Here is a 115,343-nt window from a genome sequence, read left to right on the forward strand (position 1 = left end):
GATAGCCAAAGATGTGAGTTAAAGAAGTATTAAACTCACGAGATCGTAAAACATGTGAGTTAAAGGAAGAGTAAACTCACGAGATAGCCAAAGATGTGAGTTAAAGGAGAAATAAACTCACAAGATAGCCAAAGATGTGAGTTAAAGAAGTAGTAAACCCACGAGATAGCCAAAGATGTGAGTTAAAGAAGTAGTAAACCCACGAGATCGTAAAACATGTGAGTTAAAGAGGCAGTAAACTCACGAGATAGCCAAAGATGTGAGTTAAAGGAGAAATAAACTCACAAGATAGCCAAAGATGTGAGTTAAAGAAGTAGTAAACCCACGAGATAGCCAAAGATGTGAGTTAAAGAAGTAGTAAACCCACGAGATCGTAAAACATGTGAGTTAAAGAGGCAGTAAACTCACGAGATAGCCAAAGATGTGAGTTAAAGGAGAAATAAACTCACAAGATAGCCAAAGATGTGAGTTAAAGAAGTAGTAAACCCACGAGATCGTAAAACATGTGAGTTAAAGGAGAAATAAATTCACAAGATAGCCAAAGATGTGAGTTAAAGGAAGAGTAAACTCACATCTCCGGACATCCCCCAAAAAATATCCTACTCCAACACGGTGTCGAGCTTGGCTAGTTCGATTGTTGTATGTATGAGGAGGTTAATGCCTTTTTCGATTTGGTCTGCTGTGACGGATTCTTTTGGTGAATGGCTAATACCTTCTTTACATGGTATAAAGATCATACTTGTTGGACATATGGGTGCGATGATCATAGCATCATGTCCTGCGCCACTGTACATATAGTTATACGTATACCCTAATTGCTGACAGTTGTCTTCGTTGATTTTTGCAATTTTATGATTGAAACTGCGTGGTGCATCTTGACCTAAATCTTCCAATTCATAATGTGCATTGCGATGATCTGTTATGCGTTCAATGTATGATGTGATTTCATCAACGACTTGTTCTCGTACGGCTTCATTCTTACCTCTAATGTCTATTAAAAGTGTGACTTCTCCTGGTATGGCATTCATTGTATTTGGATATACATCTGCATAACCGACTGTTGTCACAATTCCTTTATCATGATAAGCACGTCCAATTTCTTCGATTTTTAAGATGATTTCTGCGGATGTTGTCAGTGCATCTATTCTCATTGGCATAGGTGTTGAACCTGAATGACTCGTCACGCCTTGAATTTTTAATTTAAAACGATGCGGACCTGCTACATCTGTCACGATGCCGATATCTTTATGTTTCTTCTCTAAAATTGGACCTTGTTCGATGTGTAATTCTAAAAATGCTTTAATATTGTTTCTTTCAAATAATGCTGCTTTACCATGCATGTCTTGAGCAAGTGGTGCGACAATATCATAAAGTACATTCCCGTCGTTATCTTTAATATATTTCATATCTTCTTTCGTCATATTGCCTGTGAGATATTTACTACCTAATGTCGCTTCATTAAATCTTGTAGATTCTTCACAAGCAAAAGCAATGATAATAATGGGATGATCCGTTTCTATTTGATATTTATTTAAATATTCCACAACTTCCAACGCACCAACAACACCAAGTAGTCCGTCATATTGCCCGCCGTCTTTAACCGTATCTATATGAGAACCTAATACGACTGGTTTAAGGTCTGGATTTTTACCTTCTCGACGCGCAATAACATTTCCGAAGAAATCAAAGTAGACATCTAGACCAGCTTTTTGGCAAAGCATTGAGAATTTAAGTGCTGCTACACGTTCTGAATGTGTAAAAGCAATTCGGTTAATACCACCATTTTCAGGATTACGCGCAAATTGATTAAACGTTTCTAGATTTTCCATGACATTTTGAATGTTCATCATTTATCCCCCTTGAACTAAGTTTGATGATTGTTTTAAAAATTGTACGGCTTGTTTATACAGTGAAATGCTCGTTGGTGTTACGTCACGATCAAAATCATGTTGCTCTAAATCGAGTGTCTCTAATTGACTATGCTCAATTTGGCGGTAAATATTTTCACTTTCACTATACGGAACATCTGGGTCACCTTTGCAATGTACAATGAAAGTCGGTGGAAATTGCTTTAATTCTTTAGGTGAAATATTATATGCACTTGCTGTTGATGATTGAATACCTAAATAAGATAACCATTTCGCTTGGCCGCGTACATATAAATAAATCGGATATCTCGTTTGTAATGAGCCAAAAGTTAATGGATTAGGTTGTATAAGTTGATTTAATAGCGCTGGTGTAATTTGAGTTGATAAAGCTTGGTATTGTGCGTTCGGTCTTAAAAATGCAGGAACATGAACACGTGAATAGCCATAAAAATCAAGAATGCCTGCAACTTCACGATAACGTGCAACCATTAAACTTAAGAATCCACCCGCTGAACGACCAAACGTATAGATTGGTAATGCCTCATATAAAGCACTGATTTCATCATATTGAGCTAATGCATCTGAGATAATCGTATCAATTGGGCTTTCCGGTGCCAATCGATAAGAAACGAGTACAAGATGATAGGACTCTGTCAAAATCTCTATATATGCTTGTGGTAAGTCATCACGTTGACCAAAAATTAACCCGCCACCATGAAAGTATATGATAACCCCTTGAGGATCTTCATTTTTAGATTCGATGACGGTATTGGGTAATTGAAAACCATCATTTGTTATACACATTGAATGATTTTGAGTCAAAACAACTCAGCCTCCTAGAAGATATATTTTCCTAATCATAGTATCTCAAATTAAATTTAGGTCGTATTTGTATAAAACATATAAAAGTTAAGCGAATTATTGTATGTTTTGTGAATGATAACAAAAATGTAACCGCTTATAATAGTAAGTGACATGAAAAGGAGATGAATTATATGGACATCCGTTCTTCTTTCGAAGCGCTAGATAAACAGTTTACTTCATTTGGAGGTTTGACAGGTGGTGGTATTACACGTTTACTTTATTCTAAAGAATGGTCAAACGCTGTTCGCGCATTAAAAGAAACATTAGATAAAGAAGGATTTGAAGCACAATTCGATGACATTGGTAACTTAAGAGGTCGTATAGAAGGTAGTAAATACCCAGAAGAAACGATTATGTCTGGTTCTCATATTGATACAGTTGTTGAAGGTGGCCATTTAGATGGTCAATTCGGTGTATTAGCAGCACTTGTAGCGATGCAATCATTGAAAGCAGAATACGGACAACCATTACGTTCTTTAGAAATTTTAGCTTTAGCAGAAGAAGAAGGCAGTCGCTTCCCATTTGCATTCTGGGGTAGTAAGAACTTCTTCAACTTAGCAGATAAAGACGATGTAGATACAATTGCTGATGCTGAAGGTATTCAATTTAAAGATGCAATGCGTGAAGTAGGATTTGATTATCGTACAGATGACAATGACTACAGTCGCATTAAAGCATTTATCGAAGTTCATATTGAACAAGGAAAAGTGTTAGAAACAGAACAAAAATCAATTGGTGTCGTTAACGGTATCGTTGGACAAAAACGTTATACAGTTAATTTAAAAGGTGAAGCAAACCATGCAGGTACGACACCAATGGGCTTAAGAAGAGATGCTGTCATCGCATTTAGTAAAATCGCGACACAATTGACAGAACGTGCAAGAGAATTAGGAGATCCATTAGTATTAACATTTGGTCGCGTAGACCCAGTACCAAATACCGTAAATGTTGTGCCAGGTGAAGTGACATTCTCAATCGATTGTCGTCACATTGACCAAGATGCATTAAATCAATTCGCTGAAGAAATTGATGCATGTATTAAACGCGTATCTGAAGAAGAAGGCGTTGAACATGACATTGATTTATGGATGGATGAAGCACCAACATTAATGAATGAAGATTTAGTTAAGACAATCGAACGTGCTGCTGAAACAGTCGTTGGCAAATCAGATTGGAAATTGATGTCTTCAGGTGCAGGTCACGATTCACAAATCTTCGCACATTATGTACCAACTTCTATGTTGTTTGTGCCATCTATAAATGGTGTGAGTCACAACGTTGAAGAAGAGACAAATGTTGAAGATTTAGTAAAAGGTATCGAAGTATTGAAACAAGTCTTATATGAACTTGCTTATAAAGAATAAATAAATTTTAAAAAATAGAGATAGAGAAAAGGAGTATTGATCATGGGTTACATTAATCATAATCAAGGTTATAGAGAAGGACTATTAGAAACACGTTCAGTTATTAAGAAAGACAACTATGCAGTTATTACACCAGACGGCTTAGTAAACAACGTTGTACCAGGTTTCGAAGATTGCGACGTTACAATTTTAGGTTCACCAAGACTAGGTGCTCGCTTTGTAGACTACTTAGTAACATTAAAAAATCAAGGCGGAAACAGACAAGGCTTTGGTGGAGACGGCGTTCAAACATTTATTTACGTTGAATACGGTAAAATCAACGCATACGCAGATGACAAAAAATATGAATTAACAGCTGGTGGATACTTATACGTACCAAGTCACCAAGTTATGACTTTTGAAAACAGCAATCAAAACAATGATAGCCGCGTATTCTTATATAAAAAACGTTACCAACCTTTAGAAGGATTCACACCAGAAGTTGTAACTGGAAATGTGAATGACATGGTTCAAGAACCTTATGAAGGTATGGAAGAAGTTACAATTCTTGATTTATTACCTAAAGAATTAGCATATGACATGAACATTCATATCTTGTCATTTAAACCAGGTGCTTCACACGGATATATTGAAACACACGTTCAAGAACACGGTGCTTATGTATTAAGTGGTCGCGGTATGTACAACTTAGATAACGAATGGCAACCAGTTGATAAAGGTGATTACATCTTTATGGGCGCTTATGCACCACAAGCAACTTACGCTGTAGGCTTAGACGAACCATTCGCTTATATTTACTCTAAAGATGCAAATAGAGATATCGAAATTTAAGGAAGGTTGTTAAGAATGGCAGAAGAAGGATTAGTATACGTAGAACGTGGAAAGTTGCGCCAGTTATTTAAAGACAAACTGACAAATGCAGGTTTATCTGAACAACATGCTGATAAGACAGCAGATTTGATGATATTTGCAGATGAGCGTGGCATTCATTCACACGGTTCTGTGCGTACACAATATTACGCAGAACGTACTGCAAAAAAAGGATACAATTTGAATCCAGAATTAACATTCACAAAGACAGGTCCATCATCAGGTACTTACTTTGGAGATAATGCAGTTGGGCACTATGTTGCTTATGAAGCAATGGAAGAAGCGATTAAATTAGCTAAAGAAAGTGGTATCGGCATGGTCGGTATTAAAGAAATGGGCCACAGTGGTGCGATTGGTTACTTTGCTGAACAAGCGGCAAAAGAAGGCATGGTCGCTTTAACAGTATGTCAATCAGACCCAATGGTTGTACCATTTGGTGGTACAGAACCATACTTTGGTACAAACCCAATTGCTTTTGCAGCACCACGTAAAAATGGTGAACCGATATTATTTGATATGGCAACAACCGTGCAAGCTTGGGGAAAAATCTTAGATGCACGTTCTAAAAACAAATCCATTCCAGACACTTGGGCAGTAGACAAACAAGGTGAGCCAACGACAGATCCATTTGAAGTCGCTGCGCTATTACCAGTCGCGGGTCCTAAAGGTTATGGATTGATGATGATGGTAGATATTCTAGCAGGTAGCTTGTTAGGTTTACCATTTGGAAAACATGTTACATCAATGTATGAAGATTTAAGTCAGTATCGTAGATTAGGACAATTTCATATCGTCATTAATCCAGCATATTTTGGTGATGAAGAACAATTTTTAACACACGTATCTGAAATGGTTGATGAACTTCATGATATTAAACCGGCTAAAGGCTTTGATCAAGTTTATTACCCAGGTGAAATTCAAGAGGACGTTAAAAAACGCTACAAAGAAAGTGGCATACCGATTGCCGAAAGTATTTATGAGTATTTAATATCTGATGACATTTATTAAATAGCTGAGAAGAAGTGAAAGAGACAATTGAATGTTATAAATGACGACTGTCGACATTTAATATCGTACGTCTTGAGTACCTTCTTTTTTTACGGCTAAAATCATGATTTTATGTATATAAATTACACTATTCGAGTAATAAGGAGGTTAAGATATGCGTGTTTCAAAGAAAGAATTATTTGATTTAATGAAGAATAAATTAGCTAAAGCGGGCTTAAACGAAGGTGCTGCAGAAGATGTAGCAGACGTATTAACATTTGCGGATCATAGAGGTATTCATTCACATGGTGCAGTACGAGTAGAGTACTATGCTGAGCGAATTGCTAAAGGTGGCATAACAGCCAATCCGAATTATCAATTCGAACAAACGGGTTCATCAACAGCTGTATTTGAAGGAGATAATGGTCCTGGTCATCAAGCGGCTAAACAAGCGATGGAAAAAGCAATCGAGATGGCTAAAGAAAATGGCGTTGCCGTTGTTGGTGTTAAGCACATTTCACATAGTGGTGCATTAGGTTACTTTGTAGAGATGGCAGCTAAAGAGAATATGGTCGGTTTAAGTATGTGCCAATCAGATCCAATGGTTGTGCCATTCGGTGGTACTGAACCATATTTCGGAACAAATCCAATTGCATTTAGTGCACCATCAAACGATGATCGCATCATTACATTTGATATGGCAACGACCGTTCAAGCATGGGGTAAAGTGCTAGATGCAAGAGCGAAAAATCAATCAATCCCAGATACATGGGCAGTTGATGCGAATGGTGAACCAACGACAAATGCTAGAGATGTTCATGCACTTGTACCAGTTGCAGGACCTAAAGGATATGGCCTTATGATGATGGTTGATATTCTATCAGGTAGTTTACTAGGCGTACCACATGGTGTACATGTTTCATCTATGTACAAAGATTTAACGAAAGGCCGTGACTTAGGCCAATTACATGTCGTGATTAATCCGGCATTCTTCACAGACTTAGACCAATTTAAATCAAATATTTCAACAATGCTTGATGAATTAAAAGCACAACCAGCAGCACAAGGATATGGAGAAATTTTCTATCCTGGTGAACGTGGCCGATTACGTAGTGAAAAATACGACGAAGAAGGCATTGAAATTGTTGATGAGATATACAACTACTTAGTTTCAGACGATGTGCACTTTGATCGTTATCACGGAAAAAATAGATTTGCAGAATAATAACGGAGGAATAGTATGTTACACACAATTATTAAAGAAAACACTTACCAAGATTCGATTGTATTAATGTTATTATCGAATAAATTATCTGCTATTGATGGTATTAACCAAGTATCCATTATGATGGGAACACCTGCCAATAAAGATATTTTTAAATCTTCAGGATTAGGTACGGATGAATTAGAAGTAGCGAAACCAAACGATATTATCATCGTTGTAGATACAGAAAATGAAGAAAAAGTTGAAGAAGTAAACCAAGAAGTTGAAGCGGAATTGAAAGGGAAAGGTGAAAGTGAAGACCAATCTCAAAAACAAAACGAAGCTTCAAATTGGAACCGTGCATTAGAATTAGCAAACAATCCTAACTTAGCATTGATTTCAATTCCTGGGCAATATGCAGCAATGGAAGCTGAAACAGCATTGAAAAATAACTTAAATGTATTTATGTTCAGCGACAACGTAGCAAAAGAAGACGAAGTACGTTTGAAAAAAATGGCACATGACAAAGGTTTACTCGTGATGGGTCCTGACTGTGGTACAGGTATTATTCATAGTTTACCACTTGCATTTACAAACACTGTAAATGAAGGTGACATCGGTGTTGTTGGCGCTTCAGGTACAGGTATTCAAGAAGTAACAACAATCATTGACCGTGAAGGAAAAGGTGTTACAAATGCTATCGGTACAGGTGGCCGTGACTTATCTACTGAAGTAGGTGCGATTACGATGTTAGACAGTATTAAAGCACTTAATGCGGATCCTAAAGTGAAAGTCATTACAGTTATTTCTAAGCCACCAGCTAAAGAAGTAGAAGAAAAAGTATTGAATTTATTACGTAATATCGAAAAACCAATCGTAACGTTATTCTTAGGTTCTAAACCTGAATATACAGAATCAAACATTTACCACGCTTATACATTAGAAGAAGCGGCACGTGTATCTGTTCAACTTTCAAATGGTGAAACACCTCAATTTAGCACAGCAATTCAATCAGATATTAACATCAAATTTGCTGATAACCAAGATGGCGTTAAAGGTTATTACTCTGGCGGTACGTTAGCTTCTGAAGCAGCAATGTTATTAAAAGATACTTTAGGCGACAATTCAGATGTAGAAACACCAGAAGGCTTTTCATATAAAGGTGGTCACCACGAAATTATCGACTTAGGTGATGATATTTATACACAAGGTAGACCTCATCCTATGATTGATCCATCTAAACGTATCGAAATGTTAGAACAATCTGCAGACGATCCATCAACAGCTATTATTATGTTAGATAACGTGATCGGATACGGAAGTCATGATGACATGGCAAATGAACTTGCGCCAACGATTCAAAAAGTGTTAGACAAAGCACAATCAGAAGGTCGCAGTTTAGCAGTTCTTGCTACAGTTGTAGGTACTGAGCATGACCATCAAGGTTACGACAAACAAGTTAATATCTTAAAAGAAGCTGGCGCAATCGTATGTGAAACAAACAATCAAATGGTGACGACAGCACTTCATTTACTTGGTAAAGATGTTGAACAACCACAATTAGAAACAAAATCATTCGAAGCAGAATCTGTTGATTTAACAGTTGATGAAAAAGTCTTGAACTTAATTAATATGAAACCAAGTGTGATTAATATCGGATTGAAGAGTTTCACAGAAGCTATCCAAGCTAATGACGCACAAGTTGTTCAGTTTAACTGGCAACCAATCGCAGGTGGCGACGAGAAATTAATGAAAGTACTTCAATTCTTAAACAATTACGAAGGAGAGACAGTATAAAATGGCTTATAAAACAATAGACGAAGCTAACCAAGCAGTCATTGATAAGATGATCGCAGCAGCACCATTTTTAGTAGATGTGGTGCCTGCTAAATCTAAAATTCCAGAACTTAAAGAACATGTATTATTACATGCTGGACCACCAATCAAATATGAAAACATGACAGATCCTATGCAAGGTTCATGTGTCGGTGCGATTTTATTTGAAGGATGGGCTGAGAACGAAGAAGCGGCACGTAAGTTGTTAGAAGAAGGACAAATTACGTTCATTCCTTGTCATCACGTTAACGCGGTTGGACCAATGGGTGGTATTACATCAGCTAACATGCCAGTACTTGTTGTTGAAAATAGAGAATCAGGTAATGAAGCATACTGTCAAATGAACGAAGGTATCGGTGCTGTATTACGTTTCGGTGCTTACAATGAAACAGTTGTAAACCGTCTACACTGGATGAAAGATGTATTAGGTCCAGTATTAAGTAAAGCACTTCAAAAAATGGATGATGGCTTAAACGTTAACGTATTAATCGCTAAAGCAATTGCAATGGGTGATGAATTCCACCAACGTAACATTGCAGCATCATTAGCATTCTTAAAAGAAGTGACACCTATCATTGCGTCATTAGAAGATGTAGAACCTGAGAAACGTACAGAAGTATTACAATTCTTAGCTGATACAGATCAATTCTTCTTAAATATCGCGATGGCTACAGGTAAAGCGATGATGGACGCTGCTCGTCAAATCGAACACGGTACAGTCGTAACAGCAATGTGTCGTAACGGTGAGAACTTCGGTGTACGTATTGCAGGTATGGGTGACGAATGGTTTACAGCACCTGTTAACACACCTCAAGGTTTATATTTCACTGGTTACTCAGCAGATGATGCGAATACAGATATCGGTGACTCAGCGATTACTGAAACAATCGGTGTTGGTGGTATGGCAATGATCGCAGCACCAGCTGTTACAAGATTTGTTGGTACTGGTGGATTTGATGATGCATTACAAATTAGTAATGAAATGACTGAAATTTGTATTGGTGAGAACCCTAACTTTGCGATTCCAACATGGAACTTTAAGGGCGCTTGTTTAGGTATCGATGCACGTAAAGTTGTTGAAACAGGCATTACACCTGTTATCAATACAGGTATTGCGCATAAGATTGCTGGTTACGGACAAATTGGTGCAGGTACAGTACATCCACCAATCGAATGTTTCGAAAAAGCGATCACAGCGTATGCTGAAAAGTTAGGATTTAACGCGTGATTCTTCAAGCAACTGCAATAGGACAGGATGCTAAGAAACATTTAGAGCAACATAAACAATTTTATGTGCATAGCGTATTTAATAAAGGTTTCAATATCGTCAATAAATCGAATGACCTTATCTTTATTGGTACAGATGAAAATGGAACATTTCCTTTTGGTATATTAGTCGATTCACAAACAAAGCAAAGTTTATTTAACGAAATCGAATTAAATCAACAAATTGTAGTGGGTCCTACTGCTATTCAAATAAGTAAGACATGCCAACTTGTTTGGCATGTTCCAACTTTAAAGGCATCTGACTTTTCGGAACAGACTGATATACAAAAGCTTAAAGAAAATATCGCATCTTATGACTTTCAGATGTATGAGCAAGGCGATTTTAACAAAGAGAAGATGCAACACATATTAAACGCATTAGAATTTGGAAATGATGAACAAATTGAGGAACAATACCGATATCTGATTGGTAGAGGACAAGGTTTAACACCGTCCGGAGATGATATGCTGACAGGTATTTTATTTATTCATTTTATCCATCCTTTTATTAACAATAATCATTTAGAACAATTAAACATATTACTGCAATCATCTCTAACCACACTTGTAGGCGAAAAATTTTTAAAATGTGCTCTGCAAGGTCAATTTAGTTCAAAAATTTCTAACCTACAACATGATCCATCAATCGCGCGTCTAGACCAACTTTTAAAAGTAGGTTCTTCATCTGGAAGAGACACGTTATATGGCATGTATGTAGCATTAACATTAAGGAGTGAGACGTATGGGTAAGCGAGTTGTACTTGCACTAGGTGGTAATGCGATATTACAACCTAATCAAGAAGCGTCATACGATAATCAATATAATAACGTGATGTCTGCTACACGTAAAATGGCAGAATTGAAGAAACAAGGACATAACATTGTGATTACACATGGTAACGGGCCACAAGTTGGTAATATTATCGCTCAAAACGAAGCGGCGAAAGATATTGTGAACCCACTTCCAATTAACGCATGTAGTGCTGAATCTCAAGGATTTATCGGCTATATGATGGAAGAAGCTATTAAAAATCATTTAAACGATTTAGGTATTAGCAGTGATGTATTAACATTATTAACAATGGTAGAAGTAGACAAAGATGACCAAGCATTTAATAATCCAACTAAACCAATTGGTGTATTCTTCAGTGAAGAAGAAGCTAAAAGATTAGAAAAAGAACATGGCTTTGTCATGGTAGAAGATGCTGGTAGAGGATACCGTCGTGTTGTACCTTCTCCAGAACCACTTGTTATTCATGGCGTGAACCAAATTAAGAAATTAATAAATCAAGCGATTGTGATCTCTTCAGGTGGCGGTGGTATACCTGTTTACCGTGATGAACACGGTGATATTAAAGGTGTAGAAGCTGTTATCGATAAAGATCGTTCTGGTTTAAAATTAGCGCAACAAGTTGAAGCAGATACATTTATGATGTTAACAGACGTACCAAATGTTTGCGTGAACTTCGGTAAAGAAAACGAAGAAAAACTTAAAACAATTTCAGTTGAAGAAGCGAAACAATACGTAGCAAAAGATCAATTTCCAGCAGGAAGTATGTTACCTAAGATAGAAGCGGCTATTCAATTTGCAGAATCAGGTAAAGAAGCTATTATTTGTTCGTTAGATGATGCAATCGATGCATTAGAAGGAAAAGCAGGTACAAGAATTTTATTAGATCCTTCAGTAAAACCAGTTTCTTGTTAATATGAAGGATTTGATTGAGTATTAAAGAAGGGTGTTAGAAATTCTAACGCTCAAGAATGAAAAACAAGATCGTTAGCCGACATACTAAACTTTATAAACCGAAGAAAAACCCATTCCCCTATGGCTAACGATCAAGTCGCTCAACATAGCAGCATTGCACTCAATCATATCTCTGATATACTATTAAAAAAGTCTGGGACAAAGTGTTGTTCCAGACTCTCATATTATATACACTTCAATATGAATGAACTATACTAATGTTGCGTTGATGGTTTTATAAGAAAAAATTTTAGAAATAAGGTGGTATAAGATGATTGAACCCTATAATACACATAGAATTCAAAAAAATTGGGGCATCATAATTGCGATTGTATTTATCGCATCTACACTACGTGCACCATTAACATCAGTAGGTCCAGTAGTTGATGAAATTAAAGATGTTATGCAAATTAATAACAGTCTTGCTGGTTTTTTAACAACAATACCACTCATTATATTTGCAGTCGTTTCGCCATTAGTATCTAAAGTAACTAAACGTTTGACGATGTCTAATACAATAGTACTATCAACGATATTAGTAATTATTGCTTTGTACATACGTGTTGCAGGTGGTTTTAATTTATTTATTATTGGTACAGTTCTACTAGGTATTGCGATCGCATTTGGTAATGTTGTATTACCGAGTTATGTGAAATGGTATTTTCCATTACAAATTGGATTAGCAACAGGTATTTATAGTGGGACAATGAACTTTACTGCAGGATTAGGTGGAGGACTAAGTTTCCCAATGTCTCAATCTCCATTAGGATTTAGACTGTCCCTTGCTTTTTGGATCGTACTAGGAATTATTGCATTAATTTTATGGATTCCAAAAGCAAGTAAAGGCGCTAAACTAGAACGTCAAGATAAACTATCAGAAGCACAGAATCAACATACAAAATTGAACATTACGAAGTCTAAATTAGCATGGTTAGTAGCTTTAACGATGGGATTCCAATCAATGGTATTCTATACAGTTGTTGCTTGGGTGCCTTCTATATTAGTAGATAGAGGTCTAGACCCATCAACTGCAGGTTATTTACTCATGCTTAACCAATTTTCACAAGTGCCAATGACATTTACATTCCCGATTATTGCGTCTAAATTAAAAGACCAACGTATATTAGTTGTGATTATAACAATACTATTCTTAGTTGGATTTGGCTTATTCTTTACGCAATCATTAGTATTACTCGTAATCGGTATTATTATTGCAGGTTTAGGTATGGGTGCATGCTTTAGCTTATGTATGACATTCTTCTCTATACGTGCACGTACAAGTGACGGAAGTATCGCATTATCAGGATTCGGGCAATCTATTGGGTATTTAATAGCTGCCATTGGACCATTCTTTATTGGATATTTACACGATGCGACAGACAGTTGGATATCAGGTATCATCGCCTTAATCGTTATGTCTATTCTGTTCTTTATAGTAGGCTATCCAGCATCTAAAAATAGAGTCGTAGAAGATGAAACGATATAAAAATCACAAAAAAGTCTGAGACAAAGTTACTGTCTCAGACTTTTTTGGATTGTAGCTAACTTATCATTCAAGAAATGCTAGATTTCATTTTGTTCATAATAGTCTAATAATGTCTTAATGGAGTCTGCTACATTAAGGTGTTGCTGGCTGTCGTGTGATACTAAATATGTTGCGAAGATTGATAAGAATGTTAGGATGTTTTGTTTTTGAACGCCGTAACCCATAATACCAATTCTCCATATTTGTCCTTGTAAGTCGCCGAATGATCCAGCAATTTCTACGCCGTAGTTTTGTAATAAGCCATTTCTAAATGTATTATCATCGATGCCTTCTGGAATTTTAACGCAAATGACCATTTTCATCTCATTAGATTCATCACCGTAAATTTCTAATCCAAGTGCTTTTAAAGCTGTTTTTAAAGCTTCTTGGTGATAGCTATGTCTTTTGGCACGTGCTTCAATGCCTTCTGATAGTGCTAATTTTAATCCGGTATATAATGCATAAACAGATGTTGTAGATTCTGTGTGATGATTGAGGCGTTTAGGGCTCCAGTAGTCTTGTAACTGTGTTAAATCTAAATAGTTACTGCTAATGAAATGTTCTTTTTCGGTAGATTCATTAGAGCGAATCCCTAATTCTACACGTTTGCGTTTATTAATTTCTTCGCTGAAACGCTCGTTAAACGTAATCGGTGTAATACCTGAAGGAATAGATAGACATTTTTGAGCGCCACCAACGACTGCGTCTAGTTCCCATTCATCTACAGGAATAACCATACCTTGATAAGTTGCGACAGCATCTACTACTGAAAAGATGCCTCTTTCTTTACAAGCACGTCCTAATTGATCGATAGGTTGCAATCTTCCTGTTGATGTTTCACCATGTACAATCGCAAGAACTTTAGGTTTATATTCATCTAAAGCTTCAATAATTTCTGCTTGATCAAACACTTCGCCCATCGGTTTATGTATATTGTGGACGATTCCTCCTGCACGTGTTACGAGTTCAGTAAATAAATAACCAAATCGACCAATTACAGGTACGAGTACTTCATCACCAGGTTTTACGATATTTGATATAACGGCTTCTAAGCCAGCACGGCTAGTTCCATCAATTGGAAAAGCCCATTTATTTTTTGTTAAGAATGACTGACGAATTAATGACATTGTTTCATTCATGATATTAACAAATTCAAAATCGAATTGACCGAGTATAGAATTCGACATTGCTTGAGAAACACGTGGATCTACACTTACAGGTCCAGGTGTCATAATTAATCGTTTGTTCACTTTTAAAGTATCCACATTGCTAACCTCTTTTTCTATAAATTTAGTCATTATACATTATATCTTAGATTTTCATACAATTATTCGTCAAAAATGATGATTATTTTATTACTTTTTGTCAGAATATTACAAAAAATATGTGTAAAATAAGAGGCTGAAACAATATAGAATGTCTCAGCCTTTTTGACGTTATAGATTATATTATTGGTTATTGTTAATGTATGAATCTGGGTTGACTGAATATTCGTTACCAACGCCGCCTTTCATACGTTGGAAATGTAAATGAGGTGCAGTTGAGTTACCTGTACTACCAGACTCACCAATTTGTTGACCTGCAGTTACTGAATCACCTTTTTGAACATTTAATTTGTTCATGTGCATATACCATTGGTAATAATCACTATTTTTTTCTTTGATTGTTACTTGGTTACCACCACCGTAATTGCTCCAACCGCTTTGGATAACAGTTCCATCAGTTAGTGAATACACTGGTGTATTTTCTTTCATAGCATAATCGACACCATAGTGAGCACCGCCACCGTGATATTGACCATATTCTTGTAATTTAGTGTTCTTAGTTAACCAGTTTGAAGAAGCTTGTGCTTTACCTTCTGACTTTTGAGAGCTTGCACTTTCATTGTTATTTGCTTGAGTTGTTGTTGCTTCGTTGTCATTTAATTGTGCATCTTGTGATGTTGTATTATTTTGACTTTGGTTATAAGTTACATTGTTGTCTGAAGCTTGTGTATTTGAACTTGCATTAGTGTTATTAGTATTTTGTTTAGATGATACATCTGTTGAATCTACTTTATTATTTTGAATAGATGTCTTATTTGTTGATTTAGCGTTAGAATTAGAATTTTCTACGTTGTAACCATGTTTTTGAATTGAATCGTGTGATTGACTTGGTGCATAACTTTGTCCACCTTTAACGAAATAATAATAGTGGTATGTACCGTTAGCATCGATTTCGTAGGATTTATATTCATGGTTATCAAACATGGCCTGATTCCATTTACCGTCTAATGTATGATGATAATTCCCGTTATTATCAATAGTATAGTATGAACCATTTGCGTAACCTGTTGTACCTTGAATAGTTGATTGTGTTGCAACGTTTTGTTCTGCAGCATTTGCCTCATGATGAGCAACACCCATTGTAAGTAACCCTATAGTTGCGATAGAGCTTGTTAATAATTTCTTCATTATGTCTGAACCTTCCCTTTCCTAAATGTCTGACATTAAATTATCATGACTTTTGATAAAAGAAAACAGTTGTAATTGTTTTGTTTGTTTAAGTTAATAACGTGTAATATTTGGATAATAGTATTACAGTTTTCGGAAAATTCATTTATAAGGAAGTCACTTTGTCCATGTTCTGATTGCTTCCATACTTTAAACTTTACCAAAAACATATTATTTATAAAACGATGTATTTTATGATGAATAATATATCTAATTTCGTGATATCACAGTTCATGAAACGCAATTGAATGTCTTGCTTATGATGTCATGATCAAAGAAATGTGATTAAACAAAACGACAAACAATGGTATGATTTAAAGAATACGAATAGAAGCATAAACTTTAGAAAAATATAGAAAGAAAGGCTATTCAATATGTTTATAACAGCATTAAAAAGAACCCCAATTGCAATGAGTGGATTAGCGCTAGGGGTTATGGCGTTAAGTAATTTATTTTACCATTTAAGTTTAATGACTTTAGGATTATGCAGTTTGATTATTTCCTGTGCAATAATTTTAATGTTCTGTACAAAATGGATTGTTTATCCACACATGTTCCTACAAGAGCTTAAAAATATCCATACATTTGCGATATCACCAACATTTCCTATGACTTTGATGATATTTGCATTCATTATAAAACAGAAATTTACCATACAGTCTCAGTTGTTAAACGTGCTATGGTATGTAGCCATTTTATTACATATAAGCTTAATCACTATTTTTGTAAGTCGCTATGCATTTAGAAATTTTAAATCATGGCCAAACACAAGTTGGTTTGTGATGTTTGTCGGAACTGGGGTTATAAGTGAAACGTCAACAGCATTTAATGAAACACTCGGACATGTATCAACAATCTTTGGGACGATATGCCTAGTGTTGATTTTAGCGTATGTATTAATCAGCAAGTCGTGGCAAACATATAACCAAGAACAGTTTCCAATGGTGATTATTATGAGTGCACCAGCAGCACTTTGTTTAAATGGTTATATATTAAATAATACAAATTATTCAAATGTATATATCATCATCTTATTAGTACTTTCGCAAGTGTTGTTTATATTTACTTTAATATTCTTACCGAAAATACTACAAAGAGGCTTCAAAGTATCCTTTTCAGCAATGACGTTCCCATGGGTAACAACAGCCGCATCAATTTATAATGTCACTCAGCATAGTCATGCAAGTAGTAGCACCATCACATTCGGAACAATACTTTCTGTAATTGAAATCACATTGGCAGCAATTATCGTATGCTACGTGTTATATCAATATGTCGTATTCCTAACAACAAAAAACGTAGAGTATAGTTAGGATGTAGAAATATGGACCGATAAAAAAGATTATCGGTCCATATTTGGCATTTCTGTACCGATAAAAAAATATATCGGTCCATATTTAGCGTTACTGTACCGATAAAAATAAATATCGGTCCATATTTCGTGTTTCTGGACCGATAAAAAATAATACCGGTCCATATTTGGCGTTTCTGTATCGATAATTCGCTCGTAAAACAGTATATACATGGTTAAAAAGTTTATGTTTGACTATATAGTAACTATACACCTTACCATTATTTGAGTAAGGAGGATTTATCATGAAATTTAATAAATGGTTCTCGTTAATATTGGTTTCTAGTGCGTTATTTTTGATTGTTATAGATATGACTGTTTTATATACTGCTTTACCTACGATAACGTATGAGTTGGAAGCGAGTGCTTTTCAAAAATTATGGATTGTAAATGCGTATCCGCTAGTTGTTGCAGGGCTCTTACCTGGTTTAGGTACGTTGGGTGATAAAGTAGGACATAAGAATATGTTTTTATCTGGTTTAGTAATCTTTACTTTAGCATCAGTTGTGGCAGCTTTTTCTCCAACATCTGGCACTTTAATTATGGCTAGAGTTATATTGGCTATTGGTGCAGCAACAATGATGCCATCAACACTTGCTATTATTAAACAAGTCTTTGATGACAAAAAAGATAGAGCACTTGCGCTAGGTATTTGGTCTTCTATTGCATCAGCAGGTGCTGGTTTAGGACCTTTAATAGGTGGTTTATTATTAACTAAATTTTGGTGGGGTTCAGTATTTCTAATTAATGTTCCTATTACGATACTTGTTATTATCGTTGCTTTTATACAAATTCCTAATATTAAAGGAAACAAAGATAAAAAATGGGATATCACAAGTTCAATTCTCATTATGATAGGACTTATAGGGACTGTCTACGCTATTAAAGAAGTCACAAAAGAAAATCCTTCAATTGTACTGATTATACTGACATTAGTGATTGGATTATGGTCGTTGAAACTATTCATTAGTCGACAAAAACGTCTATTAAATCCTTTAATTAGTTTAGATATATTTAAAAATAAATACTTTTTATCAGGTGTGATAGCTGCATTTACATCAGCATCCATATTAATTGGCTTTGAAATGATTTTATCTCAAAGATTACAGTTAATTTTAAATCTAACACCTTTAAAAGCAGGGTTAGTCTTAATGTCGATGGCAGCAGCTGCTTTTATAGGAGCAATTGTACAAGGAAGTATCTTAACACGATTTGATAGCATCAAAATACTTATTTACAATTTAATCATTTCATTAATCGGAATTGTAGGATTCACAGCATTTCTACACAATGATTTATGGATTCAAATACTGTTCCTTAGCATTGCAGGATTAGGGTTAGGCGGTGCAATGACTGTAGCATCAAATGCAATCATGACAAACGTTGATGACGATAAAGCAGGTATGGCAGCTTCAGTAGAAGAAGTGTCATATGAACTCGGAGGTTCAATAGGTATAGCTGCACTTGGTGGCGTATTTTCATTTACTTATACTTATTTAATGGAACGCTCAATGTCGATAGCAGAAATACCAGCGAAAGCAAAAGGCAGTTTTGAAGAAACGATGATCGTAGCAGAAAATTCAAATGGACTATTAAAAAGTAAATTACTAGAATTAGGTACAAATGCATTTGATCATGCATATTTATTAATCCTAATCATAACAATCACAATCATCGCTGCAATTATCCTATTATTGTGGAGAATATTAGCACAAATAGGTAAGAAAATAACATAAAAAAAGACTACTTATTTCTCGGAAAATAGAGGGATAAGTAGTCTTTTTTAGGTGTTGAAGGGGATTTGCGTACAGAGGTAATATAGTTTATTTATTGCTTAAAAAAGACAATAAAAAATAGTCGCTTGTGCTACAACACAAACGACTAAATTCAATAAGCCATGGTGAAATATAGCATAGACTATACGCCTTAATTTTTACACTCAGTGACCCTTCCAAAGTTGCTAAGTGTTTTTTAATACTTAAATAATACCATGAGTGTATTTTGTTATCAAGAATAAAAGAGGGAACTCGTTGTGATTTGGCCTAACTCACTCCAACATCTCTTGTACAACAGCTACCATGTCATCATGTATGACGATATTTGCTGTAGCATCATAAGGTGTTTCGTCTTTGTTTATAATGACGAGGTTTTGCCCTTCGAAGTTTGAGATGAGTCCTGCTGCGGGTTGCACGAGTAAGGATGACCCGAGTACGACGAGTGTGTCTGCTTCTCTTATTTTGTTTAATGCATTGAATATTGTTTCTTGATCTAGCATTTCACCGTATAATACGATGTCTGGTCTAATGGTATGACCACATGATTTGCAATGGTGTAAATGGTTATCGATAACATAAGATTTAGTATATGTTTTTTGGCATTTTGTACAATAAAATCGATTTAAAGTGCCGTGCAATTCATCTGTATTTAGACTGCCGGCATTACTATGAAGACCATCGATATTCTGTGTGATGACACCGAGTGAACGATGGTCTTTTTCGAGTTGGGCTATCCATTGATGTACGATATTAGGTTGTTTATCTGTGAAAAGTAAATATTGAAAGCAAAAGTCCATAAATCCTTTTGGGTCACTTTGTAAATAATCAGTACTTAATAAATATTCTGGGGAATAGCCATTCTCTGAGATTTGATCATATAATCCACCGAGTGAACGGAAGTCGGGTATACCACTAGCAACCGAAATACCTGCTCCCGTAAAAAATGTAATATTTTGAGATGAATCAATGATGTTTTTAAGTTGTTGAATTTGTATATTCACGTTAATCACTCCGGTTATAATGAATTACTTTTCTAAGTATTTAGGGAAGAATTCTGTATATAAATCAATAAATTTAAGATACGCATCTTTGGATACATGTTCATCTACTTGATGCGCTTGGTCTACTGTACCAGGTCCATACATTATAAATGAGAAGTTCTCATCTTTAGAAACTAATAAATCAGATGCATCTGTAACACCTGGTGATGCTTCAGTTGGAAGCGTTGTGTCTAAATGTTTTTCGCCCATTTTCACAGCTAACTCGATTAATGAATTTTGTCCAGTAGTGTAAACGGGTGGTCTAGACATATACGTATCAATTTCAATATCTGTTTGATCGGTTTCTATCTGTTTTAAAATTTCATTGAAATATGAAATGAATTGATCATTATCATGTTCAGGAATCGTACGAATATTGAATTCCGACTCTGCATGTTCAGGAATTGAGTTAACTTGGTTACCGCCATTGAAGATAGTCGCATTCATGATTGGTTCGCCAAGTAGTTTATTTGTTTGATTGAATTTAGTAAAGCCTTCATCTGCTTTATAAATAAATTTTACAAGCGGTAAAATGGCATTAAAACCAAGATGTGGCATTGAGCTATGAGATGCTTTTCCTCGAGAAGTGATGCGAATATCCATTGAACCTTTATGTGCATAAATAATTCTATCTTGGGAAGGCTCAGCGATAACGAGTGCTTCAACATCATCCATATATCCTTTATCGTGGAATGCTTTAGCACCTTCACCAGCAATTTCTTCACCAGCCGTTGCTAACAGACGAATTCTACCATGCTGTAATAAACCTTGATCATGTATGTCTATCATGCTGATAACAAGCGCAGCTAATCCAGACTTCATATCAGCAGAGCCACGGCCAAATAATTTCCCATCTACTTCAGTCAGTTTAAACGGATCATATGTCCATTTACTTTCATCACCAGCAGAAACGACATCCATATGCCCAGAAACACCTAAAATTGGACCATCTTCACCCATTTCAGCAACCAGATTTGCACGCGTTTCACTAATTTTAATGATTTCGGACTCGATGTTATGGTCTGCTAATAGTTTCTGTAAGTACTCACATACTTCAATTTCATTATCATTAACAGAGTGAATACTTACTATATCTCCTAAAATGTCTACTTTCTCTTGAACAGTAAATATACTCATAACCAAAACTCCATTTCTATATAGTTTTTATCTCAATTACTATTATATAGCTGAAATCTTGTACTTTGAAATTAAACACATTGGGGAGTTGGAGATATGATGGGTGAGAGTCATGGCTTAATGTTTGAATAAAGCCGATAGGTCGAGATGTAGGTTAAAGGATTAATAAACTCACATCTTTCCCAAATTTAACTTTCCATTCAAACCAAAGTATTATATTACTATCAGCATCATATTACTTCCGATACCATTCTTTCGCATTTTGATAAAATATTTTATTAGCTGCGGCTTCGTCAAAAGTATCTTGAACGAATTGAATATCTTTAGAAGTAAAGCGTTTCGGTGCACGTGTTGATGGTAAGTCTGTACCAAACATAAGTGCATCTGGATTTGCTTGATAAATTTCTTTTAATGCATCTTGTACATTCAAGTCAATTCTACTGAAACCAGTTGCTTTCACGTGAACGCCTTTGTCTACTAATTTTAAAAGGTTTGGAAGACCTTCCTTAGACAGACCGAGGTGATCAATGGATATAGCCGGTAAAGATAATATGGTTTCTTCAATGTCTGGTAAATTCTTAGAATCAATATACAATTCACTGTGCCATCCTACTAAGTCATGTACACGCTTCGCAAAATCACTCAAATGTGCTAAGTCCTCTGAACCACCACGTTTAACATTAAATCTTAAAGCACGAACGCCTTCATCATTTAAAGAAATTATTTCTTCATCTGAAACACTATAAGGCAATTGGGTCACGCCACAGAATTCGGGACCTAAGTCACTAAGTGCTTTAAGTAAATATTGTTGATCGAACCCTTGAAAAGAACCAGAGACAATTGCGCCACCTGCAATATTCATATCTTGTGTTTCTTCTTGATAATCCTCAGTTAGATAACTTGGTGGCATATAGCCGTTATTCTCTTTTACTTCATAATTAAAATCAATAATATGAAAATGAGCATCAAAAATCTTCATCAAAAATTCCCCCTTTTAAAATCACTATACTATATCAGAAAAAAGTTAAATAATATCAATTCATTATGATAGGTCATTTGGAAAGGTTATAGAAATATACATTAATTGTTATTTTTAAAATTTAAATTTATCAAAAGGATTAATATATCAATAAAAGATAAATAAAAATTAGTTTGGCAAAACTAGTAATAATAACGTTTAAAAAATATTTTAAATTTTTTTAAAAATAACTACCATTAGTTAGGTATAAATAGTATAATATGTAAACTTGAGTGAATAATAATTAACAACAGAATATTTTTTAAAAGTGAAGGGAAAAGAAAGATGAAAAAAATAAAACGGGATCTTAAATTTTCTATTAGAAAGTTCAAGGTAGGTATTGGTTCAGTTGCAATCGGGGCAATATTTTTAATCTCTAGCAATGGAGAAGTAGAAGCAGCTAAACTTACAAACGAAAGCCAAATGACAATTAAAGGAACAGAGCAACAAGAAAGTAGCCAAGAAGAAGCAACGAGAACAAAACAGGGAAATGAACAGACACCACAAGATACAGAACAAGCAGAAACAAAAGAAGTATCAGAAATACAAAAACAAGAAGCACCAAAAGAACAAGAACAACAAGAGGCACCTAATGAAGAAATTGAAGTGTCAGAACCAAAGGGAACTGAATCAAACAAAACAGTTACAGATACTAAACAGGTAAATGAACAACAAAATTCATCTCAAGTTAGTAATAAACAAGAGGTACAAGAAACTAAACAAAAGCAACCAGAAACTAAACAAAAGCAACCAGAAACAACGGTAAGTAAAGAACAAGAGGTTTCTGAAGCAACACAACCAGAAAAGTCAGAAACAAACACTCAAGTAAGCAAGACAACTCAACCTGAAGTGAAAGAAACTAAGACTAATAAAAAGGTTGCAAGTGTTAAGGCGAATACGCAAAGTATGAGAGTTGCTAGTACATCTGCTGCAATAACAATGGATTCAAGTAAATCAATAGTAACAAAAAATAATTTCACAGATTATTTCAAGTTAAACGGGGATGCAACATACGATAAAAATACTGGGAAAGTAACTTTAACTACAGATGAAAGAAGTAAAAAAGGTAGTTTTTCTTTAAATAGTAAAATTGATATGTCCCAAAGCTTTACTTTAAAAGGGAAAGTAAATTTAGGTAACAAGAATGCGACACAAGGTGGCGCAGATGGAATCGGTATCGTTTTTCATCCAAATTCAATTAACGATATTGGTTCATATGGTGGCGGACTTGGTATCGGCGGATTATCTAAAGCATTTGGATTTAAGTTAGATACTTGGTACAACGAATCGGGAGAAGCAACATTTATTAAAGACCCTGCAGTATTTGGTAAAAATCGTACAAATACAATGGGTGCATTTGTTTATACGAATGGAAACAACGCAGCAGTTACAGATGAAAGCACAATAAAATTTGTTAGTGGCCCAACTCAAAATAAATTGAGTGACATATTAGTTGACTATAATGGTACAACTAAAGAAATGAAAATTACGTATACAGATACTACGGGAACTTATGTTTTCACGAAAAATATGACAGAATATATCGATCCTAATCAAAGTTATACTTTAGCCTTATCAGGGTCAACGGGATACTATACAAACAGACAAGAATTTCAAATCGAAGAATTTATTTATGTAGCAAGAGGTATAGCTAATGTTAAATATGTAGACCGTGATACAGGAAAAGATATATTACCTGTGAAAGAATACGAAGGCGATATAAAAGGGAAGGTAACGTTAGATAATAAAAAATCTGAACTATATAATCAGGGGTATGATTTTGTTAGCGTTGATGCATCGGATAAAAATAATTTTAATCAACAAACAGATGAAGTAACTTATACAACAAATGGCCAAAATGTTGTTTATTATTTTGTTAAAGCAAATGGTCAACTCATTTCTAAGTATATAGACGAGAATGGAACTGAAATCAAAAAACCAACAACAACAAATGGGAAAGTTGGCAATAACTTTGAAGACCAATATCCTCGAGTGATTGGTGATTACGATTTAGTAGAAGTACAAGGTAATTCAAATGGCCAGCTTACGAGAGACCCACAAACAGTAACGTATGTTTATAAAATCGGATCAGGTCAAGTCAATGTGAAATACGTAGATGAAAGTGGCAATGAAATACAACAATCTACAACATTAAACGGCAAACTTGGAGAAAGCTATACTTCAACATATCCAGAACGAATTGGCATGTACAAGTTTAAAGAAGTAAATGGTAGTGAGACAGGTATTTATAGTAGAGATCAGAAAACAATCATTTATGTATATGAGGATTTCACTTCAGAATCATTAAGTATGAGTGAATCATTAAGCACAAGTGAGTCATTGAGCACAAGCGAGTCATTAAGTACGAGTGAATCATTAAGTGAAAGTGAGTCGTTAAGTACGAGCGAATCATTAAGTACGAGTGAGTCATTAAGCACGAGTGAATCGTTAAGTACAAGTGAATCTCTAAGTACGAGCGAATCATTAAGTACGAGTGAATCATTAAGTACGAGTGAATCATTAAGTGAAAGTGAGTCATTGAGCACAAGCGAGTCATTGAGCACAAGCGAGTCATTAAGTACAAGCGAGTCATTAAGTACAAGTGAGTCATTAAGTACAAGTGAGTCATTGAGTACGAGTGAATCACTAAGCACCAGCGAATCATTAAGCACCAGCGAATCATTAAGTACGAGCGAATCATTAAGCACGAGTGAGTCATTAAGCGAAAGTGAATCATTAAGTGAAAGTGAATCATTAAGTGAAAGTGAGTCTCTAAGTACGAGTGAGTCATTGAGTCCGAGTGAGTCATTAAGTGAAAGTGAATCGTTAAGTACGAGCGAATCATTAAGTACAAGTGAGTCATTAAGTACAAGTGAGTCATTAAGCACAAGTGAATCGTTGAGCACGAGCGAGTCATTGAGCACAAGCGAGTCATTGAGCACAAGTGAGTCATTAAGTACAAGTGAGTCATTAAGTACAAGTGAATCATTAAGCGAAAGTGAGTCTCTAAGTACAAGCGAATCATTAAGTGCAAGTGAGTCGTTAAGCACGAGTGAATCATTAAGTACAAGCGAGTCTCTAAGCACGAGTGAATCATTGAGTATGAGTGAATCGTTGAGTGCAAGTGAGTCGTTAAGTACGAGTGAGTCATTAAGTACGAGTGAGTCATTAAGCGAAAGTGAATCGTTAAGTACCAGCGAATCATTAAGTGAAAGTGAATCATTAAGTGAAAGTGAGTCATTAAGCACAAGCGAGTCATTGAGCACAAGCGAATCATTGAGCACAAGCGAGTCATTGAGCACAAGTGAGTCTCTAAGTACCAGCGAATCATTAAGTGAAAGTGAGTTATTAAGCACGAGTGAATCATTAAGTACAAGCGAGTCGCTAAGCACGAGTGAATCATTGAGTACGAGTGAATCACTAAGCACCAGCGAATCCATAAGTACGAGCGAATCATTGAGCACGAGTGAGTCATTAAGTGAAAGTGAGTCGTTAAGTACGAGTGAATCATTAAGTGAAAGTGAGTCTCTAAGTACGAGTGAGTCATTAAGTACGAGTGAATCATTAAGCACGAGCGAATCATTGAGCACGAGTGAGTCATTAAGTGAAAGTGAGTCGTTAAGTACGAGCGAATCATTGAGTACGAGTGAGTCATTAAGTACGAGTGAATCATTAAGCACCAGCGAATCATTAAGCACGAGCGAATCATTGAGCACGAGTGAGTCATTGAGCACAAGTGAGTCGCTAAGTACGAGTGAATCATTAAGCACAAGCGAGTCATTGAGCACAAGCGAATCATTGAGCACGAGTGAGTCATTGAGCACAAGTGAGTCGCTAAGTACGAGTGAATCATTAAGCACAAGCGAGTCAACAAGTGACAGCACATCAGAAAGCACAAGTGAATTAACAAGCGAAAGTAGTTCAGAAAGCACAAGTGAATCAACGAGCGATAGTACTTCAGAGAGTACAAGTGAATCAACAAGTGACAGCACATCAGAAAGCATAAGTAACTCATTAATTGAAAGTGACGCTATGATTTCAGATGAGCCGACAAATACAGTTGATACAAATATGAACAATATAGTTCAAGATGATAATTATGAAATAAATACATTAAATAATAATATTGAAGAGGTTATAGATTCTAGTGAAATCATGGATCATAATGATGATCAATCTTCTGATGATGAAAAGTTACCTGATACAGGTGAAAGTAAGCAAAATTCTGGTTTAATGAGTGGTTTGCTTGCAGCTTTCGGTGGTGCTTTGTTACTTAGAAGTCGCCGTAAAAATAACCATAATAATCAGTAATTTTAAATTACAGGCTAAGAGATTTCTCTCTTAGCTTGTTTTATTTAATATAAATACTATATAATAATTTAAAAAGAGAATTGGGAAATGTTGGTTATTTTGTGTATTTTATAATAATGCTAATTTGTAAAGAAGGGACTTTTTATGACAATATATAATATTAATTATAGTATTGGTTGGGCGAGCAGTGGTATCGAATATGCCCAATTTTATAGAGCTAAGATGCTTCGTGACCAAAAGGAAAGTTTGAAATTTGTGTTTTTAGATTTATTAACACATGAGAATATTCAAACTTTAACAAGTCACATGGGATATTATGACGATGAGATTATTTGGTTATACCAATATTTTACGGATATTAAAATTGCACCTACTTCTTATACAGTGGAAGATTTAATTGATACGCTTGATATGAAAATAACGCGTCGAGAAGAACAGAAAAAAACGATTAAATTATTTAGTGAAGTGAATCAAACGTATGTTGTTTGTTATTTGAAGGAACAAGGCAAGCCATATGTGGATAGAGCTGAGTTTGTTTCTCGTGGAAAATTAATTAGAAAAGACTTCTATACTTATACAAGAACATTCTCGGAATATTATGCGCCACATGAGAATAGAGCGAAAGTTTATATGAGACAATTTTATAATGAAGATGGTTCTATTGCTTATAATGAGTATTTAAATAATAACGGTCATTTATACATGTTTAAGGATCAAATTTTATATTCTAAACAAGAATTTGTTGCTTATTTTATGAAATGCTTGCATTTAACATCAAAGGATATTGTGATTGTTGACCGATCCAAAGGTATGGGACAACCTGTTATTCAAAATAAAGGCGATTCTAAGTTAGGCGTGGTCATTCATGCAGAACATTATAGTGAAAATTCAACAACTGATGATTATATTCTATGGAATAATTATTATGAATATGTATTTTCTCATGTAAATGAAGTGGATTTTTATATTGCAGCTACAGATCGACAAAAAGCAGTTCTGAGTCATCAATTTAATCAATATTATGGAAATCTACCAAAGATATATACAGTGCCTGTTGGTAGTATTCATGATGTGATTAAGCCAGATAATAGAAAACCTTATTCAGTTATAACAGCATCAAGATTAGCCAGTGAAAAACATATAGATTGGTTAGTGAAAGCTGTCGTCAAAGCAAAACAATCTATTCCTGATTTGATATTTGATATATACGGAGAAGGCGCTGAAAGAAACATGCTTCAAAAATTAATCGAAGAAAATGAAGCGAATCACTATATCAAGCTTTTAGGACATGTGAAGTTACAAGATGTATATGCTAATTATGAATTGTTTTTCGCAGGTTCAACAAGTGAAGGTTTCGGGTTAACGTTGATGGAAGCTATTGGCTCTGGTTTAGGTATGATAGGATTTGATGTCGATTATGGAAACACAACATTTATTGGTCATAATGAAAATGGATATTTAATTCCTATCGATAAAAGTTACCAATCAGAACAAGAAATCGTCGACAATTTAGCCGAAGCGGTTATTCAATTTTTCAAAAATGATACTTCATCATTTCATGAGAAATCTTATGAACGTGCTGAACATTTCAAGACTGACAATATTAAACAAAAGTGGTTTCACTTAATTGAAGAGGTGCTACATGATTAATCTATTTGAATCTTTCGATATAAGAACACAACGACTTTATAAAACATTTGAGAACGCAAAGATGAATGTACAAACCATTGTAATTGAAGAAGATGGATTCTTACCTTCAAATGTCATAACACCTTATCAATTTTTCGCTAATAATGATAATCATGCTTCAAAACCTTTATTCTTTAACCAAGTGCCATTGCCAAGATTTTGGGAAATTGAAGGTAATAATAATTCAGCAGAAATTAAAAATATGGGCGAAGTAAAAGGTAGAATTATATATAAGAAGAACTACGGTCTTAGAATAGTTGAGCGAATTGAATGGTTGAACAAACAAGGTAGAACTCAAGTCATTGACTATTATAATAATAAAGGTTTAAAGTATGCGCAATTAATGGTTGATGATAATCAAAGACGTATTATTAAACGATGGTTCAACGATCGAAATGAAGAAATTATAAGTGAGAATTTCGTAACGAATGATATTATGTTGAAATGGAACGATAAAGAATATATCTTTCAATCAAAAGTTCAGTTTGTCATATTCTATTTAAAGATGAGCGAAATGCCTTTAGAAAGCTTTTTAATCAATTCTTTATCTATACCTTTCGCAGTCCTTCATGACTTAAAAGTAGAAGGACACGACTATTTGTATTGGCAAGAACAAATGAAAGATGATTTACCGGGAAATATGAAGCTTATGTTAGCTGATAAGACGAGAGGTAGTAAAATTTTAATACCAAATAATGAGGAATATGATAAAGTACGTGAACTTGTAGAATCTGAACATCAAAGTAGAATTGCGAAAGCAGGTTATGTATACGAGTTTAAAAATAATCATAAAGAAGCGCGCAATGTTCTTACATTAACGAACTCTGATCAGATTCCACATATTGAAGATATCGTTAAAGCTCATCCGCAATATCAATTTCATATTGTTGCTATTACTGAGATGTCTCAAAAGTTACTACAACTTAATAAATATCATAATGTCACGCTACATCCTGTAGCAACTAAAGAGAAAATTCATACTTTATATGAAACATGCGACATTTATTTAGATATTAACAAAGGTAATGAAATTCTGGATGCTATTAAAGTAGCATTTGAGCACCAGTTATTGATTTTAGGATATAAAGAGACAGTGCATAATGCGGATTATATTGCTAAAGAAAATCAATTCTCGTTAGAACATAAAGATCAATTAATCCATGCACTAAAAGAGATAGAAGCGGAACCTACATTAGCTGATGTTAAACGAGAAAGTCAATTGAAGCATGCAAGTTCAATACAAGCACAAGCATTCGAAGCGCTGTTTCAGTAATATACGCCTATAAAGCATACTCCTTTACTATGACCTTATCTGATTTCTTGTTATGATAAGCATGATATAAAGAATATTAAGATAAGAGGTGTTTCAAATGATGTTTATTGCTGCATTCATTCCTGTATTCATTGTTGGCTTTATTATTCTTGCTATTATGGAAGAGAAAAAGAAGAAAAAATAAATTTTCGACTTTTTATATAAATTGAATTTATCTGTACCTACCAATAATTGATGTTGGTAGGTATTTTTATTTTTAAAAATAATTTTTTTGAAAATTGTAAATTGACTCTATAAATAGACAATGGTAAGATATTTCTTATTAATCCAATCGGAATAATAAATTATTGGAGGGGACAAAGATGAAAAGAATGAAATTAGGATATTTTTTAACAGGTTTTGGACATCATGTTGCGAGTAGTAGACATCCTGAGTCTATTAAAAAGGGTGGTATGAATTTAGAGAAGACGATTGAACAGGCGAAGATCTTGGAAAAGGCTAAGTTTGATTTCTTGTTTGTATCAGACAGTTTGTATGTAGATAAGAAGACACATCCTGATATGTTTTCATTTTTCGAACCTTTATCACTTATGTCTATTGTGGCTAGAGAAACGAAGAATTTGGGGCTTATTGTTACGGGTTCAACGACATATTCTGAACCATTCAATCTAGCAAGGATCTTTGCTTCTTTAGATCATTATAGTAATGGTAGAGCTGGTTGGAACATTGTAACTTCTGGTATTAATGCGACTGCATCAAATTTTAACGGAACAAATAATGTGGATCATGATTTAAGGTATGAGCAAGCGGATGAATTTGTAGAAGTTTCTAAACAGTTATGGCATTCATGGGAAGATGTGAATCCTGAAAAGTTACATGATGAAGGTAGATTATTGCCTGATTATCAACCTAAGACGATTGATTATAAAGGACGATTTTACAGTGTGAAAGGGCCGTTAAATATTGAACAACCGCCTCAAGGTCACCCTTTACTTGTGCAAGCAGGTTCTTCTAAGAAAGGTATTGATTTTGCGGCTAAGTATGCAGAAGTTGTGTTTACCGCTCAAAATGATGTGGATGCAGCAGTTCGCTTTGCTGAAAATTTAAAAAGTAAAGTTAAAGAAAAAAGAGGCGATCACCAAGACGTTGTGATTATGCCAGGAATATTTCCGTTTATTGGTGAAACGAGAGAAGCGGCAGAAAAAAATTATAACGAATTACAAGATTTGATTCCTAAAGAAATGGGATTAGAATTATTATCTTCTTATTTAGGGGATACAGATTTAAATGGATATGAATTAAATACACCGTTTGAGGATATTGAAATCGATCAAGGAAACAATATTCAAAGTCGTGTTGATTTGATTAAAGAAACAGCTAAGAAACATCATTCTACACTTGAAGATGTTATGAAACATGTAGCTGGTGCAAGAGGTCATCATATTATCGTTGGGACGCCTGAAGATGTTGCAGATAGAATGGAAGAATGGTTTACGAAAGGTGCTGCAGATGGCTTTAATATTATGGCACCACTCAATCCTACACAATTCCAATTATTTGTAGATGAAGTGGTTCCAATATTACAAGATAGAGGGTTAGTGCAAGAAGATTATAGAGAAGGAACATTAAGAGAAAAAATTGGATTAAGCTATGCTAAGCAACATAATTAAGAACGATTAAAACAGTTAAAGCTGTTATTCTTCTGAAGAGGTGGTCATCAATATGTATGTAGCTTTTACACTTGTTTCATGTGCATTCTTTATCGGTATTGTCGCTTGGTATTCTTACTATAAGACAAAGAATACATTAAATAGTTCTGGTGGATTTTTCTTAGGTGGAAGAGGGTTAACCGGCGGATTTATCGCAGGTGCTTTAATTCTTACTAATTTATCTGCCGAGCAGTTAATAGGATTAAACGGACAAGGTTATAAGAATAACTTATCAAGTATGGGATGGGAAGTAACAGCTGGATTTTCAGTTATTATATTAGCAACCATTCTATTACCCAAATATTTAGGAGGTGCTTTTACGACGCTTCCTGAATTTATAAATTCGCGTTTCGACCATCAAACGAGACTATTAATTGTCGTGTTATTTATGGTGGGTTATGGCTTTATTACTATTCCTTCAGTACTGTATTCAGGCTCATTAGCTGTGATACAAATTTTTGATATACCAAATATGTTTGGCATTACATATGAACAATCAATTTGGATTATCGTTTGGGTTATCGGTATTATCGGAATGCTGTATGCAGTTCTTGGTGGATTAAAAGCAATTGCAATATCAGATACATTAAACGGTATTGGATTACTGATTGTTGGGTTACTTGTACCGATACTTGGATTTATTGCACTTGGTGATGGCAGTATGTTAGCTGGCATGAAGACAATCGCTACAGAACATCCAGAAAAGCTTAATTCAATTGGTTCACAACAAGATGACGTGCCCTTTGGTTCGATTTTTACAGGTATGATTTTTGCTAATTTATTCTACTGGGGTACGAATCAATATGTAATTCAAAGGACACTCGGTGCGAAAAGTTTAGCAGAAGGTCAAAAAGGTGCGTTATTTACAGGATTTCTTAAGATTCTTGTACCATTCTTAATGATGATACCAGGCGTTATCGCATATCATTTATACGGTTCAGGATTAAAGAATATGGATTTAGCTTATCCAACTTTAACTAAAGATGTCTTTCCGACATTTTTAAATGGTTTCTTTCTAGCTGTACTATTAGGTGCCGTATTCTCGAGCTTTAATGCGTTGCTCAATAGTGCATCAACATTGTTTGTATACGATATTTACAAAGTACTCATCAATAAAGAAGCGACTGATAGACAAATGATCAGAGTGAGTCAATGGTTTGGCGTAATCTTGGCGCTTATCACATTCTTTATTTCACCAATGTTAATGAATGCACCACAAGGATTATGGACAATCATTCGTCAGTTTACAGGATTTTTCAATATACCTATCATCGCAATTGTACTGGTAGGGATATTTTCTAAAAGAATTCCAGCTATCGGACCTAAAATTGTGATCATATCACATGTCATTGTTTATTATTTACTTATTTGGGGCTTGCCAATGTTTTTCCATTATGAGATGACGATAAACTTTATTTACATACAAGGATTATTGTTTGTCATTGAAGTCCTTTTAATGATTGTTATTGGAGCAATTAAGCCGTTAAGTACACCTTATCAATTCAAACCAAATCCTAAAGTGGATATGACACCATGGAAATACACCATTCCAGTGACAGTAGTCTTATTTGGGTCAATGATATTCACATTCATATTATTCTCGCCAATAGGATTAGCCTCACAGGAGAATACCGTTTCACCGTTGTTCTGGCCAATGGTCATAGCGCTTGTTATAGTAGTAGGCGTTCTGTATTACGTCAGTCTAAAACAATGGTCACATAAATACGAATCAACCCTAAAGCAACAATACAATAAACAACTTAAAGAAGAATTAAATATAGAACAACAAGGAAATGTTATTACGAATAGCTTAGAACATTCGATAAAATGATGAGAGATATTGTGGTAATAAACAGAATAAGGCTGGGACATTACATTATATCCTAGCCTTATTTTTATACCATTTTTTCCATTGGTAGTATTGATACATGATATTAATCTTAGACTTCAATTTATGATCGTGTCTTAAAAAAGCAGAGCTTCTCCAAAAGTGTTTCCAACCTTTCTTTGACCAATTATCAAATGTTAGAAACTGACCTCTTGTTCGCAGTGCTTTTGGTTTATTGAGATAGAATACATTTTTAATTAAGCCGACACCAATTAATGGTCGATAATTATTCTTTGCGCTATATGGCTCCAAAGGAATGTTGATTAAAGCATGTTTGAACATCTTAGTCCAAGTCTTCGGATTTTCTTTTCGATAGATACGCATCGCTTCCTGTAAATCATTAGGCAATTGATAGTTCAGAACACGCCCATCCAAGCGTTTAACTTTTACATAAAAATACATTTTAGACACAGATGAAAATTACCTCCGAGCGAAAATTAATACCATAATTATACAATAGAAATATATAGAAGGTCTAACGAGAATGTAAGATGAGAAGGGCGGAATGTCGGAGCCCTGAACATTGCAAGTGGAGTGCGACTAGCAATATTCAGGACCTTGTATTTATCAAGACTGGCTAAACAAGATAAATAGAGGCGTTGTATTTATCAAGACTGGCTAAATAAGATAAATAGGCGCCTTGTATTTATCAAGACTAGTGAAACAAGATAAATAGGCGCTTCGTATATTGCAAGACACCCCAATCTAGCAACATAGAACTCCCGTATGTTGCAAGACACCCTAATCTAGCAACATAGAACGCTCGTATATTGCAAGACTGCCGAAAGAAGATAATGGCATCATATGTTAAAATAACAGTAATTAAAATGAATGCTACTAATGTTGAATAATGATAAACAGAATACCTCTATTGACACCAATCGTACCTATTGTTAGCAATTATGCGATTTAAAGAGCGTTAGGTGTTATGAGGTGCATTATGTATAATAAAAGAAATAGATTTAAGGAGGGATTTTATGAGTAGGCAAAGAGTTTCAGCATCTCAAGTAGCCAAATTAGCAAATGTATCTCAATCAACAGTATCGAGAGTATTTACACCTGGTGCAAGTGTGTCTGAAAAAGCACGAAAAAAAGTTATGGCCGTTGCGAATGAATTGAATTATAAGCCGAATGCATTAGCGAGAGGGCTTATTATGAATAAGACAAATCTAGTAGGTATTGCGATGAAAGCAGTGCAGAATCCTTTCTACCATGAAACACTCGCAATATTTACGAAAAAATTAAAAGAAATTGGCTATTCTGTGCTATTTGTAAATTCAGAGAATGAAGAAATACAGCAAGAAGAAATCAATCAATTTTTAGAATATAATGTCGAAGCGATTATAGTGACAGATGCGATTTTGTCTTCTGGTTTAGTTGATAAATTATCTAAAGCACAAATTCCAGTCATCTTATTTAATAGGAGAGATGAATCTTCAGATAGTTATTCAGTAACGTGTGATAATATCAATGCTGCGACGAATATTGCAGATTATTTCTATCAAAGAGGACACAAACATAATGTGTTTATTTCAGGATTATTGAACACTTCTACAAACCAAGAGCGATTAACTGGATTTAAACGTTATTTTGACGAGAAGAATATGGAAATAGATGTTATTCATGGTGACTATACATACGAAAAAGCTTATCATCTTACTTATGAATTTTTGAAATCAGGGAAAAAGATAGATGCATTATTTGGTGCAAATGACGTTACAGCACTAGGTGCCTTAGATGCAATTAAAGCGTATGGTTTATCTGTTCCAGAAGACGTTGAAGTTATAGGGTTTGATGATATTAAGATGGCTTCTTGGCCAAACAATAATCTCTCAACTTGGTCGCAACCTATTGAGGAAATGGTTGATGGTGTCATAAATATTTTAACAGATCCAAATAGCGTGGTTGAGCGAGATCAGTATATTCAAGGAAATTTGGTTAAACGAAAAACAACTGTACATACTTGACAAATGTAAGCGTTTAACATAACCTTGTTATAACACAAATTGCATACGTATTCATACTTTTGAAATGTTCAAAAGTATTCTTTTATATTACATTTTGAATACGTATGCAAAAATATAGGAGGTAATTGCAAATGAAGTTTATCAAAGAAGGTATGGCTGAAGAAATCGTAAAAGAAAGTGACGAAAAGACGAAACAAATTGTTGCAAATACTTTAAAAGACATCGAAGAACAAGGCGATAAAGCGGTAAGAGATTTATCGATTAAGTTTGATAAATGGGATCCTGAACAATTTAAATTATCTCAAGCACAAATTAAAGAAATTGTAGATTCTATTCCTGAAGAAGTTAAACATGATATTGCATTTGCTCAAGATAATATTAAGAAATTCGCAGAAGCACAAAGAGACTCTATGAAAGATATTCATGTAGAAGTTATGCCAGGTGTATTTTTAGGACATAAAAATATACCTGTAGAAAGTGTGGGATGTTACATACCTGGTGGTCGATATCCAATGATTGCATCGGCACATATGAGTATTTTAACAGCTAAAGTTGCAGGTGTAGAGCGTGTTATTGCTTGTACACCACCTATTAATGGAGAGATTCCAAAGACTACTGTCTATGCTATGCATAAAGCAGGAGCTGATGAAATATATATATTAGGTGGCATTCAAGCTATGGGAAGCATGGCAATTGGTACAGAAACGATTCAATCAGTTGATATGATTGTGGGTCCAGGTAATGCATTTGTTGCTGAAACAAAACGCCAAGTCTTTGGTCGCGTAGGTATAGATTTATTAGCTGGCCCGACTGAAACTCTAGTCATTGCAGATGAAACAAGTGAGCCAGAAATGATTGCAACAGATATTTTAGGGCAAGGTGAACACGGTCCAACTTCACCAGGTGCTATTATTTCTACTTCTGAAGAAATTGCGAAAGAAGCGATGAAAGAAATTGAAAGACAATTAGAAACTTTACCTACAGCAGATGTTGCCAGAGAATCTTGGAATAATTATGGCCAAGTGATTGTTGTTGAAGGTGATGAAGAAGCAGTTAAAGAAGCTAATAAATTAGCATTCGAACACGTTGAAATATTAACGAAAGATCCTAGTTACTATTTAGAACATATGAAAAATTATGGTGCATTATTCTTAGGTCCTGAAACAAATGTTGCCTATGGTGACAAAGTCATTGGTACAAACCATACATTACCAACGAAACAAGCGGCTAAATATACAGGTGGTCTATGGGTAGGTAAATTCTTAAAAACTGTGACATACCAACATATAGATGATCCTGAACAAAGTGCAATGATTGGTGAGTATGCAGCAAGACTTTGTCAGTTAGAGAACTTTGCCGGCCATGCAGAACAAGCATTATTACGTGTTAGAAAATATGGTAATCAATAGTCAACAGTGAATGCTTAATTAAGGAGGCTTTACAATGTTAGGGATAATAGGACTTATCGGGGGACTCGTATTACTTACTGTATTAGTAATGCGAGGCATGAATTTATTAATTGTTGCACCAATATCAGCATTGTTTGTTGCTTTATTAAATGGCGTACCCGTCTTTTCACAATTTGCCGAAAAAGGACAAACTGACTTTATAACCGGATATATGGAGGGCTTTTCAGGATTTATAACTTCGTGGTATTTGATGTTCTTAACAGGTGCCATATTCGGTAAAGTCATGGAAGATAGTGGTGCAGCAGAAAGTGTATCACATTGGATTATTAGTAAAATAGGTATGAAACGAGCCGTACTCGCAATCGTCCTTGCATGTGGCGTCCTAACATATGGTGGTGTCAGTCTATTTGTTGTAGCATTTGCAGTATATCCAATGGCTGTTAGTTTATTTAAAGAATCTAATTATCCAAGAAGGTTTATTCCAGCCGCTTTAGCATTAGGATCTACAACATTTACAATGACTTCAGCCGGATCTCCTGAAATACAGAATTGGATTCCTATTCCTTACTTGCATACGAGTCCTTATGCAGCATGGGAAGTAAGTCTCATAACAGCACTCTTTATGTTAATAGCTGGATATCTGTGGCTCATGCATATGATTAAAAAAGCAAAACGAAATGGTGAGATATTTATTGAAAGAGAGAATGATGAATTTGAAAAAAGAAAACATTTACCGAATCCATTTTTAAGTATGATTCCATTATTCGTTGTGTTAATCGTGTCTTTTCTACTACATAACGTATTAGAACAATCAGCGCTTATTATTTCATTATCCAGCGGAATTATAGCAACATGGTTATTAAATCGTAGTTATTTCAGAGATTTTTGGAAAGCAGTAGGAAAGGGAACAGAAGGTGCGTTAATTGCACTTGGTAATACATCAGCAGTGGTAGGTTTTGGGAGTGTTGCTAAGATTACACCAGCCTTTAATGATGCGATTGAATATGTGACACATTTAAACGGATCGCCACTTATTACAGGCGCAGTTGCAGTAATGGTTATTGCAGGATTAACAGGTTCATCTTCAGGTGGACAAACAATCGCGTTGCCAATACTCGCGCCACACTATATAGATATGGGTGTAGATACAGAAGCATTGCATAGAACAGTAGCATTATCATCAGGGACATTAGACTCCTTACCACACGGTGGTTATGCCGTTACTACAATTAGATCTATAGCAGGAGAAACACACAAAGACGCATATCCAGCATTCGGCGCAATGACCGTACTCGTCCCAATCGCAGCCGTTATTATAGCCATTATATTATTCACGTTAGGTATGTAGCATAATGTATATAGAAAATAGACAAAATATACCAAATTATGATATTATGTAAATGAAAAAGGACAACGTGCTGGAACACGTTGCCCGATGAGCCCGTTCGAAAGACGGTGACTGAATTTAAAAAGATTAAATAAATCATCTCTAACTAGTCAAAAGTTGTGAGAGATGGTTTATTTTTTTTGGTTCAATTTAACGATTGCAATCACTAAACCCAACAGTAGTACGATAAAACTACCGAAACTAAACATTAAGTTTAGCGTGTCGCTAATCGGGACCATTACAGCCTTCTCCTTTCTAAAGATTTTGTTGATACTTTCATAAGCATCACCTCACTTTATACTAAGATTGGCCACCATCTATCCAACTTGCTCTGTTATATTATACCAAATTGCCAGAATTTGTTATATATATTTGCAGCTTGAATAGACAAAATATTCCAAGTTATGCTATTATGTAAATGAAAAAGGACAACGTGCGCCAACACGTTGTCCAATGAGCCCGTTCGAAAGACGGTGACAATTAATTTGAGATAAAATAAACCTTCTCTACTAATTGAAAGTTGTGAGAGATGGTTTATTTTTTTTGGTTCAATTTAACAATCGCGATCACTAAACCCAATAGTAGTACGATAAAACTACCGAAACTAAACATTAAGTTTAGTGCGTCGCTAATCGGGACCACTATAGCCTTCTCCTTTCTAAAGATTTAGTTGATACTTTCATAAGCATCACCTCACTTTATACTAAGATTGGCCACCATCTATCCAACTTGCTCTGTTATATTATGGGTTATTGTATAATTTAATTATACAATGTCGACGTGCGCTAACACGTTGGCCAGTGAGCAGGTTCGAGAGATGGTGACTGAATTTTTTAGATTACCTAAAAGTAACCATTCCGGAACTCGGTCAGAAGTTTGATTATTGCTAATTAATATTAAACCAATGATTGATATGACAACCATTAGAATTTCGAAATCAGTCATTCTACTACTTTCAAGGAGCAAAAACCAACATCATAGGCATCACCTTTGAAATAGAGATTAGCTACCATCTTTCGAACTTGCTTGTATTAATATAAAGATAACATCAATCATTCCGTAAACTTGATTAATAGTTGGGAATGGTTATTTTTTTGTAATCATTTAATGCTCATAGCACAAATTAAAGAGTATTTAATATAATTTAGTTAAAGTACAAGAAGCGGGTGATTAACGATGAAAGTGATTCATACTAATGACATCAATAAACAAGTACTCATCGATTTGTTTATTGATAACTGGGGAGATGATGAAATGGTTGTCTCTTCAGGAACATATCAATTATCAGAATTACCAGGATTTGTTGCGTACGATGAAGCGGAAATAATTGGTGTGATTACATATATAATAAGAAATGATCAAATAGAAATTATTTCATTGGATAGTTTTAGGGAGAATGTAGGAATAGGAAGTCAATTGTTGAAAAAGTTAGAAGAAATATCTGAGGAAAAGGATATAACAAACATTTCAGTCATAACAACAAATGATAACTTAAATGCTTTGAAGTTCTATCAAAAAAGAGGATATAACATCACAAAAGTTATTCCAAATGCAGTAGAAAAAGCAAGAAAACAAAAGCCATCCATTCCACTATTTGCAGAAAACGGAATTCCAATTCGAGATGAAATAGTGTTGGAGAAATATTTGTAGAGAATTGAAAAGTCTAGAACCATGATGTCCTAGACTCTTCCCTACGCCTCTATGATATATCTATATATTTCGTCTTTTACAGGTGATTCCATAGATAATGTCATTGTGACGATATTTTGTTGTTTAGCGTTTGGCATGATTGTTTGTTCTGCTGAATCTTTAATGTAGTGGGCTTTTCCCAGGTAATAAAATTCTTTTCCGTCTGCCACGTCTTCTTTCTTTACAAAGATATACATGTCTATATTATTTTCTTGATGTGCTAAGATTTTTTGGACTTCTTTTGATTCTAATGTACGATTACTTCTTGTAAACCATTTGAGTTCGTCGGGACTTAGGAATTCATCTTCGTACTTTGTATTATCACTGATATCATCTTGTTTATGATATGTAATGAAAATTGGTAAAGTATTATTTCCGAATTTATAGCCGTTTATTGTTCCGGACTCATCAGATTTCCAGTTTAGTAATTTAACGAAGTCTTTTCTTGTATATTTGTTATATAGTAGTAAGCCGTTTTGGTTACCGTGATGTACCATGTTATTGTATTTAGCTAATTCAATAATGTCATCAACGTATGTTTTGAATACTGTTTTTTCTAGTGCTGATGAAAATGTATCGGTCACTCTAACCTCATCATCGATTATGTTGATAATAGGGCTACCATACGTTTTGTTTATTGTAACGCTAAAGAAACGATGGTCTAAAATTTTCAAGGTTGTCTGAATGTCATCGTTTGTAACGTTTGAATCAATTTGTTGTGCGATTGGTAGTAGCTCATGTATTTTATGAGGTCTTCTAATAATAGCTTCTAAAATTGTATAATCAACGTTTTTTAAGCCTGGTGCGATTTCTCGAGACAAGAACGTTAAGTTGAGACTTTCATTTTTAGTTAATGTGTCTTCAGTTTTCTTGAATCTGACTAGGAATTCATGATAGTTATTATAAGTACTGTCACTAGAATATATCACGCTAGGATCTATAGAATTCTGTCTAATGAAATCCATTAATAATGGCGTTCGACCAATTCTTTGTTCAACTTCATTAAAAGCCTGTTTAATGTGAGCTGCTGAACTCAAGTTGACTTGTTTTAGTGAATCATATATTTGTTTCTTAGCTACTTCTTCAAAGTTGATAGTAGAAACACCTGTTAATGCAGTATTATCCGCTATAAATCTTCTGTAATTATCTTTATTTTGTGATTGATCACCAGATAATGCGACTGGAATGAGGTAGTTTTTCTTATAGTTACCTATAAAATCAATAACCGTTAAATATTCTTTGTTTTCTGCTTTTCTTAAGCCTCTACCAAGCTGTTGAATAAAGATAATACTTGATTCTGTCTCCCTTAACATGACAATCTGATTTACAGGTGCGATATCAATACCTTCGTTAAATAAGTTAACGGTAATAATGTAATTGATTTCTCCTGATTTTAGTTGTTCGATTGCTTCTTGTCGTTTATCCATGTTGTCTTCACCAGTCAATGCAAGTGAAGGTATGTTAAGAGCAGTTAATTTATTAGCGAGCTCCCATGCTTCATCTTTTCTACTAACGAAAATAAGTCCTTTAAGTGTGTCACCAGAGTATCCATAGTATTGAGTCTTTTCTAGAATATGTTTAACTCTTTCATCAGAAGTTAAATCTGCTAAACTACTGTAATCGTCTGTAGATTGACCATTAAGCACATAGTCTGTGACACCGAAATAATGGAAGGGACAGAGTATTTCACTTTCTAGCGCTTTTTGTAATCTAATTTCATAAGCGATGTTGTAATCGAACATTTCAAATATATTTAAATTATCGGTTCTTTCAGGTGTTGCGGTCATACCAAGTACAAAATCAGGTGTAAAGTAATTGAATACCTTTTGATATGATGAGGCAGCAGAGCGATGCGCCTCATCGTAAACGATATAATCAAAGTACTTTTCATCAAACTGCATAAAAACATCTTCTTTAGATAATGTTTGAATCGTTGCAAATAAATATTTAGCGTTAGTATTCTTTTGTTTCCCTGTTAATAAGCCAAAATCCTTATCTTGTGCGAATGGCAGTACTTTTTTAAATTCTTGAATAGCTCTTTTTAAAATACCTTCATTATGAACGATAAATAGAAATTGATTAGGATTGTAACTTCTCACATCTAATGCAGAGAGAATTGTTTTTCCTGTACCAGTAGCTGAAATGATCAGTGCTTTATCTTTATGCTCTTTTCTGAGTTCAGCTAATGAATGTAATGCTTCTTTTTGCATAATGTTAGGTTCGATTCTAACTGCTGCATCAATATTTTTTTGGATTTCATTTTGTTGCTCGGTAATGCGTTGTGCTTCTTTTAAATTACGGGCATCATATGTTTTCTCATAATCTTGAATCCATTCATCAGAAAGAGGGGTACTATTATGCCATAGTTCATCAAATTGTGCTTTAATATTATAAACGAGGTCGCCATTCTTTTGAGTAGAAAGTAAGATATTATGTTCGTAGTTAACTTTTAAAGCGTTAGAAGTTAAATTAGAACTTCCGACAATCATGGACGAATAATGTTCATGGTCAAATACATAACCTTTAGCGTGAAATCCATTAACACCAGTTAATTTTACATCTACATTTTTAAGCTTTAATAATTCTTTATACATTTTAGGCGTATTGAACCCCAAATAATTCGAAGTAATAATTTTACCTCGAACACCTTTTTTGTCTAAATCATATAGATGCGATTTTAAACTTGCTAATCCACCTTCTGTGATAAAAGCGACTGAAATCGTGAATGTCTTACATTTATGCAGTTCATTAATAATAGTAGAAAGTACATTTTCTTCATTATTATTAACTAATAATTTCGGCATGAAATTACCTTTATGTGAAATTGTACGATCTATAAACCCTTTGTGTAGCGACTGATTAAAGTCTTCTAATAAATTGTTCATATTTATACCTCATCTACAATGATTTTGACAGCAGGTATATCGGCCGGTGCCCATTCTAAAGTTTCAAGATCTTTAACATCAAGCCATTGAATACTTTTATGTTCAGTAAGTGTAGGCATTCTTTCTTTCAATTTACATTTATATGTATGAAGGTTAACTATTCCAAAGTCATATTCATAAGAAGTAGAAGTAACTTTATCACCAACTTCAAGATCACATAACATTTCTTCACTGATCTCTCGTTTCAAAGCTTCTATTTCAGATTCACCTTTTTCTATTTTACCGCCAGGGAATTCCCACATAAGAGGTAAACTCATATTTTCATTTCTTTGTGCACAAAGTACCTTATCATCATTAAAGATAATTGCACCTACAACTTCGATTTGTTTTTTCAAAATATTACCTCCAAAAATTATGATATTTGTCTATATTTTATCAAAAATTGTTCTCAAGGTTAATAAAATGTAAAATTACGATCCATAAAAATTCAACTTTAGATAATTTCCAGTGATTTATTATATGAAAACTAGGAATATGATATATTCTTAATAATTAATGACATTTGTAATGTTTACTAAAGGCGGTTATGTTTTGAAGAAGCAAAGATTAAAGTTGAGTACGCTTGTGATTATTGTGGTTTGTATTGTGGTGCTATTTTCTTTATTAATTACGTGTTTATTAATCAGTAATACGATTAAGGATACGATTCATAGAACGACGAAGGAGAAGGCGGAGGTTATTGGTAAGACGATTGCGGGTTCTGAGGTTGTTCAGAAGTCTTTGGCTGAGGATAGTGATGATCGTAAGATTCAAGAATATACGTCTAAGATTCAAAAAACAACGGACATGAGTTTTATTGTTGTCATGGATATGAATGGCATTAGAAAGTCTCACCCGAATGAGAAATTGATTGGTAAGCATTTTAAAGGTGGCGATGAGGGGGACGTCTTACATGGTAAACCTGGTACGTCTATTGCAAGAGGTACGCTTGGTTTAACGATGCGTGCTTTTACGCCTATATATGCTGATGGTAAACAAGTGGGTGCGGTATCGGTTGGTGTGCCTATGCAGACGGTATATGAAGCTTTGGCAGATGGTAATAAGAAAATTATGATTGGTTCTGTGATTGGTTTAATTGTCGGTGCTATTGGCGCGTATTTATTATCGATTTATATTAAGCGTATTTTGTTAGGACTTGAACCTTCTCATATCGCGAAAATTCTAGGTGAACGTAATACAATGTTACAGTCTGTTCATGAAGGGATTGTGGCAGTTGATAAAGAAGGTAAAATTAATCTGGTCAATAAGTCTGCAATGGATATTTTTAAGAAGGCAGGTCTTAAAGGTGATCCTATAGGTATGCAAATAAATGATTATATGGCTTCGACACAATTGCCGAAGATTGTTGAGCTTGGAATGCCTGAACTTGATAAAGAGCAAGATATTAATGGTGTGAAGATATTGGTGAATAGAGTGCCATTGATTGTGAATAATGACATTGTAGGTGCGATATCAACGTTTAGGGATAAGACAGAAGTGCACAAATTATCAGAGCAGTTGGTTGGTGTTCGAACGTATGCAGATACGTTAAGAGCTCAATCGCATGAATTTAGTAATAGATTGCATGTAATTTCTGGTATGTTGCAGATGGAACATTACGACGATTTAAAACAGTATATACGCGAAATTGTTGAACTTGGTAGTCAAGAAAGTGGAGATATCACATCGAAGGTTAAAGATGCTGCACTAGCTGGTTTCTTAATTGGTAAACTTAGTTTGGCACGTGAACAACAAATCAAGCTTTCTATCGTGAATCATACTACGATACCAGAACCGAAAGATTCATATATTACGCATGAAGTGATTACCATTATCGGTAATTTAATTGATAATAGTATAGACTCATTAGTATCATCATCACTTAAAAAGAAAACAATTGATGTCCACTTGAACTATAAACAGGATCAATTAATGATAGATGTGATAGATTCGGGTGTAGGGCTTAATCATGAACTAGATGCACATATATTTGAAAAAGGCTTTTCTTCTAAAGGAGAGAATAGAGGATATGGTTTGCACCTTGTTCAACAAAGTGTTGAAAAGCTTGATGGTCAAATATCAATAGATGCCCATGAAGCAGGAAATGTACAGTTCTCAGTTGTTATAAACTATCCGAAAAAGGACGAAGATAAATGTTAAATATACTTATAGTTGAAGATGACCCAATGGTTGCGCAAATCAATCGTCAATTTATAGAAAAAATAGATCCTGAAGCGTTAGTTGATTTTGCACAGAATGTAACAGAAGCAATGGAAGTCATTCAGTCAAAGACAATCGATTTATTATTGTTAGATATATACATGCCAGAAGAAAATGGCTTAACTTTTTTGAAATATGTAAGAGAGCAAGGTTATCAAGTAGATGCGATACTGATAACAGCTGCTACAGATGCTGAAGATATTCAGACAGCCTTCAGATATGGCGCGGTAGATTATTTAATTAAACCATTTGAATTTGAAAGATTTAAGAAGTCTTTACTTAAATACAAGCAAGGACAGACTTTCTTTAAAGGTAATCATCAAATTAAACAAGCAGATATTGATGCAGAGTTCTTGAATAAACAAGTTGTTACAGATGATTCAGAACTGAAATTGCCAAAAGGTGTCACAAAAGAAACGTTACAAAGCATCATTGAGAAGATGAATGACTTTGAAGATCATGCATTTTCAACAGATGATATTTCTAAAGCAGTTAATATTTCAAGAGTATCTGTAAGAAAGTATTTAAAATTCTTAACAGATATTGAAGTTTTAGAAGAGTCATTAACATATGGTATCGGCCGACCGATCTACTTCTACAAGTTAAATAAAGACAACTTAAAATATTTACAAGGCTATATGTCATGATGATGTCTAAATGAAAAACCAAACGATACGTTTCGTTTGGTTTTTTTAATTACAAAAAGATAATTAAAATTTCATAAGCTATAATTTTTGGTTGCGTTTTCATAAAATGAGTTTATATCAATTAAGGGGGATAAAAATGAATACGAAGACCAATTTGGAAGCGGTTACCGAGAATGAGTTACCTATCCAAAATAATATAAAAAGCTTATGGGAAAAATTGATGAAAGCTAAAGTTGGTGTATTGCCATTACCGTTATACATTGTCTTAGCTGCAATTATATTAACAGCATCTATATATAATACGTTACCAGCAGATATGATTGGTGGATTTGCTGTCATTATGATTTTAGGAATATTGCTCGGTGATTTAGGGCAGAGAATTCCTATATTAAAAGAAATAGGTGGACCAGCTATATTAGCATTGCTCGTACCTTCTATTTTAGTATTTTTAAATGTGATTAATACATCTTCAATGGAAGCTGTTACGACTTTGATGAAGACGTCTAATTTCTTGTATTTCTATATTTCTTGTTTAGTAGTCGGTAGTATTTTAGGCATGAATAGGAAAGTATTAATTCAAGGTTTCACACGCATGTTTGTACCTTTAATAGTGGGTACAGTCTTAGCTGTCGTAGCAGGTATGTTAGTTGGATTATTGTTTGGATATGATTTACAACATACTTTCTTCTATATCGTTGTACCAATTATCGGTGGCGGTATTGGTGAAGGGATACTTCCATTATCTATAGCATATTCATCTATTTTAGGTGGCTCAGCAGAATCATTCGTATCTCAAATGATTCCAGCAGCTGTTATTGGGAATATCTTCGCAGTTGTCAGTGCAGGGCTTATGATGCGTTTAGGTGAAAAGAAAAAACATCTTTCAGGAAATGGGAAGTTAGTAAAATCTGAAGATGGTAATGAAGTTCCTGAAGAAAAAGAGAAAGTCATTGATTTCTCACTAATGGGTGCAGGGTTACTCATTGCTTGTACATTCTTTATTGTTGGTACGCTTGGTCAGAAATTCATTGGTGTCCCAGGACCGGTTATTATGATTTTATTTGCGACACTAATTAAGTGTCTTAAAGTGATGCCACACAAAATGGAAGACGGTGCGCATAATTTATACAAATTTATTTCAACAAGTTTAACTTGGCCGTTAATGGTCGGTCTCGGTATGCTTTATATTCCATTAGAAGATGTTGTGAAGATTGTGACACCAGCATACGTTATCGTATGTGCGTCAGTTGTATTTGTCATGATATTATCTGGATATTTCGTAGGAAAATTAATGAAGATGTATCCCGTTGATGCAGCAATCGTAACAGGTTGTCATAGTGGCTTAGGTGGTACAGGAGATGTTGCGATATTATCAGCATCTAAACGTATGGCTTTAATGCCGTTTGCACAAGTTGCTACTAGAATCGGTGGTGTATCTACCGTAATCTTAGCATCACTATTATTAAAATTATTAAGCTAAATATAAATAAATAAGGAGTAAATAAAAATGACTGAAAGTAATGAATACGGAGAATCTATAAATTTACATCAAGAACGCGCAGGTAAAATTGAAATCACGAGCAAAGTAGATGTGACTTCAGAAGAAGATTTAAGTGTTGTCTATACACCAGGTGTTTCTGCAGTATGTAGAGCAATTGCTGAAGATGAAACAAAAGTAAATACTTTAACTGCTAGAGGTAACATGATTGCAGTTATTACAGACGGAACAGCCGTACTTGGTTTAGGTGATATCGGTCCGAAAGCAGCCATTCCTGTTATGGAAGGTAAGAGTATTCTCTTTAAAAAACTTGCGAATGTTGATGCTTTTCCAATTTCATTAGACACGAAAGATACTGAAGAAATCATATCAATCATTAAAGCGTTACAACCTAATTTTTCAGGTATCAATTTAGAAGATATTTCAGCACCTCGTTGCTTTGAAATAGAAAAGCGTTTAATAGAAGAATTAGATATTCCTGTATTTCATGACGATCAACACGGAACAGCGATTGTCGTTCTTGCAGCACTGATCAATGCACTTAAAGTTGTAGATAAAGCAGAAAAAGATGCAAAAATCATTATAAATGGCGCAGGTTCAGCAGGCATTGCGATTGCGAAATTATTGCTAGAAGCGGGTTATCAAAATATTACGCTCGTTAGTCTAGAGGGTGTCTTAAATAAATCAGAAGAATGGTTGAATGATGCACAAAGAGAAATTGCTGAATATACAAATCTTGATCATATCCAAGGTACTTTAGAAGATGTCATTAAGGATGCAGATGTATTTATCGGCGTATCAGGTCCAAAAGCATTATCAAAAGAACATGTACAATCAATGAATAACGATCCAATTATCTTTGCATTAGCAAATCCAACACCAGAAATTTATCCAGAAGAAGCGTATGAAGCTGGTGCAGCAATCGTTGGAACAGGTCGTTCAGACTATCCAAATCAAATTAATAATCTGTTAGCATTCCCTGGTATATTTAGAGGCGTATTAGATGCCAAGACACAACATATCACAACTGAAATGAAAATAGCAGCAGCAAAAGCCATAGCAGCAACAATTCATAAAGATGAACTCAATGCGAATTATGTCATACCAAATTCATTAGAAAAAAGAGTCGTCGATCAAGTAGCAACATCAGTCCAACAATGCGTAGAAAATAAAACAGAGGTGTTGGTGTAAGGTATATTTAGAAATAGTTCAAAAAGAATAGAGAAATCTATTCTTTTTTTATTTAGGTTACTATAGAAAGTCATTTTGATATGAATTACAATACATTTATAAACTTTTTTATGAAAATTACAGTTCGGAGGAAGGAATTTGAAACAGATATTTTCGGGAATGATATTAGTTTTACTACTTTTAATCGTTGGTGTATTTGGTTTCATCGCATATCAATTTATTGCTGGTGATAATCGTATTGAATTTTCTAGTAATCAACAAACAGCTGATAAAGAACCGAGTAGTGAAGAAAGTGAGGATAAAGAATCGAGTGATGATTCTGAGGAACCAGAAGGCGATCCTCCAAGTATTGACGTCCAAACGACTCAATTTAGCCAAGGCTTTATGAATTCTGATGTAAGAAGCGGATTCTATGGTGTAGGTATTGGATTGTCACGAGATGCCATTGAAAAGAAATTCGGGAAGTCAGATGGACGTATAGAAGCTGGACAATCTCATGCTGAAAAATATGGCAATGTAGCCGTAAGATATAATAGTAAAGATAAAGCAGAACATATATACGTAGCGCCGACAAATGTAACAGTAGAAGCATTTAAATCCGTTCACGGAACACCGACTATAGAAAATAGCGATGGGTTAGTTTATGATGATAATCCAAACAATTCCTTCTCAATATTAATAACGACAAAGAATGGTAAAGTAACAGCCATTGAAAATGCCAATCAAATACAAAGATAATATAATGCCAGCTATGATGATGTAGCTGGTATTTTTATATGTAATAGGAAATACCTATAAAATACCTCTAAATGAATATATTACACCTTTGTGGTAAAATTTATATTTAAAGGGGGATGGTTTTATGAGTAGAGTAAAGTTTTTGAAAGATTATAGAGATAGTCATCTAGACCAGTTCAAGGCAATTAGTGAATATTTATTTTATCATCCAGAGTTAAAGTTTAAAGAATTTCAATCTGCAGAATATCTTATGAAACAATGTGAAGTGTTGGGTTTTAAAGTTGAAGGTAATGTAGCAGAAATTGAGACTGCTTTTGTTGCTTCATACGGGGCAGGTAAGCCAGTCATTGCAATTTTAGGAGAATATGATGCGCTACCAGGTTTATATCAGACACCAAACTCAGCTTCGAAAAATGACGAAGGGAATAAGGTTGGTCATGGATGTGGTCATAACTTGTTAGGTACAGGTTCACTTATGGCGGCAGCTATGGTTAAAGCTTATATGGAAGAACATCAACTAGAAGGTACAGTAAGATACTATGGTTGTCCGGGTGAAGAAATTGGTTCTGGTAAGACATTCATGGTTAGAGATGGTGCTTTTGATGATGTTGATTTTGCATTATGTTGGCATCCGTCACCTTCTAACAGTGTGATGAATTTGTCATCACTTGCCAATTACTTAGTGAATTTTCATTATAAAGGTATTTCATCACATGCTGCTAATAGCCCTCATCTTGGTAGAAGTGCTTTAGATGCTGTTGAGTTAATGAATGTTGGTGCCAATTATTTGAGAGAGCATGTTACAGAAGATGTGAGATATCATTATGCATTACATGACGTAGGTAGTTCATCGCCAAGTGTTGTACAAGACTCAGCAACAGTACAATATTTGATTCGTGCCAAGACAATTGATACAGTTCATGATGTCTATGATCGTATTAAGAAAATTGCACAAGGTGCTGCTTTAATGACTGAAACTGAAGTAGAAATCGACTTTGTTAAAGGGTGCTCAAATTATATTCCGAATACACAATTAGGCTTTCAATTACATCACTCATTAGATGAAATTTATGAGTATCAAGCAAGTCGTGATGATGAACAATTTGCAAAAGAAATTTTTAATTCATTAACAGACAATGAACAAAAAAATAAATTAACAAGTTTAGTAGGGTTTGGATTTTTAGATGATGAAGAGGCTTTAGAAGGTAAATATATATACGATAAAGTCAGTCCTTATAAAGAGACAGATCACATATTATCAGGCTCTACCGATGTATCTGATGTAAGTTGGGTAGTACCAACTGGCCAAGTGTCATGTGCAACCTCAGCTATCGGAACACCATTACATACATGGCAAATGACAAGCCAAGGATTATCAAACTTAGCAGTACAAGGCACAAGTAACGCTGCTATGACAATGGCACATACAGCAATAGAACTATTAGATAATCCAAATTTAAGGTCACAAGTAGAACAAGAATTTAAACAATTCCGTAGTAAAAATGAATATAAAAATCCAATACCAAAAGGCGTATTACCTAGGTAATAATTGGAGAATAAATATGGTGTGAGTTGAAGGGTGAAAAGAGGTAAGAGATGGCCTAAGTTATAGCTTATCCTCATACAAACTCAATATTCAATTGATTTCTCCATCCTACATACGACAAAAAAGCATGGCCAATCCACTATGGTCATGCTTTTTGAATACAATCGCATCAATTTAATTTTAATAATACTAGTCTTCTTTATAGTAAACATAATACGATTCATCTATAAATGATTGAATAAGTTTTTCTTCATAATCATCAGCAAAATGCTCACAGTCATCATCATGATATATATATTTACCACTTACAAATTCAAAATAATGACCAACCTCATGACAAAGAATTCTAATAATGTTCAGAACTGCATCAAATTCAGTTAAGTTTTCTTTTAAACTCTCATATTCTTCCGTGCTTACAACAATTAAAGGATAGTTGAATATAGAATTAGGATATTTAAAATATCCTCGTGCCATTCCACCTTCTAGAGAGTTATTTGTTACAACAATTTTCGTTTTTAAGGGAAACTCATAATGATTTAATAAAAACTTTCTGACCATCTTAAATGCTCTTTTCAATTCATAGGGTATATGATCATTAAATTGTAGAGTTATACCTTTTTTGTATGATGATAAATTTCTGTGAAATAGCATTATATATTGATGAGTGAGTCTTTCATTAATATAGTACATTTTTGTTTTATAATCATTAAAGTTATTATGATACTCTATGAAAGTTATTTTCTCATTATCTAAAATGAAGAATTTAGCTATTTGTAAATTCAAATCATATAAAATGTCCAAAAATGCATTATCATAATCACTCAATTGTATATTATATCGTTGTTTAGTTTGTAAAATATCTTCAATTTCATATAAAGAAACATAAATTACGCGATCATGAAAATCGACTTGGATATCATTTAAATCGCCATATGTATAAATTGGATGGTCATGAACGATTACTTTCACTTGTTGAGATAATTTATGGTATTGATTAAACCATTTTTCATATTGTTTGAGTTCATTACTAATTGTATGATGCTTAGTTTTTAGTGAAAATTTTAAACTTATCATTTATTATCACTTTCTTTTCTTATTTGAGCCTCTAGTTTTCTTTCCGTCTTTATGTTTTTTACTTGGAGTATGTGCTCCAGGTTTTTTAGCGCGTTGGTCTTTTCTTCTATTAAAGTTAGATTTCTGTCTACCCTTATACTTTAATTCTCTTCCTTGCTTTTTCTTACCCATAGCATAAGCTTTAGAATGAAATAAATTTTCTCCACTTATAAATTTAGTTTTTGAAACCATGCTTCCCGAAGAATCTAGTGAATCTATGCTTCCTATAATTGATATTAGCATAATTAAAGCGAACATAGACTTTGAAAATTTTATTAACATACCTTTCATATTAACAACCTCCAAATATATAGATAACATTATTATCTATATATACCATAAAATATAAATATAAAAATGTAGTTTACTTTGATTTTTGTAAGAAAATTTTTAATTACATAAACAGATTTTTAAGAAAATGTTGATCTTAATTTCTCCATCCTACATACGACAAAAAAGCATGGCCGATTCATGATGGCCATGCTTTTTCGATATTCTATCGTTATTTACTTTGATAGTGTTTCACGATTTCGTACAATACATTAATTCCATTAAATATATCATTTTCTACGACATCAAATTTTGGATGGTGGTGGTTATAATCATGGTTGCTTCCGATATTCATATAGATTGCATCTTTGTTACGGCTCATCACTCTGTCTATAAAATAAGTAGCATCTTCGCTTCCACTAGGTGTGGATTCTTCTTGAATAATATTTAATTCTGGCAATTTATCTTTTAATAATTGATAAACTGTTTGTTCCATATCTTCAGATGGCTTAATACTAATAGCTTCGCCGACTTTTGTCATTGTAATTGTGACACCAAACATTGCTTCAACGCCTGTCTTAATTTCTTCTACACGTTTCATCATAAATTGATTCACGTCGTTATTTTCTCCTCTTACTTCCATTTGAAGAAATGCTTCATCTGCAATAACATTTCTGCCACTACCTGCTTGAAGTGTACCAACATTTACACGAGATGCACCTTTTTCATGACGTTCGATTGCATATACTTGTTGAACGAATGTTGCTGCAGCGAGTAGGGCATTGCGACCGTCTTGAGGTTGCGCTCCTGCATGACTTGAAACACCGTTTATTTGAACATCTAATTTAGTAGAAGCTAAGAATCCTTTTACGGATGTGATGATTTTATTGGATTTAGCATTTAATCCGATATGTGCGCCAACAAAGTAGTCTACATCATCTACGACACCTTGTTCTACCATAGATCTAGCACCTCTAACACCTTCTTCTGCAGGTTGAAAAATGAGTTTAATTTTTCCTTTTAGTTCAGCTTCATGTTCTTTTAAAAGTTCTGCAAGACCAATACCGATTGTTGTATGAACATCATGTCCACATGCATGCATAAAGCCTTTGTTTGTAGAAAGAAATCCATTGGCTTGAGGATAATGATCGCTATCCTCATTCTCTGTAATTGGTAAAGCGTCCATATCAAACCTTAGTGCAAAAGTTGGGCCAGGAACTTGAGTATCTAATGTTGCAACGATTCCTGTATATCCATCTCTGAAATGTGGCAGTTCTTCGTCGAGTTGATCTAATTTTTCAATATGTGAATTAAATTCAACTTCAGTAGGATACCCCATTAAATAATCTTTATTCATCACTTCTTGACCACTTTGAATGTCATATCCAAAAGAATCTAGGTAGTTCTTAACGATATTTGCAGTTCGAATTTCTAAAAATCCTACTTCAGGAAAAGCATGTAAATTACGTCTAAGATTGATTAACTTTTGTTTAAAATCTTCGTCAAAATTCATGAATGTCACTCCTTACAAATGTCTTGTTACACCAGGACCTAAAGGTAATCCTGTTAAATAGAAAATCGTTAATAAAATAATCCAAGTAATAATAAATGCAACCGTATAAGGTATCATTAATGAAATAAGCGTACCTATACCAGCCTTTTTATCGTACTTATTTAAGAAAGCTATAATGACGACAAAATATGGATTCAAAGGTGTAACAATATTAAATGATGAATCAGCTACACGATAAGCTGCTTGAGTAAAACCTGGATGAATACCAAGTTGCATAAACATCGGTACAAACACGGGTGCTTCTAACGCCCACTTAGCTGAACCTGATGTGATTAATAAGTTGAGACTTGCTGTGAATATAATGTATAACAAGATGAGCGGCAATCCTGTTAAATGAATACTTTTCAAGAAATCAGCACCATTTACAGCAATCCAAGTAGCCATATTAGACCATTGGAAGAAACTGATAAATTGTGATGCAGCAAATATGAGTACAATGTATCCTGACATGTCATTAACAGCTTGCGTCATAAATTTTCCTACATCGTGTGTGCTTTTAATCTTTTGGTCAACAATACCAAATGTTGTGCCGACAACAAGGAAGAAACCAAGTATGACGGGTACAATTCCTGCTAAAAATGGAGATTCAAGTATGTCGCCTTTTTCACCTAATAAAGGACTGTTTGGTATTAATAAACCAACAACAAATATAAGTATATAAATTGCAGCTGCAATTAAAGCGTAAATGAAAGCTTTTTTGGCAGTAGGTGAGTCTTCATGTTCATCTAAATCTTCAATATGACCTTTATATTCACCTAAACGAGGTTCTATAATTTTAGTCGTCACTTGAGCACCTACAAAGGTTAACAACACTGTAGAAATAATATTAAAATACCAGTTTGCTACTGGAGATACGACCATATCAGGATCAATAATCTTTGCAGATTCAGTACTGATACCAGCAAGTAATGCATCTGTACCTACAACTAATAAGTTAGCCGTAAATCCTGCACCAGCTGCAGCGAACCCTGCAGCTAAACCAGCTACCGGATGTCTCCCTAATTTATAGAATACCATAGCTGCTAATGGAGGAATTAAAATCGTTGCAGCATCAGAAGCAATATTACCCATAATCCCAATAAACACAACTGCATATGTAATTAAAGCTGGTGGCGCATTGACAATGGTTTTTTGAATAATGTATTCTAAAAAGCCAACTTTTTCTGCCAAGCCAACACCAATCATCATGGATATAACGAGACCTAAAGGTGCAAATCCAGTGAAGTTCGTGATAAGGTTAGTGAAAATGTATTCAATACCTTCATTTGAAAATAAATTTTTAACATCGAGTGCTTTATCCGCACCAGGAGGTTTAACCGTTGCATCAAACAAACTAAAAATAAACGATAATACCATAACGAAAATAGCTAAGTATAAAAATATAAAAAATGGATGTGGCAATTTGTTACCGATTGTTTCAATTCCGTCTAAAAACTTATTAGACTTTTGCTCTTTTGTTGTCATATTACATCACCCCTTCAGGTGATTATATCATTTCAAAGAATAAAAGTTCCAAATATTTAGACAATTTAACAAAAAATTTTTGATAGCTTAAACAATCGTCATACTAGGGAGGACATGTTATGGATATAGAGGAATATGCATGGAATGAACATGAAAGAGAGCTTAAGAAAGCTCATAAAGTCGAAATACCTTCTAAATATAAAGTGAAAATTCAAGATGATATTGAGAAACGAATAACTTTAGAGACATTATTAGAAGAACTGACACAGAAAGAACTTGTCGAGTGGGCGATTACAAATGCGAAGAGGTTTATTGATGATATAGATATAGGCAATGACGAAGACAAACATACAATTATTTCAGAAACTGAGCACAAATTACAACTTAGAAAAGAAGGGCAAATGAGTGTTTATGAACTCAGACAAGCTGGATTTTTAGCGAATAAATTATCACAAAGATCAATAACAGAACAAAGTAAATTTGCAGCACGTGTATACGCGCAAGCAATCGCAACAGGACATGCAATTGTATCATCAGATTATGCTATTAAAGTGATGAATATAATATCTAACAATGATTTAAAGTTAGTGACTGAGGAAAGAAATAAACAAATCCATATAGCGAAAGATATCATGGCAAATAGATAACAAAAAGGACTAGAAAATTTTCTAGTCCTTTTTGTGTTATTAATATATCATTTCCTACTCTTGATTAATAAATACATAAAGAATGGTGAACCGATGAGTGCGGTAAAGATTCCGGCTGGGATTTCTTTTGGTAAGAAGAGTGTTCTACCGATTAAATCACTTAATAATAGTATGATGGCGCCGATTATGGCACTATAAAATATTCGATTTCTAAATTGATGTGCACCGAGTTTAAGTGCGATGTGTGGTGCGATTAATCCGACAAATTGTATACCGCCTACATAACTCATGGATATCCCAATTAGGATACTCATTGATATTAATGCAATGATAGATATGTGTTGATAAGGATTGCCTAATGCTAATGATAAATTTCTACCTAAGTAATGAATATCAAATGAACGTGCATAATATGTCAGGATGACCATGACGATAAATAAGATGCTTCCTACAATCATGACTTGTTGGTATTCTGCTTGATGAACGGAACCTGTAATCCAAATTTGAGCTTGAGCACTTCGTTTATTTGAAGTTAATATTAGGAACATCACAATTGCTTGGCAAAGTATGTTAAAGCTTATACCAATAAGTATGAGACGATCTCGTTTGTAACTTTTTCGCATTGCTAAAAAATATAATAATGCCGTAACAATTATCGCACCAAGCATTGAAAAGATAGGCTGATAAGCTATTGGTAATAATAAAGCTTCGGTACTTGTTGTTAAGACAATGAGAAATACTAATGAACCAACATTAGCACCTTGTGATATACCAATAACATCAGGTGATGCTAATGGATTTTTCGTAATAAATTGCAAGACACAACCTGCAATGCCAAGTGCTGCACCCGTTACAATTGCTAATAAGACTCTCGGTAGTCTTAAAGTATTAATGACTAAGTTTGTATAAGGATCACCAAGTTTAAATAGGCCACTTAATACATTTTGAGGTGCGATAAAGCTATCACCTAGCATGAGTGTGAGTAAAGTCGTTAACATGAGCATGATAATAAGTATGATAAATTTCTTCATTCTGTTAACTCCTTACGATTAAGAATTAAATAAATGAATATTGGTGCACCAATAAGTGCAGTTGTAATACCGACTGGCAGTTCTCTCGGCATTAATAAATATCTGCTTAAAATATCGCTTAATAACAGAAGACAACCACCTAGAACACCTGATAAAGGTATGACAATAAAATGGTTATGAGACTTACATAACAATTTCGCAACATGAGGTGTAATCAGTCCAATAAAGGCAATTGGACCAGCTAATGCAACGGCTGATCCACTTAACAGGACAACAGCAATCATCGTGAATACTTTAATGGATAAGATTTTAGCACCGAGTCCTTTTAATGCATCATCACTTAGCATATAAAGATTAAGCGGCTTGGCCATATAAATAGATATGATTAAACCAACGATAATAAATGGCCATATGTACATTAAAATAGTGATATGTTTATTCGCTACTGAACCATTTAACCAATATATTAATTCTTCTATAGCTGATTCGTTATAGATCAGTAGACCTTGAGTGATGGCCATACAAAAAGCACTAACACTTGCTCCGAATAAAGTTAATTCCATTGCATTGAATGGCTTAAATGGTAATGTTGTGGCTAATATAATTAAAGTTGCAATGATGATGGTACCGATAAAAGCCATAATGGTTTGTTGAAATGCACCGTTCATACCAAATCCAACAGTCGCAATTACAACCATTAAACTAGCACCACTATTAACACCCATAATGCCAGGGCTTGCGAAAGGGTTTCGTGTAATGGTTTGGATCATTACACCACTAATGCCCATTAAAACACCGACAACCCCGCCCAAAATTGCGCGAGGTAGTCTTAATTGTGTCAGTACACGTTGATCTTTAATTGTTTCTCCATGGATATAATGTTGCCATATATCTGAAAAGGTAAAATGTTTATAGCCAAGCATCATACTTAATATGAATAGCACGACAAACATACCTGAAAATAGGAGAAATAACCAAAGATATTTATTTTTCATTCAATTTTTCCTTTAAATCATCAATCATCATATTGGCAGATAATACACCACCTGAAGTGTTCCAAACAGCATCATCTACTTTATAAACATGACCTTTTTTAGATGCATTTAATGCTTTAAATGCTGGATCGTTTACCCATTCTTTTTCTAATGCTGAAACTTTCTTATCATCTTCTTGGAAAGTAAAGTAGAAGATGTAATCTCCGTCCATCGCATCAATACGTTCTTTTGTAACACCTTTTTCTGCGAAGTCGCTTTTATCTTGACCTTTAGGACGTTTAATACCAAGTTCATCTAAGATAACACCTGAGAATGTATCTTTATGATAAATTCTTACATCACCTGGCATAAAGCGAACCATTGATACTTCTGAGTTTGCTTTATCTCCAATTTCTTCTTTAGCTTTTTTAACGTGATTATCGTAATTCTTTAAGACTTCATTCCCTTTATCTTCTTTATTTACAGCTTTCGCGTATAATTTAAAGTTGTTTTTCCAGTCGCCACGTAGTTCTTTAGAGAATACAGTAGGTGCGATTTCAGAAAGTTTCTTGTATTGTGCTTCTTGTCTGAATTTATTACCGATAATTAAATCTGGTTTAAGTTTCGCGATTTTTTCTAAGTTGATTTCACTTTCTCCACCAACAGGCTCAATGTCTTTATATTTCTTCTCTAAATGTTTATACCACGGATTACCAGAGTATGAATTAGCAGCACCAACAGGTTTAACGCCCATTGAAACAAGTGCTTCTGTACCTTCATTTGTTAATACAACAACACGTTTAGGATTGTTAGGTACTTTAGTCGTTCCCATGGCATGTTTCACTTCATGTGTATCTTTGTTTGAAGATGCTTCTTGTTTATTACCACAAGCTGCTAGCATTACAACAAGTACTACTATAACTGATAAAAGCTTTCTCATTTCTTTAACCTCTTTCTCAAGTTGAATTATGATAATGATTTTCATTTTCAATTATAAAATACTACCTTTTTTTGTCAATATGTTTTTGGAATATACTTTTAGTTTAAATAAAATATATTTAAATATATTGAATAAGCGGCAGTTCATGAGATAAAAATTGTAAATGGCTAATGTCATATCCGTAACTTCCAGCATATTTGAACACTACCCAGTCACCAGTTTGTATGCTTTCAATATCATAGGGGAGACCAAATACATCATTCGGTGTACATAGTTTTCCAGCTAATACGACCGTATCATTAGTGATGGACTTTATTCTGTTAGATGTTGAATGCGAATGAATGATTTCAAACGGTTGATGATGTTGCCACGCTTTTGGAAATCTAAAATGGTTTGTGCCACCGTTTAATAAGACGAATGTTTGATTATGCATAGATTTAATATCGTAAACATGAGCGGCATAATAACCTATAGGACCTGTAATAAAACGACCAAGTTCAAATGTTAAACGGGGTAAGTGATGGATACGTGTTGCAAAATAATCAAAATCAAAATATTTTTGCTCATCATAGTCGATACCTATACCACCACCTACATTAATCGCATATTCTTCCGGTAAATGTGATTGATATTGATGCGTAAATTCAAGTGCACTTTCAATGAATGTGACGTGAGCATCTTCATCTAAATTATTGCTCATTGCATGAAAGTGGAAACCTGTTAAAGTGATTTTTTCTGTGTCGTGACAGATTTGAATGGCTTCATCTAAATCGTTGTAGGGCATACCAAATTGTGTAGCGACACCTGCCATTTTTAATTTAGCTGTTGATTGAATGTTACTTAAATTAATGCGAATCATAACTTCGATTGTTTGTTGTTTTTCTTGTAGTAATGATTGCAACGCATCTAACTCAAAGAGACTCTCTACTTGAATTGATTTCACATGTGCATCTAAAGCGTATTCTAAATGTTGTTTCGTCTTTACAGGTCCGCCGTAAATGATTGGAATTTCATTTGAAATAGATCGAACCTTTTCAATTTCTCCAGTAGAAGCAACTTCAAATCCCGAAACAAAAGGTGCGAGTGTTTCTAAAATTTTTATATTAGAGTTAGCTTTCACTGCATAGAAAATATCATGTTTCGTGACAGAGCTGATCCAATTGATGCGTTTCTTTAATTCGGTTAAATCATATATATAATAATCGTGATTACTGTCTGTTAACACTTCTTTAATTCTTTCCATATTGATTCTCCTTATTTATCATAAACATGACACAGATGACCATGATGAGCAGTCCAACAACCATTGTTATATATACAATTTGTAAATTGAACTGTTCAAAGATAAAGCTTAGTAATATACCACCAAGTGGAATGAAACCTTTATCCATCATTGAAATGGATAATACAGATCCTCTATATTTCGCTTCAACAAGCTGTTGGACGAGTATACGATTGGTCGTTCTAAATGCCTGTGATGCCAATCCCATTATTAATAAGACAGCTGCATATAAATATGTATCATGAATAAACATTAATAATATTATGGTTAATGTAAATATCATTGCCCATCGTTTCAAACTTTTCATCGTATTCATATTTTTAGTGCGCATAAACATGACTAAAATTATAATAGATCCAGCAGCAATCATGGCAGTAAAGAGTGAATAAATCATCGTACGGCTGCCAAATTGTTCATCTACAATGCTAGGTAGAATAATTGTATACGAAAATCCAAAAAGCATCGATAAGACACTGGACAACATGAGCATGACAATAACAGGTTGTTGTCTTAAGTACGACCATATTTTATGACGTGTCTTCTTCTCATGATGGACCTCTGGCAAAGTTTGGTTGAATAATATAACCATCATACTCCCAATAATAGGTAGGGATAATACGATATTTGAATTCAGTTGAGCTAATAATATCCCACCTATAAATGGTCCAGTTAGTCTAGCTATATTTAAGATTAAAGCATTTAAACTGATTGCTTTATGTAGCTTGTCTGGTGTTACAAAACTTTGTATAAGTGCATTTCTTTGTATCGTATCAATTGCTTGGAAAAATGAACGCACCATAATAATAGACAGTATGAGGTAGATATTCCATTTTTGCCAAAAAGCATAGACGACACATACTGTGAATAACATATTCGCACAATGGATGATGTACATGAGTTTAGTAGAATTAACAGTATCGATGATTTTGCCGATTATAAAAGCAAATGCTAACTGTGGCATTAACCGCGCAAAATTAATATATGCAATGTAAACAGCACTTCCTGTCATTTGTAACGTGATCCAATTTAATGCGATGATATCTACCCAATCGATTGTTCGAGCTATAAACTGAGAACTGACAAAACGATGATACGGATTAAACTTTAACTTCATCACTAATGAGAAGTGGGTTGGCTTTTGGGATATAAATATCTTGATCTTTATTAGATACGCGCATCGTTAATAATGCTTTCTCGTTTATAGTCTCTTTGTAAAAGGCTTTAATATCTGCCTCTGTATGTTGAATGTCTTGTGATAGTAAATCTTCAAATACGGCTTTAAATGTACGGTTAATACGTAGCCATAAGAAGTTTGGATCATATGCATAATCTTCACTGAAATGATGCACAAGTGTGTTGAGGTGATTACTAATTAAAGTGTTTTGTACTTTCTCATACATACCTTCAGTTGTTGCGTTTGTTAAAGCGTTGCTAAGTTCTAACCATTCAGGCACGCGAGAAGCATCTATTCGTAATCCGCCAAAGTCTCTCACGTGAAGACGTGTAGGCATACCATTCATAAATTCAAATGACATATTTTGAAGATGAGCTTCTAAGCCAACACCGTATTTTGTCATAAGTGTTAATACGGTTTCAACGAGTAATGAGACATATTGGTCAAACCAAGCAATCGGTGTTGCTGTTGCACGAGCTGTTTCAATCATATCGACGTAGATTTTTTGATGATGTTCATTCAACTCAAACAAACATGTAGCTGTATATAGTGATGCATGAGCAGGTATATATTGCGTATTATTTTCTCTCAATATGAATGATAAATTACGCTGTTTATCTACTTCGTCATGAATGTAAGTCATACCGCCATATTCTAATACTGGTAAGCTGATTTCATTAAGACGGTCGTCAGTCTTATAAATATATTTGAAATATTCACCAATAGTTTTAGAATTAATAATACTGTTGTTGCTAATAGACCGTATTGTTGACGTCATTTGTGAATTGACAGGAAGTTTGATAATCGGTGTTATCGTATCTAAAGGACAAACGGTTCTAAATGATGAAGTACTCTTTACGAGTCCACCAGTATGTTGAAGCGGTATAATATTTTGAGATTTGATCTCTTCTGTATAAACTTTTGGTATGACATGTTCGAATTGAAACGGATGTACAGGTATCAAATCATAATCTTCAGGTATTTCTCCTAAATAACCACTAAAGTCTGCTAAAGTTTTTACCTCAGAAGCTTCTAAATTATTATATAGAAAGCCTTTTTTAACGAATAACCAGTTTAATTTGAATGCATGATTATATTCAGGTGAATATTGCATAACTTCTTTGAAAGACAATCCTAACTTTGTCTTAGCACATGGGTGAATGTTATGCCCAGTAATCACATATTGCTCACTATGTAATAATGGATGGTCGCTTTTAGATGTATAAGAACAATGAATAAAACTAATTGCTTGGTTGATGAGGTGATTTTCAATTTCAACATGCAATTTGTGGTAATCGTAATGTTCGTCACTAAAATGATTAAGCCAGTCTATTAATTCAAGTGGATCTTGAACAAAGCGAGTTGTTGTATCATCTGTAATTTGTACGCGATGGTTCGCTTTATCATAAGTGACAAATATAGAATCGCTAATATATAAAGTTGTGATTGTTTTAAAGGATTCTACATGATGTATAGGAGGTGTTACTTCTTCATAAAAGCATGTTAATAATTTCTTGAATGTTGTATGAATGCTGTCTTGAATACATTGCTCGATATAGTGTTGTTCGTATTTATCTGTATGTTGATATACCTCATTAGTCCAACTCATTTTATTTGGCCTCCATATATAACGGGTTATTGATATTTGTATATTGGTAATCGTAACCTTCAGCGAATATTCTCATTTTTAATAGTGATTTAATTTTAAAGGTTGGTTGTTCTAAAATATTGATGTCAGGCGCACTATTTACGTGATGATCAGCTATCATATTTCGAATGATTTGATAACCTTTTGTACTGTCATAACCATAAGTAGCCAACACTTGTATAAGTTGGAACAGGTGATTGTATAAGACTGCATGAGAAAATACTGATAACAAATCTTCAAATGAGTCAGTAATCAAGCCTGTTGAATCATCAATATCTATATTTCTTTCATATAATCTCACGCCACCAAAGTCTCTTATATAAATAGAAATAGGCATGCCATCTTTAATGACGACAGTGCTATTTTGCATATGTGCTTCTAAACTAATACCTTCTTCAAGCAATAATCTATAAGTAGCTTCTAATAAATTATGTGTATATTCTGTTAAGAATAATTGAGTTGCAGAATCGAATGACATGTCTTGTGTTTGCATAATTGTTTCAATACACTCAATGAGAATAGGTTTTCTCGTAACAAAGCTATCAGTAATCAGACTGCCACATACTAATTGGTGACTGGCTTTCTGTTCAGGTATAAGGCTTCTTAACATAAAGCTACATTTATTAGCGTGTGATTGATTGATGTTTAAATAACTGCCTGCTAAATCTTTTTGAATATAGCTATTATCATAACCATTTGAACGATAAATGCGTTCCACAACATCGCTAAGAATAATGCCATTACGGATAGAAGCGGGAGACACATTTCTTACTGCACTAGTCGCTTGTGCATTGACAGCAGTCTTAACGATGCAATTTAATTCTTGCGCTTCTAAAGTTCTAAATGATAATAATGGACTGCTTTCAACAGCTAAATCGTGTAATGGAATCATGAACTGTTGTTCGAAACATGTTTCAAACTGTGGTAACAGAAAATGCTTCAATTGCCATTCATGAATAAACAGTAATGCATAGTTTTCAAATTTAATGCCATATTCTTTGCAATATGTATCAACTTTCTTTCTAAAAGTCTCTAATGCAGGCGATTGATAGATATTGATTTCATCTATAAAATCTTTATTGCACAATAGAGGAATGACATTCACCGTTTGTCTAAATTCTGGTGAAAACTTAATAACATCATCAATAGAGAATCCTAATTTTGTCTTAGTCATTGGGTGAAAAGGATGTCCCTCAGTAACACTTTGTTCAAAAAAGACATCTGATATATTTTCTTGTTCAACAAACTCAAAAATATTTTGATAACGGTGACCATATTGTTGATGATCACGTTCGAATTGAATATAACTCAAAGTGAGGTTACGAATAGAATCTTGAATTTCGTGTACTAAGCGTTCATCATCATAAATGACATCTTGATCAATATCTTCAAAACTCGATAATTGATCAATACGGCGCGTGATTTCACGGTATGCTTTCTGGTATAAAGTTGTTATGTCTTCTTCAGAAAAATCTTGAAAATATTGGCGTATTTCTTGTATCTGTTCGTTATATACGATTTCCAAAAAGATCAACTTCCTTTTCAAATAATTTATATAGTGAGAATCATTCTCAATTATAGGGGGTTTGCAAGGTTTGTCAATGATAGAAAATAATAATAAATAATTATGATAAATTATATAAAACTATTATTTTAATACTTTAGTTAGTCTAAAAAGGTTGGATTTTAATATTGTAGAAAATATTGGATCTAGCTTCGGATCTGCATTGATCGCAACAGTTGTCGCAACAATATCTATCCACGGATTTCTAGTCCCAGCAATTGTATTTATATTATTACTTATATGTTGGGCAATGATTCCTCCTAAAAGTATGAAAGTATAAAAAGACCCCTAAGAGATGTTTCATATGAAACATCTCTTAGGGGTTATCTTATTATTTATCAGTTTTACGCTTTCTGAAGAACAATAAACTTCCTAACATTGTGAATAATGTTGCAGTTGTCGCTTCATTTGTATTTGTTGAATTGTCTTTATAATCTATTTCAGAATTCTATATCAATATCCTATTCCAACGCGTGATTGAATAAATACGTCGGACGATATTTGATCGTAAACGAAGTCTGCTGCATCTGAGACAGAGATTTTCACGGCATTCTCTGGTAAGTAGTCTCGTTCAACTCTGTATTGTCCGATTCTTTCGCCATCTGGTAAATAGGTTGGGCACACGATTGTCCAATCTAGCTCTGAATCTTTAAGCATTGTATAAACTTTATGATGTTCTTCTGCTGCACGTGTTGTGCGTCTTTTAGATTCGTTTGATTGATAGCGTAGTAAATTCTTGTCAGTTCGACTTTGTAATATGCCAGCAGTACCTATTGTGATGATACGTTTAATGCCTTGTTGTGACATTGTTTCAATAATTAATGGCATAGCTTCTGATAATGTAGTGGAGCCGTCTGTACTTAATGCACTTACAATAATCTCGTTACATTCAGCTGCTTTTTGAATATCATTTGGATTTAATACATTTCCTTCGATTAGTCTCACAGATTGATGGTCGACGCTTAATTTATTTTTATCGCGAACGAGTACAGTTACGTCATGGCCGTCTGATAGTGCGTGTGTTAATACTTCTTGTCCAACTCTGCCAGTAGCACCTAAAATTAAAATTTTCATTTGTATTACTCCTTTTATAAAAGTTCTTATTTTAATGATAGACAAATTCGGGTATATATACTAGACATCAAACTTTTGAAAAGGTGATTCTGTATGAAATTAAGTAAAATATTGAAATACGTTGGTATCATTTCAGCACCGTTAGTTGGTGGTAGACTAATCGGTAAATATGCTGTTCAAAATGCACGAAAAGATTATTCTAAAAATAAAAAACCACCATTCTCACCACCGGGTTATATATTCCCAATTGTATGGCCGATATTATATTTAAGCATGGGTATCGCACATTCGATTATAACGAAAGATCGCGCAGCTAAATCAACTCAGACAGCTTATTATAGTCAATTAGGCTTAAATTATTTGTGGTCAATTCTTTATTTTAAATATAAATTAAGAGGCACAGCACTTATTGAAAGTTATGTATTATTGAGCGCAGTTATATTAACAACTGTTCAATTTTATAAAGTGAATAAGTCAGCAGGGTTGTTATTAATCCCTTATGTTTGCTGGTCTGCTTATGCCTCATATTTAACAACAGGTAATTGGGCACTTAATAAAGATAACCCGAGATATACTGAGAAGTAGAGAATTTGCTTAGTTAATAAAAAGCATTTTTGTATATATTTTAAGCGGGATTACTCAAAGGAGTACCCGCTTGAAATATATCAATATACATATTAAACAGTTTGCATACTATACAGAAAAAGGTGACAACATGAAAAGTAAAATATTAATCGCTTTATCTGTTTTATTAAGTTTCACTGTTTCAAACAATGAAGTACAAGCTGAAAATATTCAAAAAGGTATTACCATAGACATCGCAAGAAAGTCATATTCTCTAGATACCTTAAAAACCATCGTTAAATATATACATGATCACAATGGTCAATACCTTCAATTACATTTTTCAGATGATGAAAATTACGCAATTGAATCAGAATATTTTGATCGTAAAAGTTTTTCTAATCCATATTATTTAACAAAAACAGAAGTGAAATCACTTATTGAGTATAGTAATGATTTAAATGTAATGGTCATTCCAGATATGGATTTTCCCTCTCATTCCAAAGCTTTTTTATCTTTGATTAAACAAAATGATGAATCGTTATATCATGAAATCATCAGTGACTATAGCGATAACACTTTAGATTTTTTCTCGAATCATAAAGCAGTAGATGTTACGAATAGACAGATTGCTGAAATAACAGAGTTGTTTAAACAACCTCAATTTGCAGAACAACAACGCATTGTACTCGGTGGGGATGAAGTTGCTGGTGGAGGTGCACATCAAAAAAGCTTTATAGAATATATGAATCAAATAGGTGACTATGCATTTCAACAAGGATATGAGCCACAGATGTGGAATGATATGGTTACATATGAAGGGATAAAGTCTTTAAATAACCATTATTCAATATTATATTGGAAGCAAAATGAAGACAGTAAATCTAATTTAACTGTTGAAGACTTTGATCAATATCAGTTTGATGTATATAACTATAATTATTATTCGTTATATTTCTTACCCTCAAAAAAATTTAGCCAGGAAGATATTAAGGAACAGGCTGAATATATAGGTTGGGCATATGCATATAACAAATTTTATTATAATAAGAATCCTTATAGTGAAGTGAATAGTCAAAATGTTAAAGGATCTGCATTATCATTTTGGGGTGAACATGCAACTGATATGACACAAGAAGAATTAATTAATCAAGAAATACCTTTGATTAAAGCATATTTCAATATCAAAAAATAAAAATCATAACGATTGCCTTGATTGTCTGAGCAGTCGTTATGACGGTATATAACGAATTATTCTGAGGATTGGGATTCCAACTTTTCTAGAATGTCTTTAATAATCTCCTTCTCATCTGATAAATTAAAATCTTCAGATGAGATTTTTTGGCTAATAGATTGTGAAACATACAACAAATCATCACTGATATCTTCATAATAGCCTTTCCTGTTGTTCATAACCATGGTTCTACCTCTTTCTCTAGTATAGCTATATATGTAATACCCAAAAAAGTAAATTTATAACAAAAAAGTAATTAAAATATTGGATAAACAAAATGATAACTATTATGTTATTTTTTTACAACAATTTATACGAAAAAAGAATAGGTTTAGTAAACCGTTGAAGTATATCTATAAATTGTTTTACGGAAATTTTTATAAATGATATCTCCATATAAAAAACACGACATATATTGATTTTTATGGCGTGTCATTATAGGTTTTATGAATTATCAGCGTTTGACTGATTCGTTAATATCTTAATATGTTGATCAAATTCTTTTATAATCTTGTCAGGTGTTACGTTATTTTGTATAAATGATCTTCTATAAAGCCATCCGTATACAAACATATTAATAAATAAAATAAAATCATCGCGATTAACATTGAATTCATTATTTTTATGGATATCTACTAATTTACTGTTAAACACGATTTCAAGTTTTTTATTGTGCTCTAAAATCATCTCTGTAAAGTTAGATGGTGCAAATGATAATTGAATGTAGAATTTTACTAAACACGATGAATCATATATATATTCTTGAAAAAACTTTAGGAGTTCTTCATGAGCATTATGAGCTTGTGTATCTATACTTTCGATTAATTTCATACCTTTATTCATACATCTTTCAATACATTGTTCATACAATTCATCTTTACTATTGAAATAGTTATATAAACTTGCCTTTTTTATTCCTAGTTCATTGGCAATATTATTTAGTGATGTTCCATAATAGCCCATTTCAGAAAAGCTTCTCATACTTATATGGATGAGTTTCTCAGATGTATTATTCACTTCATTTGCCTCCTTTACTACCTATGAATAACTATACAGGAAATAGCACAAAAAATCACTCGTAAAAACGTTTACATTTCACACAATAAATAACGCATTGCCTTTTTCTCTGAAAATGATATACTATTTTTACAAACTACCGTTCGTTAGGAAGAAAATTATGGAAATTTTATTAATGTTTTTTATCGTTTATCCGATAGCTATGTCAATTTTTTGGATAATCGGAACTTTGATTTACTATGTTTTTATCGAAAGAAAGTTGAAAGCTAAGCATATAAACTATCAACCGAAAGAAGGGATTTCATTTATTATCGCTTGTTACAACGAAGCGAGTACCATTGCAGACACTATTAAGAATTTAAATGACCTTTCATATCCAATCAAAGAAATTATTGCTGTTAATGATGGGAGTTCGGATCAAACTAAGGCAGAATTATTAAGACTTAAACAAGAATACAGAATTAAGTTTATTAATTTAGAAGAAAATAGGGGTAAAGCAAATGCGTTAAATATTGCAGCTCAATATGCTCAATACCCATATTTGATGTGTGTAGATGCAGATACGATTATCGACGATGATGCACCGTACTTTATGGTGGAAAGTCTAATTGATGATCCAACAATCGGTGCAGTAACGGGAAACCCACGTATTAGAAATAAATCTACTTTACTAGGGAAAATCCAAACAATCGAATACGCTAGCATGATAGGGAGTATAAAGAGAGCACAAACGATTAATGGCTTTGTTAATACAATATCTGGTGTTTTTACGTTATTTAATAAAAAAGCATTAGACAAGAATCAATATTGGGATACGGACATGATTACTGAAGATATTGCAGTGTCATGGAAGTTCCATTTATCGGGATACAAAATAAAATATGAACCGAGAGCATTATGTTGGATGCTTGTTCCTGAAACATTTAAGGGGTTATGGAAACAAAGGGTAAGATGGTCCCAAGGTGGACATGAAGTGATTTTAAGAGATTTTAAGAACATGTTAAAAGTAAGAAATATTTCATTATGGTTGTTATTTATTGAACAAATCCTTTCTGTAATATGGGTATATGGCATAGTTGTTATCTTATGTTACACAATACTGCGATTGAACTTCTTGGATTACTACTTCTATAATTATCAATTAAATATCTTTTTAATATCAGCATTCTTACTGACGTTTATTAACATTATTCAATTTACTATTTCTTTATTGATTGACAGTAGATATGAAAGAAAAAACAATTTATTTCTCATATTTTTAAGTTGGTACCCAACTTTCTATTGGTTAATCAATGCGATTGTCGTCGTTGTTGCATTTCCGAAAGCACTTAAACGAAAAAAAGGAGCGTTTGCTACATGGACAAGTCCAGACAGAGGGAACATAAAAGAGTAGAATCAAATTTAAATATTTTCAGAGAGTCAATTGTGTTTGTTGCGTCATCTATATTATGGCTATATTGCATAACGGTGCTATTTGTAATGGTAGGATCGTTATTACCGATAGACAATCATTTTATACAAATTATAAGAGTGATATTGAATCTTGAGAAAGGTGATATTGTCTCGATTTTTAATTATTTTGTGATTGGGTCAATCATCATTTCTGTATATTTGATGATTACGTTTCGATTCAATGTTAGAAGAAAGAGAGCTGTACCACATGAGTATTATTAAGTTAAGTCTTAAGTGGTCGATGTTGATAGCTTTGATATTATTCATGTTCATTTCTAGTGATCAATCAGTACTTGCTAAGAAACAAAAAACACTTGGTGGCGAGAAAAATGGATGTCTTGCATTAAACTATCACCGAGTGAGAGAAGACACATGGATAGATAAATTGCTATCAGCATTCTCAAATAGTAAAGAATTGAAAATTTATAGTGTCACTGACACGCAATTCGAATCTCATATTAAATGGTTAAAAGGAAAAAATGCTCAATTTTTATCTTTAGATGAATTCATTCATTACAAAGAAAAAGGTAAGTTCCCAAAAAATTGTGTGTGGTTAAATTTTGATGATATGGATCAAAGTATTTATGAAAATGCCTTTCCAATTATGAAAAAATACGATGTCCAAGGAACTGGTTTTGTAATAACGGATCATGTAGGTGACCCTGATTTTCATAATATTCGTATGTCGCCTAAAAAAGAATTACTCAAAATGAAGAATAGCGGGTTATGGGATTTTGCATCGCATACACATGATATGCATACTATGAAAAAAGATAAATCAAAATTTGTATCATTTGCTGAAAAGGGAAATATTAAACAGGATATCGATAAAAGTACGGACTATATTAAAGATGAACTAGATGGAAATGAACAAGCGATCGCATATCCATACGGTCAAGCAAACGATAAATTAATTAAACAACTTGATAACGATACATCAATCAAGTATGGATTTACATTGGAAGAAAAAGCAGTTGTTCCAGATAGCGATAATTTTTACATTCCAAGAGTTATGGTAAGTGATGACGCTTTTAACAAGCTTGTTAAGAAATGGGAAGGATTTAATCATGAGTAAAGGAAGATATATTGAATTTATATATTTAAGAACATTTTTATGTTTATTAATTGTACTAACACATGTTTTTACCGAGTTTACAAACACAAATGAACCTGATGATCTGCAATTACAAGTCTTATATTGGATCAGAATGATCTTAATTATCGGGACACCTTCATTTATTATATTGTCTCAACTATTAACGACACTAAATTATAATGATAAATTAAAAACAGGCTATTTAAGAACACGTCTAAAATATATATTATTACCTTACTTAATTATGGGTGCTTTCTATAGTTATTCTGAATCACTTAAATTAAATGATTCATTCTTAACGCAATACACAGAAAATGTTATTCAAGGTAATTGGTATGGCTACTTTATTGTAATCATTATTCAGTTCTTCTTGTTAAATTGGATCATCTATCGAATAAATGCTAAAATACTTTTTTCAAAATGGAGTCTTATCATTTCGTTCATAATTAATACAATCTATTTGTATAGTTACCAAAATGTTGAACCTGTTAGAGAATTTATAAGTCAGTATTATCCATTTAGTCCTGAAACATTCATAATTGGTTGGCTATTTTATTACTTTTTAGGTTCTTATGTAGGTCATAATTATCAAGCTATTAAAGCTTTCGTAACGAAATACATCGCTTTAATCGTATTTTTAACAATTGCTGCTTACGTAGCCTTTGTATTTGTAGGAGAACATGATTATTGGATGGTTAGTAGTATGGATTATCGTATTTTATTATATATCACTTTTGCATTTTTAATTTTAATTAACTTTAGCACACAGTTTGATGAATTTATGTTTAGTTCTGTTGAATTGATTAGTAGATATTCATTTTTCGTTTATTTATTACATCCGATTATATTGGAATATATGTTCCAATATACAAGTATATTTGAAGAACAGACATTTATCTTTATTCCAATATCATTATTGTTTATTGTGGGATGTTGTCTAGGGATTGGTATTTTATTAAGAGAATTTCAAATTTTTAAATTCGTAATGGGCAGACAACCTTATAACAAATAAATATCTATATAAAAAAAGCAAGTTATCTCATAGTTGAGGTAACTTGCTTTTGTCTGAATTATGTTGTTTTGTATGATGATTTCTTAAATTGATATACGATGAAGCCGATGATAAATCCGACAACGGCTGGTAATACCCAACCCATTCCAATCGTGAAGAATGGTAAGAATTTTTCGCCAAAAGTGATAACTGCATGTGCAAAACCTGTATTTGCGATGAATTCAGGACTTGCTTTAATACCATCAACAAATGAAGCGATCATTGTAAAATATGTCGTAAATTGATAAATGATTTTTGAATGATTAAAGAATGAACTGAATAACGTTAGCAAAATAATTGTAATCGCTAAAGGATATAAAAACATTAATACTGGTGTAGAGTATTCAATAATTTTTGTTAAACCAACATTAGCAAAAATACATGAAATAATACTTACAACTGTTGCAAACATTAAATAGTTTTGCTTTGGAAATAGTTCTGTGAATGTTTCTGAAAAGGCTGTGATTAGGCCAATAGCAGTTTTTAAGCAAGCTACGATAATGATGAGTGATAGTAATATGATGCCGTAATCACCTAAATAATATCGTGCGATTTGAGCTAGAGCTATACCACCATTTTCACTCGCTTTGAAATGGCCTAAACTCATCGTACCCATAAATGCTAATAAACTATAAATAATACCCATTAAGATAATGCTAATCGTACCAGATTTGAATGTTTCTTTCGCAATATGATTTGGGTTTGTAATACCTAACTTTTTAATAGTTGATACGATAATAATACCGAATGCAAGTGCAGCTAAAGCATCTAGCGTATTATAACCATCAATGAAACCTTTTAATAACGCGCTGTTTTCATAATCAGGACTAATATTAGCATTTGATACTTGTCCAATTGGATTAATAAACGCTAATAAAATCAGTAAACCTAAAAGGACTAAAAATACAGGATTTAAAAATTTACCGATATATTCTAGAATTTTTGAAGGTTTTTTTGAGAAAAACCAAGCAACTAAGAAGAATAAAATACTAAATATTGATAAATATAATGTGACAGATGAATCTGAAATAAACGGTGTAAATGCAATTTCAAACGATGTCGTTGCAAGCCTAGGTAAAGCATAAAAGGGACCAATTACAAGATAAAGTAAAATCGTGAATATATAAGCATATTTGCGATTTACACGTGTCGTTACTTCAAAAATACCATTCGTCTTAGAAATACCAATTGCGATAATCCCTAAGAATGGTAAACCAATCGCAGTAATTAAGAAACCAATATTGGCCGTTAAAACATTCGATCCTGCCAATTGACCTAAATGAATAGGGAAGATTAAATTTCCCGCTCCAAAAAACAAGCCAAAAAGTAATGATCCGATATATATATTTTCTTTAAAAGTAAGTTTATTTTTCATGATGATAAATTTCTCCTATTTTTTTAATCAACTTCACTATCTTAATGTGTTTTGTAAGAAGATGTCAAATTGATATTGAGGATATACAAAGAAAGAGCCTAGAACAAGGATGAATACTGTTCTAGGCTCTTTTATGTTTACTTTTGTGGCGCTAACGATCAAGAAACAAAAACAAGATCGTTAGTGCACCGAATCCCGCTGAATCTCACCAAATTTCTAATTATTTCTCATCTCATAAAGTAATCCTTGTGCCGCTTCTAGGTTTGGTTTATCCATACTTTTAAGTGCTTCTGTTATAAGTTGGATTTCACTACCTTTTGCACCGATTTTAATTGCTAAGGATTTATAGTGAAGGTTCATATGACCTTGCTGTATACCTTCTGATACGAGTGCACGACATGCTGAAAAGTTCTGTACGAGTCCGACTGCAGCTACAATGTGTGCTAATTCTTGTGCTGTTTTAACACCTAGTAAGTCTAATGTAACTTTAGATATTGGTAAGAGGTCTATGCTACCGCCAATAATGCCAAGTGTTAATGGTAATTCTATTGTACCTACTAAAAATTCGTTATCTCTATCATATTTCCAAGTTGTTAAACTTCTATATTGTCCGTCTTTACTTGCATAAGCATGCGCACCTGCTTCAACGCTTCTCGTATCATTACCTGAAGCTAACACAACTGAGCTAATACCATTCATAACACCTTTGTTATGAGTGACTGCTCTGTATGGATCGATGTGCGCTAATACAGATGCTCTCTCCATACGGTGAGCGACTTCTGCACCGCTTACGTTACCTTTTTCCAAATCTGAAACGGCGATTTTACCTTCGATGCGAATCACTGATGTTGTTGAATAGTTTGAAAGGATACTCATTAATACGTTTGTATCACTTAATTGAGTTTCTAAATAGTGCGCAATACCTTCAAGAATAGTATTGATAATATTAGCACCCATTGCATCACGTGTATCGATATGAACTTTTAAAGAAAGCATGCCTTCTTCAGGGAATTCATCCGTTTCAATTTTATGATAACCGCCACCTCTTTTAAGGATAGAAGGGTAGACTTGATCCGCTACTTGGTGAATATCCGCTTCTAAATTTAATATATCTTTAGATAGTTGAGCAGTATCTGTAACATTATCAAATACGATTTGACCTAATTTAATATTGTCACTTTGAACGACTTTAAGACCACCAGATTTGTTGAAAAGTTTAGAACCGAAACTTGCTGCTGCAACAACTGATGGCTCTTCAACCATCATAGGTACAGCGTACGCTTTATCTTCTACTATAATTTCAGGTAAGACACCTACTGGTAGCGTACCTTGACCAATGACATTTTCGATTAAATTCTCTAAAAGTTCTTTATCTATTTCTGAATTGTTAAGTAATATTTGCTCAGATTCTTCTTTAATCCAACCATGATCTTTTAATTGTTTGATTTTTTCAGGTCGTGATAAATGTCTGAAGTCTTTCGTTAAAGGTTTCATTAAAGTCCTACTCCTTTTTCTATCATTAATGCTATACCTAAGCCACCACCGATACATGCAGTTGCAATACCCGTTTGCTTATCTTCTTGTTTTAAGGCATGTGCAAGTGTTGTAACTAATCTTGAGCCTGTTGATCCTAGTGGGTGACCTAAAGCAATCGCGCCACCATAAATGTTAAATTTCTCATCTGGAATGTTAAGGTTCTTTTTAACAGGAATGCTTTGTGCTGAGAATGCTTCTGTCATCTCAACTAAATCGATATCTTGAATTGTTTTTCCAGTCTTGTTTAATAGTGACTCTACAGCATAGAATGGTGCATAACCCATATATAATGGATCACAGCCGATTTCAGCGTGTTGTCCGACAGTTGCTAAGATTGTGTAGCCATGTTCTTTCGCGTATGATTCACTCATTAAAATTAAAGCAGAACCACCGTCGCTTAAAGCTGAAGCGTTACCCGCAGTAACTGTACCGTCTTCTTTGAAAATTGTCTTTAATGTTGCAAGGTCTTCCATTGTACTTTCTGGTCTAATTAATTCATCAGAAGTCATTGTTTCACCATTAACATCTTCTAATGAAACGATTTCTTCATTGAATTTACCAGCTTTTGTTGCTTTATCAGATTTTAAATGTGAATTTAATGCAAATGCATCTTGTTCTTCACGCGTAACTTCATATTTAGTTGCAATTGCTTCCGCAGTTAAGCCCATCGCCATATTATGAAAGACGTCAGTTAAACCATCATGCATGAAACTTTTAACAGGTGCGTCGCCTTTTTTAAGAATAAGGTCTGGTGTGTTCGTCATACTTTCAACGCCACCAACAGCAACAACATTTGCTTCTCCAAGTTGAATAAGTTGTTTCCCTAAAATGATAGATTTAAGTCCTGACCCACAAACTTCATTCACAGTCATTCCAGGTGTTTCGTATGGTAACCTAGCATTTACAGCAATTTGTCGAGCAGCATTTTGTCCCGTACCTGCTTGAACAACGTTACCGAAAATTACATTTTCTATATCTTTAGGATCTAGTTGGATTTTATTAATTGCAGATTTTAAAGCAGCAGTCCCTAATTCTACTGCAGAGTAGTTACTCAATTTTCCTCTGAATTTTCCTACAGGTGTTCTTTGAGCACTTACGATTACAACTTTATTCATATTTTATGTTCTCCTTAAAAATTTATTTATTAATAATTGTCAATATTTAATGTAGTTTGATATCATTCAATATATAAAATAACATATTGAGAGGAAATTATTATGGCAATAGGTATTGATAAATTAGATTTTTACATCCCAAGTTTTTATGTAAGTATGGAAGATTTGGCAAATGCTCGTGGAGTAGATCCAAATAAATTTAAAATTGGTATCGGTCAAAATAAAATGGCCGTTAATCCAGTGAGCCAAGATATTATATCAATGGGTATTAACGCAGCTCAAGATATATTATCTGAACAAGATAAAAAAGATATCGACATGGTGATCGTAGCGACTGAATCGGGAATCGACCACTCTAAAGCAGCATCAATAGAGATTCATAACCAATTAAATATTCAACCATTTGCACGTTGTATTGAAATGAAAGAAGCTTGTTACTCAGCTACAGCAGCTATCCAACTTGCTAAAGACTTCTTATCAAACAATCCGAGTAAAAAAGTACTTGTAATCGCATCTGATATCGCACGTTACGGATTAAATTCAGGTGGAGAACCTACACAAGGTGCAGGAGCAGTCGCTTTACTATTGAGTCATAATCCTAGAATTTTAGAATTAAATGACGATAGCGTTGCATATACAAATAATGTATATGATTTCTGGAGACCAACATCTGAAAAATATCCTGTCGTAGATGGTGCTTTATCTAAAGATGCATACATTGAATCATTCAACACAGTTTGGAATGAATACGCTAAACGTACAGGTCATGAAGTAAATGATTTTGAATCATTCTGTTTCCACGTTCCATTTACTAAAATGGGTGAAAAAGCCTTCAAGACTATTTTAAACGAAAACGTAGAAGATTCAATTAAAAACAGATTAATGGATGCATATCAAGATTCTGTACTATGGAATAGAGACGTAGGAAATATTTATACAGGTTCATTGTATTTAAGTTTAATTTCTTTATTACAAAACCATACATTCCAAGCAGGACAAGAAGTATGTCTATTTAGTTATGGTTCAGGTGCAGTAGCTGAAATATTTAGTGGTTCAATCGTAGAAGGTTATGATAAAGCGCTAGATAAAGAAAAACACTTAGACATGCTTGCATCAAGAGAACAATTATCTGTAGAAGAATACGAAACTTTCTTTAATAGATTTGATAACCAAGAATTTGACTTCGAACGCGAACTCAGACAAGATCCATATTCAAAAGTATACTTACACAGTATCGCAGATCACATTAGAACATATAAAACAGAAGAATAATAAATGAAGCCTAGGACATCTCAAGACGTCCTAGGCTTTTCAAATTTTTAGGTGTATTTTTTGAGTATGAGTTGTAATACTGAAAAGATGTGAGTTAAAGGTGTAATAAACTTACGAGATCGTAAAAGATGTGAGTTAAAGATGCAGTAAACTCACGAGATTGCAAAACATGTGAGTTAAAGGTGTAATAAACTCACGAGATTGTAAAAGATGTGAGTTAAAGGTGTAATAAACTTACGAGATCGTAAAAGATGTGAGTTAAAGATGCAGTAAACTCACGAGATCGCAAAACATGTGAGTTAAAGGTGTAATAAACTCACGAGATAGCGAAAATTGAACTTCATAAGTAACAAAGCCTAGGAGGTTGTCCTAGGCTTTTGCTTTTTGTATTAAACTTTTTCAATATATTGATCTTCGTGTTCGACATCTTTACCTACTGGTTCCCATTTAATATAAGTAGTAATGATTAGCCCAACTATAGGCACTAATGCTAATAGCAGCATTGTCTTATTTAATCCTAAGTTAGCTAATATAATTGGAAAAATAAATGTACCAAACATACTACCGAATCTACTCACGGATTCAACAAAGCCTGTTCCTTTACCTCGTAGAATTGTAGGGTATGATAGGGCGGCAATTGCTTTACCTTGAGTTCCTGGTCCACCTGAATGTCCAAATAGGAAGAATGCCACCATTAACGCAATCAACCAAGTATAGGTATGTCCATAAAATAAACCTATAATAATCATGGCTGTCCCTACAATGCTAAACCCAGCAATTGTTAATTTACGTGCGCCGTATTTTGTTGTGAGTAATGCACCAGTTAAACCACCAATGATACCCGCGATATTAATGAGTGCAGTACCTGATAAGGATTCGATTTTGTTTTCTCCGATTATATAAATTGCGATTAAAGGAATATATAGACCGATTGCATAGTACTGCATACCTTGTAATGTTGCAATGGAAGTCGCTAATATTGTTCTTTTACGATAGCGTTTATTAAACAATGTACGTAAAGGATTTTTAACTTCTGTTTTACTAAATGATTCATCTTCACCTTTATTAGGTTCGATATTCACATTGATGTTGTAGTTCTTTTCGAGTTCTTTACTCGCTTCTGTTAAGGTTTTATTTTTCATTGACCATGATGGGCTTTCGCTTAAATAAAATAATCTTAAAACGAGTATAATCGTTGCGAACACTGCGCCGAGTGCTACGGAATAACGCCATAACCAAGCACCTGTACCAAGAGAATATAACAAAATAACGATAAGAGCCGAAGATACAACGGCGATATACCAAACGACTTGCCAATAGTTGACGTTACGGCCTTTATCTTTTTTATTACTGATTTCTGCTATAAAAGTAAAAGCAACTGGGCTATCCATACCAATTGCAAATCCCATCAATAATCTGAAACATAATAAAATAGCTGGTGCAGGTGATAACGCGGCACCAATCGCCCCGATAATTAAAGAAATCAATGAGACAGATAGAATTAATTTACGACCTAATTTATCGGCGTAAAATCCACCAATTGCAGCACCAAATAATGCACCGAATGGCATTGCTGTCATAATGAATGATAAGTAAGTCGGAGAAAGTTTGAATTCTTGAGTTAGTTGATCAGTTGCTGTACCTAAAATTGTTAAATCATAAGCATCTAAAAATATTGTGCCTAATACGATAATTAATAATAGTGACGTACGCTTTGTCGTCTTACGTTCGTTCACATAATCGATAATATCTTGTTTAGTATGTATTGTAATTGTTTCACTAGCCATAACCATACCCTCCTTAAAAAATCTACACACATTTTATTGGCAATAAACAGACCAATAATGTGATAATACAGGTATGCTGATTCTACGGATGTTTGTTGTAAATATATACCCTAAGAATCAAAAAATTAACAATTTAAAAATAAAAAGCGCAAGGAGAGGTAATATGCTAACAATATATGGACATAGAGGATTACCAAGTAAAGCTCCAGAAAATACAATAGCATCTTTTAAAGCAGCTTCAGAAATAGAAGGTGTAAAATGGCTAGAGTTAGATGTTGCCATTACAAAAGATAAACAATTAATCATCATTCATGATGACTATTTAGACCGTACAACAAGTATGTCCGGGGAAATAACAGCATTAAACTATGAAGAATTAAAAGAAGCATCAGCAGGATCATGGTATGGTGCGAAATTTAAAGATGAACGCTTACCAACATTCGATGATGTGATAGAAATAGCAAATGAATATAACATGAACCTAAATGTAGAGTTGAAAGGCGTCACTGGCGCGAATGGACTCGTTCTATCTAAAAGTATGGTAAAGCAAGTTAAAGAAAAATTAGCAAACTTAAATCAAAATCAAGAAGTACTCATATCAAGCTTTAACGTCGTACTCGTTAAACTAGCAGAAGAAATCATGCCAGAATATAAAAGAGCTGTCATCTTCCATACGACATCATTCAAAGAAGACTGGAGAACATTGTTAGATTATTGCAATGCGAAGATAGTGAATACAGAAGATGCCAAACTCACAAAAGCAAAAGTAAGAATGGTCAAAGAAGCGGGTTATGAATTAAACGTTTGGACTGTAAACAAACCAGCACGTGCAAACCAATTAGCTAACTGGGGCGTTGATGGCATATTCACAGATAGCGCTGATAAAATGGTGCATTTGTCTGAATAAGAGACAAGGCTATCCTTTATAAATTATAGGGTAGTTTTTTTATGTAAAATTTTAAATCGTAGCTTTATTACATTTGATAACGTAACAGTGTTATGTTACATTATATGAAAAGGAGGATATCATGGACATACAATTAATTAGTAAAAAAGAATTATTAGTAGAATGTGGTATTACTTACGGACAGTTATATAGGTGGAAGAGAAAGAAACTTATACCTGATGAGTGGTTTATTAGGAAGTCGACTTATACAGGACAAGAGTCGTTTTTCCCGAGAGAAAAAATATTGAAAAGAATTAGTGATATTCAAAAATATAAAAATACCTATTCATTAGACGAACTCTCAGAAATATTAAATAAAGATAATACACCAAAAGATGAAAAGAAAATCAATAATGAAAGTCTTATACAAAAATGGTCTGATTATTTTAAGCAAGAAATTGGGGAAGAATTACTTAATTCATATCCTGAAGATGAAGCGGTATATGCAGGTGTCATATTAAATGATGTGATGAATCAGAATATATTATCTTTAAGTGAACTGAAAGAATTAAGAGAGTTCTTAATCAATAGAGGGACGTTAAAATTTAATGCAGAGCTATATATTAATCGTAAATTAGGGTTAGCATTTTATTTCATAGTAGAGAAAAATTCACAAATTATATTAGAAGACAATGTAAAGACAATTTACAGCACACATATAGAGACATTATTTAAATAAGAGGAGGAGAATAAATGGTACAATCAATCGAAATAACTGGGAAAAACACAATCGAAGGTGGCACTTATAACGAGATTAATATTAAAGGTATGATTAAGATTCTTAAAGACGTTAAAGCCAATGTTGTAAATATATCAGGTAAAGGGTTCGCTCACGGTGAATTTAATGCGAAAGAAATGATTTTAAGTGGCAAATTTATTGCAGATAAACTAGTAGAAATAGATGATATTTCATGTTCAGGAAAGATAGAAGTAGAAGAAGACTTAAGATTCCAAAATTTCGATATATCCGGTTTCGTAACCATTTTAGGTAATTTGGTTGGAGGAGACCTTAATATAACTGGTAAATTATCAGTGGATAAAGAATGTGAAGTAGAAAATTTCTATACATCAGGAGTCGTTAAAATTTTAGGTTTATTAAATGCTGATGATATAGAAATCAAAGTCTACGATCACTCCTATATAAAAGAAATAGGTGGTAACACAATAAGCATAGGTAATCCTAAATCACCATTAAACCTATTTAGATCAGGTAAATTTTTAGAAAGTAATTTAATTGAAGGAGATAAAATCGATATTAACTACGTTAAAGCAAAAGTAGTGAGAGGAGGAGACATTGTCATTAAAGATAATGTTGAAGTAGATAAAGTAGAATATAGTGGAGAATTAACAGTTTCACCAAAAGCAAAAATAGGAGAGACTATAAAAATATAAACTACTAAACACTAGGTTGTTCAAATAGAATAACCTAGTGTTTTTTTATGTAATATGTAAAAAATCATACTGATAATTTATTCCAAATGATAAAATAATTTCAAGAGCAGTAAATGAAAAACAATAATCGGGAGAAAAATTATGAAGAAATTTTTTGTTTTAGTTTGCATACTATTGATTGTTTCTGGCTGTGGAAAATTAAACAATCATCAAGAAAGGATAACTGTTTATTCTCCATATCCTAGAGAATTAATACGTTCTTTATTAAATGACTTTGAGCAAACTGAAAATGTTAAAGTTGAATTAAAGCAGGGTTCTACACAAGTATTATTAAGGGAAATTCATCAAGCAGATGAAGATGAACTAGGGGATATTGTGGTTGGTGGTGTTTTGTCGGAAATGATTGAACATCCAGATGATTTTGAAGCATACGAATCGAAAAATCAAAAGTATATGAAATATGCTAAACAAAAAGTTCCGTATGTATCAGATTTCATATTAATGCCAACTACGATTGTTGTGAACAAAGACTTGATAGGAAATATTAAAGTTAGGGGTTATAAAGACTTATGTGCTGAAGAATTGAAAGGTAAAGTGGTCTATTCTAATCCTCTAGAAACAACGACGGGATATCAACATATGAAAGCTATTGAAAGTATTAATCACAATGTTGATGACGTAAAAGATTTTATGGCTACTGCAAATAAAGTTGATAAATCTTCTAAAGTTATACAAGAAGTTGCGAATGGTAAATATTATGCTGGTTTAAGTTATGAATCGGATGCCAAAGCTTATATTAATAAAGGTTATCCTTTGAAAATGATTTATCCAAGTGAAGGTACAATGTTGAATCATGACGGCATCGCACTTATAAAAAAGGAAAATATTAATCCGAAAAGTAAAAAACTGATTAATTACTTAACAAGTAAAAAGGTTCAACAAAAAATAGCAGATGAGTATAAAATTCAGTCCGGTAGAAAAGATGTTTTTAATCAAAATAAGCAAGTTGCAGCAAAGTTCAGGGAAATACCTGTTATTGAGGATGACGATATTAGTCATCTAACTAGAAAGCAATTTTTGGAGTTGATTCAATGATACCAACTAAACCTTATCAACGTATGATTAGAAAATCATTATTTATCACTACTATACTACCGGCATTTTTAATTATATTAATTGGATTTGCAACATTTTTAGGCATATACAGAATGATTGAAATAAATAGTTTGAAGCATAATATAGTTGAAAGTAAAGATATCGTCACATCATTAAATCAGAAAGTTACAAAAGCCATTAATAATGATAAACACAAATTTGAATCTTTAGATCCTAAGAATGATGATGATAAAACAGAAATACGTCGTCTCATTAATGACTCAATTCACATAAAAGATGCTTCTATGATTTATATATTAGAAAACCATGATATAAAAATGACAAATAATTATGAAGATAAAAATTTATCGAATTTACTTCGCATAAAGAGTCAAAATATAAAGTTTAACAATGGTAATTATAAACTTACGATATACATTGAAGAACAACCCTATTTGAATCAACTGCACTATAAAAATAATCAACATTTATTATTAGTAGATAGTTATGATAACGTCTTATATTCAAATTATGAAAAGATTCCATCAAACTATAAAGTTACATTACCTAAATTTGGCTATGTTTATAAAAGTGAATATATAACAGAGTTAAATGCACATATTGTTTTATTAAAAGATATACATGAAATTTTGAATGATGGTATTAAATTACTCTCTATTATGTTGTTAACATTCGTCATTTTGACTATATTCGGTTACGTCTCTTCTAGTAAAATTTCTCAAGTTCAAACGCGAGATATAGAATCAATTATTAAACGAATTAAATACGCAAAAGAAAGAAAGCTAGGTACATATGAACCTTTATCCCGCACGAGTGAACTAGAAGAAATTAATAAGTATGTTTATGATTTGTTTGAATCAAATGAAGCATTAATTCATTCAATTGAAGATACAGAAAAATCATTGAGAGAAATTCAACTTAAAGAAATTGAACGACAATTTCACCCGCATTTTTTATTCAATACGATGCAAACGATCCAATATCTTGTAAGTACTTCTCCGAACAAGGCGGAAGAAATTTTGCAACAACTTTCAGAAATGCTGAGATATTCATTAAGAGTTAAGTCTGATAATGTACTCGTTAAAGATGAACTCCTATATATAAAGAAGTATATCTCTATTCAAAATGTAAGATTTGACGACAAGATAAAATTATTAATCGATGTACCTTATGATATTAAAGAAATGAAAATTGATAAAATGTGTATATTTCCATTTATAGAAAATGCGATCAAACATAATGAACGTGATCATGATTTGACAATCAATATTCGAATAAGAGAAAACGCTCATCATCTGCTTATTATTGTTAAGGACGATGGGGATGGCATGTCAAAAGAACAATTAAGATTAACTCGAGAAAATTTAAATCTTTCTGTATATGAAACAACACATTTAGGATTAAACCATTTGAATCATAAATTAATATTGAAGTATGGTTTAAAATCAAAAATAAAAATTTATTCAATTGAAAATAAAGGCACAATGATTGCTCTAAGAATTCCTAGAGGTAGGTGAGTATAATGCATACAGTTATTATTTGTGATGATGAAAGAATTATAAGAGAGGGTTTGAAGTCTTCAATACAATGGTCTGATTATAATTTCAATGAAGTATTGTTAGCAAAAGACGGAGAAGAAGCACTGGAATTAATTCATATCAATCATCCACTACTCGTAATTATTGATATTAGAATGCCTAAGATGAATGGCATACAATTACTAGAGAACATTAAGGATATTTCATGTGAGAAAATTATTTTATCTAGTTATGACGATTACGAATATATGAAAGCAGGCATTCAACATAAAGTAACAGATTATTTGCTAAAACCTATTAATCAACAAGAATTAAAACAAATACTCAATAAGATTTATGAAAAGTATGATGATCAAGAAGAAAAAGTAGATATAGAAGTGTTCAAACCTTTAAAAGAGGTTGATTATGATGACTATTATGTAAATAAAATCATTCAATATATCCGTAAACATTATCATGATAAACAATCAGTGAAAGAAATGCTTAGTCAATTTGACGCAAGTGAAAGCTATCTTATGAGGATTTTCAAACAAGAAGTAGGTATTACAATATTAGATTACTTAAATAGATATAGAGTATTCAAATCCCTTCATCTACTAGAACACCATTATAAACATTATGAAGTAGCTGATATGGTAGGCTTCTTAGAATATAAAGTATTTAGTTATCAATTCAAAAAATATTTAGAAGTATCACCAAGTGATTATATGAAAAAATAAAAAGGAATGGGAAAATCCATTCCTTTTTTATATTAAATGTTTAGTGAGCGTATTTTCTTTTCTTCATAATATGCAACAATACATAATAAAATGATACCTATGAATAAGGCAAAGTAGAAGACGATAAAGACATCTGTCCAACCGCTAAGTGTGTAACCAAATACATTTAATCCTTTTGATTTAGGGTCTGCAATAGCAGCTAGTCCTACTTTGGCCATTGAATCACCGAATAAATAAGCGAATGATCCTGTCATACCGTTAGCAACACTGATTGCTCGTTTTGGTACAAATCCTGTTAATGAAACACCAATCAATAGTTGAGGTCCAAATATTAATGCACCTAATGCAAATAAAGCGATATTAACCATAGCAACACTTGTAGCATTTGTATAAAGTATAACTACAAATGTAATGATAAACATACAACCAACTGCTACGACAGCACGACGTCCTTTTAGTAAATCGGAAACATATCCCCATAATAAACTCGCAACAAGTGCACCAATCTCAAAGTAGAATATGGTATTGATAGCATCAGCTTGACCGAATCCTAAATGCTCAGATACGTATAAAGGTGCCCAGTTATCTATACCTATACGTACTATATAAACAAATACGTTTGAAACACATAAAATCCAAATAACAGGATTTTTTAGAATGTAAGTTTTGAAAATTTCCCATTTTGACATATGAACTGAATCAATATTTTCTTGTTCAATTGGTTCTTCCCATATTTCTTCAGCACGATTCCAACCTAATTCTTCAGGATCATCTTTACCAATGAATAAACCAGCAATACCTATAATTAAAGCAATGACTGAAGGGAAGATGAACATACCAACAACACTACCATTAAAGAATGTATGTGCACCCCATAATGCAAGTCCACCGGCTATTGCACCACCGATGTTATGTGAAGTATTCCAAAAACCAAGGTAACGTCCTCTTTTAGAACGTGGTGCCCATCTTGAGATTGTCGAATAACTAGCTGGACCACCTACTGATTGGAATATACCGTTTAATCCCCATAAAACGATGAATAGACCTAATATAGAACCAAAGTAACTAAGCGTAAAGCCCATTATTAAAACAGCAAGTGCTGCTAAAACAAGTAAGAATGAAATAACTTTCTTAGTGTTCTTACCATCAATAAAGTAACCGAGTAATGATTTACCAAGACCATATGTAATACTAAACGCTAACCCGATATATCCTAATTCTAAAGTAGTCAGACCGACTTCTTCTTTTAGTAATGGCTGAGCAGCTTTAAAGTTATTTCTAATTAAATACATCGCCATATATGTAAAGAATACTACAAAGAAAGCTTTTAAAAAGTGTCGAAGCCATAACTTTCTTTGAGTTGAAAGTGGAATTCCTTTGTTAGGAATTTTGTTAATTTCAAAAAATTGCATGTAATCACCCCGTGTAGTTTTGTATATAAAAATCTTAGCAATTTGTGTAAGCGCTTTATATACGAATAAATGTCATTTTATCCAAAAAAGTGAAGTGATTTTCCAAAACAAAAACAGAGGTAAGTCTTCCGTGTTAGTGACGGTAGTCTTACCTCTGTTTTATTAATGCCATGGATTATAAAACCTACTGCCATTGATAAAAAATAATGCAATCGCTACTGCGACAAAACATATTACAATAACAATGGTCATATAATCTTTGAATTGATATGGTTCGCTTACATACCATGTTCTTTTTTTATGTTTACCAAACTGTCTAAGTTCCATTGCTGTACTGACAGTATCAATGCGTTCAATACTTGAAAATATTAGAGGCATTACAATTTGTGATACGCCTTTAAGACGTTTAATGATACTTACTTTTTTAGACATTTCATAGCCTCTTGCTTGTTGTGCTTGTGATATTTCTAGATATGTTTCTTGGATATCAGGAATGTATCTTAATGTTAATGCTACGGCATAACTGATTTTATAATTAACACCTATACGATTTAAGCTTGCTGCAAAGTGGCTAGGGTTTGTTGTTAATAAAAATACAAGTGTTAAAGGAATGGTACATACATATTTTAATAATAGATTAAACAAATAAAATAATTCTTGAGTTGTTAAAGTAAATCTTCCAACACCTGACCATAATTCTGTTCTAACACCATAAAGGCGGACGCCGTATTCAGGGTCAAATAAGTAAACGGCGATAACATTGATTACTGTGAAAAAAGCGATAAATTTAACAACAAAACTAACTTGATACCATTTAAGTTGAGAAACTTTAAAAAGAATCAGAGAACAAATACTTACTATAATCAAATAACGTGTATCATAAGTCATCATTGCAGAAATTGATAGTAATAAAAAGAAAATGAGTTTTGCTGTTGCGTTTATATAATGTATAGGGGTATTTCCTGGATGATAGCCTAGTGTATTAAACTCATTCATGATTTTTTCACCTCTTTATCAAATTCTATGAATGTTCTCACGAAATTTTGAGGAGATGTAATTTGAGCACGTTGCGCAAGTTTATATAATGATGTTTGTCTCAGAGCCGATTGCTCACATAGCTTTTGATCTGCTAATAATTTGATTGGAGTAGTGTCAGCAATAATCTTACCATCAGAAATAACAATAGTACGGTCCGTATATTCAGCTAGTAAATGCATATCGTGCGTTATCATGATAATTGTTTGTCCATCCTCATTTAAGGATTTTAAGAAAGTCATCATTTCCGTGTAATGATAATAATCTTGTCCTGCTGTTGGTTCATCTAATATTATAATTTCTGGACTTAGAACAAGTATAGATGCGATTGTTACACGTTTTTTCTGTCCATAACTCAATGCAGAAATTGGCCAATTTCTAAAAGGGTATAAACCACATGTTTTTAAAATGTTAAAAACGCGTGTTTTGATCTCTGCTTCGTCTATGTTTCGAAGTTTTAAACCTAAGGCAACCTCATCAAAAATCATCTTTTCTGAAATCATATGATTTGGATTTTGCATAACATACCCAACATGTTCAGAACGTTCACTGATTGAAAGTTTGTGGAATGATTCGTTGTTCCAAAACATCTTTCCTTTAGTATGTATAAAGCCACAAATTGCTTTTGCTAATGTTGATTTGCCTGCTCCGTTATGTCCCACAATACTTAACATTTCTCCTGGATATATATTGAGATTTATATGATTTAAAATTTTTCCACTCGTGCGATTATATTGATAATTAATATCTTCTAAAGTTAATAAAGGTTCATATTGATCGTATTGATTTTGAGGGGCAATTTGTTCTAATTGCCAATTATTGATAGCTTGTTTAATTTCATTATTTGTGGATACTTCATTAACATTAGCGAAGTTTATTTTTTCTTGAATAGGTGTTTGAGTGTATTTCACAGCTGATGCGTATAAAGGTTCCCTAATACCACATTCATTTAAATAGTTACTACGTAATATCTCATCAGGCATTAAATCTGCATAAATCTTTCCATCTTTAAATAAGATGACGCGATCAAATGTGTCATCGAGTGCTTCTTCTAAGCGGTGTTCTACCATAATCATAGTTGAATCTGTATATTGATGTAACTCTTCTAAAAGTTTCATTGTTTGGTATCCAGAATGAGGGTCTAGGTTTGCTAGAGGTTCATCAAGTACTAAAATAGGAGGCTGATGTATGAGTACGCCACCTAATGAAACACGTTGTTTTTGGCCACCTGACAAATCTTGTGGACGCTTATTTAAATGTTCATCAATATTGACAACCTTAGACCAGTGGTGGACGTCTTTATGCATGGTTTCTTTATGAACATTATTGTTTTCTAACATAAACGCCATATCTTCAGCAGCTGTTAATCCAATAAACTGACCATCTGTATCTTGAAGAACCGTTCCTACTATATTTGACCGTTCATGAAAAGTGCCTTCTTTAGCATCTTCACCATTAATAATTATTTGGCCAGTTAAGTCACCTTCATACTTAAAGGGAATAAGTCCATTTATACAGTTTACAAAAGTCGATTTACCACTACCTGAAGCACCAACTATAAGCACTTTTTCGCCAGGATAAATATTAATATTTATATTGTGAAGTGTTGGTTCAGATTGGCTATAATATTTGAAATTAACATTTTTAAAGGTAATAATCGGTTTAGCCATTGTTAATCTAATCCTTTCTCAAGCTGCCTTTTTGTACTTGAGTTGATGCATAAGCTTTTATAAGTAGTGTACCAATAATTCCTACTGATACAATATTTAATATTGTAGAAATGACACCTTGTGTAAATACTTTATTAGCCGGTTCACTATAGATTAAAATATCTAAAATTGGTGCGATTAAACCCCAACATACAATATTTCCAATAATAATAGCGACTATAAAATATAAAATGCCTTTTTTGCTAAATTGTCCAGTAGCTAAATTGATTTTTTGCCCAATCCATCCGTAATAAAAGCCAATAATTCCTGAACATATTACCCAACTCCACCAAGCACTACCATAAGTCGTGAAGTCCTTAACAGCGTGACCAATAAGACCAATCATAAATCCAGCAAAAGGACCAAATATAGCAGAAATTAAAGCTAAAAATGCATAAGATGTTTCTAAGTTGGTGTTTGGGAATCCAGTTGGAATTACAACAAACCTACCTAAAATAACAAAAACTGCTGCACTAATACCTATAGCTACGATAGTTTTAACTGATATACCTTGTTTATTCATGATATATTCTTCCTTTCATTATAAATTGAATGATACTTTCGATAATTGGATTGTCCATTCTTTACCTGTTCCGATATGATATAGTTTTGAAAATGAATCTTGGTTAACAGCAATACCAATGTTTACAAGTGAATTAACATAGACAAGTGGTTCTCCGATATTTACATCAGCAAATGATCGTACAAATTTAATAATATTTTGATACACTTTATTCTCATTGTGGAAAATAGACACCATAATTTGATCTCCGTGTGAATAATTCGCTTGCTTTAAGTAGTCTAAAGGAATATTTGTCCATAAAGAACCAAATCTTATATCTAATACATCAATACTACCACTTAAAATATTATTTTCGTTTTTAGCTTCAATAATTTCTAATTGTTTAATGGAATCAAGTTCAATTGGGTGCCCAAGTTCATTGAAAGTAATTTGTTTTGAAGCGAGTCTTGCGCCATTATAAGCATATACATCTCTCCCGTGAAATGTATGACTTTCCTCAGAGTGAGGTAAGCGGCTTTTTACTTCATCAATTGCGATTACTTTTTCAATACCTTCGTAATATTGAATATGACTTAATGACCCGTTATCTGGTGTAATAATATAATGTCCAGATTTAGTTAAGCATGCAATACTTCTTCTATCACTTCCAACTCCCGGATCTACCACTGAAACAAACACCGTACCTTTTGGCCAATATTTAACAGTTTGATATAAACGATATGATGCTACCCATATATCATATGGTGGGATATTGTGCGTTAAGTCACTAATTTCAATATCATTGCTTACTGTATGAGCAACACCGTACATAGCACTTACTGCACCATCCTCTAATCCAAAATCAGATTGTAATACTAAAAAATTTCCCATAATAATCCTCCCGATTTTCTTTTTAAATATTCAGAATTATATAAAAACATTACGCGCAATACCACTAAATGTCAATACAAAGTTGAGAGATTTACTATGTTTTAAAGTCTTTTAGTTTATGAATTTTTTCGCTGTATAAAAAACCACCACTTTTCTTTGTTAGAAAAGTGGTGGCAATATATACTACATCATTGCTACTTTTAATAAATCTAGCACACCGCTTGATGAGCCTGGGAATGCAAAGATGAGTTGATTTAGGTCTTTGGCTGTTAGTTTTTGGTTAACGATAAATGTGAGTAGGTTAATTAAGTTTGCTGCGTCGTCTGCGTAGATTTCTGCGCCTACGAGTTGTTTGTCTGCGTTTAATACAATTGTCATTTCCGCTTCTGTTTCGTTTTTATATTCAAATACCATTTGTTTACCGAATGGTATGTCTTTTATTGTATATGCTTCGCTTTGCTCTGCATCTTTAACAGTAACACCAATTTGTGAAAGTCTTGGTAATGAGTATAATACAGATGGTATTGCTGGATATTGAATTGGATTTGGATTGATACCTAATATATGAGTCGCGATGTAGTTAGATTCAAATGTTGCTGTTGGTGTTAATTTAGGGATTGTTTTATCTAATACATCTCCGCTTGCATATATGTTGTGTATGTTTGTTCTTAAATGATCATCCACTTGAATACCTTTTTCACTATATTCAATACCTAATTCTTCTAATCCTATATTTTGTACATTTGGTTTACGTCCTGTTGCGTCTAGTACATAGTCAGTGTCAATGCTTAGTCCAGATTCTGTTGCAACTTTATAGCTGTTACCAGCTTGTTGGACTGATTGAACATTTTCATTGAAATGGAATTGTACGCCTTCAGATTCAAGTTTATGAATTAATTTCGCGATGTGTTTTTCATTAAATCCATCTAATGGTTTATCTGTATGGTGGATGACATGAACTTCAGCACCTGATTTAATTGCGATTGAAGCGAATTCGATACTAATAATACCAGCACCAATAAATGTGATGCTATTTGGCATTTTATCTAAAGATAAGAAGTCACGACTATCATGTGTTAATGCGCTACCTTCTATATCTAATTTATTACTATGTTGTCCTGTTGCAATGACGATGTTTTCAGCTTGAATAGGTGTACCTTCAACATCAACTGTATGAGCGTCTACTAATTTACCGGCACCCATTATAACTTCAATACCTTGTTGTTCAAACATAGATTTAAGCGTATTGGAAAGGGGATTAATGATTGCTTTCTTATATTGCATCAAGTTCTTCCAGTTTACGTGTAATTGATCAGATTCAATAATTTGAGGATAATGACTAGCTTCTTCTAATACTTCATAAGGTCCTTCAAGTAAGATTTTGGCATTACAACCGTAATTTGTACATGTACCAGCTATCGTGTCTTTTTCTATAATGGCTACAGATTTGCCTGCATGTTTTAACGTTAACGCAGCGTGCCATGCAGCATGTCCACTTCCTATAAATACAACATCAAATTTTTTCATAGTTTATCACCCTTTATATATTATTTATTTAATTGCTTTCTTAAAGTTGTTTCTAATTGATCCATAATGTCTTTCGTTTGTTTGTATAATTCTAAATTCATATCTTCTGATACACATTTAGAGATAGCATCGTAAATAGGTTGCTTTTGATCTTTCCCTTTTTGAGTTAACGAAACAATTAATTGTCTTTTGTCTTGGTCTGATTTTTGTCGAGTGACCCATCCTGATTGTTCTAATCTTTTAAGTAGTGGGGTAAGCGTGTTGCTTGAAAGGTCCAATTTATGACCAATTGAATGTAATGTTTGAGGATTTTCCTCCCATAATGAAAGTAAGACTAAATATTGTGAGTAAGTTAAATCAAATGACTTAAGCTCTTTTTCATAAAATTGGGCAAATAATCGACTTACATTATATGCTGAGAAACATACTTGATTGGCTAGTTTCATATTGTAATCCATAAAATACTCCTTTCTATCGTGTGCGATTGATTGAATATTAAACTATCGTGCACGACTAATCAAATGTGGTGCTCACAAATTGAAAAAAGGTACTAGAATTGATAACTTGTTATTAATACAAAGTAAAGATTGTCCTTTTACAGAAATTGTAATAATATAAGTTTAAAGATGAACATGTAGTCGTGGAGGGATAGTTGTGAGTGAAAATCATGACAAAGATATTAACGAGGAAATAGAGAAAGAATTGCTAGAATATCTAGAGAATAAAGACGAAATTGAAGCAGCAAAGCCTAAAAAGAAAAAATATATGAGCATGGTATTTCTATGCAGTTTAATCATTGCGTTGCTATATATTTCTAGAATTATTATGAATATTTTTTAAAGAAAATAAAAACAGAGTAGCATCCAATTACGGATGCTGCTCTGTTTGTTTATTTATCAATATTATATGTTTTCTTACCGTTATCATATAAATCGTCATACACTTTTCCAGATATTTTGGCATTGTAACTTGCCATACCTTTATCTTGTACATCTTTCACATTAATAGCCATCATCATATTTGGATTATCTTTATTATAAGAAATAAACCAACCTATTTGTTGTCCTGTCTCACCTTGTTTCATCTTGAGTTCAGCTGTACCTGATTTACCAACTAAGTTGGCATATGATCTATAAATATCTTCTCTATGTGTTTTGTTCACGACTTGTTGCATGCCGTCTGTTAACAATTTAATATTTTCCTGGGAAATGATGTTCTTCTTCCAGACTTTATTTTTCGTATCTTTGAGTACATGTGGTGCATTTACATTACCTTTATTCTCTAATGCGCTATATATTGAAAGAATTTGAACAGGATTAATCAATATTTCGCCTTGTCCATAACCTGAGTCAGCTAACAATATTTCATTATCTAAGTTCTTATTTGAAATTTGTGCATTATAGAATGGATAATCACTCGGGATATCTTCACCAACGCCTAGACGTTTCATACCTTCTTCGAATTTTTTGCTTCCTAATTCAAGTGCAACTCTCGCAAAGAAGATATTATCTGATGATTCGATAGCTTGTTTTAAATCGATATCACCATTAACAACTTCATATCTTGTAACGTTGTAGTCACCCCAAGATTTATCTTTTTGCCATCCTTTTCCGTTAATTTTATAACTTGTTTTGTCGTCTAAAGTCTTATTATTTAAGCCAATCATAGCTGTTAATATTTTTTGAGTCGAACCAGGTGATGTCGTGATTTGGAACTTATTAAGAAGTGGTTCTTTATCATCTTCCGTTAATTTCTTATAATCTTCATCACTCATTCCATTCATAAATGGATAAACATCGTAAGATGGTGTGCTGACAAGTGCTAACAGTTCGCCTGTTTGTGGATGAATAGCTGTACCTGAACCGTAGTCATCTTTCATGTTGTTATAAATACTTTTTTGGACTCTAGAATCGATGGTTAATTTAATATCTTTGCCATCTTTTTTCTTTTTCTTTATTAATGTATCAATAACTTTATTATTATCATCAATTATTGTGACCCGATATCCGTCTTTATTTTGAAGGTCTTTATCGTAAAGTTTTTCGATTCCTTTTTTACCGACGATGGCATCTTTTTTATAACCTTTAAATGCTTTTTGCTTTAATTCTTCTGAGTTAATAGGGCCAACATAACCAAGCAAGTGCGTTGTTGCTTCTTCAAGCGGATACTGTCGACTTTCTGTTTCTTGTGTTGTGAGATGATACTTTTCAACAAAACGCTTTGTGTCTTGATTCATATTTTGAACAGTCTTGAGAGGGACGAATGTATCATCTTTAACCCAATCCTGTTCAGCTTGTTGTTTAATATACGATTCTGAAAGGTCTAATTTTTCAGCGATTGCTTTGTAATCACTTGTCGAAACATTATTAGGAACAATGCCAACTTCATGTGCTGTTCCTGTAGTGGCTAATTCTACATTATTTCGGTCTAAAATCTTACCTCGTTCTGATTTCAATGGTTCAATATTGATGGATTGATTTTTCTGCATGCCTGGAATGATGACACTTTGATTCCAATCTAATTTCCAATCTTTATCTTCTTTAATAAAGTTTAATTTAACGTCACGATTAATTTTGCCGTAATTTGTTTGCAGTTCATATTTTGCAGTGACTTGTTTTTTGTTTTTTGAAACCTTTTTGATATCACGATCTTTAATGTTGATAGCTTTGACACCTAGACTGTCATAAATCTTAATAGGGCGATCAGTTATTTCCACTTCGCCATTATCATTTTTAGATTGGTAAGTACTATCTTTGAACACTTGCTTAACATTTTTGTCTTCAATGGCATCTAGTGTATCGTTTATTTGACTGTTTTTTGATGCATAAAAAAATATGCTTGAAGCTACAACAATGATTACAACCACGATGGCTATGATTAATTTTTTCATAAGAATCCTCCCAGAATTAGGACTAAGAAATAGTGTTTCTTTTATTCAACTTGTGAATACAAATATAACATAAATAATCAATTTACTCTTATTGAGAAAGTTTATTAATGGAGTGATTATACACTTTAATTAAGAGTTATTTTATTAATAAAGAGAAATAATACACTTAAAAGATAGTTGTCTATATATACTTTTAAATTTGATGAGCGTATAAATATATATATGCTTTTGATATCATCAATCGTTAACGTTTTATTCAATTTATTAAATATGATTAGGAGATTAGATATGATATTTTCTCAAGCTAAAAGATTACTAATAGGTAAACCAAAGAAAAACAAAGAGTTACAAAATGAAAAGATTAGTAATACAAAAGCGTTAGCCATACTTTCATCAGATGCATTGTCCTCTGTAGCATATGGACCAGAGCAGATCTTAATTGTGCTCTCTGTGTTAGGTTCTATAGCAGCTTGGTATACACTGCCAATTACAGCATTTATATTAGTTTTGTTAATCACATTAGTGCTGTCATATAAACAAGTTATTTACGCTTATCCTCATGGTGGTGGTGCTTATACCGTTTCAAAACATAACTTAGGAGAAAAATGGTCTCTACTAGCAGGTGGATCGTTACTTGTAGACTATATATTAACAGTAGCAGTTAGTATTTCATCAGGTACTGATGCATTTGTAGCCGCATTTCCATCTCTGTATGAAAAACGAATTTTAATAGCATGTATTTTAGTCGTATTGATTTTAATTTTGAACTTAAGAGGTTTAACAGAATCTGCAACGGTGTTGTCGTATCCCGTATATTTATTTATATTTGGTTTGATTATGCTGATTGTTGTTGGTGTATGGAAAGTAGCAACAGGTCAAGCTGAACCACAAACAACATCCGTTGTCGGTAGCTCAGTACCGGGTGTAACATTCTTTCTATTACTAAAAGCATTTTCATCTGGTGCATCATCTTTAACAGGTGTTGAAGCGATATCGAACTCAGTTAAAAGTTTCAAAGATCCCGCACCCAAAAATGCTGTTAAGACATTAATCGCAATGGGTAGTATTTTAGGATTTATGCTTGTAGGTATGGTCTATTTAACTTATTTCTATGGCATTATGCCACAAAGAGAAACGACTGTATTATCTCAACTTGCGAAACAAGTCTTTGGAGAGAATGTGATATTCTACTTTATTCAAGGTGCAACAGTACTCATTCTGATATTAGCGGCTAATACTGGATTTACAGCATTTCCACTACTCGCAGCAAATATGGCTAAAGATAAGTACATGCCACATATGTTTACAGTTCGTGGTGATAGATTAGGTTATTCGAACTCTATTATTATATTAGGTGTTTTAGCAATATTTTTAATAATAGGCTTTAACGGCAAAACTGAAAACTTAGTTCCACTATATGCAGTGGGGGTGTTCATTCCGTTTACGTTAGCACAACTCGGTATGATGATAAAATGGATCAAAGAAAAACCGAAACATTGGAAAAAGAAATTAGCAATCAATACATTAGGTACTGTTATAACATTTACAATATTTATGATTTTACTCATAACAAAAATGCCACACGTGTGGCCAATCTTAATCTTTTTACCGATCGTCGTATTGATGTTTGTTCGAATTCATAAACACTATATAAATATCGCGAAAGAATTACACGTTTCAGAATCACACAAAAGCACTACAACAAAAAGTAAGAACTTAGCCATTATTCCAATAAGCGGTATCACAAATGCAGTAGATAAATCTATCGCATATGCAAAATTAACATCTGACGATATCATCGTTGTACACGTAGCAGTAGGTGAAACAAATGAGAAGAAATTACAAGCGAAATGGAAGTCATTGTACCCAGATATACGACTTGTCGTATTGCATTCAGAGTACAGAGACGTCATTAAACCTATCACGCGTTTTATAGATAAAATTAATCATAAAGCAACAGCAGAAGATTATTTAATAACTGTTATCATACCGCAATTTATTACAAATAGAAGATGGCATAATTTATTACACAATCAAACAAGCTTTATGTTAAAAGTGCATTTATTCTATAGAAAGAATATCGTCATATCAACGATACCATACAAATTAAAACATTAAACTGAAAATCGTTTGTATTTTACAACTATATATTTAAAAAAGCAGAGGAAACAATCAAAAGATTGAATATTTCCTCTGCCTTTTTAATGCAATAAAACTGAAATTAACCGAAAGTTTGAATGCAAGTCTTGATTAAATCAATAATGCTTGTAATAACACCAGCGATATCCATTTGCAAAACCTCTTTCCTTTTAAGATACATTAAGTATAAAAAAACTTAATCCATTTATGTCAAAAATTCCCTATAAAGCCAAAAATCATACATAACTGTCTATAAGTTAAAAAACAACGTACAAATATGCACAAAAATCCATCACTTAGGGAATGTGAAGGAAATTGAATAGTTTGGAATAAAAGAATATTAAAGGGTGAAAGAGTTGAAGTGAGATGATGTGATACTTTTATATTAAAAGTATCAGTGAAATATCTCTGAATACATTTCAATTTACATTGTATTTGTTACAATAGTAAAGAACATGTATATAACTTATTTAAAATTATTTAGCGAATATATTATAAATTAACAAGGGAGTGATTCTTTTGAAGAAGCAGCTGTTCTCTGGTCTTGTACTTATGTCGGTTGTGATATTGAGTGGTTGTACGATTAGTATTGGTGGAGATTCAAATGATGACAAGTCATCTGAAAATGCTCAAAAGGGTGAATCACAAGATAATCAGTCTAATGATTCATCAAACAATGAGGATAATAGTAATGAAAGTGGCATTAAAGATGAATCGAATATCACTGAACAACAGAGTATTGCGATGGCTATGTTAGATCCTAGTGTTGAAGATGATATTGTAACAGGTGATGAATTATTATCTGGAAAATATACGCAAACTTTTGGAGCTGGTGAGAAGAAAGAACGTAATATTGATACGTTAGAACTTGCTGAAAGTCCGGAACTAAATAAGATGAAAAATAAACCAAATGGTATGAAGTTCTATAGTTTAAATGCTACTAAAGGTAGCTATGCAACTATCGTCGGTGTAAATAAGGAAGAAGTTGTATATATTAAGACTCAAAGTGCTGTTCAAGATTTTAATGATGTCATAGATAATGGAACAGTAGATCGTTTGAACATTGCTGATTTATATAAGAAATATAAAGATAATCGCAAAGTTTCTAATGTAGCAAGTAAGATTGAGTATGTAGATCCATTACCTTCTAGTGATGATGATTCAGATGATAACAAGACTTCTGACGAGAATGTAAATAGTGATGAATACTACGCGAAGGTATGGTTAACGGCTTTACCGAGTTATCGAAATATGGATGAAAGTGAAATGAATGCAGAGCTTGAATTTAATAATCTTGAGGGTGAGTATTTAAATCCGTATAACAAAGCAAATACGGTGAAATATCCTAAAGGTGTGTATCGTTTGGCAGGTTCTCCTACTGCTGCTGGACATGTTGTATATAAGAATAATGGAGATGGTACGATTTCTATTTATAATGTGCCTTCACATTTTCATGATGAAAGATGGACAGAAGATGATGATTACTCTCAAAAAGAGTCTGAAAAGATTTTAAACAATCCGAAAGTTGTTAAGCTTTATGATGCGTCTGACGAACAAATAGCAAGAACTGTGAAAATGTTTGATGGATCATCTTCTATGGATGATGATGTTTCAGATGAGGATAGTAATTCTGAAAAAGTAACACGAGAGAATGTTATTGATAAAGTAGAATCGTATGAAGGTGAAACGTTAGATACAGATAAATATACGTTTAAAGAGCCTGAGAAGACAGATGAAGGTAAATGGGGCTTCTCATTTGAAGATAAAGATGGCAATTTAGCAGGTTCGTATATTATAGATGATGACGGCAAAGTGACTGAGTATGATGAAGATGGAGAAGAAGTCGGATCAGGATATTAATATATTGAAAGACCTTTGAGCGTAACGTTCAAAGGTCTTTTTATTATACTAATAAATATTTTTTAAAGCTTTATGTAATGTGTAACTTCTGTTTAATTGTCCTTTATTGCAACTTATTGTACACTGTATGTAAGCGCTTACTAAATGCAAGTATTTTAATATAGTAAATATGAGGAGAATATATATGAAGGATAAAGTGATCATTGTAACGGGCGGTAGCAGTGGTATGGGTAAAGCGATGGCAACGAGATTTGCTGCAGATGGTGCAAAAGTTGTCATAACTGGACGCTCACTTGAAAGACTTGAAGAAGCGAAAAAGGATATAGAACAAGAAGAAGGACAAGTATTATGTATTGATATGGACGTACGTGATCCAGAACGTGTTCAGTATACAGTAGATGAAACGATTAAAACATTTGGTAAAATAGACGGATTAGTCAATAATGCAGCAGGAAATTTCATTTGTGCAGCTGAAGATTTATCTTATAACGGTTGGAATTCAGTTATTGATATTGTATTAAATGGGACTTTTTATTGTTCGCAAGCAGTAGGTAAAGAATGGATTAAGAGTGGTCATAAAGGTCGTATATTGAATATTGTAGCAACATATTCATGGACAGCTGGTGCAGGAGTTATACATTCAGCAAGTGCCAAAGCAGGTGTGCTTGCTATGACGAGAACATTAGCAGTTGAATGGGGAAGTAAATACGGTATTACAGTTAATGCCATTGCACCTGGACCGATTGATAATACAGGTGGTGCTAAGAAGTTAACGTTATCTGAAGATGCCAGACAACAAACGTTAGATAGTGTTCCTGTAGGTAGAATGGGCCAACCTGAAGAAATTGCAGGATTAGCAAGATTTTTATTCTCAGATGAAGCGGCTTATATCAATGGCGATTGTATCACAATGGATGGCGGTCAGTGGTTAAATCGAAATCCATTTTAATATTAAATAACCTTTCACCTCGAATGTATTATAGGTGAAAGGTTATTTTTTTATTAAACGATACTTAACATACGTTCTAATGATTGTTTCGCAAAATGCGATGTTTCTTTATCTACTTTAATAATGTTTGATTGATCTCCGGCAATGATTTTATCTAAGCACCATGCGAGATGAGGTAAGTCAATTCTATTCATTGTTAAGCATGAACACATAAGTGGATTAAGTGATTCAATTGTAATATCTGTATATGTTTCTTTTAAACGTTGCACGAGGTTCATCTCAGTACCAATCACCCAGTGAGAACCTTTTGGCGCATTTTTTATTTTGTCGATAATATATTTAGTTGAACCTGCATAGTCTGCCATTTGGACAATATCAAATTGACACTCTGGATGTACAATAACATTCACGTCTGGATCTTTTTGTCGCGCTTGATCTATATGAATGGGGTAGAACTTTTCATGAACAGAGCAATGTCCCTTCCATAAGATGATTCTAATATCTTCATCACGACCGTCGAAGTCCAGTTTCTTTTGTATAGGATCCCAGACAGCCATTTCTTCAAGTTTAATGCCTAATTTATAAGCGGTATTACGACCTAAATGTTGATCAGGCAAAAATAATATACGTTTATCTTGATCTAAAGCCCATTGAATCACACTGTCAGCATTACCACTTGTCACACATGAGCCACCATTTTCTCCGACGAATTTTTTGATTGCAGCAGTCGAGTTCACATAAGTAAGCGGTAGAATATTATCACCTAAACGATTCGTTAATATATCATAGCCATGAAGCGCTTGTTCAATATTCGCCATATCTGCCATAGAGCAACCTGCAGATAAATCAGGTAAGTAAATATCTTGATTATCGTCAGTCAAGATGTCAGCAGTTTCAGCCATAAAATGCACACCATTAAAGACGAAATATTGAGCCTTTGTATTCTCTTTACAAATACGTGCAAGTTCAAGCGAGTCACCCATAATATCAGCAAATTGAGCAACTTCATTTTTTTGATAGTGATGCGTTGGCATAAATAAACGATCACCTAATGAAGTTTTAATGGATTTGATTTTGTCTTCAAGTTCTTGATGAGACATTTTTATGTACTTTTCAGGAATAGATTGGGCATTCTCAATTGTGAGATTAAACATTTATATAACCACCTTTGCAGAGATATCTAATGCATGTTGCTCATAAAATAACGAACCTATAGAAATATAATCGACGCCCGTTTCAGCGTAGTCGACAACATTTTTAATATTGATGTTACCGGATGCTTCAGTTTGTATATGTTCAGGCACTTTCGCAATATGTGCTTTTATCCATTCCGGTTTGCAATTATCAAACATAATGATATCCACATTGGATAAAATGGCTTCATCTAAAGCTTGTTCATCTTCAATTTCTATTTCGATTTTATCCATTGGTCCCATATGTTGCTTAGCTTTAGCAACAAGTTCACGAATCGATGGACTGAAACTGATATGATTGTCTTTTAACATTAATCCGTCATTAAGCGTTCGACGGTGATTATAGCCACCACCAATAAATACTGAATGTTTCTCAAACATACCTAATCCTGGCGTTGTCTTTCTCGTATCTACAATCTTGACGTTTGTATGCTGAACTTTTTGGACGATTTCATGTGTAGCTGTAGCGATACCGGACATTCTTTGAATTAAATTTAAAGTGATGCGTTCCATCGTCAAGAGGGTCGAAATACTACCTTCAATAACAGCGAGCTTCTGACCTTTCTCTATGAACGTACCTTCTTGAACGAACAAATTGGTCGTAATAGCATCATCAAGCAGTTTAAAACTTTCTTGAATGATCATTTCACCACAAAATATGCCTTCTGATTTACTTAAAAGTGTTAATGTACCTTGTTGAGTGGCGTCGAATAAGCTTGAAGACAAATCACCATAATGGTTATCTTCAAGGTAAAATTGTTTGAGTTTTTCTTGGACGTATAACTTGTTTAGCATGAATTGAATCCTCCATTAGTATTTCGATATCAGTATGTTGTAGTGTTGGTTCAGTATTCGGATAATCTAATCTATAGTGGACACCACGTGATTCCGAACGACTTAAAGCTGATAAACAGATCATTTCTAAAGTCTTTACTTCTATATATTTCTGCCAATCTGATTGAGTCCATTCATCTAAAGTCACCGCATTGCTAAGCCAATCTTGTATGTTATTTAAGTAAGCTGTGATGTCTGGACCATTACGCTCTATACCTAACACTTTAAAAGTTTGTTGACGAAGACCTTGTATGTCTTCATCACTTATTTTAGGAATATGCAGTTGCTCAGATTCACTAATATGAATATCTCTTATTTCAGATTGATGAATAGTTTCCCCGCAAAGATGGCCCATAACAAGTGCTTCAAGTAAGGAATTACTTGCTAGACGATTTGCACCATGAAAATTCGTATTACTCGCTTCTCCTATAACGTAAAAGTGGCTCAAGTTCGTTCGACCATAAATATCAGTTTTTACGCCACCCATTGTATAGTGAGCGCCAGGAGTAATAGGAATGAGGTGGTTCGCATATTCATCTGGAAAATGTTCAATGACATTTTGATAAATCGTTGGAAATCTGGTAGAAAATGCTTCAACTTGTTCAATATTAATAAAGCATTGATGACCAAGTTGTTGTTGCTGAAAGATGGCTCTACTTGTCACGTCTCTAGGAGCAAGACTTCCTAAAGGGTGTTTGTCTTCCATAAAATGATCCCCGAGGCTATTGACTAAAATACCACCATGACCTCTTACTGCTTCAGAAACTAAACCGTATGTTTGTCCGGGCTTACCGAGTAAAGTGGGATGAAATTGAATCATTTCCATATGCCTTAATGGAATGCCGTGATGATGCGCGATAACATGCCCTGAACTTATTGAACTGGATGCGCCTGAATGAGTAGGGAATAAATTGCTGTAACCACCTGTCGCCAAAATGACATCATGGGCTATGATATCAAGTTGTTGTCCATGTTTATCCAGTGCACGTACACCACAAACAGCATGTTCAGTATCTTTCAACAAATCGATTACTTCAGTTTCTTCATAAATCTTAATATGCTTGGATGATAATTGATTCATCAAATGATGCGTTAAATATTTACCCGTTTGATCACCACCAATATGTAATATACGTGGTCGAGTGTGCGCACCTTCCATCGCAAAATCTAAAACATGTTGATTTGTAATCGTATCAAAATTCAATCCATTTTGAATGAGTTGCTCAATGTAACGATGACTATGTTGGATGATGGATTGTATAACATCAATATCTCCAATTTCATTGCCAGCTTTATACGTATCTACAATATGCGCATGGCCATTGTCATGTTCGTATTGAGAACAACAAATCCCACCTTGAGCTAGTGAACTGTTATGTTGATTTAGTTTATCTTTCGTAATGCAATAAATTTCAGTTTGCTCATTAAATGACTGTATAGCTGCTAATGCAGCGATGCCAGAACCTACTACAATGACTTTTCTCAAAGTTTACACCTAACTTTACATATATGTTATCATTTTATATACAATATATTGACACAATGAAATGTAAATAACAAGAGGGGGGATTATAATTGATTTATTTAGATAACGCATCAACTACAATGATTGATCGCCAAGTGATGGATGTCTATCAAGATATACAGCATGAAGCATATTACAATAGCGAAAGTTTACATATAGGTGGTGTACATACTAGACAGTTATTGGATGGATGTAAACAATTTATAAAGGATTACTTCTCAACAGTTAAAGAAGTGATTTATACAAGAAGCGGTTCTCATGCAAATGAAATTGCGATACATAGTTTTTTGAAAGAGAAGGAGGGCGGTAAAGTACTCGTTTCACCTTATGAACACCCCTCTATACATGCTGCATTAGAAGTTTATAAAGATGATTTTGATATCATTTTGTTGCCTTTAGACAACAATGGCGAAATAGATTTAGAACAGACGACTGACTTAATGACGGATGATGTTGAGCTCATCATTGCACAACATGTTAATTCTGAGACTGGATATATATTACCTGTTGAAGAATTGAGTCAAATAGCGCTGGATTACAATATTCCAATGCATGTTGATGGTGTACAAGCAGTTCATAAATTAAAGGATATTAATGTAAAATGGTTCAGTTCATATGCATTTTCAGGTCATAAGTTTCACGGTACTAAAGGTTCAGGTGTGTTAATGATGAATCATGAGTATGTAAAGCCTTTAAATCAACATTATTTTCATGAAATGTATACACAAAATGGTACAATAGATTCACCAAGTATTATCGCGATGACAAAAGCATTATCAATAACACCTAGTATTGACGAGATGCATACTTTACAACAATACTTCATCGAACAATTAAGTGACTTATCATTTACACCAATTGTTTACAAAGCGCAAGCACCACATATTATTGCAGTATTAACACCGATATATGAAGGACAATATATTATGCAATATTTGTCGAATAGAAATATATGTGTTTCGACAGGCACTGCATGTGGTCATGGCGCATTGTTAAGTAATGGTTTAAAAGTTAAAATAGATTCAATACCTGAGAAAACGTATGACCAATATATACGTTTGTCCATTGGGAAATTTACGACTAGAAATGACATAGATACTTGTTTGCACCATTTAAAAACAGCTATAAGAGGAGATCAGTGAAATGAATAACCCTTTTAAAAGAAGAGAACAAATTTTACAATTACTCGAGTCTTCAGATGAACCGATTAGCGGTAAACAACTGAGTCAACAATTTGATGTTTCAAGACAGATTATTGTAAAAGATATTTCTATATTGAAATCACAAAATTATAATATCGATTCAACAAGTCGTGGTTATGTTGTTAATAATATTCAATGCGGTAAAAGATATAAACGTGTCATTGTTTGCCAACATGATAATGACCGAATGGAGGAAGAGTTGAAGCTTATATTGGATAACGGGGCAATGATTGATGATGTTGCGATTGATCATCCAGTGTATGGCAGTATTAAAGCAGATTTAATGATTGAAACGTATGAAGATTTATCAAAATTCATTAGTGAAATGGAAAAGTTTGAAGGACAAATGTTAGCACACTTAACAGATAACCTTCATTTACATACGATTTCTGCACATACTGAAAAGATTTTAGACAATGCTATAAGAGATTTAAAAGAACACCAATTTATTGTAGAATAACCAATAATATACCTCCGTATAATTTGCTTAATGTAAAATTATACGGAGGTATATTATTTAGATATATTAAAAAGAAAAATTAGAATTTTTAGAATTCTTACTACTATTTTTTGGGAATATGTATATAATGTATATAGATTAGATAAATAAGGGGGATTTTTAAAAGTGAATTTATTTATGAAAAAGTTATCAGTTGCTTCATTAAGTGCTCTGATTGCACTACCTGCATTTGCTACTCAAGCATCTGCAAATAGTGTCGCACCAAATGAAGACAGGTTACTCGAAACATTAGAAAAAGAAGGTGTCATTGAATCAACTGAAACACCTGAACAGAAAAACAAGAAAATCAGAGAGTATATGGATGGTAAGGGTGAGCAATATCATCAAAAATACATACCGAATAAAGGGCTTTTTGATAAGAAGTACAACAAGGGGAATAATGGTAAGCGTTTAGAACCATTAAATAAGAATCAAAAAGAAATGTATAAAAAGAAAAACAACGGTAAACGTGTTGATAATGTTGAAGAAGAAAAATATAAAGGTAAAGTACGACAAGATAAAGTGTTAGTATTAGCGATGGAATTTCCAGATTATCCTCATAGTTCGATTACAAAAGATGAAACGGATATGTACTATGACGATTACTCAGTTTCTCATTTTCAAGATATGGTATTTGGAGAAAATGGCTATAAAGGTCCAAATGGCGAGAATTTAATGAGTATGAAACAGTATTACAAAAACCAATCTGGTGGTAGTTATGATATAGATGGAAAAGTGCATGGTTGGTATAAAGCTAAACATCCTGCAAGTTATTATGGTGGGAATGTGCCAGACGAAAGTGGCAGCGATGGTAAACCGAAAGAATTGATTAAAGAAGCGCTAGAACAAGCAGCGAAAGATCCAGATATTAATTTAAGTGATTATGACCAATGGGATCGTGATGATATTGATGGTGATGGTGTTTATGATGAGAAAGATGGCATCATCGATCATATTATGATCGTACACTCTGGTCCTGGTGAAGAAGCGGGTGGCGGTAAATTAGGAACAGATGCTATTTGGTCACATAGATGGTCACTTGATTTTGATGATAAAGGTGAACCTTATACAATTCCAGGTACTGATTCTGGGCTTGATCAATTTGATGGGAAATTAGCAGCAATTGATTACACAGTTCAGCCTGAAGATGGTGCAGCAGGTGTGTTCTCACATGAATTTGGACACGACTTAGGATTACCAGATGAATATGATACTGAGTATTCCGGTAAAGGTGAACCCGTTTCATTCTGGTCAATTATGTCATCAGGTAGTTGGGCAGGTATTGTTCCAGGTACTGAACCGACTGGATTTGATCCATACATGAAAGAAATGCTTCAACAATTACATGGTGGTAATTGGCAAACAGGTAATGAAATCAATGCATCTGAATTTAAAGGTGAAACGTCAGAACTTATTGATGAAGCATCTACTAAAGGGACAAACAATGATGCAATTAAAGTTAAGCTCCCTGACAAATCAACTTTAATTCAAAAGCCAATTCAAGGTAAGAAAGCATATTGGAGTGGTGCAGATGATGATTCACAATATTCAATGGAAACAGCATTAGATTTAAGTTCTGCTAAATCAAGTACGTTAAAATTCAAGACTTGGTATGATATAGAACAAGGATTTGATTATGGTTATGTTCAAGTATCTACAGATGATGGTCAAAATTGGGAAAACGTAGCAGGTAATATTACGAATAATGATGATCCATCAGAGAGTGGACAGAACCAAGGTAATGGTATTGATGGTCAGTCTGAAGGGTATGTTAATGCTAAATTTGATTTATCAAAATATGATGGCAAAAAAGTAAAATTAAGATTCTTATATGTAACAGATAAATTTGAAACAAACCCAGGTTGGTTTGTCGATAAAGTTCAAGTAACTTCAGAAGATGGACAAAGCATCTTCAGTGATAATGCAGAAGGTAAAGCGAAATTTGATTTACAAGGTTTTGAACAAAGTGATGGTAATAGATATGATGAGAACTACTATTTATTACAATGGAGAAACTTTACAGGACCAGATAAAGGATTACAACACATTAAACGCGGTGGCGGAACGATGTCTTATAACAAAGGTTTAACAGTTTGGTATGTTGATAAGAGTTTCTCAGATAACAACGTAAGTTCACATCAAGGACAAGGCTTTATAAGCGTTGTAGATGCTGACCAAAATGCATTGAATTGGAAGAAAAAAGGTGTAGCCGATGATCCAGCAACAACACAATTCCAGATTAGAGACGCAGCATTTAGTTTAGATCATCAACCAAAATTAAAATTGAAAAACGAAGAGGGCTATAAACTACACGATAATAAAACGAAGAAAAACCCTGTATTCGATGATAGTCAAGATTACTCAAACCAAGGACAAAAAGATGCAGGCGTATTATTACCGAATCATGGCTTGAAATTTGAAGTATCAGCAAAAAGTAAAGACAACTCAGTCGGTAGAGTGAAAATCACAAAATAAATATGAATCTTATAACAGGAACGCCAATGGGTGTTCCTGTTTTTTTATAAATTACACATAATTTTGATGGTCAGTAAGGAATTTTTTAAATATTTATAAAGCTATATAAATATCTTTCTCTAAATTCTAAAATATTTAAATCATTCATCATTAATGAAGTTTGCTATATAAAAAATGCTTATAGAACAAATAATTGTTCTTAAAAACTGACTTTTTCGCTATGAGAACAAACTAATTAAATGGTAAAGAAAATAATTATATTTAGAAAATAAAATACAATCGTTTTTCTTCGGTGTAAAAATAAAACTAAAATTACTATTTGCAATCATAAAAATCGTGGTGTATATTATCACTAAGTTTTGAATGCGCTTTCAAAAAGGAGGATTATATGGACAAAATTAGTATATATGATGTTGCGAAACATGCTAAAGTATCGCAATCAACTGTTTCAAGAGTATTAAATAACTATCCATATATTAAGGCGGCAACGAAAGAAAAAGTATTAAATGCAATCAAAGAATTAGGTTATTCTCCTAATGAAATTGCGAGAGGCTTAGCAAATAATAAGACCAATACAATTGGTTTAATAATAGAAGATATCTCTAATTCTTTTTATTCAGAAACTGCTCAAACAATTTTAAGAGAAGCTAGAAAATACAATTATGAAGTCATTATCATTGATTCAGAAAGCGACCCTGATAATTTCAAAAAATCAGTAGACAGTTTGACTGCTAAAAGAGTGGACGGAATTATCGTTGCTTCTACTAGAATGACGAATGACATTATCGTGAACTTAATCGATCGAAAATTTCCCATTATTACTTATAACAGAAGAATTTATAAAGAGGGCTACAACAGGCATGTCGTATTAGACAATTATGTAGGGGCTACAATGGCGATTAAACACCTTGTGGAACTGAATCATAAGAGAATTGCATATATATCAGGTCCTCTAAAATTTTCAACATTTTATGATAGGTTACAAGGATTCTTATCTTCTATTCATACATACAATCTCGAAGTGGATGAAGAATTAATGTATATGGATAAATTAGAATATAAAAAAGTATATCAATTTGCAAAACAATTAATGAACTCACAAAATCCACCCACAGCTTATTTTTCTTCAACAGATAATATGGCTTTAGCGATTATGGAAGCAGCTGTTTCAGAAGGATTAAAAATTCCACAAGATATATCAGTCATAGGCTGTGATGATATCGACATATCTGGCAATTCATTTATACAATTAACAACTATTGCACAACAGAAAGAAAAAATGGCTACTTTAGCAATTGAGAACTTAATGAAACAAATCGGTGTTGAAGATGTGAATGACGATATAGATATTGTTATTCAACCACAACTCATACTGAGAAAAACAACAGGTGAAGCTAAAGAAGGAGGTTGTTGAATCAATGAATCAATATAATACTGAACAAATTTTTTCAGTAAAAGGACGAACGGCAGTCATTACAGGCGCGAGTAAAGGAATCGGTAAAGAAATCGCAAAGTTATTATATGCAAATGGCGCTAATATAGCACTTATAGCACGAAATGAACAACAACTAAAAGCATTAAAAGCGGAACTTTCTGATTATGATAGTCGAACCAGAATCTATCCATTTGATTTAACGCAACATGACAAATTAGAAGCTTTAGCAGAAAGCATTTATGAAGATTTTGGTCAAATTGATATATTGGTCAACAATGCAGGTATTAATATACAAAAACCAATTGAAGAAGTAACACTGGATGATTGGGATAAACAAATGGATATTAATCTCAAAAGTGTTTACTTTCTAACGAAATATATTGGTGTATATATGAAAAAAAGCAACAAAGGAAAAATTATAAATATAAGTTCACAAATGGGCTATGTAGGTTATTATGAACGATCCGTTTATTCATCTACAAAAGGTGGCATTGCTCAATTTACAAAAGCATTGTCCATTGAATGGTCTAAATACAATATCAATGTTAATACGATAGCACCGACGTTTATTAAAACAAATTTAACTGAAGATTGGTTTGAAGATCCTGCGTTCAAAGAGCGTATATTAAATAGAATACCGTTAGGCAGACTCGCGAATAAAGAAGATTTATTTGGCAGTGTACTACTATTGTCATCGGATGCTTCAAATATGATGACCGGTAGTACGGTGTTTGTCGATGGGGGTTGGACTGTTTGGTGATTTTTGAAAGCGCATTCATAAATTCGGAAAATACTTCAAAATAAAAAAGGGGAATCTTAATATGGCTGAAGAAAAGAAAAATACGAATGAAGTAAAGAAAGTAAATACAGGAAATGAAGCAGAATATTCATCTGTATTACACTATGCAGATTGTTCAGAAGTAAACATGATTGATTCAATGGATGACGAAGGTTATATCAATATTGATCCAAGCAAAATGAAGAAGCAATCTATGGAAGGCTTTGGAGATTATCAAAATATTGTAGATTATATTGTGAAAATCACGCGACAAATATGGAAAGAAAAAGATATCGGACTTATATATGACACATATAGCTATGGTGTTCAAATTCATAGGGGATTAGTAAATAGTCATGGTGTCAATGAAGTAATATCTGGAACATTGCAAACATTGCAGTCTTTCCCAGATAGATCAGGTCTAGGTTACAGTGTCATATGGTCTGGAAATGATAAAGATGGATTCTTTACTTCTCATAGAGGTAAATCTGTCGGAACTAATCTTGGAGATACATTGTATGGTGAAGCGACAGGAAGAAAAGTGATGTTTAGAACGACCGCAGACTGCTTAATCTATCAGAATAAAATATATGAAGAGTGGTTAGTAATGGATACACATCATTTGGTGGAACAACTTGGCTTTGACCCTATTGAAATCGCGAAAAGAATTGCTAAACAAACGCGTAGTTTATCGCCAACGTTACAATTTAATATTTCACAATCAGCTGAAGAAGGTTTGCAACCAAGTCATTATGTACCTAAATATAATGATTTTGAAATTGGTGATTTTATATTAACGATGTTCAACCAAATTTGGTCAAGAAAATCTATCAATAAAGTTAAAGATCATTATGAAAAAAATGCTGTATTGCACTTTGTAAGAAACCGAGACATGGTTGGGCATAGTGAAATTCAAGGGACATTCTTAAATTTATTCTCATCTATACCAAACGGAAAAGTGATTATTGATCGCGTTACAAATAACAAAAGAGAAGGTCAGGATAACTGGGATGTCGCAGTAAGATGGAGAATTCAAGGTGTACATGGCGGTATTGGCTATTTTGGAAAAGCGAGCGGTAAGACAATTGAGATAAATGGCATTAACCACTACAAAGTAAGAAATAAAAAGATTATAGAGGAATGGATGTTATTCGATGGATTGGATGTATTGAGACAAGTCTACACAGAAAAGACTGAAAATAATGAAGAATCTGATAGTTATGATGATGGTAATTTCACAGGGGTCTCATAATTCATGAGGGGAGAGATGTTATGAATAAAAAAATAGTTACCATTCTTATTGTAGCAACTCTATTACTGAGCAGTTGTGCTCAAGGTAATATCAAAAAAGGAAACTCAAACGACAAGCATACGATAACCATTGCTGTTACAGAAGGAAATATTGGACAATTTAATGCTTGGGAAGCTAGAAGTAAAGAATTTACGAAAGAAACAGGTATTAAAGTGAGGTTCGTAGGTGTACCATACGAAAATTTATTAAACAGAATTACGACTGAGGGTATTTCGGAGGAACCGAGTTTTGATTTAGTGACTTATGCTGACGTTATGGGTCCATCTATAAAACAATTCTTACAGCCATTAGATGGCTATACAGACAAAAAGTTCTTTGATAGATTTCCTGAATCAACGATGAAATTATCAACGTATGATAACAAAATTTATAGCTTACCATTAAGAGCCAATACGCAACTTTTATTTTATAGAAAAGATATATTCAAAAAGTTAAATATTGAACCTCCAAAAACGTGGGAAGACTTAAATAAAGCAAGTGCAAAAATTAAAAAAGAAACAGGTAAATATGGCATAACACCTTATTATCAATCAGGTAATAATGGTCAGAACTTGTACATGTGGACTTCTTATTTATGGGGAAATGATGGTGATATTTTCGATAAGAATATGAAACCTATTTTCAACAACAAAAAAGGTGTTGAAGCGACTAAGGAGTACATAGATTTAATTCGAAAAGACCGTGCGCCTAAAGGGTCTGTACAGTTTGGAGAACAAGACTCACGAACGCATTTTAAACAAGGTAGATCAGCAATGTGGCTTGGCTGGTGGTGGGTATATTCAGATTTTAATGGCGCAGATTCTGCTAAAGAAGTACAAAATAATGTAGGATTTGTTCCAGTTCCGACTTGGAAAGGTGGAGACAAAGTATCCAGTATCTCAACTTTCCCATTAGGTATGATGAAAGATTCAAAAAACAAAAAAGATGCTTGGAAATTCATGAAATGGCTAAGCGAGGAAGAAAATGAAAAATCCATAGTAAAAGATTCATTAACAAAAAAATCACCACCAGAGCAATTCTCGACTGATATTGTGCAGAAGAAGAATCTGAGAGATAAAGAACTGAATGATTTAGGAGATAACTTATTTAATATAGCTGGGGACAGCTTTGAAGAAGCGGATACTTTACCAACATCAAGAATTTGGCCAAGAGTATCGGATATATTAAGTAGAGAAATTTCGAATATGGCAACTGGAGATGATGTCGAAAAGAGTTTAGATAAAGCTGCAGATGATGTCGAGAAGTTACTCGATTCAGAAGGCTACTACGATAAATAAAGGGGGGATTGTATGGCGTCAAAATATTTTAAGTATCTCATGATTGTTCCTGCTTTAATTATCTTGGCAATGGTTACGTTTTATCCAATGATTAATTCCTTTTGGATTAGTTTGCATGAATGGGATTTAACAACATCTAATAAAATTGGACAATTTATCGGTTTAGATAACTATATTAGAGCATTTAAAGATCCTATCTTTTGGAATAGCGTGAAAGTAACACTCATTTTTACATTAGCTACTGTGTTTATCACGATAGCATTAGCAATTTTAATAGGGTTACTTTTAAGTAGAGATAAAAAATATTTCTCATTTATAAGAGCAATTTTGATTATACCATTTGCTTTGAGTCCAGCATTAGTCGGTTACTCTTGGAAGTTTATGTTAAATCCAGATTATGGTGTATTTGATAAGATTATTGGAACAATCTTTCCTCCATTAGACCATATTGTATGGTTAGGAAATCCAATGACCGCATTATTTGCATTAGTTTCAGTTGCTGTTTGGATATGGCTACCATTTATGTCCCTTATGTTTATTAGTGGAATTATGGGGTTGCCTGAAGAAGTCTATGAAGCGGCAAGAATGGACGGAGCTAATTATATTCAAATATTTTTCAAAATAACATTACCACTTTTACGACCGATCATTTTATTAGCGACAATATTAATGACAATGTTTGCACTTAAGCAATTTGATCCAATCGTTACCATGACGAGTGGCGGTCCAGGTAATTCAACTGAAGTATTAAACTTCCTAGTTTATCAAACGTCATTTAGATATTTTGAAATGGGTTATGGCGCAGCGCTAGGATATATTCTCGCAATCATAACAATTATATTCGTCATGATTTATATGAGAAAGCTAGTGAAAGGAGATGAATGGTCATAATGAATATTTTAAAAAGCAAACTATTTAATGCATTTGAATTAATAGGTACGATATTCATCGTAATTTGTCTCTTTTTCCCAATATTTTGGATTGTGTTGACAGCTTTTAAAAGTGGTGAAGATGTATATTCTTTAAGTATGATTTTTGAGCCAACATTAGATAATTTTAAAAATGTATTTAGTAGTCAGTACGAATTTGGTGCTTATTACTTAAATAGTTCAATTGTTGTACTAGTTGCACTCTTAATCACTTTGCCAGTCAGTATTTTAGCAGCATATAGCTTATCGAGATTTAATATTTTTGGTAAACAATTATTGCTATTTTTGATTCTGTCTACTCAGTTTATTCCATTAATCGTCAATGTGATTCCATTCTTTACGCTTTTTAAAGAGTGGGGTTTACTAGATACATTAATCGCATTAATTATTGTTAACTTAGGACATACGATTCCTTATGCAATTTGGTTAATTAAAGGTTTCATTGACAGCATTCCTATAAGTATTGAAGAAGCAGCATCAATTGATGGCGCAAATAAATTACAAATCATATGGCATATTATTCTACCGATGGCTAAGCCAGGTATTATAACAGCTACTGTGTTCTGCTTTGTCATTGTATGGAATGAGTATATGTTCAGTTTAATTTTAACAAATCAAAAAGCTGTAACTTTACCGATCGCACTCTCATACTTTGTCGGAGAAAATGGTGTAATTTGGAATGAAATGGCTGCAGCAGGTATTTTATATGCGTTACCTACAATTGTATTTATGTTTATTGTAAGAAAAGAATTTGTTAAAGGTATGAGTGCCGGAGCAGTGAAATAAAGGGGGATATAAAATGGAGTTTTTAAAAAAATCAAATGCAGTAAGCGAACAAGAAAATAAAAATGTCGTGGATATTGTTTCTGACATAATCGATAACATTAAAAATAATGGTGATAAATCCTTAAAGGAATATGAACAAAAGTTTGGAAATTCAACTAGAGCAACGTTTAAACTTTCTGATGAAGAAATTAAAACACAAATCGAAAAATTAGATGAAGAAACAAAAGCATTAATCGATCAAGTTGTAACGAGAGTTAAGAATTTCGCAGAAGCTCAAATGAATAGTATGAAGCCTATAGACCAAGATTTTGGTGATGGTATTAGGATGGGACATAGAATCATTCCTATAGAGAAAGTTGGTGCTTACGTTCCGGGTGGAAGATATCCGTTATTATCGTCAGGGGTTATGGTTGTAGCCCCTGCAAAAGTAGCGGGTGCGAAGAAAATCATCGCATGTAGTCCAGCTGCATTTGAAGGATCCATACATCCTGCAACAGTTTATGGATTAGTCCAATCTGGTGTAGACGAAATATATGCTGTTGGTGGGGCACAAGCGATAGCATCAATGGCTTATGGAACTGAAACGATTCCAGAAGTAGATATTATTACAGGTCCAGGTAATAAATTTGTTGCAGAAGCTAAAAAACAAGTCTTCGGAAAAGTTGGTATTGATATGTTAGCTGGACCTAGTGAGGTTGTTGTGTTAGCGGATGGTAATTCTAGTCCAAAATTATGTGCATCAGACTTGTTAGCACAAGCAGAACATGATCCAAATGCTAGAGCGATTCTCATTACAACATCTAAAGAAAATGCTGAACAAACGTTACATGAAATTTCAGAGCAATTTAAGGCTTTTAAACAAGATTCACCAGTATTTGAATCTTGGGATAAGCATGGGGAGATCATCATAGCTGAAAATGAAGCAGAATTAATACAAGTCTCGGATGAAATAGCTGGAGAACATATCCATGTACATTGTCAAAACTATGAAGAAATTGGTAATCAATTAAACAACTTTGGCTCGCTTTTCTTAGGTGAAAATAGTTCTGTCGTATTCTCAGATAAAGTATCAGGTACGAATCATACATTACCTACAAATAAAGCTTCAAGATTTACAGGTGGGTTATGGGTTGGTACTTATTTAAAAGTTGCTACTTTCCAAGAAATAAGTGGTGAAGGTATTGATTTATTAGCAAATCACTCAGTTCAGCAATCCAATATTGAAGGATTGCATGGCCATAAAATGTCAGCATTTAATAGATTATAAAAAAGGGGAAATGATCATGACTAAAAAGACAAATTATACACAAAATGAACTAGAAAATAATTGGGTAGTAAGATTTAACGAAATTAAGAATCAAGCAATTCCATTAATGTTTATAGACAGTATTGTCCCTGGACATAACCGTTTAAATTATGCACTTATTGGTGATACAGCAAGTGAAAATGAAAACTATAGTCCACAAATAACTGAGCCACATGGGTTCCAAATTGGTATGGTGAAAGCACCTAAAGGAAATGGTCCAGCTTATCATACGCATGAATATATCGAAACATTTTTCATATTAACAGGTAAGTGGAGATTCTATTGGGGTAATAGTGCAGATGAAATTGAAGGTGAAATTATATTAGAACCTTGGGATATGATTTCTTTACCACCATATATGTTTAGAGGATTTGAAAATTTATCTGAGGAAGAATCTTGGATATTCTCAATATTAGAACAACATGAAGTGTTTGATAGACCTGATCCAATATGGGATCCAAAAGTAGTGAAAAAAGGTGAAGAATAT

At 33.4% G+C, this 115,343-nt stretch carries 97 protein-coding genes (1 of these 97 running past the window's edge); 56 read left to right on the forward strand and 41 right to left on the reverse strand.

The window, feature by feature from the left end; translation table 11 throughout:
- Positions 1-599: 599 nt before the first annotated feature.
- Both LQ694_RS11770 and LQ694_RS11775 read right to left on the reverse strand, forming a co-directional pair.
- Positions 600-1,847: a Zn-dependent hydrolase gene (locus LQ694_RS11770; RefSeq protein ID WP_135016378.1), complete on the reverse strand. Its 1,248-nt coding sequence runs from the start codon at positions 1,845-1,847 to the stop codon at positions 600-602.
- Between the two features lie 3 nt (positions 1,848-1,850).
- Positions 1,851-2,690 carry an alpha/beta hydrolase gene (locus tag LQ694_RS11775; RefSeq protein WP_218697055.1) on the reverse strand — a complete coding sequence of 280 codons (840 nt, stop codon included), beginning with the start codon at positions 2,688-2,690 and terminating at the stop codon, positions 1,851-1,853.
- A 173-nt stretch (positions 2,691-2,863) separates the two neighbouring features.
- Here LQ694_RS11775 and allC point away from each other — a divergent pair, with 173 nt between their 5' ends.
- From allC to LQ694_RS11820, 9 genes are all read left to right on the forward strand, one after another.
- Positions 2,864-4,096, forward strand: a complete 1,233-nt coding sequence (gene allC, locus LQ694_RS11780) for an allantoate deiminase (RefSeq protein ID WP_231493003.1) — start codon at positions 2,864-2,866, stop codon at positions 4,094-4,096.
- 42 nt (positions 4,097-4,138) lie between these two features.
- Complete coding sequence (allE, locus tag LQ694_RS11785; protein ID WP_049320210.1) at positions 4,139-4,927, forward strand: (S)-ureidoglycine aminohydrolase; 789 nt, start codon at positions 4,139-4,141, stop codon at positions 4,925-4,927.
- A 15-nt stretch (positions 4,928-4,942) separates the two neighbouring features.
- Positions 4,943-5,974, forward strand: coding sequence for an ureidoglycolate dehydrogenase (allD, locus tag LQ694_RS11790; RefSeq protein ID WP_058611806.1), 1,032 nt, complete (start codon positions 4,943-4,945; stop codon positions 5,972-5,974).
- A gap of 154 nt (positions 5,975-6,128) precedes the next feature.
- Positions 6,129-7,178: an ureidoglycolate dehydrogenase gene (allD, locus tag LQ694_RS11795; RefSeq protein ID WP_179926535.1), complete on the forward strand. Its 1,050-nt coding sequence runs from the start codon at positions 6,129-6,131 to the stop codon at positions 7,176-7,178.
- Between the two features lie 15 nt (positions 7,179-7,193).
- The gene (gene fdrA, locus LQ694_RS11800; RefSeq protein ID WP_218697057.1) at positions 7,194-8,954 is read left to right on the forward strand and encodes an acyl-CoA synthetase FdrA; all 1,761 of its coding nucleotides are present in this window, start codon (positions 7,194-7,196) and stop codon (positions 8,952-8,954) included.
- A 1-nt stretch (position 8,955) separates the two neighbouring features.
- Positions 8,956-10,221, forward strand: a complete 1,266-nt coding sequence (locus LQ694_RS11805; protein ID WP_049320214.1) for a YlbE family protein — start codon at positions 8,956-8,958, stop codon at positions 10,219-10,221.
- Positions 10,218-11,009 (forward strand): oxamate carbamoyltransferase subunit AllH family protein, encoded by a 792-nt coding sequence (locus tag LQ694_RS15600; RefSeq protein ID WP_179926537.1) that lies wholly within the window; start codon positions 10,218-10,220, stop codon positions 11,007-11,009. Before LQ694_RS11805 ends, LQ694_RS15600 begins: the two co-directional genes overlap by 4 nt.
- Positions 11,002-11,964, forward strand: a complete 963-nt coding sequence (gene arcC / locus LQ694_RS11815; RefSeq protein ID WP_231493002.1) for a carbamate kinase — start codon at positions 11,002-11,004, stop codon at positions 11,962-11,964. The genes LQ694_RS15600 and arcC overlap by 8 nt, the downstream gene beginning before the upstream one ends.
- Positions 11,965-12,274: 310 nt before the next feature.
- Positions 12,275-13,489 carry a CynX/NimT family MFS transporter gene (locus LQ694_RS11820; protein ID WP_025907163.1) on the forward strand — a complete coding sequence of 405 codons (1,215 nt, stop codon included), beginning with the start codon at positions 12,275-12,277 and terminating at the stop codon, positions 13,487-13,489.
- Between the two features lie 77 nt (positions 13,490-13,566).
- Here the strand turns inward: LQ694_RS11820 and LQ694_RS11825 are convergent, their stop codons facing one another.
- Together LQ694_RS11825 and LQ694_RS11830 are read right to left on the reverse strand one after the other, a co-directional pair.
- Complete coding sequence (locus LQ694_RS11825) at positions 13,567-14,793, reverse strand: pyridoxal-phosphate-dependent aminotransferase family protein (RefSeq protein WP_206165624.1); 1,227 nt, start codon at positions 14,791-14,793, stop codon at positions 13,567-13,569.
- 183 nt (positions 14,794-14,976) lie between these two features.
- Positions 14,977-15,981, reverse strand: coding sequence for a M23 family metallopeptidase (locus tag LQ694_RS11830; protein ID WP_058611813.1), 1,005 nt, complete (start codon positions 15,979-15,981; stop codon positions 14,977-14,979).
- Positions 15,982-16,394: 413 nt separating this feature from the next.
- Between LQ694_RS11830 and LQ694_RS11835 the strand changes: the two genes are divergently transcribed.
- Entirely contained in the window at positions 16,395-17,333 is a 939-nt protein-coding gene (locus LQ694_RS11835; protein ID WP_231493001.1) for a TDT family transporter, read from the forward strand.
- A gap of 283 nt (positions 17,334-17,616) precedes the next feature.
- Positions 17,617-19,107 carry an MFS transporter gene (locus tag LQ694_RS11840; protein WP_218697060.1) on the forward strand — a complete coding sequence of 497 codons (1,491 nt, stop codon included), beginning with the start codon at positions 17,617-17,619 and terminating at the stop codon, positions 19,105-19,107.
- A 311-nt stretch (positions 19,108-19,418) separates the two neighbouring features.
- Here LQ694_RS11840 and LQ694_RS11845 read toward each other — a convergent pair whose 3' ends face one another.
- From LQ694_RS11845 to LQ694_RS11855, 3 genes are all read right to left on the reverse strand, one after another.
- Positions 19,419-20,147: an NAD-dependent protein deacylase gene (locus tag LQ694_RS11845; RefSeq protein WP_096791578.1), complete on the reverse strand. Its 729-nt coding sequence runs from the start codon at positions 20,145-20,147 to the stop codon at positions 19,419-19,421.
- Positions 20,148-20,171: 24 nt separating this feature from the next.
- Positions 20,172-21,323: an ArgE/DapE family deacylase gene (locus LQ694_RS11850; RefSeq protein WP_218697061.1), complete on the reverse strand. Its 1,152-nt coding sequence runs from the start codon at positions 21,321-21,323 to the stop codon at positions 20,172-20,174.
- A 235-nt stretch (positions 21,324-21,558) separates the two neighbouring features.
- Positions 21,559-22,302, reverse strand: coding sequence for an amidohydrolase family protein (locus LQ694_RS11855; RefSeq protein ID WP_231493000.1), 744 nt, complete (start codon positions 22,300-22,302; stop codon positions 21,559-21,561).
- A gap of 324 nt (positions 22,303-22,626) precedes the next feature.
- Here LQ694_RS11855 and LQ694_RS11860 point away from each other — a divergent pair, with 324 nt between their 5' ends.
- The 5 genes from LQ694_RS11860 (at position 22,627) to LQ694_RS11880 (ending at position 33,154) form a co-directional block, all read left to right on the forward strand.
- Positions 22,627-26,652 (forward strand): lectin-like domain-containing protein, encoded by a 4,026-nt coding sequence (locus tag LQ694_RS11860; protein WP_231492999.1) that lies wholly within the window; start codon positions 22,627-22,629, stop codon positions 26,650-26,652.
- A gap of 144 nt (positions 26,653-26,796) precedes the next feature.
- Complete coding sequence (gene gtfA, locus LQ694_RS11865; protein WP_218697065.1) at positions 26,797-28,302, forward strand: accessory Sec system glycosyltransferase GtfA; 1,506 nt, start codon at positions 26,797-26,799, stop codon at positions 28,300-28,302.
- Positions 28,295-29,614: an accessory Sec system glycosylation chaperone GtfB gene (gtfB, locus tag LQ694_RS11870; RefSeq protein ID WP_096791583.1), complete on the forward strand. Its 1,320-nt coding sequence runs from the start codon at positions 28,295-28,297 to the stop codon at positions 29,612-29,614. The genes gtfA and gtfB overlap by 8 nt, the downstream gene beginning before the upstream one ends.
- Positions 29,615-29,976: 362 nt before the next feature.
- A complete protein-coding gene (locus LQ694_RS11875) occupies positions 29,977-31,284 on the forward strand; it encodes an LLM class flavin-dependent oxidoreductase (RefSeq protein WP_218697066.1) in 1,308 nt (435 codons plus the stop codon).
- A gap of 52 nt (positions 31,285-31,336) precedes the next feature.
- Positions 31,337-33,154, forward strand: coding sequence for a solute:sodium symporter family transporter (locus tag LQ694_RS11880; protein ID WP_218697067.1), 1,818 nt, complete (start codon positions 31,337-31,339; stop codon positions 33,152-33,154).
- 45 nt (positions 33,155-33,199) lie between these two features.
- Here the strand turns inward: LQ694_RS11880 and LQ694_RS11885 are convergent, their stop codons facing one another.
- Positions 33,200-33,613, reverse strand: coding sequence for a DUF7679 family protein (locus tag LQ694_RS11885; protein ID WP_070369394.1), 414 nt, complete (start codon positions 33,611-33,613; stop codon positions 33,200-33,202).
- Between the two features lie 575 nt (positions 33,614-34,188).
- Between LQ694_RS11885 and LQ694_RS11890 the strand changes: the two genes are divergently transcribed.
- The 3 genes from LQ694_RS11890 (at position 34,189) to LQ694_RS11900 (ending at position 37,935) form a co-directional block, all read left to right on the forward strand.
- Positions 34,189-35,178 (forward strand): LacI family DNA-binding transcriptional regulator, encoded by a 990-nt coding sequence (locus LQ694_RS11890; protein WP_049320247.1) that lies wholly within the window; start codon positions 34,189-34,191, stop codon positions 35,176-35,178.
- 131 nt (positions 35,179-35,309) lie between these two features.
- On the forward strand, positions 35,310-36,587 hold the full coding sequence (gene hisD, locus LQ694_RS11895) for a histidinol dehydrogenase (protein WP_218697068.1): 1,278 nt from the start codon (positions 35,310-35,312) through the stop codon (positions 36,585-36,587).
- A 34-nt stretch (positions 36,588-36,621) separates the two neighbouring features.
- A complete protein-coding gene (locus LQ694_RS11900) occupies positions 36,622-37,935 on the forward strand; it encodes a GntP family permease (RefSeq protein ID WP_058611825.1) in 1,314 nt (437 codons plus the stop codon).
- 170 nt (positions 37,936-38,105) lie between these two features.
- Here LQ694_RS11900 and LQ694_RS11905 read toward each other — a convergent pair whose 3' ends face one another.
- Together LQ694_RS11905 and LQ694_RS11910 are read right to left on the reverse strand one after the other, a co-directional pair.
- Complete coding sequence (locus tag LQ694_RS11905) at positions 38,106-38,213, reverse strand: putative holin-like toxin (protein WP_065381483.1); 108 nt, start codon at positions 38,211-38,213, stop codon at positions 38,106-38,108.
- A gap of 295 nt (positions 38,214-38,508) precedes the next feature.
- Complete coding sequence (locus tag LQ694_RS11910) at positions 38,509-38,616, reverse strand: putative holin-like toxin (RefSeq protein WP_077152217.1); 108 nt, start codon at positions 38,614-38,616, stop codon at positions 38,509-38,511.
- Positions 38,617-39,150: 534 nt separating this feature from the next.
- On the opposite strand from LQ694_RS11910, the gene LQ694_RS11915 reads away from it, so the two are divergent.
- Positions 39,151-39,624 (forward strand): GNAT family N-acetyltransferase, encoded by a 474-nt coding sequence (locus LQ694_RS11915; RefSeq protein WP_070368794.1) that lies wholly within the window; start codon positions 39,151-39,153, stop codon positions 39,622-39,624.
- Between the two features lie 41 nt (positions 39,625-39,665).
- Here LQ694_RS11915 and LQ694_RS11920 read toward each other — a convergent pair whose 3' ends face one another.
- Entirely contained in the window at positions 39,666-42,548 is a 2,883-nt protein-coding gene (locus LQ694_RS11920) for a DEAD/DEAH box helicase (RefSeq protein WP_218697070.1), read from the reverse strand.
- 2 nt (positions 42,549-42,550) lie between these two features.
- Positions 42,551-42,943: a (deoxy)nucleoside triphosphate pyrophosphohydrolase gene (locus LQ694_RS11925; RefSeq protein ID WP_070368796.1), complete on the reverse strand. Its 393-nt coding sequence runs from the start codon at positions 42,941-42,943 to the stop codon at positions 42,551-42,553.
- Between the two features lie 196 nt (positions 42,944-43,139).
- On the opposite strand from LQ694_RS11925, the gene dcuS reads away from it, so the two are divergent.
- The 6 genes from dcuS to LQ694_RS11955 all read left to right on the forward strand — a co-directional run bounded on the left by dcuS (position 43,140) and on the right by LQ694_RS11955 (position 50,427).
- Positions 43,140-44,747, forward strand: a complete 1,608-nt coding sequence (dcuS, locus tag LQ694_RS11930; RefSeq protein ID WP_218697071.1) for a DcuS/MalK family sensor histidine kinase — start codon at positions 43,140-43,142, stop codon at positions 44,745-44,747.
- Positions 44,741-45,454, forward strand: coding sequence for a response regulator (locus tag LQ694_RS11935; RefSeq protein WP_048540430.1), 714 nt, complete (start codon positions 44,741-44,743; stop codon positions 45,452-45,454). Before dcuS ends, LQ694_RS11935 begins: the two co-directional genes overlap by 7 nt.
- Before the next feature lie 136 nt (positions 45,455-45,590).
- On the forward strand, positions 45,591-46,934 hold the full coding sequence (locus LQ694_RS11940) for a 2-hydroxycarboxylate transporter family protein (RefSeq protein ID WP_058612053.1): 1,344 nt from the start codon (positions 45,591-45,593) through the stop codon (positions 46,932-46,934).
- Between the two features lie 27 nt (positions 46,935-46,961).
- Positions 46,962-48,143, forward strand: a complete 1,182-nt coding sequence (locus LQ694_RS11945) for an NAD(P)-dependent malic enzyme (protein WP_058612052.1) — start codon at positions 46,962-46,964, stop codon at positions 48,141-48,143.
- Between the two features lie 138 nt (positions 48,144-48,281).
- On the forward strand, positions 48,282-48,881 hold the full coding sequence (locus LQ694_RS11950; protein ID WP_065381490.1) for a hypothetical protein: 600 nt from the start codon (positions 48,282-48,284) through the stop codon (positions 48,879-48,881).
- 124 nt (positions 48,882-49,005) lie between these two features.
- The gene (locus tag LQ694_RS11955; RefSeq protein ID WP_218697072.1) at positions 49,006-50,427 is read left to right on the forward strand and encodes an amidohydrolase; all 1,422 of its coding nucleotides are present in this window, start codon (positions 49,006-49,008) and stop codon (positions 50,425-50,427) included.
- 189 nt (positions 50,428-50,616) lie between these two features.
- Here the strand turns inward: LQ694_RS11955 and LQ694_RS11960 are convergent, their stop codons facing one another.
- The 4 genes from LQ694_RS11960 to LQ694_RS11975 all read right to left on the reverse strand — a co-directional run bounded on the left by LQ694_RS11960 (position 50,617) and on the right by LQ694_RS11975 (position 54,847).
- A complete protein-coding gene (locus tag LQ694_RS11960; RefSeq protein ID WP_096791591.1) occupies positions 50,617-51,501 on the reverse strand; it encodes a hypothetical protein in 885 nt (294 codons plus the stop codon).
- Positions 51,502-51,507: 6 nt separating this feature from the next.
- Complete coding sequence (locus tag LQ694_RS11965; protein WP_196968731.1) at positions 51,508-51,831, reverse strand: hypothetical protein; 324 nt, start codon at positions 51,829-51,831, stop codon at positions 51,508-51,510.
- Between the two features lie 211 nt (positions 51,832-52,042).
- Positions 52,043-53,323: an amidohydrolase gene (locus LQ694_RS11970; protein WP_231492998.1), complete on the reverse strand. Its 1,281-nt coding sequence runs from the start codon at positions 53,321-53,323 to the stop codon at positions 52,043-52,045.
- A gap of 12 nt (positions 53,324-53,335) precedes the next feature.
- Entirely contained in the window at positions 53,336-54,847 is a 1,512-nt protein-coding gene (locus LQ694_RS11975) for an AbgT family transporter (RefSeq protein ID WP_058612048.1), read from the reverse strand.
- 119 nt (positions 54,848-54,966) lie between these two features.
- Here LQ694_RS11975 and LQ694_RS11980 point away from each other — a divergent pair, with 119 nt between their 5' ends.
- Positions 54,967-55,494: a putative immunity protein gene (locus LQ694_RS11980; protein ID WP_231492997.1), complete on the forward strand. Its 528-nt coding sequence runs from the start codon at positions 54,967-54,969 to the stop codon at positions 55,492-55,494.
- Between the two features lie 47 nt (positions 55,495-55,541).
- Here LQ694_RS11980 and LQ694_RS11985 read toward each other — a convergent pair whose 3' ends face one another.
- The 7 genes from LQ694_RS11985 to LQ694_RS12015 all read right to left on the reverse strand — a co-directional run bounded on the left by LQ694_RS11985 (position 55,542) and on the right by LQ694_RS12015 (position 64,068).
- Complete coding sequence (locus LQ694_RS11985) at positions 55,542-56,525, reverse strand: FecCD family ABC transporter permease (protein WP_065381495.1); 984 nt, start codon at positions 56,523-56,525, stop codon at positions 55,542-55,544.
- Positions 56,522-57,520: a FecCD family ABC transporter permease gene (locus LQ694_RS11990; protein WP_065381496.1), complete on the reverse strand. Its 999-nt coding sequence runs from the start codon at positions 57,518-57,520 to the stop codon at positions 56,522-56,524. Before LQ694_RS11990 ends, LQ694_RS11985 begins: the two co-directional genes overlap by 4 nt.
- A complete protein-coding gene (locus LQ694_RS11995; protein WP_196968742.1) occupies positions 57,510-58,439 on the reverse strand; it encodes an ABC transporter substrate-binding protein in 930 nt (309 codons plus the stop codon). Before LQ694_RS11995 ends, LQ694_RS11990 begins: the two co-directional genes overlap by 11 nt.
- A 118-nt stretch (positions 58,440-58,557) precedes the next feature.
- Positions 58,558-59,682, reverse strand: a complete 1,125-nt coding sequence (locus tag LQ694_RS12000; RefSeq protein ID WP_096791595.1) for an alanine racemase — start codon at positions 59,680-59,682, stop codon at positions 58,558-58,560.
- Positions 59,669-60,835, reverse strand: coding sequence for an MFS transporter (locus tag LQ694_RS12005; protein WP_235906943.1), 1,167 nt, complete (start codon positions 60,833-60,835; stop codon positions 59,669-59,671). The genes LQ694_RS12000 and LQ694_RS12005 overlap by 14 nt, the downstream gene beginning before the upstream one ends.
- Positions 60,819-62,504: an IucA/IucC family protein gene (locus LQ694_RS12010; RefSeq protein WP_065381500.1), complete on the reverse strand. Its 1,686-nt coding sequence runs from the start codon at positions 62,502-62,504 to the stop codon at positions 60,819-60,821. Before LQ694_RS12010 ends, LQ694_RS12005 begins: the two co-directional genes overlap by 17 nt.
- A 1-nt stretch (position 62,505) precedes the next feature.
- Entirely contained in the window at positions 62,506-64,068 is a 1,563-nt protein-coding gene (locus tag LQ694_RS12015) for an IucA/IucC family protein (protein WP_096791598.1), read from the reverse strand.
- Positions 64,069-64,222: 154 nt separating this feature from the next.
- Between LQ694_RS12015 and LQ694_RS12020 the strand changes: the two genes are divergently transcribed.
- Positions 64,223-64,387: a hypothetical protein gene (locus tag LQ694_RS12020; RefSeq protein ID WP_158006029.1), complete on the forward strand. Its 165-nt coding sequence runs from the start codon at positions 64,223-64,225 to the stop codon at positions 64,385-64,387.
- A gap of 173 nt (positions 64,388-64,560) precedes the next feature.
- On the opposite strand, the gene LQ694_RS12025 is transcribed toward LQ694_RS12020, so the two are convergent.
- Entirely contained in the window at positions 64,561-65,181 is a 621-nt protein-coding gene (locus tag LQ694_RS12025; RefSeq protein WP_218697080.1) for an NAD(P)-dependent oxidoreductase, read from the reverse strand.
- Positions 65,182-65,274: 93 nt separating this feature from the next.
- On the opposite strand from LQ694_RS12025, the gene LQ694_RS12030 reads away from it, so the two are divergent.
- Positions 65,275-65,766: a TspO/MBR family protein gene (locus tag LQ694_RS12030; protein WP_096791599.1), complete on the forward strand. Its 492-nt coding sequence runs from the start codon at positions 65,275-65,277 to the stop codon at positions 65,764-65,766.
- 70 nt (positions 65,767-65,836) lie between these two features.
- Entirely contained in the window at positions 65,837-66,940 is a 1,104-nt protein-coding gene (locus LQ694_RS12035) for a family 20 glycosylhydrolase (RefSeq protein ID WP_218697081.1), read from the forward strand.
- A 56-nt stretch (positions 66,941-66,996) separates the two neighbouring features.
- Here the strand turns inward: LQ694_RS12035 and LQ694_RS12040 are convergent, their stop codons facing one another.
- Positions 66,997-67,164 (reverse strand): hypothetical protein, encoded by a 168-nt coding sequence (locus LQ694_RS12040; RefSeq protein ID WP_021286098.1) that lies wholly within the window; start codon positions 67,162-67,164, stop codon positions 66,997-66,999.
- Positions 67,165-67,423: 259 nt separating this feature from the next.
- Entirely contained in the window at positions 67,424-67,996 is a 573-nt protein-coding gene (locus LQ694_RS12045; RefSeq protein WP_031864176.1) for a TetR/AcrR family transcriptional regulator, read from the reverse strand.
- A 160-nt stretch (positions 67,997-68,156) separates the two neighbouring features.
- Between LQ694_RS12045 and pgaC the strand changes: the two genes are divergently transcribed.
- The 4 genes from pgaC to LQ694_RS12060 are packed head-to-tail and all read left to right on the forward strand — an operon-like array spanning position 68,157 to position 71,556.
- Entirely contained in the window at positions 68,157-69,389 is a 1,233-nt protein-coding gene (pgaC, locus tag LQ694_RS12050; RefSeq protein ID WP_239772074.1) for a poly-beta-1,6-N-acetyl-D-glucosamine synthase, read from the forward strand.
- Positions 69,353-69,670, forward strand: a complete 318-nt coding sequence (gene icaD, locus LQ694_RS15650) for an intracellular adhesion protein IcaD (protein WP_096791750.1) — start codon at positions 69,353-69,355, stop codon at positions 69,668-69,670. Before pgaC ends, icaD begins: the two co-directional genes overlap by 37 nt.
- Positions 69,657-70,523, forward strand: coding sequence for an intercellular adhesin biosynthesis polysaccharide N-deacetylase (gene icaB / locus LQ694_RS12055; protein WP_053084372.1), 867 nt, complete (start codon positions 69,657-69,659; stop codon positions 70,521-70,523). Before icaD ends, icaB begins: the two co-directional genes overlap by 14 nt.
- The gene (locus tag LQ694_RS12060) at positions 70,516-71,556 is read left to right on the forward strand and encodes an acyltransferase family protein (protein ID WP_159316078.1); all 1,041 of its coding nucleotides are present in this window, start codon (positions 70,516-70,518) and stop codon (positions 71,554-71,556) included. The genes icaB and LQ694_RS12060 overlap by 8 nt, the downstream gene beginning before the upstream one ends.
- 58 nt (positions 71,557-71,614) lie before the next feature.
- On the opposite strand, the gene brnQ is transcribed toward LQ694_RS12060, so the two are convergent.
- The 3 genes from brnQ to LQ694_RS12075 all read right to left on the reverse strand — a co-directional run bounded on the left by brnQ (position 71,615) and on the right by LQ694_RS12075 (position 75,621).
- The gene (gene brnQ / locus LQ694_RS12065; RefSeq protein WP_025907512.1) at positions 71,615-72,973 is read right to left on the reverse strand and encodes a branched-chain amino acid transport system II carrier protein; all 1,359 of its coding nucleotides are present in this window, start codon (positions 72,971-72,973) and stop codon (positions 71,615-71,617) included.
- A gap of 213 nt (positions 72,974-73,186) precedes the next feature.
- Positions 73,187-74,464, reverse strand: coding sequence for a hydroxymethylglutaryl-CoA reductase, degradative (locus LQ694_RS12070; protein WP_231492994.1), 1,278 nt, complete (start codon positions 74,462-74,464; stop codon positions 73,187-73,189).
- Positions 74,464-75,621 (reverse strand): thiolase family protein, encoded by a 1,158-nt coding sequence (locus LQ694_RS12075; protein ID WP_218697088.1) that lies wholly within the window; start codon positions 75,619-75,621, stop codon positions 74,464-74,466. Before LQ694_RS12075 ends, LQ694_RS12070 begins: the two co-directional genes overlap by 1 nt.
- 102 nt (positions 75,622-75,723) lie before the next feature.
- Here LQ694_RS12075 and LQ694_RS12080 point away from each other — a divergent pair, with 102 nt between their 5' ends.
- Positions 75,724-76,893 carry a hydroxymethylglutaryl-CoA synthase gene (locus LQ694_RS12080; RefSeq protein WP_218697089.1) on the forward strand — a complete coding sequence of 390 codons (1,170 nt, stop codon included), beginning with the start codon at positions 75,724-75,726 and terminating at the stop codon, positions 76,891-76,893.
- A gap of 389 nt (positions 76,894-77,282) precedes the next feature.
- Here the strand turns inward: LQ694_RS12080 and LQ694_RS12085 are convergent, their stop codons facing one another.
- Positions 77,283-78,680 carry an MFS transporter gene (locus tag LQ694_RS12085; RefSeq protein WP_084756118.1) on the reverse strand — a complete coding sequence of 466 codons (1,398 nt, stop codon included), beginning with the start codon at positions 78,678-78,680 and terminating at the stop codon, positions 77,283-77,285.
- 163 nt (positions 78,681-78,843) lie between these two features.
- Between LQ694_RS12085 and LQ694_RS12090 the strand changes: the two genes are divergently transcribed.
- The 6 genes from LQ694_RS12090 to LQ694_RS12115 all read left to right on the forward strand — a co-directional run bounded on the left by LQ694_RS12090 (position 78,844) and on the right by LQ694_RS12115 (position 84,391).
- A complete protein-coding gene (locus LQ694_RS12090) occupies positions 78,844-79,587 on the forward strand; it encodes a glycerophosphoryl diester phosphodiesterase (protein ID WP_025907524.1) in 744 nt (247 codons plus the stop codon).
- A gap of 121 nt (positions 79,588-79,708) precedes the next feature.
- Positions 79,709-80,305, forward strand: coding sequence for a DUF4004 family protein (locus LQ694_RS12095; RefSeq protein WP_218697090.1), 597 nt, complete (start codon positions 79,709-79,711; stop codon positions 80,303-80,305).
- Between the two features lie 14 nt (positions 80,306-80,319).
- On the forward strand, positions 80,320-81,018 hold the full coding sequence (locus LQ694_RS12100) for a hypothetical protein (protein WP_058611706.1): 699 nt from the start codon (positions 80,320-80,322) through the stop codon (positions 81,016-81,018).
- Positions 81,019-81,159: 141 nt separating this feature from the next.
- A complete protein-coding gene (locus LQ694_RS12105) occupies positions 81,160-82,113 on the forward strand; it encodes an extracellular solute-binding protein (protein ID WP_096791605.1) in 954 nt (317 codons plus the stop codon).
- Positions 82,110-83,651 carry a sensor histidine kinase gene (locus tag LQ694_RS12110; protein ID WP_058611708.1) on the forward strand — a complete coding sequence of 514 codons (1,542 nt, stop codon included), beginning with the start codon at positions 82,110-82,112 and terminating at the stop codon, positions 83,649-83,651. The genes LQ694_RS12105 and LQ694_RS12110 overlap by 4 nt, the downstream gene beginning before the upstream one ends.
- Before the next feature lie 5 nt (positions 83,652-83,656).
- Positions 83,657-84,391, forward strand: a complete 735-nt coding sequence (locus tag LQ694_RS12115) for a response regulator transcription factor (RefSeq protein WP_231492993.1) — start codon at positions 83,657-83,659, stop codon at positions 84,389-84,391.
- Positions 84,392-84,423: 32 nt separating this feature from the next.
- Here the strand turns inward: LQ694_RS12115 and uhpT are convergent, their stop codons facing one another.
- The 7 genes from uhpT to LQ694_RS12150 all read right to left on the reverse strand — a co-directional run bounded on the left by uhpT (position 84,424) and on the right by LQ694_RS12150 (position 91,925).
- On the reverse strand, positions 84,424-85,803 hold the full coding sequence (gene uhpT, locus LQ694_RS12120) for a hexose-6-phosphate:phosphate antiporter (protein WP_049320309.1): 1,380 nt from the start codon (positions 85,801-85,803) through the stop codon (positions 84,424-84,426).
- A gap of 162 nt (positions 85,804-85,965) precedes the next feature.
- On the reverse strand, positions 85,966-86,799 hold the full coding sequence (locus LQ694_RS12125) for an energy-coupling factor transporter transmembrane component T family protein (protein WP_070369369.1): 834 nt from the start codon (positions 86,797-86,799) through the stop codon (positions 85,966-85,968).
- The gene (locus LQ694_RS12130; protein ID WP_070369368.1) at positions 86,796-88,508 is read right to left on the reverse strand and encodes an ABC transporter ATP-binding protein; all 1,713 of its coding nucleotides are present in this window, start codon (positions 88,506-88,508) and stop codon (positions 86,796-86,798) included. Before LQ694_RS12130 ends, LQ694_RS12125 begins: the two co-directional genes overlap by 4 nt.
- 7 nt (positions 88,509-88,515) lie before the next feature.
- Complete coding sequence (locus tag LQ694_RS12135) at positions 88,516-89,070, reverse strand: ECF-type riboflavin transporter substrate-binding protein (RefSeq protein ID WP_218697091.1); 555 nt, start codon at positions 89,068-89,070, stop codon at positions 88,516-88,518.
- A gap of 18 nt (positions 89,071-89,088) precedes the next feature.
- Positions 89,089-89,940 carry an SAM hydrolase/SAM-dependent halogenase family protein gene (locus LQ694_RS12140; protein ID WP_058611713.1) on the reverse strand — a complete coding sequence of 284 codons (852 nt, stop codon included), beginning with the start codon at positions 89,938-89,940 and terminating at the stop codon, positions 89,089-89,091.
- A gap of 183 nt (positions 89,941-90,123) precedes the next feature.
- Positions 90,124-91,467 carry a dihydrolipoyl dehydrogenase family protein gene (locus LQ694_RS12145; protein WP_070369367.1) on the reverse strand — a complete coding sequence of 448 codons (1,344 nt, stop codon included), beginning with the start codon at positions 91,465-91,467 and terminating at the stop codon, positions 90,124-90,126.
- A 20-nt stretch (positions 91,468-91,487) separates the two neighbouring features.
- Positions 91,488-91,925, reverse strand: a complete 438-nt coding sequence (locus LQ694_RS12150) for a MarR family transcriptional regulator (RefSeq protein WP_070369366.1) — start codon at positions 91,923-91,925, stop codon at positions 91,488-91,490.
- Between the two features lie 196 nt (positions 91,926-92,121).
- On the opposite strand from LQ694_RS12150, the gene LQ694_RS12155 reads away from it, so the two are divergent.
- On the forward strand, positions 92,122-92,307 hold the full coding sequence (locus tag LQ694_RS12155; protein WP_058611716.1) for a hypothetical protein: 186 nt from the start codon (positions 92,122-92,124) through the stop codon (positions 92,305-92,307).
- Positions 92,308-92,356: 49 nt separating this feature from the next.
- Here the strand turns inward: LQ694_RS12155 and mecA1 are convergent, their stop codons facing one another.
- Positions 92,357-94,357 carry a PBP2a family beta-lactam-resistant peptidoglycan transpeptidase MecA1 gene (mecA1, locus tag LQ694_RS12160; RefSeq protein WP_196968420.1) on the reverse strand — a complete coding sequence of 667 codons (2,001 nt, stop codon included), beginning with the start codon at positions 94,355-94,357 and terminating at the stop codon, positions 92,357-92,359.
- Between the two features lie 291 nt (positions 94,358-94,648).
- Here mecA1 and LQ694_RS12165 point away from each other — a divergent pair, with 291 nt between their 5' ends.
- The 3 genes from LQ694_RS12165 to fadH all read left to right on the forward strand — a co-directional run bounded on the left by LQ694_RS12165 (position 94,649) and on the right by fadH (position 99,305).
- Positions 94,649-96,475: an APC family permease gene (locus LQ694_RS12165; protein ID WP_231493017.1), complete on the forward strand. Its 1,827-nt coding sequence runs from the start codon at positions 94,649-94,651 to the stop codon at positions 96,473-96,475.
- A 540-nt stretch (positions 96,476-97,015) separates the two neighbouring features.
- Positions 97,016-98,356 carry a hypothetical protein gene (locus LQ694_RS15605; protein ID WP_070369364.1) on the forward strand — a complete coding sequence of 447 codons (1,341 nt, stop codon included), beginning with the start codon at positions 97,016-97,018 and terminating at the stop codon, positions 98,354-98,356.
- 184 nt (positions 98,357-98,540) lie between these two features.
- Positions 98,541-99,305, forward strand: a complete 765-nt coding sequence (gene fadH / locus LQ694_RS12175; protein ID WP_048540465.1) for a 2,4-dienoyl-CoA reductase — start codon at positions 98,541-98,543, stop codon at positions 99,303-99,305.
- Between the two features lie 53 nt (positions 99,306-99,358).
- Here the strand turns inward: fadH and nadA are convergent, their stop codons facing one another.
- The 3 genes from nadA to LQ694_RS12190 are packed head-to-tail and all read right to left on the reverse strand — an operon-like array spanning position 99,359 to position 102,818.
- Complete coding sequence (gene nadA / locus LQ694_RS12180; protein ID WP_070369363.1) at positions 99,359-100,459, reverse strand: quinolinate synthase NadA; 1,101 nt, start codon at positions 100,457-100,459, stop codon at positions 99,359-99,361.
- Positions 100,460-101,293 carry a carboxylating nicotinate-nucleotide diphosphorylase gene (gene nadC, locus LQ694_RS12185; RefSeq protein WP_070369362.1) on the reverse strand — a complete coding sequence of 278 codons (834 nt, stop codon included), beginning with the start codon at positions 101,291-101,293 and terminating at the stop codon, positions 100,460-100,462.
- A complete protein-coding gene (locus LQ694_RS12190) occupies positions 101,244-102,818 on the reverse strand; it encodes an L-aspartate oxidase (protein ID WP_231492992.1) in 1,575 nt (524 codons plus the stop codon). Before LQ694_RS12190 ends, nadC begins: the two co-directional genes overlap by 50 nt.
- A gap of 89 nt (positions 102,819-102,907) precedes the next feature.
- Between LQ694_RS12190 and LQ694_RS12195 the strand changes: the two genes are divergently transcribed.
- From LQ694_RS12195 to LQ694_RS12245, 11 genes are all read left to right on the forward strand, one after another.
- Positions 102,908-103,999 carry a cysteine desulfurase family protein gene (locus LQ694_RS12195; protein ID WP_065381513.1) on the forward strand — a complete coding sequence of 364 codons (1,092 nt, stop codon included), beginning with the start codon at positions 102,908-102,910 and terminating at the stop codon, positions 103,997-103,999.
- Position 104,000: 1 nt separating this feature from the next.
- Positions 104,001-104,519, forward strand: coding sequence for a transcription repressor NadR (locus LQ694_RS12200; RefSeq protein WP_058611723.1), 519 nt, complete (start codon positions 104,001-104,003; stop codon positions 104,517-104,519).
- A gap of 177 nt (positions 104,520-104,696) precedes the next feature.
- Positions 104,697-107,033 (forward strand): immune inhibitor A domain-containing protein, encoded by a 2,337-nt coding sequence (locus LQ694_RS12205; RefSeq protein ID WP_218697444.1) that lies wholly within the window; start codon positions 104,697-104,699, stop codon positions 107,031-107,033.
- Positions 107,034-107,421: 388 nt separating this feature from the next.
- The gene (locus tag LQ694_RS12210) at positions 107,422-108,447 is read left to right on the forward strand and encodes a LacI family DNA-binding transcriptional regulator (RefSeq protein ID WP_058612060.1); all 1,026 of its coding nucleotides are present in this window, start codon (positions 107,422-107,424) and stop codon (positions 108,445-108,447) included.
- A gap of 4 nt (positions 108,448-108,451) precedes the next feature.
- On the forward strand, positions 108,452-109,228 hold the full coding sequence (locus LQ694_RS12215) for an SDR family NAD(P)-dependent oxidoreductase (RefSeq protein ID WP_058612061.1): 777 nt from the start codon (positions 108,452-108,454) through the stop codon (positions 109,226-109,228).
- Positions 109,229-109,289: 61 nt separating this feature from the next.
- On the forward strand, positions 109,290-110,498 hold the full coding sequence (locus LQ694_RS12220) for a nuclear transport factor 2 family protein (protein WP_058612062.1): 1,209 nt from the start codon (positions 109,290-109,292) through the stop codon (positions 110,496-110,498).
- Positions 110,499-110,518: 20 nt separating this feature from the next.
- The gene (locus tag LQ694_RS12225) at positions 110,519-111,835 is read left to right on the forward strand and encodes an ABC transporter substrate-binding protein (RefSeq protein ID WP_058612063.1); all 1,317 of its coding nucleotides are present in this window, start codon (positions 110,519-110,521) and stop codon (positions 111,833-111,835) included.
- A 12-nt stretch (positions 111,836-111,847) separates the two neighbouring features.
- Positions 111,848-112,726 (forward strand): carbohydrate ABC transporter permease, encoded by an 879-nt coding sequence (locus tag LQ694_RS12230; protein WP_096791610.1) that lies wholly within the window; start codon positions 111,848-111,850, stop codon positions 112,724-112,726.
- On the forward strand, positions 112,726-113,550 hold the full coding sequence (locus LQ694_RS12235; RefSeq protein ID WP_058612065.1) for a carbohydrate ABC transporter permease: 825 nt from the start codon (positions 112,726-112,728) through the stop codon (positions 113,548-113,550). Before LQ694_RS12230 ends, LQ694_RS12235 begins: the two co-directional genes overlap by 1 nt.
- Before the next feature lie 13 nt (positions 113,551-113,563).
- Positions 113,564-114,817 carry a histidinol dehydrogenase gene (gene hisD / locus LQ694_RS12240; protein WP_070369360.1) on the forward strand — a complete coding sequence of 418 codons (1,254 nt, stop codon included), beginning with the start codon at positions 113,564-113,566 and terminating at the stop codon, positions 114,815-114,817.
- Between the two features lie 16 nt (positions 114,818-114,833).
- Positions 114,834-115,343, forward strand: the 5' portion of a protein-coding gene (locus LQ694_RS12245; protein WP_081046997.1) for a cupin domain-containing protein. 99 nt of this gene lie beyond the right edge of the window; 510 of the gene's 609 nt are visible here — the first part of the coding sequence; its start codon is at positions 114,834-114,836; the stop codon falls past the right edge of the window.

Source organism: Mammaliicoccus sp. P-M58 (assembly GCF_022386165.1).
Classification (GTDB): domain Bacteria; phylum Bacillota; class Bacilli; order Staphylococcales; family Staphylococcaceae; genus Mammaliicoccus; species Mammaliicoccus sciuri.

Coding starts and splice junctions, on each gene's coding strand:
- fdrA (WP_218697057.1), top strand. CDS start 7,194: ATGTTACACACAATTATTAAAGAAAACACTTACCAAGATTCGATTGTA.
- LQ694_RS11905 (WP_065381483.1), bottom strand. CDS start 38,213: ATGGTCCCGATTAGCGACACGCTAAACTTAATGTTTAGTTTCGGTAGT.
- LQ694_RS11990 (WP_065381496.1), bottom strand. CDS start 57,520: ATGAAAAATAAATATCTTTGGTTATTTCTCCTATTTTCAGGTATGTTT.
- allD (WP_058611806.1), top strand. CDS start 4,943: ATGGCAGAAGAAGGATTAGTATACGTAGAACGTGGAAAGTTGCGCCAG.
- LQ694_RS11850 (WP_218697061.1), bottom strand. CDS start 21,323: ATGAGTATATTTACTGTTCAAGAGAAAGTAGACATTTTAGGAGATATA.
- uhpT (WP_049320309.1), bottom strand. CDS start 85,803: ATGCAATTTTTTGAAATTAACAAAATTCCTAACAAAGGAATTCCACTT.
- LQ694_RS11995 (WP_196968742.1), bottom strand. CDS start 58,439: ATGAGAAAGCTTTTATCAGTTATAGTAGTACTTGTTGTAATGCTAGCA.
- LQ694_RS12025 (WP_218697080.1), bottom strand. CDS start 65,181: ATGAAAATTTTAATTTTAGGTGCTACTGGCAGAGTTGGACAAGAAGTA.
- LQ694_RS11805 (WP_049320214.1), top strand. CDS start 8,956: ATGGCTTATAAAACAATAGACGAAGCTAACCAAGCAGTCATTGATAAG.
- LQ694_RS12215 (WP_058612061.1), top strand. CDS start 108,452: ATGAATCAATATAATACTGAACAAATTTTTTCAGTAAAAGGACGAACG.
- LQ694_RS12030 (WP_096791599.1), top strand. CDS start 65,275: ATGAAATTAAGTAAAATATTGAAATACGTTGGTATCATTTCAGCACCG.
- hisD (WP_070369360.1), top strand. CDS start 113,564: ATGGAGTTTTTAAAAAAATCAAATGCAGTAAGCGAACAAGAAAATAAA.
- gtfA (WP_218697065.1), top strand. CDS start 26,797: ATGACAATATATAATATTAATTATAGTATTGGTTGGGCGAGCAGTGGT.
- LQ694_RS12090 (WP_025907524.1), top strand. CDS start 78,844: ATGCTAACAATATATGGACATAGAGGATTACCAAGTAAAGCTCCAGAA.
- LQ694_RS12010 (WP_065381500.1), bottom strand. CDS start 62,504: ATGAGTTGGACTAATGAGGTATATCAACATACAGATAAATACGAACAA.
- LQ694_RS11970 (WP_231492998.1), bottom strand. CDS start 53,323: ATGAATTTTGACGAAGATTTTAAACAAAAGTTAATCAATCTTAGACGT.
- LQ694_RS12220 (WP_058612062.1), top strand. CDS start 109,290: ATGGCTGAAGAAAAGAAAAATACGAATGAAGTAAAGAAAGTAAATACA.
- LQ694_RS11960 (WP_096791591.1), bottom strand. CDS start 51,501: ATGATAAGTTTAAAATTTTCACTAAAAACTAAGCATCATACAATTAGT.
- LQ694_RS11770 (WP_135016378.1), bottom strand. CDS start 1,847: ATGAACATTCAAAATGTCATGGAAAATCTAGAAACGTTTAATCAATTT.
- LQ694_RS11955 (WP_218697072.1), top strand. CDS start 49,006: ATGAGTAGAGTAAAGTTTTTGAAAGATTATAGAGATAGTCATCTAGAC.
- hisD (WP_218697068.1), top strand. CDS start 35,310: ATGAAGTTTATCAAAGAAGGTATGGCTGAAGAAATCGTAAAAGAAAGT.
- LQ694_RS11935 (WP_048540430.1), top strand. CDS start 44,741: ATGTTAAATATACTTATAGTTGAAGATGACCCAATGGTTGCGCAAATC.
- LQ694_RS12110 (WP_058611708.1), top strand. CDS start 82,110: ATGATACCAACTAAACCTTATCAACGTATGATTAGAAAATCATTATTT.
- allD (WP_179926535.1), top strand. CDS start 6,129: ATGCGTGTTTCAAAGAAAGAATTATTTGATTTAATGAAGAATAAATTA.
- arcC (WP_231493002.1), top strand. CDS start 11,002: ATGGGTAAGCGAGTTGTACTTGCACTAGGTGGTAATGCGATATTACAA.
- LQ694_RS11915 (WP_070368794.1), top strand. CDS start 39,151: ATGAAAGTGATTCATACTAATGACATCAATAAACAAGTACTCATCGAT.
- LQ694_RS12145 (WP_070369367.1), bottom strand. CDS start 91,467: ATGAAAAAATTTGATGTTGTATTTATAGGAAGTGGACATGCTGCATGG.
- LQ694_RS11835 (WP_231493001.1), top strand. CDS start 16,395: ATGTTTATAACAGCATTAAAAAGAACCCCAATTGCAATGAGTGGATTA.
- LQ694_RS11900 (WP_058611825.1), top strand. CDS start 36,622: ATGTTAGGGATAATAGGACTTATCGGGGGACTCGTATTACTTACTGTA.
- gtfB (WP_096791583.1), top strand. CDS start 28,295: ATGATTAATCTATTTGAATCTTTCGATATAAGAACACAACGACTTTAT.
- LQ694_RS12040 (WP_021286098.1), bottom strand. CDS start 67,164: ATGGTTATGAACAACAGGAAAGGCTATTATGAAGATATCAGTGATGAT.
- LQ694_RS11965 (WP_196968731.1), bottom strand. CDS start 51,831: ATGAAAGGTATGTTAATAAAATTTTCAAAGTCTATGTTCGCTTTAATT.
- LQ694_RS12210 (WP_058612060.1), top strand. CDS start 107,422: ATGGACAAAATTAGTATATATGATGTTGCGAAACATGCTAAAGTATCG.
- LQ694_RS11880 (WP_218697067.1), top strand. CDS start 31,337: ATGTATGTAGCTTTTACACTTGTTTCATGTGCATTCTTTATCGGTATT.
- LQ694_RS12005 (WP_235906943.1), bottom strand. CDS start 60,835: ATGAAGTTAAAGTTTAATCCGTATCATCGTTTTGTCAGTTCTCAGTTT.
- LQ694_RS12130 (WP_070369368.1), bottom strand. CDS start 88,508: ATGGCTAAACCGATTATTACCTTTAAAAATGTTAATTTCAAATATTAT.
- LQ694_RS12230 (WP_096791610.1), top strand. CDS start 111,848: ATGGCGTCAAAATATTTTAAGTATCTCATGATTGTTCCTGCTTTAATT.
- LQ694_RS12060 (WP_159316078.1), top strand. CDS start 70,516: ATGAGTAAAGGAAGATATATTGAATTTATATATTTAAGAACATTTTTA.
- LQ694_RS12225 (WP_058612063.1), top strand. CDS start 110,519: ATGAATAAAAAAATAGTTACCATTCTTATTGTAGCAACTCTATTACTG.
- LQ694_RS12080 (WP_218697089.1), top strand. CDS start 75,724: ATGGCAATAGGTATTGATAAATTAGATTTTTACATCCCAAGTTTTTAT.
- LQ694_RS12000 (WP_096791595.1), bottom strand. CDS start 59,682: ATGGAAAGAATTAAAGAAGTGTTAACAGACAGTAATCACGATTATTAT.
- LQ694_RS11820 (WP_025907163.1), top strand. CDS start 12,275: ATGATTGAACCCTATAATACACATAGAATTCAAAAAAATTGGGGCATC.
- LQ694_RS12205 (WP_218697444.1), top strand. CDS start 104,697: ATGAAAAAGTTATCAGTTGCTTCATTAAGTGCTCTGATTGCACTACCT.
- LQ694_RS12135 (WP_218697091.1), bottom strand. CDS start 89,070: ATGAATAAACAAGGTATATCAGTTAAAACTATCGTAGCTATAGGTATT.
- LQ694_RS11920 (WP_218697070.1), bottom strand. CDS start 42,548: ATGAACAATTTATTAGAAGACTTTAATCAGTCGCTACACAAAGGGTTT.
- LQ694_RS11890 (WP_049320247.1), top strand. CDS start 34,189: ATGAGTAGGCAAAGAGTTTCAGCATCTCAAGTAGCCAAATTAGCAAAT.
- LQ694_RS11980 (WP_231492997.1), top strand. CDS start 54,967: ATGGATATAGAGGAATATGCATGGAATGAACATGAAAGAGAGCTTAAG.
- LQ694_RS12085 (WP_084756118.1), bottom strand. CDS start 78,680: ATGGCTAGTGAAACAATTACAATACATACTAAACAAGATATTATCGAT.
- LQ694_RS12115 (WP_231492993.1), top strand. CDS start 83,657: ATGCATACAGTTATTATTTGTGATGATGAAAGAATTATAAGAGAGGGT.
- LQ694_RS11875 (WP_218697066.1), top strand. CDS start 29,977: ATGAAAAGAATGAAATTAGGATATTTTTTAACAGGTTTTGGACATCAT.
- LQ694_RS11985 (WP_065381495.1), bottom strand. CDS start 56,525: ATGAAGAAATTTATCATACTTATTATCATGCTCATGTTAACGACTTTA.
- LQ694_RS12075 (WP_218697088.1), bottom strand. CDS start 75,621: ATGAATAAAGTTGTAATCGTAAGTGCTCAAAGAACACCTGTAGGAAAA.
- LQ694_RS12125 (WP_070369369.1), bottom strand. CDS start 86,799: ATGAATGAGTTTAATACACTAGGCTATCATCCAGGAAATACCCCTATA.
- LQ694_RS11885 (WP_070369394.1), bottom strand. CDS start 33,613: ATGTATTTTTATGTAAAAGTTAAACGCTTGGATGGGCGTGTTCTGAAC.
- pgaC (WP_239772074.1), top strand. CDS start 68,157: ATGGAAATTTTATTAATGTTTTTTATCGTTTATCCGATAGCTATGTCA.
- LQ694_RS12100 (WP_058611706.1), top strand. CDS start 80,320: ATGGTACAATCAATCGAAATAACTGGGAAAAACACAATCGAAGGTGGC.
- LQ694_RS11975 (WP_058612048.1), bottom strand. CDS start 54,847: ATGACAACAAAAGAGCAAAAGTCTAATAAGTTTTTAGACGGAATTGAA.
- LQ694_RS11840 (WP_218697060.1), top strand. CDS start 17,617: ATGAAATTTAATAAATGGTTCTCGTTAATATTGGTTTCTAGTGCGTTA.
- allE (WP_049320210.1), top strand. CDS start 4,139: ATGGGTTACATTAATCATAATCAAGGTTATAGAGAAGGACTATTAGAA.
- LQ694_RS12200 (WP_058611723.1), top strand. CDS start 104,001: ATGAATAACCCTTTTAAAAGAAGAGAACAAATTTTACAATTACTCGAG.
- LQ694_RS11855 (WP_231493000.1), bottom strand. CDS start 22,302: ATGAAGATTTTTGATGCTCATTTTCATATTATTGATTTTAATTATGAA.
- nadC (WP_070369362.1), bottom strand. CDS start 101,293: ATGCTAAACAAGTTATACGTCCAAGAAAAACTCAAACAATTTTACCTT.
- allC (WP_231493003.1), top strand. CDS start 2,864: ATGGACATCCGTTCTTCTTTCGAAGCGCTAGATAAACAGTTTACTTCA.
- icaB (WP_053084372.1), top strand. CDS start 69,657: ATGAGTATTATTAAGTTAAGTCTTAAGTGGTCGATGTTGATAGCTTTG.
- icaD (WP_096791750.1), top strand. CDS start 69,353: ATGGACAAGTCCAGACAGAGGGAACATAAAAGAGTAGAATCAAATTTA.
- LQ694_RS11830 (WP_058611813.1), bottom strand. CDS start 15,981: ATGAAGAAATTATTAACAAGCTCTATCGCAACTATAGGGTTACTTACA.
- mecA1 (WP_196968420.1), bottom strand. CDS start 94,357: ATGAAAAAATTAATCATAGCCATCGTGGTTGTAATCATTGTTGTAGCT.
- LQ694_RS11860 (WP_231492999.1), top strand. CDS start 22,627: ATGAAAAAAATAAAACGGGATCTTAAATTTTCTATTAGAAAGTTCAAG.
- LQ694_RS11940 (WP_058612053.1), top strand. CDS start 45,591: ATGAATACGAAGACCAATTTGGAAGCGGTTACCGAGAATGAGTTACCT.
- LQ694_RS12140 (WP_058611713.1), bottom strand. CDS start 89,940: ATGGGAAATTTTTTAGTATTACAATCTGATTTTGGATTAGAGGATGGT.
- LQ694_RS11945 (WP_058612052.1), top strand. CDS start 46,962: ATGACTGAAAGTAATGAATACGGAGAATCTATAAATTTACATCAAGAA.
- LQ694_RS12095 (WP_218697090.1), top strand. CDS start 79,709: ATGGACATACAATTAATTAGTAAAAAAGAATTATTAGTAGAATGTGGT.
- LQ694_RS12235 (WP_058612065.1), top strand. CDS start 112,726: ATGAATATTTTAAAAAGCAAACTATTTAATGCATTTGAATTAATAGGT.
- nadA (WP_070369363.1), bottom strand. CDS start 100,459: ATGTTTAATCTCACAATTGAGAATGCCCAATCTATTCCTGAAAAGTAC.
- fadH (WP_048540465.1), top strand. CDS start 98,541: ATGAAGGATAAAGTGATCATTGTAACGGGCGGTAGCAGTGGTATGGGT.
- LQ694_RS12150 (WP_070369366.1), bottom strand. CDS start 91,925: ATGGATTACAATATGAAACTAGCCAATCAAGTATGTTTCTCAGCATAT.
- LQ694_RS12070 (WP_231492994.1), bottom strand. CDS start 74,464: ATGAAACCTTTAACGAAAGACTTCAGACATTTATCACGACCTGAAAAA.
- LQ694_RS12105 (WP_096791605.1), top strand. CDS start 81,160: ATGAAGAAATTTTTTGTTTTAGTTTGCATACTATTGATTGTTTCTGGC.